The organism is Pseudomonas rhizophila, from assembly GCF_003033885.1.
Taxonomy (GTDB): domain Bacteria; phylum Pseudomonadota; class Gammaproteobacteria; order Pseudomonadales; family Pseudomonadaceae; genus Aquipseudomonas; species Aquipseudomonas rhizophila.
The window spans coordinates 2,510,128-2,620,176 of the sequence record NZ_CP024081.1; the positions used below are offsets into that span (position 1 = coordinate 2,510,128).

Below are 110,049 nucleotides of genomic sequence, written 5' to 3' on the forward strand. Positions count from 1 at the left end.
GCGTATTCGCCGCCGCCGAAATTGAAGCGGTCGGACGTGAACGCGCCGCGGCCGTTCATCGACATGTCTTCCATGCTCGCGTCGTTACGCGGGCTGTTGGCGCGGAACTGGCCGCCGTACAGGCTCAGGCCGTTGATCTCGGTGGAGGTGACCTGACCGCCGCGGAAAGTCTGCGGCAGGGACCGGCCATCGTCAGAGCGCAGGATCGGCAGCACCGGCATCCATTCGCCCACTTTCAGCTCAGTTTTCGACACCTTGGCCTTGAGTGCGACACCCAGGCGACCGAAATCATCGGCCGGGTGGCCACCGTCATGAACCGGCAACAATCCGGTATTGGCGGTGCCGCGACCACCGTCGAGCTTGAGCGAGTACATGCCCAGCACGTCCATACCGAAACCCACTGTGCCCTGAGTGAAGCCGGACTTGGCGTCGAGAATGAAACTCTGGGTCCATTCCTCGGCTTTGCCTTGGGCGTTAGCCGGGTTGGTGAAGTTGCGGTTGATGTAGAAGTTGCGCAGGTTGAGATTGACCTTGGCGTCCTCGACAAAACCCGACTCTGCGGCCAGGACGGGCAGGGTGGCGCCAGACAGGGCGATAGCGATAAGACTGGGGAATAAATGCTGTGTAGGTTTCATGGGCATGTCTCTTGTTTTTGTGGGCAAAGCGGGTCGCTGCCGCAACCTTGGGTTGCAGTCGACACGGTGGAGCTGGACGGTAAGGCGATCGAAGGATCAGCCGGATGAGGCGGGGTCTATGGGCATGGCATCGAACCTGTTGTTATTGGTTTTGTGCCAGGGATGGTGAAGGGCCGGCTGGGATCGGTTCAATTGTCGTTTGCGGGTTTTGGGCGATTATCGAACGGCAAAAATTGATTGGATCTTTGTGGGAGTGAGCCTGATCGCGATGGCGGCCTACAGTCGGCCAGGATGTTTTTGACTGAGTACATATCCATTTCGCGGTAACGGCGACTTAGGGTTCCGCCCTTACGGCGGGTCACTTTCGAAAAGCGCGAAGCCGGCCCAGGCGAAAGTAACCAAAGCGCTCTTGCCCCACCACTCGGCACCTCGCTTAGGCTCGGTGTGCCCTCACTCCGGCATTGCTCCGTGGGCCCGCCGCGAAGGGCCATCCATGGCCCAGCGCGGCTATCCCGGCATCCATGCCGGGATGCCCACTGCGCAACGCCTGCGTTCGGCCAGCGTGGTTAACGGGGCGCCCGAGATCAACGTCCACCGCGAGGCGGCCTAGTAGCCGACCTGGCTCTCCCGGTCGTACGCCGATCCCATTGTGAGAGCGAGCCCGCTCGCGAAGGCGGTCTGACAGCCGACCTGTCTCTCCGGCCATACCCCGATCCAACTGTGGGAGCGAGCTTGCTCGCGATGGCGGAGGGACAGTTTGCGGTGGTGTTGGATGTGCTGGCGTCATCGCGAACAAGCTCGCTCCCACAGGTTTTTGTATCGTGTGCGAATGTTGTGAACACCCGCAAACCTATGTGGGAGCGAGCCTGCTCGCGATAGCGTAGGGTCAGTTTGCGGCGATGTTGGATGTGCTGGCCTCTTCGCGAGCAAGCTCGCTCCCACAGGAGGAACGCGATCACCAAAAATCAGGTCGGCTATCAGGCCGCCTCGCGGTGGACGTTGATCTCGGGCGCCCCGTTAACCACGCTGGCCGAACGCAGGCATTGCGCAGTGGGCACCTCGGCATGGATGCCGAGGTAGCCGCGCTGGGCCATGGATGGCCCTTCGCGGCGGGCCCACGGAGCAATGCCGGAGTGCGGGCATGCCGAGCCTAGGCGAGGCACCGAGTGGTGGGGCAGAAGCGTTTTGCTTACTTTCGCCTGGGCCGGCTTCCGGATTTTCGAAAGTGACCCGCCGTAAGGGCGGAACCCTAAGTGGCCGTTACCGCAGAAACGGATATGTACGCAATCAACAAAACCCTGGCCGACTGTCAGGCCGCCATCGCGGGCAAGCCTTGCTCCCACACAGCGTGCACAAACAAAAAGCCCACCTTCCGGTGGGCTTCGTGTTTCAGCGTTCAGGCATCAAGTCAGAACAGTTTCAACGGCGGCGCTTTCTCCGCCACCGGTTCGTTCTTGCCGGGTTCGGCATTCCAACCACCGCCCAACGCCTTGTACAGATTGACCTCGCTGGTCAGTTGCGCCAGGCGGTCGGTGATCAGCGATTGTTGGGCGCTGAACAACTGACGTTGGGCGTCGAGGAAGGTCAGGTTGCTGTCGACACCGATGCGATAGCGACGCTCGGCCAGGCTGTAGTAGTCCTGGTTGGCGGCGACGAAGGCGGTCTGGGCCTGCAACTGTTCATTGTAGGTCCGGCGTGCGGCCAGGCCGTCGGAGACTTCCTGAAACGCGGTCTGAATCGACTTCTCGTAATTGGCGACGTTGATGTCTTTCTGGATTTTGGCGTAATCCAGGCTTGCCCGCAGGCTGCCGGCGTTGAAGATCGGCAGGTTGATTTGCGGGGCGAAGGTCCAGGTGCCCGAACCGCCCTTGAACAGGCCGGACAGGTCCGGGCTCAGGGTGCCGGCGTTGGCCGTCAGACTGATGCTGGGGAAGAACGCGGCCCGTGCGGCGCCGATGTTGGCGTTGGCGGCCAGCAGGTTGCGTTCGGCCTGGAGGATGTCCGGGCGACGTTGCAACAGGTCTGACGGCAACCCCGCCGGCACTTCGCTGAGCAGGTCATCGCTCAGCGGTTGGGTGCTCAGGTTGGACGGCAGACCGGTGCCCAGCAGCAGGGTCAGGCTGTTTTCATCCTGAGCCACCTGGCGGGTATAGCGCGCCAGTTGTACGCGGGCGTTTTCCACCGCCGTGCGTGCCTGACTCAGGTCCAGGGCCGAGGCCACGCCGACTTCGGCGCTGCGGGAGGTCAGCTTGAGGCTTTGCTCGTAGGTGCCCAGGGTTTCCTGGGTCAGCTTGAGCAGTTCCTTGTCGGCCTGCCAGGTCAGGTAGGCGTTGGCAACGCTGGCCACCAGGCTGATCTGGGTACTGCGACGGGCCTCTTCGGTGGCGAAGTAGCTTTGCAACGCTTGCTCGCTCAGGCTGCGCACCCGGCCGAACAGGTCCAGTTCATAAGCACTGATGCCCAGGGTCGCGGAGTAGGAGCTGCTGATGGCTGCCTCACCGGTTTGCGACGCCCGTGCCGGCACTCGCTGACGGCTGCCGGAACCGGTGGCCGAGACCGCCGGGAACAGGTCCGCCCGCTGGATGCGGTATTGCGCGGCGTAAGCATCGATATTCAGCGCCGCGACGCGCAGGTCGCGGTTGTTTTCCAGGGCAACCTGGATCAGCTGTTGCAAGGCCGGGTCATGGAAAAACTGTTTCCAGCCCTGTTCGGCGGCGGCCTGGCTGGCCGCCTTGGCCGGCTCGTAGGCCGGACCTTGCGGGTACTGCGTGGCGACCGGTGCTTCGGGCCGCTGATAATCGGGGATCAGCGAGCAGCCGCTGAGCACGACGGCGGCGATGGTCAGAGAGAGGAGCGACTTGCTCATTGGCCAGCCTCTTTAGAAGTTTCAGGAGTGTCGTCCTGGTCGATATTTTTGCGACGGCCTATCGACGACACAGTCACGAAGAACAATGGCACCCAGAAAATCGCCAGGATGGTGGCGGTCAACATACCGCCGATCACACCGGTGCCGATGGCGTGCTGGCTGCCTGAACCTGCGCCGGTGGAAATCGCCAACGGCACCACGCCGAGAACGAACGCCAGGGACGTCATGATGATCGGCCTTAGACGCATCCTACAGGCTTCAATGGCGGCTTCCACCAGCGTGCGGCCCTGTTCGTGAAGTTCCTTGGCGAATTCCACGATCAGAATAGCGTTTTTCGCCGCCAGACCGATGGTCGTCAACAAGCCCACCTGGAAGTACACGTCGTTGGACAGGCCGCGCAGGCTGGTCGCCATCAAGGCACCGATGATCCCCAGTGGTACCACGAGCATGACCGCGATCGGAATCGACCAGCTTTCATACAGCGCAGCCAGGCAGAGGAATACCATCAGCAGCGACAAGGCGTACAACGCAGGCGCCTGGGAGCCGGAAAGACGTTCCTCGTAGGACAGACCCGTCCAGGAAATACCGACGCCGGCCGGCAGTTTCTGGGCGATGGCCTCGACTTCGGCCATGGCTTCACCGGTGGAGTAACCCGGGGCCGGGGACCCCAGAATTTCCATCGCTTCCACGCCGTTGTAACGGGCCAGTTTCGGCGAGCCGTAGACCCACTCGCCCTTGGCGAATGCGCTGAACGGCACCATAGTCCCGGCGCTGTTGCGCACATACCACTTCTGCAGGTCTTCGGGGCTCATGCGTGCATTCGGCTGACCTTGGACGTACACCCGCTTCACCCGACCACGGTCGATGAAGTCGTTCACGTAGCTACTGCCCAGGGCAACCGACAGGGTGTTGTTGATGTCCGAGAGGGTGATGCCCAGGGCGCTGGCCTTCTCGTCATCGATTTCCAACTGGTACTGCGGCTCGTCATTCAGGCCGTTCGGACGCACCTGGGAGAGAATCTTGCTCTGGGAAGCCATGCCCAGGAACTGGTTACGGGCTTCCATCAGCTTCTCATGGCCGATGCCGGCGCGGTCCTGCAGGAACACGTCGAAACCGGTGGCGTTACCCAGTTCCATCACCGCCGGCGGAGCGAAGGCAAACACCATTGCGTCGCGGAAGGTGAAGAAGTGTTGCTGGGCGCGGCCAGCGATTTTGAACACGGTGTTCTCAGCGTCACGCTCTTCCCACGGTTTGAGCATGATGAACGCCAGGCCGGAGCTCTGGCCACGACCGGCGAAGTTGAAACCGGTCACGGTGAACACCGAGGCCACGCCATCGCCTTCACCGCCATCCTTGCTTGGACGCAGCAGGAACTCGCGCATGTTGTCCACCACCACCTGGGTCCGTTCGGCGCTGGAACCAGCCGGGGTCTGCACCTGGGCAAACAGCACGCCCTGGTCTTCTTCCGGCAGGAACGCCGTCGGGATGCGGGTGAACAGCCAGACCATGCCAACCACGATGATCACATAGGCTAGCAGGTACGGCGCCTTGTGCTTGAGCATGTTGCCCACGCCGCGCTCGTAGCTTCTGACGCCGCGGTCGAAGGTGCGGTTGAACCAGCCGAAGAAGCCGCGTTTCGGCGTGCCGTGCTCACCCTTGGGAATGGGCTTGAGCATGGTGGCGCACAGGGCCGGAGTGAAAATCAGGGCCACCAGTACCGACAGGGCCATGGCCGAGACGATGGTGATGGAGAACTGCTTGTAGATCACGCCGGTGGAGCCGCCAAAAAACGCCATCGGCAGCAGTACCGCCGAGAGCACCAGAGCGATACCCACCAGGGCGCCCTGGATCTGGCCCATGGATTTTTTGGTGGCTTCCTTGGGTGACAGGCCTTCTTCACTCATGACCCGTTCGACGTTCTCCACCACGACGATGGCATCGTCCACCAGCAAACCGATGGCCAGCACCATGCCGAACATGGTCAGGGTGTTGATGCTGAAGCCGAATGCCGCGAGGATCCCGAAAGTGCCGAGCAATACCACCGGCACCGTCATCGTGGTGATGATGGTGGCGCGGAAGTTCTGCAGGAACAGGAACATCACCAGGAACACCAGGGCAACCGCTTCGATCAGGGTTTCAACCACACCCTTGATCGACTCGCTCACCACCGGTGTGGTGTCGTAGGGGAACACCACTTCCAGGCCTTGCGGGAAGAACGGCTTGAGATCTTCGACGGTCTGGCGCAGGGCCTTGGCCGTGTCGAGGGCGTTGGCACCGGTGGCCAGTCTCACTGCCAGACCGGAGGCCGGGGCACCGTTGAACTGGGCATTGATGCTGTAGCTCTCGCCGCCCAGGGCGACATCTGCCACGTCGCCGACGCGCACTTGCGAGCCATCCGGATTGACCTTGAGCAAGATGGCCTTGAACTGTTCGGCGGTCTGCAGGCGGGTCTTGCCAATAATGGTGGCGTTCAGTTGCTGACCGGGCAGGGCAGGCAAGCCGCCGAGTTGGCCGGACGCGATCTGGACGTTCTGCGCGGAAATGGCGTTGGTCACATCTACCGGGGTCAGGCTGTAGTTATTCAGCTTGGCCGGGTCGAGCCAGATTCGCATTGCGTACTGGGCACCGAAGACCTGGAAGTCACCGACACCGGCTGTGCGCGAGATCGGGTCCTGCATGTTGGACACGATGTAGTTGGACAGGTCTTCCCGGGTCATGCTGCCGTCGCGCGACACCACGCCGATCACCATCAGGAAGTTTCTCACTGACTTGGTCACGCGGATGCCCTGTTGCTGCACTTCTTGCGGCAGCAGCGGGGTGGCCAGGTTCAACTTGTTCTGGACCTGGACCTGGGCGGTATCGGAGTTGGTGCCTTGTTCGAAGGTCGCCGTGATGGTCATGCTGCCGTCGGAGTTACTTTCCGAGGAGACATAACGCAGGTTATCGATGCCGTTGAGCTGTTGCTCGATGACCTGCACCACGGTGTCCTGCACGGTCTGCGCGGATGCGCCCGGGTAGGTGACCTGGATCGCAATGGCCGGCGGCGCGATGCTGGGGTATTGGTTGATCGGCAATTTGAGGATCGACAGGGCCCCGACCAACATGATCACCAGGGCGATAACCCAGGCGAAAATCGGACGGTCGATAAAAAATTTCGACATGGTTTACTCCCCTTTGCCGCCGGCGGCTTTGTCAGCTGCCTGTGCGGGGGCCGGGTTCTTTGCGCTAACGTTGGTGGCCTCAGTGGCTTTGACTTCCACCCCTGGCCGTACGTACTGCAACCCTTCGGTGATCAGGCGATCGCCAGCCTTGAGCCCGTCTTCGATCAGCCACTGGCTACCGACGGTACGGCTGGCCTTGAGCTGGCGCAGCTCGACCTTATTGTCCGGGCCCACCACCAGGGCGGTCGGCATGCCTTTGAGGTCGCGGGTCACGCCTTGCTGCGGCGCAAGAATCGCCGCGCTGTTGACCCCGGCCTGCAATTGCGCGTGGACGAACATGCCCGGCAGCAGGGTGTGGTCAGGGTTAGGGAACACCGCGCGCAGGGTTACCGAACCGGTGGTCTGGTCGACCGACACTTCGGAGAACTCCAGCTTACCCTCATGGGCATATTGGCTGCCGTCTTCCAGGGTCAGTTTGACCATGGCGGCGTTGTCGCCAGCCTTCTGCAGGCGGCCGCTTTCCAGTTCACGGCGCAGTTGCAGCAGTTCCACGGAACTCTGCGTCACGTCGACGTAAATCGGGTCCAGTTGCTGAATGGTTGCCAGGGCATCGGCCTGGCCGTTGCTCACCAACGCACCCTCGGTCACCGAGGAGCGACCGATGCGACCGGAAATCGGTGCGTAGACCTTGGTGTAGCGCACATTGATCTGGGCGGTCTGCAGATTGGCTTCCGACTCCAGGCGGTTGGCCAAGGCGGTGTCGTATTCCTGGCGGCTGACGGCCTGTTCGTCCACCAATTGTTTATAGCGATCGGAAATGGACTTGGTTGAGCGCAGGTTTGCTTCTGCACTTTTGAGGGTCGCTTCGTACATGGCCGGGTCAATCTGATACAGCTGCTGGCCAGCCTTGACGTCGGCACCTTCCTTGAACAGACGCTTGAGGATGATGCCGTTGACTTGCGGACGAACTTCCGCGATGCGGAACGCGCTGGTGCGACCGGGAAGCTCCGACGTCAGGGTGAACGGCTGGGTCTTGAGGGTTACGACGCCGACCTGAGGAGCCGGTGCGGCAGGTGCCGCCTCTTCCTTTTTACATCCGCTGAGCAGCGATGCCAGGGCGATGGCGGTAACCAGAGCGGTAACAGCTGGCTTGAATTGCATGGAAATCCTCGGGTCCAGGCGCGTAAGAGGCGCACAAGAAAGTGGAAGGTGAAAAAGAGCGAGATAAACAATTAGTAGGATGCTAAGAAATATACTTACGTACACGGTTGTTTGTAAACACCCAAATTGCGTACCATCGGTATTTACAAAAGCCTGACAAAAGGCCTGCGCAGGTCGCAGAAGCGTTGTGAAGAACGCCGCCTCACATTTTGTTCAGTTGATCCTTACGCATTGCTTACGCATCCTGATTGAGGTGTTTACTGCCATGGTCCGTCGTACCAAAGAGGAAGCTCTGGAGACTCGCAGCCAGATACTCGAAGCGGCCGAAAAAGCCTTTTTCGAGCGCGGTGTGGCCCGCACGACACTGGCTGACATCGCGACGCTGGCCGGTGTAACGCGCGGTGCCATCTACTGGCATTTCAGCAATAAGGCGGACCTGCTCCAGGCCATGCTCGATACCTTGCACGAGCCGCTCGACGATCTGGCCCGCGCCAGTGAAAGTGAAGAGGAGCTTGACCCCCTGGGTTGTGTTCGCAAGCTGCTGGTGCGGTTGTTCCAACAGGTGGCCCTGGACCCGAAAACCCGACGCATTAATGAGATTTTGTTTCATAAGTGCGAATTCACCGATGAAATGTGCGATTTGCGCCAGCAGCGGCGCCAGGTCAGTCTCGATTGCAACGTGCGTATCGCGTTGTCGTTGCGCAATGCGATGAAGCGTGGCCAGTTGCCGGACGATCTGGATCCCGAAAGGGCAGCGGTCGCCATACATGCATACATCGACGGCATTTTGTACCAGTGGCTACTGGCTCCCGACAGCTTCGCACTGGCGGGTGAGGCCGAGCGCTGGGTGGAGATCGGGCTGGATATGCTGCACCTGAGCCCCAACCTGCGCAAATAAAACAAAATGCTCAATTTCATCGGTTTGTGTCAATAGCTGAACGGCGAGGACCCCGCCGGGCCTTGATCCCGGCAGAGTCATTTATAGACGAACTGCAGACACGTTGATCGCTCGCGATTCGCGATTGTGCAGGAGGATTATGGCGTGTTGATGTACCGGCGCCATTGAGGCGCCTGTACTTGTCGTGCCGGCCTGTTACCGACCCTCTGGTTTATTCAACAATGAGGCGCACGGAATAGTTGAAAGGGGGTTCGAGCATCTTCTGGAAGATTTCCGAGCGGCAGGTGTATTCACCATTGCCGGTATACGCAGTTTTGCTTTTCCTGTTTGGCCTGTAACTGGATTCCAGGACGCCAAAACCGATGGGGGCTTCAAAGCGGGTTTGCATTTGGCAGCCGAAGTTGAAGGTGCTCATTTGATAGGAGAGAACTAATTCAATCGGTTTGATTTTTCTCAGCGTCGGTTGCCAGCCAGCAGCGGGATAAGTGAATTTCCTGTTATGGGCGAAATAGAATTCGCGGGTTGTTTTGGCGGGGACATCATAAGCGCTCAAGGACATGTCCGGGGGCGTGGGTTGCTCACTTAAAATGTTGGTCATTTCCAAGGCGTGAGAAGTTTTGTTTACCAGCTCCACGGTGATGCCGGTGTTGGCCAGGCTGGTGGCGACGGCTGCCGGTCCCAGTAGCAGAGCGAGGATTAAGTTTTTCATCATGTTCATTGTAATGTGTCTCTCATGTATTACGAGGCGCGCTAAAGCCTGCGTAAGATAATGGCGCGTAATTGAAGTTACTCGGTTTAGTGTTATTTTTTACAAGAATTTAAGTTGCTTATTAAGTTTGATAGATGTCGGTTAAATCCATTGGTTGAGTGGGTTGTTGTTCGGGCTTATTATTAACGCTGTCCGGTGTGTTAATCCATAGTGAGTAAGTGTGGTGTTGTTATTTGATGTTTCGATTTCTGCGGAGTTTGATTGCGTCAGCCGTCAACAGATGTAAAAAAGCCCCGGCTCTTGCGAGTCGGGGCTTTTGGTAAGGCCGGTTTTTTATTTACATCACGGGGTAATCGATGTAACCCACCGGGCCTTTCCCATAGAACGTTTCCGGATGCGGCTCGTTCAGCGGTGCGTCAGCTTTCAAGCGCGCCGGTAGGTCCGGGTTGGCAATGAACGGCACACCAAAGGCAACGGCATCCGCTTTGCCCTCGGCCAGCCAGGCGTTGGCGCTGTCCTTGGTGAAACGTTCGTTGGCAATGTACGGGCCACCGAAAGCTTGCTTGAGCTGCGGGCCGATGCTGTCTTCGCCTTCCTTTTCACGGGAGCAGATAAAGGCGATGCCACGCTTGCCCAACTCGCGGGCCACATAGCTGAAGGTTTCCAGGCGGTTCTCGTCGCCCATGTCATGGGAGTCGGCGCGTGGTGCCAGGTGCACGCCAACCCGGCCGGCGCCCCAGACTTCAATGGCAGCGTCGGTCACTTCCAGCAGCAGGCGGGCACGGTTTTCCAGGGAGCCGCCATAGTTGTCGGTGCGCTGGTTGGTGCTGCTTTGCAGGAACTGGTCGAGCAGGTAGCCGTTGGCGCCATGGATTTCCACGCCGTCGAAACCGGCGGCCTTGGCGTTCTCGGCGCCTACGCGGTAAGCCTCAATGATATCGGCGATTTCCTCGGTTTCCAGCGCGCGTGGCGTCGGGTAGTCGGCCAGCGGACGCACCAGACTTACATGGCCCTTGGGCTGGATGGCGCTGGGCGCCACCGGCAATTCGCCGTTCAGGTAAGACGGATGGGAGATCCGGCCCACGTGCCACAGTTGCAGGAAAATCTTGCCGCCGGCGCCGTGGATAGCCTTGGTCACGTTGCTCCAGCCGCGCACCTGGTCGTTGGACCAGATGCCGGGGGTATCGGGGTAGCCCACGCCCATGGGCGTGACAGAGGTGGCTTCGCTGAGGATCAGGCCAGCGGAGGCACGCTGCACGTAGTACTCGGCCATCAGCGCGTTGGGCACACGGCCGGCGTCGGCACGGCAGCGGGTGAGCGGCGCCATGATGATGCGGTTCTTCAGCTCGATGTCGCCGAGTTTGATTGGATCGAAAATAGTCGTCATCAATTACAGCCTCGAAAGTTAAGGGTTAAAAGTCAGTGAGTGGCAGGGGCCAGGTCGGCATTGCCGCCCTGGCGGAAAGTGATCAGGGTGACCAGCAGCGCCAGCACGGCCAGCGCACCGGCGGCCAGGGGCACGCTGGTCAGGCCCAGGCCGTGGTCGATGACACTGCCGCCGACCCAGGCGCCCAAGGCGTTGCCGATGTTGAAGGCGCCGATGTTCAGGGTGGAAACCAGGTTTGGCGCGTCTTTGCCGAAGGTCACCACGTTGACTTGCAGGGCCGGCACGGCGGCGAAGCAGGCGGTGGCCCAGAGGAACAGGGTGATTTCAGTGGGGATCAGCGCGACGCTGGTCCAGCTCAATACGGTGGACACCACAGCCATGGTGGTGAAAACCCCCATCAACGTGTTCGCCAGGCTCTTGTCCGCCAGCTTGCCGCCGATGATATTGCCCAGAGTCAGGCCCAGGCCGATCAGCACCAGGGTCCAGGTCACGCCGCGGGGCGATACGCCAGTGACTTCTCCCAGCAGCGGGGCGACGTAAGTGAACAGGGTGAACACCGAGGCGGAGAACAGCGCGGTCATGCTCAGGGACAGCCACAGGCCTGCGCCCTTGAGGGCGACGAGTTCCGAGCGCATGTCGAGTTTTTCTTCATCGCGCTTGGCCGGCAGAAAGCGGATCAGGCCGATCAGTGCAATCACGCCGATGACGGTCACGGCCCAGAAGGTCGAGCGCCAGCCGGCTTCCTGACCCAGCGCGGTGCCCAGCGGTACGCCGAGTACGTTGGCCAGGGTCAGGCCGGTGAACATCAGGGCTACGGCCGAGGCGCGCTTGTTGGGTGCCACCAGGCCGGCGGCCACCACCGAACCGATGCCGAAGAACGCGCCATGGCACAGGGCGGTGACGACCCTGGCGAACATCAGCACGTTGTAATCACTGGCGATGGCGCAGAGCAGGTTGCCGACGATGAAGATCCCCATCAGCGCGACCAGGGCGGCCTTGCGCGGCAACCGTGCGGTGGCCAGGGCCATGAACGGTGCCCCGATGGCCACGCCCAGGGCGTAGCCGGTCACCAGCCAGCCGGCGCCGGGAATCGATACACCCAGGTCGGCCGCCACCTCAGGCAACAGGCCCATGATGACGAACTCGGTGGTGCCGATGGCGAAGGCGCTCAGGGCCAGGATGAGAAGTGAGAGGGGCATGGTGGATCCTTGTCGGGTCAGAGCTCTTGGCTCATTTGCTTGAGGAACTGCTGGATCACGTCCTCGTTGCGTTTGAAGAAATGCCATTGACCGACCTTCTGGCTGGTGATCAGCCCCGCCCGTTGCAACACCGCCAGATGGGCGGACACCGTGGACTGCGACAGGCCGCAACGCTGGTCGATCTGCCCGGCGCAAATGCCGAATTCGTGGTTGTGCAACTGTTCGGGGAACTGGACCTTGGGGTCTTTGAGCCAGTTGAGGATGTCTCGCCGTACTGGGTGTGCCAGGGCTTTTATTATTTCGTCGAGGTCGAGGGGCATGGTTGGCTGCTCGGAATGAGTAAAACGCTATATCGCGATGGGGCGAACTTTAAATCGTTATTTCGCGATACACCAATATGGATTTGATCTGAAAACCGAATAAATCGTTATATCGGGTTATAACGATATTGGCGCGGCGGTGCTAAGCTTCGCGCCTTGAACTATCTCGCACACCTGCACCTCGGCGGCCCCGGCCGGGAACGACTGCTCGGCAGCCTCTACGGCGACTTCGTCAAAGGGCCGTTGCAAGGGCTGTACGATCCGCAGATCGAAGCGGCGATTGCCCTGCATCGACGCATCGACATGTACACCGACCGCCACCCCGTGGTGGATATCGCTTTGTCGCGCTTTTCCACCGTACGGCGGCGCTATGCCGGAATTGTGCTCGACGTGTTTTTTGATCATTGCCTGGCCCGGGACTGGGCGCTGTATGGCGAAGGGCCGTTGATGGACTTCACCTCCCAGGTCTACCGAGTGCTCGCCGCCGAGCCGCAGTTGCCTGGGCGTCTGGCGCAAATCGCGCCTTACATGGCGGCGGATGACTGGCTGGGGTCTTATCGAGAATTCGATGTGCTTGGGCAAGTATTGCGGGGGATTTCCCGACGCCTGTCCCGGCCGGAGGAACTGGCCGGGGCCATGGAAGAATTGATCAGGCTCTATGAACCGTTGAGCGAAGACTTTCAGCTGTTCTACCCGCAGTTGCAGGATTTTGCGTTGAGCCAGACAACACGGCAGGGGTGATGTTGGAGCCGGTTCTTGCCGTCACTGAAGTTCAAATGTGTGAGCGAGCCTGCTCGCGATGAAGGCCTGGCAGTCAAGAACCAACTGACTGACCGCTATCGCGAGCAGGCTCGCTCCCACAAGGGCTCTGCATAGGGCCGCCGGATCAGGCCGCGATCGCAGGCCGCATCGGCACTTGCTGCTTTTGTGGGATTTCGCCAAACAATTCCTTGTGCACCGCCTGTTGCGCCTGAAAGGCCAGGGCAGCCCGCTCCTGGCCGTGGCAGGCAATCGGTTCCAGCAGATGGATGTGCACCTCGCCCCGGTCATTGGCGAACAGGCGCATCAGGTGCGACAGCAAATCATCATCGCCAACGAACGGCGCCAGCGAGTCCGGTTCACCGTTGCGCAGGTAGCGGATCGCCACCGGTTGCAGCGCCACGTCCGCATCGATGGCCGCCGACAATAAACGACCGTGGAAAGTGCGCAGGGAGCGGCCATCGGTGGTGGTGCCTTCGGGAAACATCAGCAGCGGATGGGCCTGTTCCAGGTGTCGGCTCATTTGCTTGCGGATCAACTGGCTGTCGCCCGAGCCGCGCCGGATAAACAGGCTGCCAGCCTTGGCCGCCAACCATCCGGCCACTGGCCAGGTGCGTACTTCGGCCTTGGACAGGAAGGACATTGGCGTGAGCATGCCCAGCAGCGGGATATCGGTCCAGGACACATGGTTGCTGACCCACAGCATGGGCTGTTGCGGCATTTGCCCGTGCACCGTCACGCAGAAGGGCAGGGCATTGCTCAGGCGCGCCATGAAAAAACGCGACCAGCGCTGGCGGCGCACCATGGAGTTGGCCACACCCAACCGTTCGAACAGCCCGAATACGCTGGCCATGCTCAGCCCCAGCGTCACCACCAGCAACACTCGCGCGATTCGCGCGTACACCCGCAACCGACTCATCACACCGCTGCCTTGAAGTGGCGGGCGTAGCGTGGGCAGAGTTCGTCACGCTTGAGCAGGATAAACACGTCGGCCACCTGGAAATCCTCATCCCAGCACGGCTCACCGCAAATCTTCGCGCCCAGGCGCATGTAAGCCTTGAGCAGAGGTGGCATTTCGGCGATGACGTTGGACGGTACGTCCAGGGCCGGCAACGGTTTTTTCGGCACCGCCCGCAGGTGTTCGGTGCACAGATAACGTTCGCGCAGACGCTGCATGATCGCTTGGGCCTGGACGCCGCCGTCCTGCATTGGAATGCTCGCGCATCCCATCAGGTAGCTGTAGCCGCCTTCGTTCAGCACCTCGGCCAGTTCGCCCCACAGTACCGCGATGGTGCCGCCGTTGCGGTAGGCCGGATCGACGCAGGTGCGGCCGATTTCCAGGATCGGGCCCTTGAGATGGACCAGGCCGTGAAGGTTGAATTCTTCTTCGCTGTAGAATCGGCCCAGGCTGCTGGCAGCGTGGTGATCGAGCAGGCGTGTCGTCGCCACGAGTCGGCCGGTATTCAGGTCGCGTACGCCGATGTGGGCGCAGTGAACATCATAGTCATCCATGTCCAGACCCATTTCCGCGCCTTTGAGCTTGGCGTTGAATTCGCCGCTGAAGACGTTGAAGCGCAGGGCCTGGGCTTCTTGCAAAGCCTTGGCGCCAATCAGGCGTTCGGCTTGCAGGCGGCGTTCATTGCCAGTGTCGCTGATGCGGGCGATCTGAGTCATAGCGAATCTCCGTGCGGGCTGTTCAGTTGCAGCCGATCGACTTTCTTTATGCAGCCATGTTGTGCAAAGTCAGGCTATGTAGCCCCGGTGTCATCGCCATGAAGCTTTGGTGATGCTTATATGACAGCCCATTGAGGAGCCTCCCATGCCCTGGCAAAACCTGATCGAACGCGGCGAACGGTTGCCCGCCCATCCGGACCTGGCTGAGGGTTATGCGGCCTTGCTGCAACGCCTGGGGCCGGTTACGCCGTTCGAACTGGCCGTCATGGGGGCGCGATTGATGGCAACGCCGGGGTTGGCTTTTCTGGTGGGGTATCAGGCGGCGCTGCGGGTGCTTTGGCCGAGCGCGCCCCAGAGCCTGGGCGCCTTGTGCGCCACGGAGCAGCGCAGCCTGCGCCCGGCGGACATGCAGACTCGCATCACCGACCTGCGATTGAACGGGCGCAAGGATTTCGTTACTGCGGGCGATGCGGCCGAGTGGCTGCTGATTGCCGCCCGCAGCGAAGCAGCCGGCGAGCCGCCGCGGTTGAATCTTGCGGTGGTTTATCCCGGAGAGCCGGGGGTGACCCTGGAAAAACTCCCGGCTATCGCCCTGATGCCAGACATCAGCCATGGCCGGGTGCTGTTGGACGGCGCGCTGTGCGAGTTGTTGGCCGGGGACGGTTGGGACGCCTACGTCAAACCGTTCCGCACCTTGGAAGACCTTTATGTGCTCAGTGCCATGGCCGCCTGGCTGTATGGCGTGGGACAGGAGTGCGCTTGGCCCCAAGCCCTGCAGCTGCGTCTGCTGGGATTGCTGGCCGGTTGCGCTGAAGTGAGTCGTCACAACCCGTCCAGCGCGGCCGGGCATGTGCTGCTGGGTGGGTTGTTCGCTCAGTTCAGCGGGCTCGATGAAGAACTGAACGACGCCCTGGCCGCCGGCCCGGCGTTGTGGCGCGAGATGTGGACGCGAGATAAAGCCGTGATGGACATGGCGGCGGGTGCGCGGGCCAAGCGGTTGGCCAAGGCGTTGGGATAACCCTTTGTGGGAGCGAGCCTGCTCGCGATAGCGGAGTGTCAGTTGACATCAATGCTGCTGAGCCAGCGCTATCGCGAGCAGGCTCGCTCCCACAGGGAAATGCCACTCATACCCAAATTGTCATCAAGTCTGAATAGGCTCCGAAGGTTCAATCCTGCGAGCCCCGAGCATGTCCAAAGGCTGGTTCCTGATCCCGTTGCTATTGCTCAACCTGTACGCCCAGGCTGAAGACTGGCCCGGTGAGCAATGGCCAAGTGGCCCGACCCCCACCGGGCTGGCCATCGAAGCCCTGGAGCAATACGCCTTCCCACCCCGCGACGATGCCTCTCGCCAGGGCATCCGTACCGATGCGCTGCTGGTGATCCTGGACGGGCGGCTGGTCTACGAGCGTTATGCCGGGCCCACCCGTGCCGACACTGCGCACCTGACCTGGTCGATCAGCAAAAGCCTGATGGCGACGGTGTTTGGCGTGGCCTATGGGCAAAAGCTGTTCAGTCTGCAGGATCCTGCCGCCAGGTATTACCCGGCGTTGAGCAAGCATCCGGACATGACCTTGGCCGATCTGTTCCATTGGGCCTCGGGGCTGGATTGGCAGGAAGATTACGAATACGCACCGCTCAAGTCCTCGGTGGTGGCGATGCTTTATACCCGTGGGCGTCATGACATGGCGGCGTTCACTGCGCAGCATGAACGCGACAGTCCGCCGGGGCAGGTGTTTCGTTACTCCAGTGGTGACAGCAACCTGCTGGCCGCGGCATTGAAAAATATCGTTGGCCCGGCGCGGTATGCCGATTATCCCTGGACGGCCCTGTTCGAGCCGCTGGGTATCCGCCACGCCACCTGGGAAACCGACGCCGCCGGCACGTTTGTCGGGTCCTCCTACGCCTACCTTACGGCGCGGGACCTGGCGCGTGTGGGGCTGTTGATGCAACGCGAGGGACGCTGGGGCGAGCGGCAACTGATCCCGCAAGCCTGGGTGGCGTTCAATCGCGAACCCTTCGCCCGCTTCCGGGCCGGCCAGGATGAAGCGGTGCCCGGTGGGCATTGGTGGCTCAACCGCGCGGCCGACCCGGCCATCCACCCGTGGCCCGATGCACCGCCGGATACGTTTGCCGCGCTGGGCCATTGGGGGCAGGCGCTGTACGTGATCCCCAGCGCCCGGTTGGTGATCGTGCGCTACGCTGATGACCGCGACGGCAGCTACCGCCACAATGAGTTGCTCAAGCGAGCCATGGCGGCGTTCGCCGGGACGGTGCAGCCATGAGACGCAGACCGCTGCTCACGCTGATGTCGTTACTTGTTGTGGCCCTGCTCGGCTGGATCTGGCTCGAGCGGGTGGCGCTGCGGGCCTTCCCCGACATCATCAGCGCCTACACCGCCAAGGAATATTGCTCGTGTCGCTACGTGATGGAGCAACCGGCTGACTATTGCCGTGGCTATGTAAAGCAGTCGGTGCCCATCAGCGATTTTCTCGAAACGCCTGAAGCGAAACGCATCACCGTCGCCGGGCTGGGGCGAAGCAATAGCGCACGATGGCTGGGGGAGCGGCAGGGCTGTCGGTTGGAGCCGTGACCGGACCTGTGTATTCCCATAGAGGATTGAAACAGAAGGTTTGCAAGTGCCCTCGGCCCGGTTAAGGTTCGCCACAGGTTTATCTGCCCTCCGAGTGTGTATGTTCAAGCGGTCTTTTTCTCACGCTGTCGCGACCTTGCTGCTGGCCTGCGCCGCGCTGCCGGTCCAAGCCAATTGGTATCTGGACGGCGAATCGTCGCGGCTGTCGTTTATCAGCAGCAAAAATGGCAACGTTTCCGAGGTCCAGCGTTTCCTGGTGCTTCATGGTCAGGTCCAGCCCAAGGGGATGGTCCGGCTGGAAGTGGAGCTGGAGTCGGTCAACAGTGGCATTCCCCTGCGTGACGAGCGCATGCGCGCCGAGTTGTTCGAGATCAAGCAATTTGCCGACGCCGCCATTACCGCGCAGCTCGACCTGTTACCGATCCAGGACCTGGCCAACGGCGCTCAACTGGAACTGCGCTTGCCGCTGACCGTTGACCTGCACGGCAAGCAACATGTGTATCAGGCCGAACTGCTGGCAACGCGCCTGGATGAACGACGGTTCCAGGTCGTGACCCTGGAGCCGGTGGTGCTCAATGCGGCGGATTTCGATCTGGCGCCGGGATTGGAGAAGTTGCGCAAACAGGCCGGGCTGTCGGCCATCAGCCTCGCAGTGCCGGTGAATGCGGTGCTGATTTTCACGGCGCGCTGACATGAGCGGCCCGGTATTTCCGTGGCGCGAGGGCAATCGCTTCGAGCTGTTGATCGATGGCCCGCAGTTTTTCCCGCGCATGCTGGTGGAAATTGCCCGCGCCCAGGAACAGGTCGAGCTGGAGCTGTACCTGGTGGAGGCGGGAACTTGCGCCGAGGCGATGGTCCAGGCACTCGTCCAGGCTGCCGAGCGCGGTGTTCGCGTGCGTTGCCTGTTCGATGACTACGGCAGCCTGGCGTTTACCCAGGACCTGCGCCACCGCCTGATCGAGGCGGGCGTGGAGCTGCGTTTTTACAATCGCCTGAGTTGGCGCCGCTGGGTACGGAATTTATATCGGGACCACCGCAAGCTGCTGTTGGTGGACCAGCGCCTGGCGGTGGTTGGCGGCACCGGGGTCACCGATGAGTTCTGGAGCCCGCTGGATGACCGCTGCGAGTGGCACGAGGTCATGGTGGAAATCGTCGGCCCCTTGGTGCTCGACTGGCAGTTGCTGTTTGACCGCCAATGGCTCGCCAACCGCCATCGCCGTGCCTGGAAACCGGCTTCCAACTTCGGCTTGCCGCGCTTGCCCCGGGTTCCGCCGATGGGTGAGGGCATGGGGCGGGTGGCTTATGCCGATGCCCGCCAGAATCGCGACATCCTGCAATCGTTGTCCCGGGCCCTGAACAGCGGCCAGAAGCGGATCTGGATGGCGACCCCATACTTTTTGCCGACCTGGAACGTGCGTCGCTCCTTGCGCAAGGCTGCCGCCCGGGGCATCGATGTGCGCCTGCTGCTCACCGGCCCGCGCACCGATCACCCGTCCGTGCGCTACGCCGGGCACCGTTATTACCCGCGTCTGCTCAAGGCTGGGGTGAAAATCTTCGAATACCAGCCGTGTTTCCTGCACCTGAAGATGGTGCTGGTGGACGACTGGGTCAGCATCGGCTCCTGTAATTTCGATCACTGGAACCTGCGCTTCAATCTGGAAGCCAACCTCGAAGCCCTCGACTCCGCACTCAGCACGGCAGTGGCGGCGAGTTTCGAGCGTGACTTCGCCCAGAGCCTGGAGGTCAGTCTCGATGCCTGGAAGCGCCGGCCGCTGTGGAAACGGGTCAAGCAACGGGTGTGGGGGTTGGTGGATCGGTTGGTGGTGAATGTGCTGGGGCGGCGGGGTTAAGGTTCAGCAAAAACAATGTGGGAGCGAGCCTGCTCGCGATGGTGGCCTGACAGTCAATGATGCGGTGACTGGTAGGCCTTCATCGCGAGCAGGCGCGCTCCCACGGTTATTTGCGCTGTTGATGAATCAGAGCAACTCGAAACTCTGTTGCTTCACATCCTGGGAATCCAGGCCGATCTGGACGTTGAACTTGCCCGGTTCAGCGGCGTATTTGAGCTGGGCGTTGTAGAACTTCAAGTCGTCTTCAGTGATGGTGAAGTGAATGACTTTCTTCTCGCCGGCCTTGAGCATCACCTTGCGGAAGTTCTTCAGCTCCTTCACCGGGCGGATGATCGAGCCGGTCACATCCTGGATATAGAGCTGCACCACGGTTTCGCCGTCACGCTCGCCGGTGTTTTCCAGGGTCACGCTGGCATCGAGCTTGCCGGTCTTGTTCAGCGTGGTGGACGACAGGGCCATGTCCGTCAGGCTGAATTCGGTGTAGCTCAGGCCGTAGCCGAACGGGTAGAGCGGGCCTGTGGTGTCATCGAAGTATTGCGAGGTGTAGTTGCCCGGCTTGCCCGGCGTAAACGGTCGACCAATGCTCAGATGGTTGTAGTAGGTGGGAATCTGTCCTACCGAGCGCGGGAAGGAGATCGGCAGTTTGCCCGACGGGTTGTAATCGCCGAATAGCACGTCGGCGATGGCGTTGCCGCCTTCGGTGCCGCTGAACCAGGTTTCCAGGATCGCATCGGCCTGTTGCTTTTCATCCACCAGCGCCAGCGGGCGGCCGTTCATCAGCACCAGCACCAGTGGTTTGCCGGTAGCCTTCAGGGCCTTGATCAGCTCGCGCTGGCTGGCGGGGATGCTCAGTTCCGTCCGGCTCGAGGATTCGTGGGACATGCCGCGCGACTCACCCACGGCGGCCACCACCACATCGGCTTGCTTGGCGGCCTTCACGGCTTCGTCGATCAGCACTTGGGCAGGGCGCGGGTCATCCACCACTTCCGGGGCGTCGAAGTTGAGGAAGTTCAGGTAGTCGAGCACCTTCTTGTCGCCGGTGATGTTGGCGCCACGGGCGTAGATCAGTTTCGATTCTGCGTCCAGTGCGCGGGTCATGCCGTCGAACAAGGTCACCGATTGCGCAGGGCGCCCGGCAGCGGCCCAACTGCCCATCATGTCGATCGGCGCCTTGGCGAGCGGTCCGACCAGGGCGATTTTTGCGCTTTTGTTCAGGGGCAGGGTCTGGTTGCGGTTTTCCAGCAGGACCAGGCTGCGGCGGGCCACGTCACGGGCATCGTCGCGGTGCAGGCGGCTTTCAGCGTAGGTGTCGGCCGGGTCGTCCTCGGCCTTGCCGATGCGCAGGTACGGATCCTTGAACAGGCCCATGTCGTATTTGGCGGCGAGGACTTCGCGCACCGCATTGTCGATGTCGCTCTGCTCGATTTCACCGGCCTTGAGCAGTCCAGGCAGCTCCTTGCCGTACAGCGAGTCGTTCATGCTCATGTCGATGCCGGCCTTGATCGCCAGCTTCGCCGCTTCGCGACCGTCCCGGGCCACGCCATGCTTGATCAGTTCGAAGATGGCGCCGTGGTCACTCACCGCCAGGCCCTTGAACCCCCATTCCTTGCGTAACAGATCGTGCATCAGCCAGGTGTTGGCGGTGGCGGGCACGCCGTTGATGGAGTTCAGCGCGACCATCACCCCGCCGGCACCCGCATCGATGGCGGCGCGGTAGGGTGGCAGGTAGTCCTGGTACATTTTCACCGGGCTCATGTCCACGATGTTGTAGTCCCGGCCACCTTCCACCGCGCCGTACAGGGCGAAGTGCTTGACGCTGGCCATGATGCTGTCGGCCGCGTTGGCGCCACTGCCCTGGAACGCTTTGACCATCACCCCGGCGATGCGCGACACCAGGTAGGTGTCCTCACCAAAGCCCTCGGAGGTCCGGCCCCAGCGGGGGTCGCGGGAAATATCCACCATCGGCGCGAAGGTGATGTCCAGGCTGTCGGCCGCCGCTTCCTGGGCAGCGACGCGGCCGGAGCGGTAGATGGCGTCCATGTCCCAGCTGGAGGCCAGGGCCAGGGGGATCGGGAAAATCGTGCGATGGCCGTGGATCACGTCATAGGCGAAGAACATCGGGATCTTCAGCCGGCTGCGCATGGCCGCGTCCTGCATCGGGCGGTTTTCAGCCCGGGTGATGGAGTTGAACGTTCCTCCGATGTTGCCAGCGGCGATTTCCTTGCGAATCATCTCCCGAGGCATCTCGGGGCCGATGCTGATCAGGCGCAACTGGCCGATCTTTTCCTCGAGGGTCATCTGCTTCATCAGGTTGCTGATGAAGGCATTCTTGTTCTCTATCGGGGTTGGCAGGTTGTCGGCTAATACGGATTGACTGGCCAGTGTGACGAACAGGCCCAGCAAACACAGCTTCTTCATGAATGGTTTCTCGCAAGCCTAAGGGCGGTAATCAGGACTCGCCGGTCAGCAAAATGTGAGGAGCGGCTATTGTTGTTCGAGTATTGTCTGAATAAGAGCAGCACTGTTTTCGAACGCACGCGGATGAACTTAGTTTCGCACCGGGCATCTTTTAGCCCATCGACCCGATTCAATCCCGTGGCGGCGGCAGATTATGCCCCAGACGCTGGTGAGATAGGTGGCTGTGTTTTCTTCAATGGACTGTATAGGGGAGTTTCAACCGATGAATCTACGACTCGATCACCTTCGCCACCTGCCAATACTGGCGCTGATGCTGTTCACCACGCTGCTGGCCGGTTGCGGCATCAACAATATTCCAACCCTGGACGAACAGGCCAAGGCCGCCTGGGGACAGGTGCAGAACCAGTACCAGCGCCGAGCCGACCTGATCCCCAACCTGGTGGAAACCGTCAAGGGCTATGCGCAGCACGAACAGGAAACGCTGACGGCGGTGGTCGAGGCGCGGGCCAAGGCCACGTCCATCCAGGTCGATGCCGGTACCCTGGACAACCCGGAAAAACTCAAGCAGTTCCAACAGGCCCAGGACCAGTTGAGTGGTGCGTTGAGCCGGCTGATGGTGGTGGTCGAGCGTTATCCGGACCTCAAGGCCAACCAGAACTTCCTGGCCTTGCAATCACAACTCGAAGGCACCGAGAACCGCATCGCCGTGGCTCGTCGCGACTTCATCCTGGCGGTGCAGAAATACAACACCGAAATCCGCACCTTCCCCGGTCGCTTGTGGCACAGCGTGCTGTACAGCGATCTGCCGATCCGCGAAACCTTCGAAGCCACCAGCCCCAACGCCGAAAAAGCCCCTGAAGTGAAATTCTGAAAAAACTGTGGGCGCGAGCCTGTGGGAGCAAAGCTTGCTCGCGATGAACGATAACGCGGTCATTAGAAAGACCGAGGTGCCTTCATCGCGAGCAAGCTCAGCTCCCACACCAGCTCGCTCCCACACAGGAGTTACAATGCGAGTGTTGAAATTTGGCCTGGTGCTGTTGCTCTGGGTCTTTGCCATCACGGCCCAGGCCGAGTTGAGTTTTCCGGCACTGACCGGGCGGGTGGTGGACACTGCCCAGATGCTGGAACCCTCGGTGCGCACGCAACTGGATGCACAGCTCAAGGCCCATGAACAGGCCACCGGTGAACAGGTGGTCGTGGTCACGCTGGCGGACCTGCAAGGCAGCAGCATCGAAGACTTCGGTTATCAACTGGGGCGTCACTGGGGCATTGGGCAGAAGGATAAAAACAACGGCGCGCTACTGATCGTGGCCCGGGATGATCGTAAACTGCGGATCGAAGTGGGCTATGGCCTGGAAGACCGCCTGACTGACGCCCAGAGTTCGGTGATTATCAACCAGGTGATCACTCCGGCGTTCAAGGCCGGCAATTTCAACAAAGGTATAAGCGACGGCGTAGCGGCGATGCTGATGGTGCTGGGCGGCAATGCGCTGGATGAGCCGGCTGCGGTGTACGGTGCCGACGGCCAGGAGGAGGGCGATTTCGTCGGGCGCCATCCGGGGCTGTTCGTGTTGTTGGTGCTGCTGTTCATCGTAACGGTGTTCGTGTGCCAGATGCTCGGTATCCTGCCGGCCGGACGCGGTGGTTCCGGGGGCGGCTATGGCGGTGGCGGCGGTTTTGGCGGCGGCGGTGGCGGCGGCTTCAGTGGTGGTGGGGGCAGTTTCGGGGGCGGCGGTTCGTCGGGCGGCTGGTGACAATAATAATGAGCAGGCACTTTTAACCATGGCATTACTGACTGAACACGAACAACGCAAGGTCGCCGAGGCCATTGCCCGGGTGGAGCGCGATACCGACGCCGAGCTGGTCACCGTGCTTGCTGCCCGCGCCGACGACTACGCCTACATCCCGCTGCTGTGGGCCAGCCTGCTGGCCTTGGTGGTGCCCGGCATGGTGCATTACCTCACGGGCTGGCTGAACATGCACAGTCTGCTGCTGGTGCAGTGGGTCCTGTTTATCGTGCTGTGCCTGGTGTTTCGCATTCCTGCAATCACCACTCACCTGATCCCCCGTTCCGTGCGCCACTGGCGCGCCTCCAATCTGGCGCGCCGGCAGTTTCTCGAGCAGAACCTGCACCACACCGTCGGCGGCACAGGAATGTTGATTTTCGTTTGCGAGGCCGAGCGGTATGTGGAAATCCTGGTGGACGAAGGCATTTCCAAGCGTCTCGACAACACGCGCTGGGAGGCCATTGTCGCCACCTTCACCCAGCAGGTCCGCCAAGGACAGACGTTGCAGGGCTTCGTCACCTGCATCGAGGCCTGCGGCGAATTGCTCAAGGAGCATGTACCCGTGACTCACGCGCGCAATGAGCTGCCGAATCGGTTGGTGGTGCTGGGCTGAAAAAATTTCTGCCAGCACAAGCCTGTGGGAGCAAAGCCTTGCTTCCACAGAGGCTACTGCTCGCCACACGAACTTTTCCGTGCCCTCACTGCCCATCCCCCCTAAAATAACCGCCATTCCCGATCCGCCCGCCCCGAGGCCGCTTTTTCCATGTCTGTCACCGCTACCCCCGCCCGTCCTGCGCCGGATCACCACGCCCAGTTCATCGAGCTGCTGCAAAGCAGCCTTGAGCAGAACGCCTTCATCAAACTGGTGCTGGCCAAGTACGTCGGTGACGAAGCGGACCTGCAACGGCTGATCATCAAGCAGTTGACGGTCAAGGATCAGCCATGCCTGTCCTTCGTTTACCGCTACAAAACCCGCGACATCACCAAGAATTTCCCGCTGGCCGAAGGCGTGGCGACCATCGCTGTGTTATTGCCGATGTCGTTCAAGAACGCGCATCTGCTGGCTGTCACCGACGAAGCGCAGCTGGAATACAGCAAAAAGGGCAAAAGCTCGCTATTCAAGAGCAAGCCCCAGCAGCTGCGAGAAGTGCCATCGGCCGAGCACAATCGCGAGAAAAACCGCTTCCTCGACCTGAACCGCCCGTTCCTGGCGGATTTGGGCGTGACCAACCATAAGCACGAGCTGATCCCGGCGATGTCGCGCAAGTGGAAGCAGATCAACAAGTTCATCGAAGTCTTCAGCCATGCGCTGACATCTTCGCCGCTGGCCCTGGATCAGCCGGTGCGGGTGTCGGACTTTGGCTCGGGCAAGGGTTATCTGACGTTCGCCATCCATGACTACCTGCGCAACACCTTGCAGGCTGAAGGGATCGTGACCGGCGTCGAACTGCGAGAGGACATGGTCAAGCTGTGCAACGAAGCTGCCGCGCGGCTGGAGCACCCGGGCCTGAGCTTCCAGCACGGCGATGTGCGCAGCGTGGCGCCGGCCGCGGTGGATGTGATGATTGCCTTGCATGCCTGTGATATCGCCACCGATTACGCGATCCACATGGGCATTCGCTCGGGCGCTTCGATCATCATGTGCTCGCCGTGCTGCCACAAGCAGATCCGCTTGCAAATCCAGAGTCCGGCGTTGCTCAAGCCGATGCTGCAATATGGGCTGCACCTGGGCCAGCAGGCAGAAATGGTCACTGACAGTCTGCGGGCGCTGTTTCTGGAGGCGTGCGGTTACGAAACCAAGGTGTTCGAGTTCATTTCCCTGGACCACACCAACAAGAACAAGATGATCCTGGCGGTCAAACGCGCCGAACCGGTGGACCCGGCAGAGCTGCTGGCGAAGATCCAGGAACTCAAGGCGTTCTACCACATCACCGAGCACTGCCTCGAAACCCTGCTGCGGGCTGACGGTTACCTCGCCTGAGTGACTGACATTACCCTGTGGGAGCGAGCCTGCTCGCGATTGAACGATGACGCGGCGCACCTGAAAAACCGCGTCGCCTGAATCGCGAGCAGGCTCGCTCCCACACGTTGCATTCAGCATCCAGCGATGTGCAGCCCGTCAGGTAATCGCCGCTTATCCCTCATCTACCGACGTACCGGTCTACCTTTAATGCGTTCACCCCCTACGCATTTTTCAAGGAGTCCACCCCATGGCCGCAAAGAAAATCCTCATGCTGGTCGGCGATTACGTCGAAGACTATGAAGTCATGGTGCCATTCCAGGCCTTGCAGATGATCGGCCACACCGTTCATGCCGTGTGCCCGGACAAAAGCGCCGGGCAGACCGTGCGCACGGCGATCCACGACTTCGAGGGCGACCAGACCTACAGCGAAAAACCGGGGCATCTGTTCGCGCTGAATCATGATTTCGTCGGTGTCGAGGCCGCTGATTACGATGCGTTGCTGGTGCCGGGCGGACGTGCGCCGGAATATCTGCGCCTGAATGAGAAAGTCCTGCAACTGGTGCGTGAATTTGACCAGGCGGGCAAGCCGATTGCAGCGGTATGCCACGGTGCGCAATTGCTGGCAGCGGCGGGTATCCTGGAAGGGCGCGAATGCAGCGCCTATCCCGCCTGTGCCCCGGAGGTGCGTCTGGCGGGAGGGACCTTTATCGAGTGCGCGGTCACCGAAGGCCACGTTCAAGGCAATCTGGCGACCGCGCCCGCCTGGCCGGCACATCCGAACTGGCTGGCGGGGTTCCTGACGTTGCTGGGCACGGCCATCACCTTGTAAGGCACTGGCAGAACAAGCGCAGCGGGTCTTTACTCTTGGGGATGCCTCAACCGCCCAGGAGAAAGAACATGTCCGGATGGTACGAAGTCAGCAAAAGCAGCAACGGCCAGTTTAAGTTTGTGCTCAAGGCGGCGAACGCCGAAACGATTTTGACCAGCGAGCTGTACACGACCCGCAGCGGTGCCGACGGTGGCATCGCTTCGGTGCAGAAGAACAGCCCACTGGCTGAACGTTATGAACTCAAGAGCACCAAGGACGGCCATCCTTACTTCAACCTCAAGGCTGGCAATCACGAAGTGATCGGCAGCAGCGAAAGCTATTCCTCTGACGCCGCCCGGGACAAGGGCATTGCCAGCGTCATGGCCAACGGACCGACGACGGTGATCAAGGACAAGACGCTGGCGGCGCTTTGACAGGACGCCAAAAGCCGAGGGCCAATGTGGGAGCAAGCTTTGCTCCCACCGATAAATCCCTTCCCCACAAGCTACGGGGCCATGCCTGCCCTGGCTCTAAACCTCCACCGGCACCGACAGTTTCGGGTTGCCCAGCGGATGCGTCTTGGCATCGAAGAACCGCAGTTCAACCGCCAACCCCTGGAACACCTTGGCGTAATGGCGCTTCTGGTGCTGAATGAACGCCTGACTGCGGGGGTAGATCGAGATTGCCACGGTTTTCGGCGCGGCCTGGCGCAGGGCATGGACGATGTGACTGTCCTGTTCGCCCAAGGCATGGCCGAACAGGCACAGGTTGTCGCCGTGGTGCAGCAACTGGTCGTAGCAGAACGATAGGTAATCAGAGCTGCGAATGGTCTTGAGCTTGTCCTGGCTCGGGCCTTCATTGACGAACAGCGGCACGTCGTCAAGGGTCTTGATCGTATTGTTGATGGCGAAACTGCCCAACAGCGTGCCTTCGGTGGCGGTCAGCTTGCGTGCCGTGCCGTCCTGGTTGCGTACCAGGTGCAGGCCACCGTGCAGGTACAGCAGACGTGGTTTGTCCGTGTCTGCCTGGCTCAGATCAAAGCTGTGATCGTTGCCCAGGAACAGGTCGGTGACAGTCTCGGGCGCATGCTGGATCGCCCAGTAGTTGAGCAGATCGTAGTTGGTGGTGAACACCGTGCGATAGCGGCCCAGCTCCTGATTAAGCGTCGCCAGGGTCGAGGGTTCGACCAGTCGCCACGGGATATGCACCGCGTGCACGGTGTTGATCAGTGCTTCCTTTATTGCGTAGTAGCGATTGCGCGGTGCAGCGGAACTGACGGCCAGGGCCTTGTTGACCCGGCTGGTGGTTTTCAGCGCACCGAGTACCTGTTCGAAACTGCGTGTCTGCATCGCGTCGAACACACTCATTTCCGACGGGCTCAAGGGTTTTTCTTCGACTGTGCGAGCGTTTTCGAACAGCGAGTCGTAGCCGAAATCGTCCCAAACGGCGCGGCTGGCGCCGTTACCCAGCAGCAAGCCGCTGAAAGCGGTGCTGGCGCGCAAGGCATCCCAGTCTTCGAGCTGGGCGTCGTATTGCTGGAAGTCGGTCATTGCGAAAGTTATCTCAAAACGTGGTTAAGGCAGGGCGCGACTTTATCACGACCCAGTCTTGAGCCAGATCAAGATGCGCTGTGACCAGTCGGTCATTCTGGTAGCCCTGCCAATCCCGGCCTCTTCCAGGAGCATCTCCCATGAGCAGCACCTTTTTCATTCCCGCCGTGAACGTCATGGGGCTGGGTTGCCTCGACGAGGCCATGACCGCCATCCGTAACTACGGCTTTCGCAAGGCCCTGATCGTCACTGACACAGGGTTGGCCAAGGCCGGCGTCGCCAGCAAGGTGGCCGACCTGCTGGCGCAACAGGACATCGACTCGGTGATTTTCGACGGTGCCAAACCCAATCCCAGCATCGCCAATGTCGAGCGTGGGCTGGGGTTGCTGAAGGAGAGCCAATGCGATTTCGTGGTGTCGCTGGGTGGTGGCTCGCCCCACGATTGCGCCAAGGGCATCGCCTTGTGTGCCACCAACGGCGGGGAAATTCGTGACTACGAGGGCGTTGACCGCTCGAGTAAACCGCAGTTGCCGCTGATCGCCATCAACACCACGGCAGGTACTGCCAGCGAGATGACCCGTTTTTGCATCATCACCGACGAGACGCGCCACGTGAAAATGGCGATTGTCGACCGCAACGTGACGCCGCTCATGTCGGTCAACGATCCGGCGTTGATGGTGGCGATGCCCAAGGGGCTGACGGCTGCCACCGGCATGGATGCGTTGACCCATGCGATCGAAGCTTACGTATCCACTGCCGCCAATCCGATCACCGATGCCTGCGCGCTGAAAGCAGTCACGTTGATCAGCAACAATCTGCGTCAGGCCGTGCGCGACGGCAACGATCTGACGGCGCGGGAGAACATGGCCTACGCGCAGTTTCTCGCGGGGATGGCATTCAATAATGCCTCGCTGGGTTTTGTGCATGCGATGGCCCATCAACTGGGCGGTTTTTATGACTTGCCCCACGGCGTGTGTAATGCCGTGCTGTTGCCCCATGTGCAGAGTTTCAACGCCTCGGTATGTGCCGCTCGGCTGACCGACGTGGCCCATGCCATGGGCGCCGATACGCGCGGACTCAGCCCGGAGGAGGGCGCGCGGGTGGCCATTGAGGCGATCCGCAGCCTGGCCCGGGACGTGGACATTCCGGCCGGCCTGCGTGAGTTGGGCGTACGCCTCAACGACGTGCCGGTACTGGCCACCAACGCATTGAAAGATGCTTGTGGTCTGACCAACCCACGGGCGGGGGATCAACGGCAGATCGAGGAGATTTTCCGCAGCGCCTTTTAAGCGACCCGTGGCGGCATGAACCGCACGCACAGCATCGCTGCCACCGCCAGCAGCGTGCACAATGCCGCCAGCGGCCAGGCCTGTTGACTCAACAACAGGCTGGCCATGGCGCCGATCGCCGATGCCATCAGTTGATGCAGGAAACCGCTCAACGCCATGGCATAAGCACCGGCCACCGGTGAACCCTCATTGGCCAGGGACAGGCTGATGGGGTAATTCAACGATTGGCCGAACACCGCGAAGCAGTACGGCAACCAGAACAGCAGCGCAACACTGCTCAGCGCGACGCTCCCCAGCAGCATGGTTGCGCTGCCACCCAGCACCAGCGCAATGCCCCAGCTCATCAGCCGTCGCTGACCGGTGCGCAGCACAAAGCCGTTTACCGCCAGCGCGCCGAACAGGTACGCCGCACTGATCGGCCAGCCCAGCAGGCCGTACTCAATCGCTGACCAATGAAAGCTTTCCTGCAGGATCAGTGGCGCGGCGGTGTTGAACGCGACGATCACGCCGTAACCCAGGCCACCAGCCAATGCCGGCAGTAAAAAACCTCGGTATCGGAGAATTCTGCCGTAGACGCGCCACGCTGATTGCCCGTGGCTGCTTTCTGTCAGCACTGGGAAACCGACCCGGGACACTGCCACCGCCATCGCCAGGCTGACCGCACCCAAGCCGTAGAAGATCGCTTCCCAGCCGAAGGCAACCTGGATCAAGGAGCCCAGATACTGGCCAATGCCAAGGGCAATCACGAAGGCTATCGAGATCCATGACAGGGCCTTGGCCAGCAGATCGCCGTTGAAACTGTCACGGATCAATACCCTGGCCATCACCGAGATACCGCTGGCGCCGATGCCCTGAATCAACCTGAGCGTCAGGAACGCCTCGACTGTCGTACCCAGCGGTAAGGCCAGGTTGCTCAGGCCGTACAACCCCAATGCCGCCAGCAACACCGGTTTGCGTCCCAGACGCTGGCTCACGCTGCCCCACAGCAACATTGGCAGCGCCATGCCGATCAGGTAAACCGACAAGCCCCAGGAAACCCGGGACGCATCGGCCCCCAGATCCCGGGCAATGTCGGGCAGGGCCGGCAAGTAGATGCTCATGCCCAGTTGTGCCAGGAAGACAGTGGTGCAGGTGATGATCAGGGTCTTACGGTTCTTCATCAAGGCGCTCGTTCAAGGACGGATGTCACGCCCGTGTGCCAGCAGCAGATTGGTGATCCGTTCGCAGAACGAGCGAATCACGTTCGTCTCCATGTCGGCGCGCAGGGTGATGCGGATTGCGGCCTTGTTTTGCGGCACTACGGGGAAAAAGACCGCTGAAGTGAAATACCCCAGGTCGGCCAATTCGACCGCCAGGCTGTTGGCCAGGGCTGCTTCACCGCATGTCACCAGGCGGATCGCCATGGCATTGCCGAGTTGTTCGGTGCGGATGAGGCTGTCGAAGAGGCGGATATTAGCCTGCAAACGCTCCTGCAAGGCGCTGAATTCTCGACTGCGGTGCAGGCGGATCGAGGCAATGCCGGCGCCAATGGCCGCCGCGTTCAGGCTCTGGGACCAATTGCTCGGCCCGCCGTAGCGCTGCACCAGTGTTTTTTGCCGTTCACTGCCAAACATCGCCAGGCCGCCACTGGCCCCGAATGATTTGGCCAGCGAGGCGACAATCAGCGTGCGCTCGTCCACGGCGTGCAAGCGTGACCGGACCAGGCCCGCTCCGCATTGCCCTACGGCGGACAGCGCGTGGGAGTCATCCAGATAGAGAAACAGGCCATAGCGCTGTTTGAGGTACAACAGGCTGTCCATATCCGTCACCCCGCCCATGCTGTAGGCCCCATCGGCCACATACGCCACGTTGCGCTGTCGTTTGCACACGTCCTCGAGAAAGTCCATGTCGTTGTGGGGCCCGGTGATGACTTGGGTTTCATCGGCGCAGGCAGCCTTGACGTGGTTCATCGAGTAATGGGCATGTTTGTCAAACACCATGACCGGCGGCCGATTGTCGGTGAGCACGCCGCTGGCCAGCAACGGCAGGATCCCGGCGCTCGCTGCGCTGCATGACAGGGCGCTGAGACAACTGGCGCCAAACAACTCCGACAATTGGGTTTCGTATCGGTCCAGGATCGCCAGTTTGCAGCGGTTTTTCGAGTTGGCGACGCGCAAGGTCCCGGTTTCCCACAGGGCCGTCATGGCCCCGTCCAGCAACGCCGGATGGTGATCCAGGCCCAGATAGGACGTGGTACAGAAGTGGTGAAAGGTTCGGCCGTACTGGTCGACCAGGACATTGGGTGTCTTGACCTCGACATTCAGCCCTGAGATTTTTCCGACTTCGGCGCTCTGCCAGTCCTGGTCCGCCAGGGAAATGACCTTACGGTAGTTGGTGTAGCGATGGGTTGGCTGTGCAGTCTGGTTCATGGTGCGCTTACATTCCTTGGTTGAGTGGTGCTGTCCGTGGGTGGTTTCGATATCTGTGTGTTTCCAGACTTTACAGATCGTTATGCAGGGCTTTGAATCGGCCGTTTCCGGCGTGTTTGAGTGTTACCGGAGACTTCTGTGTAGGATCTTGCCTAAGGGGCTGGGCGGGGAATCCATTTGCGCTGTCGGAGCTGGGCAAAGCGATGCTTTCACCCTTGAGCCTGCTGCACTTGACCCATCCGTTTCTTTTCCAAAGGTTGCTTGTCGATGCTCTCAGGCTTCAATCATCTGACACTTGCCGTCACCGAGCTGGACCCCAGTGTGGTTTTTTATAGCGAGCTATTGCAGCTTCGTCTTGAGGCCAGGTGGGACAAAGGGGCCTATTTGTCGCTGCCCGGACTATGGCTGTGCCTGTCTGTTGACCCGTTGCGCAAAAAGGGGGCTGCGGCGGACTACACCCATTACGCATTCAGTATCCGTGCCGAGGACTTCCCGGTGCTGGTGGCGCGGCTCAATGCGGCCCAGGTGGTGACGTGGCGCGACAACCGCAGCGAAGGGGACTCGTTTTACTTTCTCGACCCGGACGGGCACAAACTCGAAATCCATGTGGGAGATCTGACGTCCCGCCTGCAGGCCTGTCGACAGGCGCCTTACGCCGCCATGGAGTTTTTTACGGCTCCCTGATTCTTCGCCTCGCCTGTGCAGCCGTGCCGAGCTGCTGCATGGGTCGATATTGCCATTGCTGATAACAATCAGTTTTTTGGGCGGCCCGTTGGCCTACGCTATCCTCATGGGTATTGTTGGCGCGAATCGGTTGTTGGCCAGCAAGGCGCAGGGCTGACGTGCCGGCTGCGCAGGCAAGGCTTTTTTCAACGATGCATTATCGGAAGACCACCAGCCCCATGGACACTCGCAATCGTGCGCCGCTGGCCAGTTACATGGATCTTTTGCTGGACGCCGTGTGTGCCGTCGACGGCCAGGGGCGTTTCGTGTTTGTCAGCGCCGCTTGTGAACGCATTTTCGGTTACACCCCGCAGGAGTTGATCGGCCAGCCGATGATCGACCTGGTGCATCCTGCCGACCGCCAGCGGACTCTTGATGCGGCGCGGGAGATCATGGACGGCGAACCCAAGCTCAATTTCGAGAACCGCTACCTGCACAAGGACGGTCGGGTGGTGCATATCCTGTGGTCGGCGCGCTGGTCGCCGGCGGACCAGTTGCGGATCGCCGTGGCCCGGGATATCACCGAGCGCAAGCAGGCCGAGTCTCGGCAGGCGGCGTTGTATGCGATCTCCGAGGCCGCCCATGCGGCTGCGGACCTGCTGGCGTTGTTCAAGCGCATCCACCTGATCATTGGCGAGTGGCTGCCGGCGCTGAATTTTTCGGTGGCGCTGTATGACGAGCAGTGCGAGCAGTTGAACTTTGCCTATCACGTCGATGACCTGGAACGACAGCCCGATGGGCCGGGCTCAGTCACCAAGCGCCTGTGCGCCGAAGTGATTCGCAGCGGCCAACCGATCTTGCTGACCCCCGGTTGCAGTCAGTTGCCATCGGGGTTCTGCGACCTTGTGGCGCAACCGAACGCTCCCTGCTGGCTGGGTGTACCGCTGATCTCGCAAAACGGCACGATCGGTGCGTTGATCGTCAAGAGCACGCAAGACAATCAGCGCTACACCGAGCAAGACAAGGAGTTGCTGCAATACGTCTGTGCGCAGCTCACCATCGCCATCGAGCGCCAGCAATTGCACGCCCGGTTGCAGCGCATGGCTCAGTACGATCAGTTGACCCAGGTGCCAAACCGCGAATTGCTGCGCGAACGCTTCAAGGCCGCACTGGCCACCGCCCGGACGGCGTCTGGGCGCATGGCGCTGCTGTATATCGACCTGGATCGCTTCAAGCAGATCAACGATACCTACGGCCACGCGGTGGGCGACATGTTGTTGCAGGCGGTGGCCAGCCGGCTTCAGGGCTGTGTGCGCGACACCGATACGGTGGCGCGTATTGGCGGCGATGAGTTCGTTGTCCTGCTCCATAGTGTCCAGGCCTTGGAAGATGCCCACCATGTGCAGGAAAAGATCCGTCATGCACTGACCCAGCCGCTGCGCCTGGACGGGCATTGCCTGAGTATCGAGCCGAGCATCGGAGTGGCCTGTTTCCCCGAGCATGGCCTGGAAGATGTCGCACTGTTCCGCCACGCCGATGAGGCGATGTACGCCGCTAAACGCCAGAATCACAAGGCGTTCGATATTTGACTACGGGCCACCGTTCGTCGTGGCACGCAACGAATTTTCAAACCTTTCAGTTCGCGACCCTTTCGAATATCAGGTGGGGCCCGCTCGCCGGAAACATTGCCCTGGATCGAACGAAGGCGTCTGGATCGGGTCGCACATGTGGGAGAACCACCCACTTCATCGTCGTCGAGAGGCACCCGTTGAAGCCGGTATCGGCCGTATTCGGGACAGACGTTTGTCCACATCGTTACAGGTGGTTCTGATTCAGCGGCGAGAAATCTGCCGCAACTTTTTAGAGGAGGGCGTGACCATGAGCCGGATGGCCACCTTTTTACGTAGCACCAGTCTCGTCGTGCTGATGGGCCTGGGGGTTAACAGTGCCTGGGCACAATCGCCTGCCGAGTTTATCAACGATGCTTCGGCCAAAGGCATGGCCGACATCGAGGCCAGCCGCATGGCCCACGGCAAGGCCGAGTCCAGGGAAGTCAAGGATTACACCATCATGGTGATCAACGACCGCACCACCGCCAACCAGCATCTGGCCAAGATTGCGAAGAAACTCGACCTGCCTGTCGCGCCACGGGAAGAAGTGGCAGACAAGGCCAAGACGCTGATGCCGCAAGTGCCGGAAGGCGAGTCGTTCGAGGCTGCCTATGCCGCCAGCCAGGTCAAGGCTACCGAGGAAGCCATTGCGCAGATCCAGGAACAGGCCAAGACCACGGAAGTGCCGGAAATCAAGGCGTTCGCCGACGAAACCCTGCCTAAGTTGCAGACCCACCTCGAAATGGCCCGGGCGCTCCAGGCCAGTCGCTGATTCGCCGCACGTTTAACATTCAGGGCCAGGGCGCTTGCGTCCCGGCTCACCTTGCCCGCCGAAAAGGAGAAGCTCGATGTCCACACGCCGAGAACCCAACCAATACGCGATGCAGAACCCTTTGACCCAATATCCCCGTCCCCCTTTCCCCGACCAGCCGCAGTCGCCACCGGGTATCGATCAGGACATGGTGCCCAAGCCCGATCACGGTGAAAAAAGTTACCAGGGTTTCGGGCGCCTCGAAGGGCGTAAGGCCTTGGTGACCGGTGGCGACTCGGGCATCGGTCGCGCCGCCGCCATTGCCTACGCCCGGGAAGGCGCTGATGTAGCGATCAACTATCTGCCCAGCGAAGAGCGGGATGCACGGCAAGTCATCGAGCTGATCGAGGCCGAGGGTCGCAAGGCGATTGCAATCCCGGGCGATCTGAAGGATGAGCAATTCTGCGTCCAACTGGTGAAAAGCGCCCATGAGCAACTGGGTGGCCTGGATATCCTGGTGAATGTTGCGGGTAAACAGGAAGCACAGAAAGACATTGCCGATATCACCACCGCGCAATTCGATGACACCATGAAAACCAACATCTATGCGATGTTCTGGATCTGCAAGGCCGCATTACCGCTGATGCCGGCGGGGGCGACGGTTATCAACACCGCGTCGATCCAATCCTACGATCCGTCTGCCACCCTGCTGGACTACGCCACCACCAAAGCGGCCATCGTCGCATTCACTAAGGCGCTGGCGGGGCAGGTGATCAGCAAGGGGATACGGGTCAATGCCGTGGCACCGGGGCCGATCTGGACCGTGCTGCAACCCAGCGGTGGACAACCCCAGGAGAAAATCCCCACCTTTGGTTCTCAAGTTCCGATGAAGCGCCCAGGCCAACCGGCCGAGTGTGCACCGCTCTATGTGCTGCTGGCGTCACAGGAGTCGAGCTACATCACCGGGGAAGTGTTTGGCGTGACGGGTGGTAATCCGCTGCCCTGACTTCACGCTTGGCCGCGCGAGTGGCGAAGGCTGCTCGCGCGCCAGTATCAGCACTGATTCAGATCGATCTTGTTTTTTGGCTCCAGGCCTTGCTCGGCACCGAGGTTCTTGGCCTCCTTCTCACCCATGGCCTGGTAGTGCCTTCTCATCGCCTCCAACTGCTTGAGGTCCAGCGACTCCAGCCCGAGCATTGCATCGTGCGCATTTTTGTTCGCCCTGATCAATTCGTCGACCTTCAGATGCAAGATGTCGGTATCGCGGTTCTGTGTGTTCTGAATCAGGAACACCATGAGGAATGTGATGATCGTGGTCGAGGTGTTGATGATCAGTTGCCAGGTATCGTTGAACTGGAAAAACGGCCCGCTGACTGCCCAGAGCACCAACAACACCAGCGCCCCCAAAAACGTCTTGGGACTGCCTGCCCACAGGGCCAGTTTTTGTGCGATTTTTGCGAAGTTCATTGCTGCGTTTCCTTCTGGGACTTACCTGTCTGGTGTGACAGCAATGAAGCGATGAAAATTCTACTTACATTTGCCGCGCAGCCTGAAGTTCAGCGAGCTGCAAGGTCATCGCAACCATTCACCGTATTCAGAGGTCACTGCTTAAAGCCCTCAATCGGAGTACACCATGAATCTCACGCGCACCTTTTTCCTCACCTGTTGCCTGTTCGCCCTGCAGGGCTGCTTCGACAACTCTGACAACGAGACCAAGGACAACACCGATGGCACCAAGTCGTCGGTGCAGATGCAGGAGTCCGGTTCGGAGAAAAAATAACCGGCTTATTGCAAAAAAAATGTGGGAGCGAGCCTGCTCGCGATGGGCAGATCAGTAGGGTTTGACTGATAGGGCGCCATCGCGAGCAGGCTCGCTCCCACAAGGGTTTAGGGCAGAGGTTTAGGGCAGGTTGGTTTTCAACGTCCTTGCTGCAACACCTTCAGCGCCGCCGAGGCCAGAAACCCGGAACGGCTTTTTTCTTCAGGATGGTGCAGCACGTACTCGTCAATACGGTTCAGCAGATAACCAGGCAAGGTGATGTTGAGCTTCTGCGCCTTGCCCAGATATTTGGTCACATCAATATCCACCAGCGCCCAGGTGCAACCTGCGTATTTCGCATTGGCCGCATGCAAGGTGACTGTATTGGCCGATGGAATCGGCGAGCCGTCCTCAGCCAGAATCTCGAAGTGCCCTTCAATCGCCTCGCGGGCCATCGCCATGGCATCGTCCAGGTCATCGCCAGCAGAAAAACAACCCGGAATATCCGGTACTTCTACACCCCAGGCGTGCTTCTCATCGCCCATGGAAATTGCAATCGGGTAAAGCATGTCAATCGTTCTCCGGGAGGGCAGGGCAACTGGCAAATCGGCTATTCACATCACCTCTGTGTGGTGTGCTTGGTGGTTACTATACCCACTTGATTTTTATGATCAACACTATAACCACCAAAAGTCGGTCGGATTTTCGACTCCGATTGCTTCGCTCTTCTCCAATCAGCCTGTCCAAAAGCACTACGACTGCTGCACAAAGCCCAGTCGCACCGCAAACCCAATCAAAAGACTCCCAAATAGCCACTGCTGCAGGCGCTGGGCCGAAGGAGAACGCTGGAGCCAGCGACCGAGCGCCACGCCCACCAGCGCATAGGCGCTATCAAACAATAAGCCGACGCTGACCAACACCACGCCGAGGGTTGCAAATTGCCCAAGCACTGGCCCGCCCTGTGGGTCGATGAACTGTGGCAAAAGCACCGAGCAAAACAGCAGCGCCTTGGGATTGAGCAGGTTGGTCAACAACCCGCGCCGTATCGCCGGGTGCCACTGCCGTCTTCCTGCCTCAACGCCGGCCCCTTCAAAGCTTGGCAACAGCGAAGTCCGCAGGCACTGAAAACCAATCCATAACAAATAAGCGGCACCGGCCAGACGCACCACGTCAAAGGTCCAGGGCGCGGTCTTGAACAACGCCGAAAGCCCCAACGCTGCCAGCGCGACATGACACCCCCGAGCGATCCCCAGGCCTACCGCAGTCGCCAGCGCCGCGCCCTTACCCTGACGAGCGCCGGTTTGCAGAAGCAGGATCATGTCCGGCCCAGGCAACAGATACACCACCACTAACGCCATCAAAAACAACCAGAGCTCTGCCACACCACACCCCCTGCATCGACGATTTCGGTAGTGCCAGTCTATGGCCGACGGGCAGGGCAGGTGGTTGCGAAGTCAGCTTCTAAAGCTTATGAAATTGGCATAACCTGCCAAGTAATCGTGAAGTTCAATCGGAAACTACCAATCCATGAAACTGGACGCCTTCGATCGCAAAATCCTCGCCGCGCTGCAACGCGACGGCCGCTTGAGCAACGTGCAACTGGCGGAGGAAATCGGCCTGTCCGCGTCGCCATGCCTGCGCCGCGTGCGGATGCTGGAAGAAGCCGGCGTCATTCGCGGTTACCAAGCCATCCTCGACCGTGATGAAGTGGGGCTCGGGTTGATGATCTTTGTCGGCGTCAAGGTTGAACGGCACAACGACGAACAGGCCGAAGCGTTTCGCCAAGCGGTCACGGCGTTGCCGGAGGTGATTTCAGCGTTTCTGGTCTCAGGCGAATCGGACTTTCTGTTGCAAGTGGTGGTGCCGGACTTGCGCGCCTACGACCGTTTTCTCACTGGCCGCCTGCTGAAGTTGCCGGGGGTGAGTGACATCCGGAGTAATTTTGCGATTCATACGGTGAAGACGCCGGGGGCGCTGCCGTTGGGGCATTTGCCGGGGGGCGGTTGATATTTTCGGGTTCGCCCGCCAGCACTGACCGGAACCGTGCAAACAATAGGATCCAGCACCCTGCGCATGTTGGCGATGTGCGGCCGGCCCATTTCGCGTCATGCCGCTTGCGCAGGCGGCTTCTTGCAGGCATCCGCGTATTCCCCCTGAATGCCCCTGAGCGCCCGTTACACCGGTTTTGAATTCAGACTCACACTCCAGACACAGTGTTCTATGCTGCTATCAAGTCCCGCGTAGTGATAGTGACCGTAAACGACCGTTCACTGCGGCTCTGTATCCGGCCTTTACCCTTGCCAACGGACGGCGCCTGATATGAACCAGCTGACAAGTTATACCGACACCAACGACCAGTTGAATCAACGCATCTTGAACAACCTGGAAGCGGGGCGGCCTGGCGGTCTGAAAGTAGATCTTTATCTGGGCGACCAACCTACGCTGGATCTGACCACGAATAACCTGACGCTTTTATCGAGCCAGCAATACCCTTACACAGCCCTTGGAACGATAGGCATACGAAAGTTGCTGGATCCACCCGAGAGTAGCCTGATCAGCCAGATTGTGAACCGTCACACCGTCCTTCCGAGCAATTCCAGCGCCGACCAACTCGTTCTACTCGACATGCAGGGCCAAACTGAAATCTCACAGGCACTGAGGCGGGATGCGCGTCATACCCAAGGTAGCGCCCATAGTCATCCGCTGTTCGACTCAACTAATCAGCATGTGCAGTGGATTCGGACGCATCGTGCGCAGATGTTGCTGGCATTCGAGGATATACGGCAGCAAGGGATCGTGCGTCGGCAGGCAAAAGAAGCGTGGGATCACTACGACGCCGTTTCCAGGCTCGACGCCACGACCAGGGAAGCGGTGAACACCTGGCTTCGGGGGGAGGATCACAGCCTCGGCTGGGACCGGTTCAAAAGAAACGATGTCAAATCTGGAAATCGCTTGAGCACCCACTACACGAACCTTCGTGGAGATCTGAAGACCCCGCAGTCTATAACGTCGGCCCGCGGGGAATATGCAGCAAGCAAACTCCTGATCACCGCGTATGGCACGGACTACCAGATGAAAATGGGGAAGTCCGCAAACGGGATGCGCCCCAATGGAATAGACCAGATTTGGGTCAAACGCGACATGCGCACAGGCAACGTAATTGAGTACCTGATTGTTGAAGCGAAAGGAAGCGTCAACGCGACACTGGGTCATCCCAGCACCGGCCAGCAAATGTCACCCAAATGGTTGTTCTGGTGCCTTATCAATATGGCAAGCAAAAACGCATCGTACATAGGGCCTGAAACGAAGACGGATTTACCTGTAAAAATCCTCAACGCATTAATCAACCCAGGGGGGATTCCCGTTCGAGGCATTGTCTTTCACTCGCTCCACGGATCGGCGAATGAAAGCAAGGTCGTGCAGATGAACGATATCGGACTCTACCAATTCGCGTCTGCATTCGAGAACGCATCGAAGGGGGGCGGACTATTCACCAACGCGCCTACACAACAGTACATCGCGTTTAAGTGACGAGGGGCGGCTCATTTTCGGCTGCCCCTCACCCATTCAACGACATCGGCCTATGGCCCCCGATGGCAGTTGCAAATATTGTTTTCGTGTAGCGGCCGCCGCCTGTTTGGATCTAAACCTGCGAGCGAGCAGAGGCCTGGTCGCGGGTTTTCCAAAGCGATAGCAGCACACCGCCCAGCAGCAAAGCCAGGGTCACGCTCAGGGAAATCACCGGCGCAATCTTGCCGATGATGCCGACCAGGAAGATCTTGCCGCCGATAAACACCAGCACAAGCGCCAGGGCGTACTTGAGATAGGCGAAGCGGTGAATCATCGCCGCCAGAGCGAAATACAACGCACGCAGGCCAAGGATGGCGAAGATGTTAGAGGTGTAGACGATGAAGGGATCCTGGGTGATGGCAAAGATCGCCGGCACGCTGTCCACAGCGAACACCAAGTCGGCACATTCAATCAGCACCAGGGCCAGGAACAACGGCGTCACCCAGAGCACGGACTTCCCACTGGCATCCGCCTGACGGACGAAGAAGCGCCCTTCATGCAAGCGATCGGTCACCCGCATGTGCTTGTGCAGGAACTTCACCAGCAGGTTTTCACTAAGGTCCGGATGGTCATCGATCTTGCTGAACAGCATCTTGGCCCCGGTCAACAGCAGGAAGATGCCGAACACATAGAGAATCCAGCTGAACTCGGCGATCAGCGCCGCACCTAGGCCAATCATGATCGCGCGCAGCACTATCACACCGAGAATGCCCCAGAACAGCACCTCGTGCTGATACTTACGCGGGATTGAGAGAAAGCTGAAGATCATCGCCATAAGAAATACGTTGTCCATCGACAACGATTTCTCGATCAGAAAGCCTGTGTAGAAATCCATCCCGGCATCACCGCCCTTGACCTGCCAGACCCAGACCCCAAACAGCAAGCTGGCCGTGATATAGCCAGCAGACAGCAGCAGGCTTTCACGCACGCCGATTTCTCGATGTTCGCGGTGTAGCACCCCGAGGTCGAAGACCAACAGGCTGATAACGATGCTGATAAAAACGAGCCACAACCAAGTGGCGGTGCCGAGAAACTCGGCAAAAAAGAACGGTTCCAGGGCAGTCATAAGCCCCTCCTCTCAGTGTCGAAGTTGTACAAACTGCAACTCCGACATGGCAGCGATTCGCTGTCAGAGGGGCCCGGCGTTGTGGGAAAAAATTTAGAAAAGCGCGTGGGATTTCTCAATCAGGTAAGGGTTGCAAGGTGTTTCGGTGGGGAGGGTGTTGCTGAGGTCGGAGTGGCGATTGACGGAAATTGAAAAAACTCCAAAGCCAGCTCGGATGATTAAAAATCGCCCCCAAACGCGCATTGCCGCATCTGTCCGGCGTCAGTAGGATTCGGTCATCGCTGACATAAATGGATGTGTATATGGAAAGCATGCCGAGACTGGAAATTGAGCGCGTTGCGTATCAAGAGTTTTTAACTCTTTGGGAACGCGGAACATTCGATAATCAGCGCTTAGGCCAAGCGTTCTATAACCATTTTCGGCTTCATCGTCTGAGCGACCAAACGCGCCTGTTCGGTCTCTATGAAACTGACGGAGATAAGGCCATGACCGCGATCTCCCGCCTGTTCCAAATCAGATAACTCCGACCCCGCGTTTCGCGAGAGCAGGGCCAGCCTTGGGTCAATAGTTGCCTCTCATAAAAGACTGCGTTTGTTCAGAGTGTGTAAACGCTTTTGCGAACCCTTGCTATGATTTCTGAGGATTTCATCGCAGGGGTCGCCCATGAAGCGCTTTATCCAAGGTGAACTCGAGGCCAAGGCACCTTACTTCCGGCTAGCCTCGACGACTACGTCAGCGATACCAATCCGGTGCGCGTAGTCGACGTTTTCGTCGACGAACTAGACTTGGTCAATCTGGGTTTTGAAGGTGGGATCCCAGCCGATACTGGCCGGCCTGCTTACCACCCTGCAATCCTGCTGAAGATCTACATCTACGGCTATCTCAACCGCATCCAGTCGAGCCGACGTTTGGAGCGAGAAGCCCAACGCAACGTCGAACTGATGTGGTTGACCGGGCGCTTGATGCCGGACTTCAAGACCATCGCCAACTTCCGAAAAGACAACAGCAAAGCCATCCGAGGCGTCTGCCGCCAGTTCGTCGTGTTGTGTCAGCAATTGGGACTGTTCGGAGAACATCTGGTCGCCATCGATGGCAGAAAATTTAAAGCCGTCAACAACCGCGACCGCGATTTCACCAGCGCCAAACTGAAGCGGCGAATGGAAGAAATTGAATCGAGCATCAACCGTTACCTGACGGTACTCGATGCTGCTGATCGGCAAGAACCAACAGCTACCGAGCCCAGCGCCGTCCCTAGCTGACCGACATGAGTGACCGTGATCCGTGAAAGCCGTGGTTCATGAACGTCTGCTAATGGCCGATCACTGCCTTTCGCGCCGGACACCCATCATCGGAAAAGCTATATAGCCAGAAGGAAATCGGCCAACCATCCGCCCGCCATGCTGCCGCTCACCAGTCTATCGACGCTTAGCGGTGCCTGCCGTGCGCAACGAGCACGATTCAAAGCCCAACCAGCGAGGCCAAAGGTGATAGCCAGCGTCCAGTCTCCCCGTCCCGAATCTAACGCAGTGCCGCTGACAATTCAGTCCCAAAAAACATCAACGAAACTCTCGATGTTTGTTGCGCATAAACATGTTCCAAGGCGCATGTTTAAAGACATCCCGCGTTACGTCCTAAAGGCTACAACACCTTGCGTCCCTACTTACGCGTGCGTCAGAATCCGCTGGCTTGTGCGCTGTACCCATCGGCCTCTATCGTTTACCTGCCACTGCCCATCAGTGGTCGGGTTTAGTAGCCCGGATGGTGTTAGTAAGGTGCATGAGCACCATTCAGTCAGGTCTTTCTATTCCTGCACTTGATGGTGGTTGTGCGCAGGGCGCCCTTGGGCGCGCCGGCATTGCTAATTCCACCGGTCTACTAACCTGCGCACAGCCGCCACCCTTCTTTTAGTAGAGAACGGTTGCGGCCCCAACTCTGGAATTAGACATATGTTCAAGGTTACCCCCAATCCCCCGGACATCGATCCGGTACCCTACGACGCCTCTCTCGATCCTAAGAAGCTAAAAGAGGCGGCAGACCGCGCACTCAACTTCTACCTCAACCCCGGGGCGCCGAAAACGCAGATACCGCCCCGCAAGTCCGGCAACATCTTCCTCATCGACCCAACGGTGGATGACGAAACGCTGCTTGTCCATGCCTGCGAATCGCTGGCGTCGGCCAGCGATATGGCCAGTGATATCGCCGGCGCAATGGAAGGCTCGCAGCGCAACACGATGATGGTGCTGCAACAGGTGATCATGTTGAGTGAGTTAGCGGTGAATCGCGTACTGGATAACCACCAGTTACCTGGGTAGTCGCCAGGTACGTTGTGAGGGCGCCTGCGCCCTCACAACATTGATTTTGCCTACAGCCAAGCGGGAATCATCCGCTATCCACAACTGCGTAGATCGGAAATAGTGCTCCGCAGACGGACTATAGGTAATGAGCGACTGACGCCCGACAGATTTTGCTGGCTTCGCCGGCAGATAGCGACGCTCAGGGCGGCTGAGACTCTACAAGGATGACCCAATGCTCCAGGACGACCGCGATAATTTAGAGCTCGATAAGCTACTGGTCGAAACCCGAAAATTGTTGGCTGAGACGCGTAAGCTTACGGCCGAAGAAACGAAGCTGAAGCACGAAGCCTTCTGGTACCCGTACGCAGTAGGGGCTGGGGTAGTGACCGCCATTGTCGCCTTTACGGGTGTTTGGATTAAGATCTGAGTACTAGTTCGCGACAATGCGTCAAGATCAAACGGCTCAGGATTGCTAGAAACGTTTCACTGACTCAGCAGGGGCCCCGCGACCTCGGAGGAGAAAAAGACATGACCACACATCGAAGGAGTCAATCAAGCATCGAGCAATTACATCGTGAGGTGGAGGCTTTAGCTGAAGAAATGAGGCGCCCCACCCCGACCAAATTCCGCGTTACGTGGTTGCCGTTCAGTATTGGTGCTGCGTTCGCTCTGACCGTGTTTGTCATCGTCGCTTTTGTTGCTAAGCATGTTTGATGCTCTATCGCTGAGATGCCCTTTTTCGGCGATGCCGTGGCGGTAGCCGGCTCAAGGTGTATTCGGCTTGCAATCGGGTGCTTTCTCGATGACGTCGAGGGTGGGGGAGGGGCATCGTTTTCGTTGTATGGAGTGGAGCGAGGGAAAAAACTTTCAGCTCAGTGGCTTGCATTCGTTCCGTGGACTTGTCGCGTGTACGTTTCGAATTGAACGGTGTGGTCGCAACGTTCCACCGGCCCCATCCGGACAAAGAAGCAAAGCCCTACCAGGTACGTGATGCTCGGGCTTTCCTTGAACAAACAGGAGTTACCCCGTGAACGTGATGAATTATCAAGGCTACGCTGCCCGAATCGACTACAGCGATGAGGACGGCCTCTTTGTAGGCCACATCGCTGGTATTAAGGATGTCGTCGGGTTTCACGGCGAATCTGTCACCGAGCTTCGAGCGGCGTTTGAGGAGGCGGTAACTGATTATCTGGAGACGTGTGCCAAGCTGGGGCGAGCACCGCAGAAGCCCTATTCTGGCAATCTCAGCCTACGCCTCGCCCCGCGCTCCATACCACAGTCGCCGTAAAAGCTCAGCTTGCCCACAAAAGTATCAAACATCAGCCATAAAAAAACCGGCCACCAAGAGCCGGTTTTTTCATATCCCCCGCCAAAACCACGCGGCGTGAGACCAGAATTCGATTGGAGCGGGTGAAGGGAATCGAACCCTCGTTATCAGCTTGGGAAGCTGGAGTAATGCCATTATACGACACCCGCTCAGAGCGGCTGACTTTGTACCAGATGTGGGCGCGGATTTGAAGTTTTTCTTTACGGGCGCAGCGGTGACGCGTCTACGCAAACCTCAAACCAGAGCGGTCGTTCGCGGGCAAGCCCCGTGTCTGTTGGGGCAGGGCGGGGCTTGCTCGCGAGGACTCGGTTTCACATAGCCAGGGCATGGTAGTCCTGCACGTAGTTGTAGCGCGGTCGGCTTTCTTGATGGGGCGACTTGAGGAAACCCAGCAGGGCATCACGGCTGTCGCGGCAGGCGGCTTTGTGTTCCATGTCCAGGAAATGCCCCGTGGCTTGCAGCGTGCTGAAGGTGCTGTGTTGCACGTGGTCGGCGAAAACCTTGGCATCGGTGGCCGAGGTGTATTCGTCCCATTCGCCGTTCAGGAACAGCACCGGCACGTTGATTTTTTTCGCCGCGTTGACGTAGCACAACCGGTCGCTGTGGAGCACGTCGTTGATGTGGAAATGCATCTGCCCATATTCGTGCTCGGCCAGGCTGCTGACGTGGCGATAGTTGAAGCGCTTGAACAGCGGCGGCAAGTGTTTGCCGATGGTGCTGTTGACCAGGTGTCCCACGCGGTCGCCGTCCAGGCTGCCCAGGTAATCCACGCCGCGTTCCAGGTAGTCGCGCATCGGTGCATTGAGCACTGGGGAGAACGAGCTGATCACCGCTTTTTCGATGCGCCGTGGACGCTGGGCCAAGGCGGTGAGGGTGGCGGCGCCGCCCCAGGAAAAAGACAGCACATGCTCTGCGGCAAAGTGATCGATCAACTCCAGGAGGATCTGGCCTTCGATCTCTTTGGTCAGCATTTTTTCATGGCGGTTGTGGGGCTTGGACTTGCCCGCATAGGGTTGGTCGTACAGCACGACGTTGAATTGCGGGTAGAGGTTTTTGGCGGTCTGTGCAAACGACGCGGTGGTGGCCATCGAGCCGTTGACCAGGATGATGGTCTTTTGCGCGGCGTCTGCGCGATAGAACTCCGTGTAAACCCGATACTGACCCTGTATATCCAGCACAGCGATTTCTGGCCTCATGTCATAAGACTCCTGGCAAGCGGGTATGCGCGCAATGAGATTGCACGAGCAATGTGACAGGTAGGCATACGCCTGAAAGATAAGGCCCATGTCGATCCACGAAAGCCGGTCGACGGGTATTGTTATGGCGGGCAGTTTGCCGGAGTTAAGAAGGAACCCGAGGAGGCTCCGGCCGGCAAAAAGTTTCTTGGAAGTATGTGGTGACTCATCGGTCACATTTCGGCCGACGGTTTGATTCAAGCAGTGGACCGGCCGTCGCGCAAGTGTTGTTTGAAAATTGCCCGACACTTCTGCCGAGCGGTCATACGATCAGATCAGCTGGATCTCTTCAGGGCTCAGGGCACGGTATTGGCCTGGCTCAAGCTCGGCGTCCAGCAGCAGCGGTCCCATGCGTTCACGGTGCAGGCGCAACACCTTGTTGTCGAAGTGGCCGAACATGCGTTTGACCTGGTGATAGCGGCCTTCAACGATGCTCAGTCGCGCCGATCTTGGCCCCAGCAGTAGCAGTTCCGCAGGCTGGGTGGTGAGGTTTTCGAAAGCGAAGTACAGCCCGCGCGCGAAGGTAACGGCGTATTCGGCGGTGATGAGTTGCTCGGTCTCGACGTAATAGACCTTGGGCAGTTTGGTCTGCGGTTGGGTCAGGCGTCGTGACCAACTGCCGTCATTGGTGATCAGCATCAGCCCGGTGGTGTTGAAGTCCAGCCGCCCGGCGATGTGCAGGTCGTCCTTGTCTGGCTCATCCAGCAGGTCCAGCACGGTGGGATGCTGCGGGTCGCGGGTGGCGCTGACGCAACCGGGCGGTTTGTGCAGCATGAAATATCGGGGTGGGCGACCGGCTTGCAGCACCTGGTCATCGACTTCGACCCGACTGAATTCGCGCACCTGCGCATGAGGGTCGCTGATGATCTGCCCGTCGATCCGCACTCGGCGTTCCACCAACAACAACCGGACTTGTTGGCGATTGAAACGCGGCAGATTACTGAGGAAGCGGTCAAGGCGCATGGGGCAGGTCAGGCAAGAGAGCGAAGGGCGGGCATCTTACGCGATCGGCTGCGGCTTGGCCCGCAACTGGGTTTCGACCTGGGCGCAACGTGGGCACAGGCAGGACTGATCGCGCAGCTCGGCCGGCAATGCTTCAAGCACGGCCGGGTCGATGCTCACGCCGTAACACCAGCAGGCGCGGTCGGCGGTTCGCGGGTCGGCCAGGGTGCAGTCGTTGCTGGCGCCACAGGCCGGGCACAAGTCGGGTTTATTCATAGCTGGAGTGAGGCATCTGTACACAGGTTCGGTTGTTCCCGGTTTGCCGGGCGCGTTGCAGCGCATGATCGGTCCGCGACAGTAGGCTGTGCAAGGTGTCTTCACCCTGCAAGGTGGTGAGGCCGATGCTGACGGTGACCCGCAGCTCTTTGCCACTGCAGAAATAACGTTGTTGTTCGATCCGTTGGCGAATTTTCTCAGCGATCTTCAGACCGTTCTGCCCGTCGGTGTCCTTGAGCAGCACGATAAACGTCTCGCCACTCCAGCGACACACAATGTCCGAGTGCCGCAGGCTGTCGGTCAAGTCGCGAGCGAAGCCGGTCAACAACTGGTCGCTGGCGATGTGACCATGGGTGGAGTCCAGTCGCTTGAACTCGTCCAGTTCCAGCAGCAGCGCCGCCAGGGGTTGGGGTTCACGTTGGGCTTCGTGCAGGGCTTGTACCGCCAACAGGTCGAAGCCACGGCGGTTGGGAAGTTCAGTCAGGCTGTCGAGGGTGGCCTGGGCGTCGATGCGGCGTTGGTAGCTGCTGATCAATTGATAAAGGATTGCCAACACCGCCAGCGTCACGAGCAGGCCGATCAGCAGGTTCAGGTACAGCATCCTGAGCGTGTGGTCCCGTACCGAAGTGTTGGCAGCGTGGTAGCCCAACAATGAAATGATCAGAAAGCCTGCACCTAGCAGCCCCGCCACGAGCAGGAGCGGCTTGCGCTGGGAATACAACGGCGAACGGAGCGACATGGCGATTTCCTTGGCGCAGACCCAATGAAATCAGTTTAGTGGCCTTGTAGGAAAAGGTGCTCGGATTTGCAGGTTTGTAAAGGGTGGCGAGGGATTTACCGAAATGTCGCACCGCCCCGTTGGGCTGTGCAGCGACCGCAAAAGCGTCTGCTACGCAGCCGAGCGGGAGCAAGCTCCCTCGCCACACAATCACAACTGTTTCAGACTATCTAAATAGGCCCGCCATCCCCCCAAATGGCTGATGTCCTGCGCGCCCGTCAAACCATACGGCTCACAAATGAATCCGCTTTCCCAGCGGCCGTCGGCCAGTTGTACCTTCCCCAGCCCAAGCGGCGCGGGGATGCCGGTCAGGAACGAACCGAGTTCGCTGCTCGGCAATTCCCAAACCTCCACCTCGATGGCCACGCCGTCTTCACTGACCCGCAGCATGCCGGGGCGCAGAGGCGGGCCGCCGGCCAGTGCGTAGAGACGGTAATCGGCTGAGCTGTGGGTGGCCTCGACCAGACGGGCTCCGCGTTGCTGGAGCTGCCAGTTCAGTGCCAAACCGTCCAGATGCGCCCCGCACACCACCAGCCGCGCCCGGTCATGGCGAGCCGGGTTGGCCGGCGCTGGCACGGCCGGCGCTTGCTGGCGCTGCAAGGCGTCGGCGACGCTTAACAGGTATTGATCGGTGAAGGCCCGACCGAACAGCGTCACGCCCCAAGGCAAGCCGTTAGCCATGAATGCGCTGGGAACAGCGACGGCAGCGTAGTCCAGCAGGTTCATGAAGTTGGTGTAGTAACCCAGCTCCGAGTTGCGCAGCACCGGTTCGGCGGCCAGTTCGGCGAGGGTCACCGGGCGACCGATGGTCGGGGTGAGGACGCAATCGAGCGTTTCCATGACGCGATCGCATTGGGCTTTGAGCACTTGCAAACGGTACTGGGCACGGAAGGTTTGTACGCCATCCACGGTAGGCGCTTTCGCCAACACGGCGCGGATAACTGGCAGTACGGCGTCGGGCTCGCGCTCCATCAACTCCCCGGCAACGCTGTAGCGCTCAGCCACCCAAGGCCCTTCATAAAGGAGCCGGGCGGCTTCCAGAAACGGGGACAGGTCCAGTTCCACCGCTTCGCCGCCCAGGCCCTTGAGGCGCTCGATGGCCGCTTGAAACAGTTGTGGACCTTCGTGGCAGCCGAAAAAAGCCAGGTCTTGCCGACGAGGCACACCGAAGCGAAAGCTGCGTGGCGCGCCGAATGCTGAGCCGTCGTTCCACAGCGGGTTGCGGCGGCTGTACTCATCGCGTGGGTCGAGACGGGCTGTCAGCGCCAGTAACTGGCTGGCTTCCCGCGCCGTTGCGGTGAAGGTCGTGACGCAGTCCAGCGTGCGACAGGCCGGCACCACCCCCGCCGTGGAGATCAATCCCTTGGTGGCCTTCAAACCCAGCAGATTGTTCAGCGCCGCCGGCACCCGACCCGAACCAGCGGTATCGGTGCCCAGGGCAAAACTTGCCACACCCAGGGCCACCGCCAGTGATGAGCCGGCGCTTGAACCGCCGGCCGGATAGTCGGGCAGCACGCTATTGCGACAGGCACCGTAAGGCGAGCGGGTGCCGTTGAGCCCGGTGGCGAACTGGTCGAGATTGGTCTTGCCCAGAGGAATCGCGCCCAAGGCCAGTAGCTGCTCGACAAGGGTGGCCGAACGTTGCGGCACGTAGCTGAACGCCGGACAGGCGGCTGTGGTGGGAATGCCTGCCAGGTCGATGTTGTCCTTGATCGCGAACGGCACGCCATACAGCGGCAGGTTTTCCAGAGCCTGGCCCTCCAGCGCGACGAGGTAAGGTTCCAGCTCCTCGGGCGTCAGCAGGTGGATGAACAGGTGGTAGTCCGGGTTCAGCGCCGCGGCTTTTTCCCGCAGGCTCAACAGTAAATTGCGAGGTGTAAGTTCGCCGCTGCGGTAGGCGTCGCGCAAATCGTCCAGGCGTAAAGACGGGGTCATGGCATTAATCCTTTGATTGAGTTCAGTCACGTTCCAGCACCACCACACGTTGTCCGGCGCGCACCGCCGAGCCGGGCTGTACACGAATCTGGCGCACCACTCCGGACACGGGGGCGAGGAGTGGGATCTCCATCTTCATCGACTCCAGAATCACCAGTACGTCACCCGCGCTGACCCGAGCATCCACCTGCACCTGGACCTGCCAGAGATTGCCAGCGATGTGGCTATCGACACTGAGTTGATCTTCGCTCAGCAGCGAATCTTCGCTGGGCGCGGGTGCCGGTTCTTCGCTGTCGAAGTGTGCCTGGCCACTGGCGATCCAGCGCTCGCGCTCGGCATTGAAGGCGCCTTGTTGCTGCGCTCGGAACGCGGCGATGCTGTCCGCCTCCTGCGCCAGGAAGCGCTGGTAATCAGCAAGGTTGAGTTGACCGTGTTCGATGTTCAGGTCGAAGCGGCCCAGCGGGAAGTCCCGGCGGATGCGCAGCAGTTCATCGGCGCTGACCGGGTAGAAGCGGATCTGGTCGAAGAACCGCAGCAGCCAGGGTTTGCCGTCGAATGCGGCGACCTCGCGATAACGATTCCACATCTGCAACGTGCGCCCGACGAATTGATATCCACCTGGGCCTTCCATGCCATACACACACATGTACGCGCCGCCGATGCCCACCGAGTTTTCCGCAGTCCAGGTGCGGGCCGGATTGTATTTAGTGGTCACCAACCGATGCCGAGGGTCCAGTGGCGTGGCGACCGGCGCGCCGAGGTAGACATCCCCAAGGCCCATCACCAGGTAGCTGGCGTCGAACACCGTGCGTTGCACTGCGTCGAGGTTGGGCAGGTCGTTGATACGGCGGATGAACTCCAGATTGCTCGGGCACCAGGGCGCGTCCTTGCGCACCGTGGTCATGTATTTTTCGATGGCCAGCTGGCAGGCCGGATCGTCCCAGGACAGCGGCAGATGCACGATGCGTGATGGCACCTGCAGATCCTGCGCGGCGCACACCGCGTCCCATTCACCGCTGAGGATCTGCAGTAGTTCGGCCAGCGGCAGTTGTTCGGGTTGGTAATGCACTTGCAACGAACGAATGCCCGGCGTGAGGTCGATTACGCCGGGCAACTGTTTGTGCTCCAGCGCCTGCATCAAGGCATGGGCGCGAAAACGCAGCACCAGATCCAGTTCGGGAGCGCCTATCTCCAGCAGCAGGTGCGTGTCGCCGGCCAATCTCGCCACCAGACGGGTATCGTCCTGACCGATATCCAACACCACAGGCGACCCAAACCCCTGTGGGAGCGAGCCTGCTCGCGATGGGGCCAGATCAGACTCCGCAACCACTTCATCGCGAGCAGGCTCGCTCCCGCATTGATTCCATTCCAAGGTCAGAGAGCGGGCGGTCTTCAGGTCCACCGGCACAAACCGCACCCTGTCCCCGGCCTTCAGTTGCCCCAGTTGCCAAAGATCCGCCTCGATCACCGTCACCGGGCAGACGAAACCACCCAGGCTCGGGCCGTCGGGGCCGAGGATGACGGGCATGTCGCCGGTGAAGTCCACGGCGCCGATGGCATACGGGTTGTCATGGATGTTGGAGGGGTGCAGTCCGGCCTCGCCGCCGTCGGCGCGTACCCATTCGGGTTTCGGCCCGATCAGGCGCACGCCGGTTCGGCTGGAGTTGAAATGCACTTCCCAGGCCGTGTCGAAGAAGGTACGGATGTAGCGCTCGGTGAAGTATTCCGGCGCGCCATGGGGGCCGTAAATCACGCGGATCTGCCGCACGTCGGGCAGCTCCAGAGTGGGTTCGCTCGTGTGCGCCACGGTCGCGCGCTCGTCCAGGGGCGCCAGGTGCAACACGTCGCCGGTACACAAGGCCCGACCCCCATGGCCGCCGAACTGGCCGAGGGTGAAGGTGCTTTTACTGCCCAGGTAATCCGGCACTTGCACGCCGCCTTGCAGGCACAAGTAACTGCGCGCCCCGGCGCCGGCGATGGTGCCGATCGCCAGGGTGGAACCGGCAGGAATCGACAGGGCAGTGTTCATCGGCACAGCTTCGTCATCGAGGGTCAGCGCAATGACCGCGCCGGTCACGGCCACCCTGGCAGCGCAGTTGAAACGCAGCAACGGCCCGCTCATGGTGATTTCCAGCGCCGCGGCGCCTTCTTCATTGCCCAGCAGGCGATTGCCCAGGCACAGCGAGCGGCTGTCCATCGGTCCCGATGGCGGAACACCCACCGCCCAATAGCCGAGTCGGCCGGGGTAGTCCTGAATGCTGGTCTGGGTGCCGGGGCTGAGCACTTCAAAAGTGTGGGCGCGATAGACCAGCGCCTCAAGGCAGCGAGTCCAGGGCTGGCCGCTGGCAAAGGGTGCATCGAGGAGAATCTGTTGCAGGTAGTCGCGGTTGGTTTCCACGCCGTACAACAGGCTTTCATTCAGCGCTTGATGCAAGCCCAGGCGTGCCTGCTCACGGGTCGGCGCCCAACGAATGACTTTGGCGATCATCGGGTCGAAGTAGGGTGGAATCTGGCAGCCGGCCTCGACCCAGGTGTCGATGCGCAGTTGTTTGCCGTCGGCTGGCGGCCATTGCACAGCGGTCAGCAGCCCCGGGCTCGGCTGGAAGTCCCGGCCTGGATCCTCGGCATACACGCGCGCCTGAATCGCATGACCCTGGGCTCGCAACCCCTGGCTCAACTCGCTCAGGGGCGGCAGGTCCCCGGCGGCCAGTTGCACCATCCAGCGCACCAGGTCGACGTTCCACACTTGTTCGGTGACGCCGTGCTCCACTTGCAAGCGGGTGTTCACTTCCAGAAAGTAAAAGCGCCCGGCGTCACTGTCGAACACGAACTCCACGGTGCCGGCGCTGCGGTAGTTGACCGCCTGGGCCAGTTGAATCGCTGCTGCGCAGAGCTCCTCGGCCATACCTTCGGGCAAGTTGGGCGCAGGGGTTTCTTCGATGACTTTCTGGTTGCGCCGCTGCACCGAGCAGTCGCGCACGCCCAGTGCGATCACCTGGCCCTGGCCATCGCCGAATACCTGAACCTCAAGATGTCGAGCCCGCTCGATGTACTTCTCGATGAACACGCCGGCATCGCTGAAGTTGTTCTGGCCCAAGCGCTTGACCGCTTCGAATGACTCGCTCAACTCGGCGGCATCGCGACAGACACGCATGCCGATGCCACCGCCCCCGGCGGTGCTTTTGAGCATGACCGGATAGCCGACCTGGTTGGCGGCCAGTAGCGCGGCGTCGAGGCTGTCGAGCAGTTCGCTGCCTTCGAGCAGTGGCACGCCGTGCCGGCGAGCCAGGTCGCGGGCGGTGTGCTTGAGGCCGAACACACGCAGTTGCTCTGGCGTCGGGCCGATGAAAGCGATGCCGGCGGCCTCGCAGGCCTGCGCGAAGGCGGCGTTTTCCGAGAGAAAGCCGTAGCCGGGATGGATCGCCGTCGCGCCGCTGCTTTTGGCGATTGCCAGCAGCTTGTCCACCGCCAGATACGTACCGGCCGCCGCACCTTCGCCCAGGCAGTGGGCTTCGTCGGCCTGCAGGATATGCAAGCTGGCCGCATCGGCCTGGGAATACACCGCGACGCCTTCGACCTTCAGCTCACGCAGGGTCCGCAGGATCCGGCAGGCAATGGCGCCACGGTTGGCGATGAGGATTTTTTTGAACATGGCGTAACCCCCTCAGGCATGACTGTCAGCCTGAACTGGGATGCGGGCCGTCCCGCAGTTTTCGATGGCCGCCGGGGTCGTCCCTGGTGGCGAAACCTCCAAACACCCGACTCCCCTGTGGGAGCGAGCCTGCTCGCGATAGCGGTCTGTCAGTTACATCAGTGTTGGATGTGCTGCTGCCATCGCGAGCAGGCTCGCTCCCACAAGGGTTTGAGGGTGTTCATGAAATCAGTGTTTATTTGATGCACTGCCCCGACCGGCTCTGGCACAACGCAAACAGCCAGCGGCGCAGGCGGGTGAGTTTCAGTTCCATATCAAAAGCTCCGCTGGCGTGGGGTTGTAGGCGTTGCACGGGTTGTTCAGTTGCGGGCAGTTGGAGATCAGGACGATCACGTCCATCTCGGCCCGCAGGTCGACGTATTTGCCGGGCGCCGAAATCCCATCCTCGAACGTCAGGCCGCCGTCGGCGGTGACCGGCACGTTCATGAAGAAGTTGATGTTCGGTCCGATGTCGCCCTTGCCCAGACGACCGTCGTGGGCGCAGGCCCGCAGGTAGTTGTCGCGGCAGCTGTGCATGTAGCGTTTTTCCAGGGCGTAGCGCACGGTGTTGCTTTCCTGGGCGCAGGCGCCACCGAGGGTGTCGTGGCGCCCGCAGGTGTCTTCAACGATGGTCAGCATGGGCCGGCCGAGGTTGGAATACAGCACGCTGCCGGTGCTCAGGTACACGCTGTTCTGCCGGCGCAGGGTGCGCTGCACGTCGTAGCGTTCCTTGGGATTGGCCAGGCTGTAGAACAGCGTATCGACCGCCTGGTTGCCTTCCAGGTCGAGGATGCGCAGGGTCTGGCCGGCCTTGACCTCCACCAGCCAGGGTTCCCCGGCGGGAATGGTGGCGCGGTAGATAGCGGCGTCGGGCTGCTTTTGCAGGGTGGCGATGGCAAGTGACATGGCAGCGATCCTCAGGCGAACAGGCGGTCGGTGTTGATGAAGCCGCGCTGGTTTTCCGGGCGCGAGTTGCGGCAGTGCTCGGCCACGCTGGGCTCGGCGTTCATCCAGCTGAGCTTGAGCGGTTGCGGAGCGTATTGGGGGTTCGGGTCCATCGGGTGTTGCAGCGCAGTCAGTACCACCAGGGTGTCCATCGGTGCGTAGAGCTCGATGTAATCGCCGGCCTTGGAATGGCCTTCAACGAAGTGAAAGTTGCCGGCCTCGTCGACATCGACCCGGCTGAACAGGTTGAGGGTCATCAGCAGGTCGGACAGGCCCAACCCCCATTTGCCCAGCTCCACCAACAGGTTGTCGGTGCCGTTGCGGAAGAACCCGTTACGCAGTTCCTGATAGCGGCCCTGGCCGTATTTTTCAGCCACTTCCTCGGCGCAGAGCACACCGCCTAGGCTATCGCTCCAGCCGCACGTGTCGGCGGTGATCGCCGCCAGCACCCGGCCCATGTCCGAGTACAGGCAATGGCCGGTGGTGAGTTTGGCGGTGTGTTGGCATTTGAGGCTGTCGGGCAGGTTCAGGCGCTCGGTTTTCTCATTGGCATTGAGCAGCGTCAGGCTCACGTTGGCTCCGCCGCGCAGATCGGTCAGGCGCAGCAGTTGACCGCGCTTGAGCACGAAGGAACGGTGGCCGCCACCAGGCAGCAGTTCTTCGGCGAAGGGAGGAAACAATTGGGTTGAATCGGTCATGGGAAACTCCTTTCAAGCGATACGCAATGCGCCGGCCAGTTCGGCGGGCAGGGCGTCGACGGCGGCACGGGCGGTGCGGCGGTCGCTGTTCAGTGGAATGTCGTAGGTGATGCGCGCGCCATAGGCGCCGGGGGCATGGGGATCGACGCGAACCTTGTCGAACACCAGCAGGCGGGTGCCGAGGCTGAATCCTTCGGACAGGTCATGGGTGACCATGAACACCGTCAAGCGGGTTTCGCGCCACAGCTCCAGCAACAGGGCGTGCATGTCTTTGCGAATGCCGGGATCGAGTGCGCCGAAGGGTTCGTCCAGCAGCAAGACACGGGGTTTCATGATCAGCGCCTGGGCGATGGCCAGCCGCTGCTGCATGCCCCCGGACAACTGCGCCGGGTATTTGTCCAGTGCATGGCCGAGGCCGACCTTGTTCAGCAGATGCGCGGCCTCTTCACGGGCCTGGCGTTTGGCGCTGCCGAACAGGCGCCCCAGCAGCGGCGAGCGTGGCAGTTCCAGGCCCAGGGCAACGTTGTTCAGCACCGTCAGGTGCGGGAACACTGAGTAACGCTGGAACACCACACCACGGCTGGCATCCGGCTCACCAGCCAGAGGCTCACCGTCCAGCAGAATCTGCCCGCGACTGGCGCGCTCCTGGCCCAAGAGCAGCCGCAGAAAGGTTGATTTGCCACAACCCGACGCCCCCACCAGCGTGCAGAACTCGCCTTCGGCGACGCTCAGGTTCAAGCGTTCGAGCACCACCTGATCGGCGTACTGCTGCCAGACGTTATTGACCTTGATGAAACTCATGCCTTCGCCCCCTCATACCAGGGGAACGCTCGCCGGGTCAGGTGCTTGAGACCCCAGTCCATCAGCCAGGCGAGCAAGGTGATCCACACCACGTACGGCAAGATCACATCCATCGCCAGGTACCGGCGCACCAGGAAAATCCGATAGCCCAGCCCATCGGTGGAGGCGATGGCTTCGGCGGCGATCAGAAACAGCCAGGCCGAACCGAGCATCAGCCGCAGGGAAATCAACAGGCGTGGCAGCAATTGCGGCAGCACCACCCGCAGCATCAGGGTCCAGGTCGAAGCGCCGAGGGTCTGGGCCTTGATCAGCAGCTCGGGCGGAATTTCCCGGGCGCGCTGTTCCAGGTCCCGGGCCAGACACGGGGTGATGCCAATGACGATCAGCATCACTTTCGACAATTCTCCCAGACCGAAGACGATGAACAGAATGGGCAGGATCGCCAAGGGAGGCACCATCGACAGCACGGTGAGCAACGGCGACAGCGGCGCGCCGAACAGCGGCAGCGTGCCGGCGGCGATGCCCAGGCACAGGCCGGCCAAGGCGCTGATGCCCAGGCCGATTGCCAGTCTGCGCAGGCTCGATGCGGTGTCTTGCCAGAGCAGGTAATCGCCACTGCGCACGTCAGCGGTGAAGGCCAGGCGTTTGACCGCATCGGCCATCTGCACCGCGCTGGGCAGCAGCTTGTCGTTGGGGTTGTCCGTCAACCGTTCGGCCGAGCCCATAAAGTAGGCGAACAGCACCAGCGCGAAGGGCAGGATCACCAACAACAGGCGGCTGGGACGATCCGGATAGCGGTTGATCAGGCGCATGCCAGCTCCTCCGGTTTACAGCTTGGCGTCGGCGGCCAGCTGCACGTAGGTCGGGTCAAAGCGCAGCTTGAGGTTGGCCTTGTCGCCGCTGGTCACGCCATTGGCAAACGTCATGCCGACTGCGTTGGTGTCCTTGGCGCCTTCGCCGAGCAAACCGTGCTGGAACGAAAACTCGGCGACCTTGCGCATGGTGGCGGGCAGTTGCTTGCTGGTGGCGAAGCTCAAGGCCTCCTTGGGCGTGGCGAACAGCTTGGTGGTGTCCAGTTGCGACTGGAATCCGGCCAGATCGGTGCCCGAGGCTTTGGCCATGTGTTCGAGTGCGGTCTTGCTGGCTGCGTTTTTTGCATCCATCAGCGCCACCACTTCAAACCAGGCACCGGTCAATGCTTTGCCCAGGGCCGGGTTGTCCTGCAGGGTCTGGGTGTTGACCACCATCATGTCCATGATCTCCCCCGGGATCTGGCTGGAATTGAACACCTCGCTCACGCCGGGCTGGGCCTTGATGTCCGAGAGCATCGGGTTCCAGGTGGTGACGGCCTTGACCTGGTCGGTATTGAAGGCCGCGGAGATATCGGCATCGGAGGTGTTGACGACTTTCAGGTCTTTCTCGGTCAGACCGACCGAGTCCAGGGCGCGGGCCAGCAGGTAATGGGAGACCGACAGCTCCACCAGGTTGACGTCCATGCCCTTGAGGTCGGTGACTTTCTTGCCGTCACCCTTGAGCACGATGCCGTCATTGCCGTTGGAAAAATCGCTGACGATCAGCGCGGTGCTGTCCACGCCGCCGGCGGCGGGAATGGTCAGGGCGTCCATGTTGGTCATGGTGCAGCCGTCGAACTGACCGGCGGTGTATTGGTTGATGGATTCGACGTAGTCGTTGAGCTGCACGACATCGATGGTGATGCCGTATTTTTTCGCCCATTTATCGACAATGCCTTGGCTGCCGGCGTACTCCCAGGGCATCCATCCGGCGTAAATGGTCCAGCAGACGCTGAAATGGTCTTTTTGCGCGGCAGGGGACGAGGGGCTTACGAGGGCCGAGAACGTAGCGAGGAGCAGGGCGCAAAGACGAAGCTTGAGCATGGTGGTTCTCCAGTTGATCAAGGGCGGACAGGAGCAACGCGGCACCGCGAACGGTGGCTTGTCTCCCGGGCTTTTGTCCCGCCGTGTAACCTCAACTGGAGGTCGCCAACTCTCGGACCAGCCACTCGCCAGAGGCGAGCCGGAACCCTAGTCAGCCATTGCAAATTGTGGTGCCGCGAACCTGTGATGACTCCTGCACGGAGTTTGTTAAAGCGAGAGCCGTGCCAAGTAGCGTAAAGGCCCGGTCCGAAGCGGGTGGGGAGAGATCAGCGCGGCGTCGCCAGTGGGTTTGTGCATGGTTGTGGTGCTTTGCTGCACCGGGATGAGGCGCGGAGCACATGTTTCAACTTATTGCCGGGGCGCACCAGATTCGGATTTCGCTGTCAGATTAATCGTCAGTCACCCAATAGATGACTGCCGCCCGCCAGCGTCGCTGATGTGGCTCATTAGCGGTCCAGGAGGCCGCCATGTATCGACGACTTCTGCTCATTGCGTTTCTGGGTTTGACACTTTCGGCATGTGTTCCTTACGACGGAGGCTCAAGCTACTACCGTTCCGAGGTCTACACCTCACCGGCGCCGGTCTATTACGGTGGCGGGAGCTACTACTCGGCACCACGCGGCTATTACGCACCGCGGTATTACTCGGCACCGCGTTATTACCAACCGGCACCACGCTATTACTCGGCGCCGCGCTACTACCAACACGGTCCACGCTATTACTCGCCACCGCGCACGGCATACCGGTCTCATCCACACCGGGGCGGCTGGGACGGCCATAACCGGGGCGGCTGGAATGACGACCGTCGTGGTCGAGGCGGACGGGATCATCGGGGACGCGGTGATCATGATGGACGGCGTAACCACCGCTGATTCATCGGCAGCAAAAAGCGGCGCATTGAGCGCCGCTTTTTTGTGCCTGTAACAAACCCGATGGGATAACGCTTGTGGGAGCAAAGCTTGCTCGCGATGACAGGGGATCAGTTAGCTTCCCGGTGACTGGCATATCGCTATCGCGAGCAAGCTTTGCTCTCACAGAATGTCACTCTCACAGAATGTCACTCTCACGGGTGTGCCACCCAGGTTCTTTACTCGTTAGACAAATCCGCCAGCGGATGCCGCCCTTCCCAGGCCTTGTGAAAATGCGCCTCGACCGCTGCTGCGGGGACATGGTTGATGTCCGGCCAGTGCCAGCGGGGCTTGTGGTCTTTGTCGATCAGCCGCGCCCGCACGCCCTCGCTGAATTCAGGGTGTCGGCAGCAGTTGAGGCTCAAGGTGTATTCCATGCGCAACACACTTGCCAATGACAAATGCCGGGCTCGGGCGATCTGTTCCCAGACCAGATGAGCAGTCAGCGGGCAGCCTTCGGTCATGGTCTTGGCCGCCCGGGCGATCAATGGGTCTGAATGGTCCACCAGCAGGCTGAGGGCTTTCCAGGCGCAGCGCACATCGCTGACATCCAGCCATTCGTCGATTTTCTGCCGACGCGGTAGCCATTGCGCCTCGGGCAACTGGGCGACGGCTTCCTGTTGCAAGGCCTTGAGCAAGCTGTTGAGCTGCATGGGCGTCTGTTCCTGCCAATTGAGTTGCAGCAGGCCTTCGATCAGATCGTCCTGTTGTTCATCCAACAGGAAACGGTCGGCCAGACCCAGGTCAATGGCGTCCCGGGCATTCATATGGGCGCCCGTCAGGCCCAGGAACAGGCCAAGCTTGCCGGGCAGCCGCGACAGGAACCAACTGGCGCCGACATCCGGGTACAGGCCGATGCTGATTTCCGGCATCGCCAGGCGCGTGCTCGGTGTGACGATCCGAATATTCGCGCCTTGCAACAGCCCCATGCCGCCGCCAAGCACGTAGCCATGGCCCCAGCACACCAAGGGTTTGGGAAAAGTGTGCAGGTTGAAGTCCAGTCGGTACTCCGCGGCAAAAAATTGCGCCGCCAAGGGCGGTACTTCACCTGGTTGAGCGCGGCAGGCCTCTACCAGGCTGCGCACTTCGCCGCCGGCGCAAAACGCCTTGGCGCCGTTGCCGCGCAACAATACACAGACGATTTGCGGTTCTCTGGCCCAGGCGTCGAGACGATCGCGCAGGGCGTTGATCATCGGCAAGGAGAGGGCATTCAAGGATTTTTCAGCATCCAGGGTGGCGATGCCGATACGGGCGCCATTGATGCCAGTGAGTTCTTCGAAGTGCAGATTCATCGTGACCTCGATCAGAAATTTGAATGATCAGTATGACCGCTGCGTAGGAAAGTGCCGGTTCTGCGTCAGATCAATTGACAAGCCATGTAGGCTTTCCTAGGGTGCGCCCATTGTTTTTACCGGGTGCAACTATGACTGCTGACGACCGTATCAAACTCGAACCGAGCTGGAAGCAAGCCCTGCGTGCCGAGTTCGACCAGCCCTATATGGCAGAGTTGCGTGAATTTCTGCGTCGGGAGTACGCCGCCGGCAAGGAAATTTACCCACCGGCATCGTTGATTTTCAATGCCCTCAACTCCACGCCGCTGGACAAGGTCAAGGTCGTGATCCTCGGCCAGGACCCTTATCACGGCCCAGGCCAGGCTCATGGTTTGTGCTTTTCAGTGCAGCCGGGCGTGCCGGCGCCGCCCTCGCTGGTGAACATCTACAAGGAATTGAAACGCGATCTGAATATCGACATCCCGAATCACGGCTACCTGCAAAGTTGGGCCGACCAGGGGGTGTTGCTGCTCAACACCACCATGACCGTGGAGCGTGCCAATGCCAACTCCCACGCAGGCAAGGGATGGCAGCACTTTACTGATCGGGTCATTGAAGTGGTCAGTGAGCACCAGCCGCATTTGGTCTTTCTACTGTGGGGCGCTCATGCCCAAGGCAAGCAGAAGCTGATCGATGCCACCAAACACTTGGTGCTGACCTCCGTCCACCCGTCGCCGCTGTCGGCTTACCGCGGTTTCCTGGGGTGCGGGCATTTCAGTCGGGCCAACAAGTTTCTTGAGCAACAGGGCGAAGCGCCGATTGATTGGCGGTTGCCGCCGGTTTAATGCGCCCAGCTGACGTGCCCCATCGCGAGCAGGCTCGCTCCCACACTGATTTGTGTACGCCGCAATATTCTGTGGGAGCGAGCCTGCTCGCGATGAAGGCGCCGCGGACGATCAGACCGAACCCGGCTTGCGAATCCAATACCTGAACAACGGCTCCGCCAGAAACAGCACAAACAGCAGCCGCATCACCTGCAACGCCGTCACCAGCGGTACCGACAGTTGCAGCGTCTCCGCCGTCAGGCTCATTTCCGCAATACCGCCGGGCATCATGCCCAAGGTCAGTGACCGCAAGTCCAGGTGGGTCAGCGTGCTCAGGCCCAGGGCCGCGAGGGTTGCGATCAGCATCGTCAACACCGTGCCGATCAGCGTACGTCCCATGAACGACGGCGCGCGGCGGAAGAACTGCCGGTTGAAATGACAACCCAATCCGCTGCCGATCAGCCACTGGCCGATCTGGCTGCCGCCGTCGGGCAGGCCGATGTGCAGATCCCAGCCGATGCTCACCGCCGCACTCACCAGCAACGGTCCGAACAGCCACGGGTTGGGTTGGCGCAAACGCTCCCAGCCCCAGGCGAGCAGGGCGCCTGCCGGGAACAGCAGCGCCAGCCACAGCCAATCCACCGTGGCAGCGTGCTGCACCGGGGCGCCTTCGCCGAGCAAGTATTTGAAAGCGGCCGGTACGCACAGCACCACCACCAGTACCCGCAGGCTCTGGCCGGCAGCGACGCGGCTCAGGTCGGCGCCATTGCGGGCACCGAGGTTGACCATCTCGCCGGAACCGCCCGGCATGCTGGAGAAGAAAGCGGTGGCGCGGTCTTCGCCAGTGCGGCGCATCAGCCACACACTCACCACGCTGGACACGCTGGTGATCAGCGCGCCGAAGAAGATCAGGACAAAATGGCTCAGCACCTGCTCCATCACCACCGGGGTGAAGTGCAGGCCGATACCGATGCCGACCACCCACTGGCCGCATTTACGGCCGCCAGGGATTTCCATCAGTTGCCACGGTGTGAGGCAGCGCACCAGGATGATCGCCAGTAACGAGCCAACCATCCAGGGCAAAGGCCAGCCGATCAGGCTGGCCAGATAACCGCCGGCCAGACCGACCAGCGGTGTTCCCCACCATTGTCTGAGTGTTGCTTTAGACATTGGCCAGGGCGCGACGTTGAGCCGAGCGACGGCGCCAGATCCGCAGCAATGGCATCAGCAGCATGATGACGGTCAATACCCAGCAACCCAGGGTGATCGGGCTCGACCAGAGGATTTCCAGCGCCCCGTTGGAAATCGACAGCGCACGACGCAGGTTCTGTTCCATCAGGCCACCGAGGATGAAGCCCAACAGGACCGGCGACAACGGGAAGTCCAGCTTGCGCAGGATGTAACCGAAGATGCCGATACCGATCATCAGGAACAGGTCGAACGTGGTGGCGTGCACCGCGTAGACGCCGATCCCGGTGATGATCGCGATGACCGGTACCAATGCCCAGTTCGGCACGGCCAGGATACGGGTGAAGACGCGGATCATCGGGATGTTGAGGATCACCAGCATGATGTTGGCGACGAACAACGAAGCGATCAGACCCCAGACGATGTCAGGTTGTTGCTGGAACAGCAGTGGACCTGGAGTGATGTTGTACAGCGACAGCGCGCCGATCATCACCGCCGTGGTGCCGGAACCCGGAACACCCAGGGTCAGCATCGGCACCAACGCACCGCAGGCGGCGCCGCCGATGGCGGTTTCCGGGGCGGCGAGGCCACGCTTGTCACCTTGGCCGAACGTACCGCTTGCACCGGCGATGCGTTTTTCCGTCATGTACGCCACGGCACTGGCCAGCGTCGCACCGGCACCTGGCAACACGCCCATGATGAAGCCAAGCACGCCGCATCGCATGTTCACCCAGAACACCGACGCCGCTTCCTTGACGTTGAACATCATCCGCCCGGTGGCTTTCACCGCTTCCTGGCCGCGATGGGTCTTTTCCAGCAGCAACAGAATTTCACTGATGGAGAACAGGCCCAGCACCAGCACGACGAACTGGATGCCGTCGGTCAAATGGATATTGTCCCCGGTGAAACGGTAGACGCCGCTGTTGGCGTCAATCCCGACGCAGGACAGGAACAGCCCGATCAGCGCCGCGATGAAGGTCTTGAGCGGGCGGTCTCCGGCCATGCCGCCGAGACAGACAATGGCGAACACCATCAGCACGAAATATTCCGCCGGTCCGAAGGCAATCGCCCATTTGGCCAGCAGCGGGGCGAACAGCACCATCCCGCAAGTGGCAATGAATGCACCGAGGAACGAACTCCACGCCGACAGCGAAAGGGCGACGCCGGCCATGCCTTTGCGGGCCATCGGGTAACCGTCCAGGGTGGTCATGACGGTGGAGGCTTCACCCGGGATGTTGAGCAGGATCGAGCTGATTCGTCCGCCGTATTCGCAACCCAGGTATACGGCCGCCAGCAGGATCAGGGCCGACTCCGGTGGCAGACCGAGGGCGAATGCAATCGGGATCAGCAACGCCACGCCATTGATCGGGCCCAGGCCCGGCAGCAGGCCGACCACGGTGCCGATCAGGGTGCCGCTCAGGGCGGTAACGAGGTTGTAGGGGGTCAGTGCAACGCCAAAACCCTGGCCGAGATAATTCAGGGTATCCATATCAATTCTCCAGGACGTCGAGCAGGCCCAGGGGCAGCGGCACGTCCATCAGCTTGTCGAACAACAGATAGAGACCGATGGCCATCAGGCTGATGATCACCACGCTCGGCACCCAACGACCGCCATACAGGCGCGCCATCGGAACCCCGACCAAAATGCTGGCGAGGATGAAACCCAGGGGTTCGAAGGTCCCGGCGAATATCAGCAGCAGCACTACGCAGATGCCGATTTTCTGCAGGGTCTCGCGATCCAGTTGCGGATCTTCGTCGCTGTGCACGATGGGCGTCGGACGAAACACCATATAAAGCAGGGCCAGGCTCAGCAGCCCGATCATCAGCAAGGGGAAGGCGCGCGGCCCGACCGGTTCATAGGAAAAGGCTGCCTGGTAGGGCCAGGCCATCAGCGCGAGGCCGACGCAAACCAGCAGCAGCACTGAAGCGAAAATACGTTGGATGAGCATGACTAACTCCTGGGCGGCGCCGCAGTGATGCAGGCGCCGCCGCGAGAACAGAGGCGATTACTGGACCAGGCCAAACTCTTTGGCCAGCATCTTGTAGTCGGCCACTTGCTTCTTCACGTAGGTGTCCAGTTCCGGACCGGTCATGGCGAACGGAAACAGTTCGCGCTGGTCACGCAGCTTGGCGAAGTCTTCGGAAGCCAGCAGCTTGTCGAATGCATTTTTCCACCAGGCGTAGTCTTCATCACTGACCTTCGGCCCGAGGTAGAAGCCACGAACCACTGGCCAGACGATCTCGTAGCCTTGTTCACGGGCGGTCGGGATGTCTTTCATTTCCGGCTCATCCAGGCGCTTCTCGGCGAACACCGCCAGCAGGCGCATGTCGCCGCTCTGGATGTGTGGCATGGAGTCGGAGATGTCCGTACTGCCTACCTGAATATGGCCGCCCAGCAGTGCCGTTGCGATCTCGCCACCGCCTTCGAGCGCCACGTAGCGCAGTTTGCGCGGGTCGATACCGGCGGCCTTGGCGATCAGCGCGGTTTGCATCCAGTCCTGGCTGCCCACGGTGCCGCCGGAACCGATGACCACGGAGCCTGGATCTTTCTTCAGTGCCTGTACCAGATCATCGAGGTTCTTGTAGGGCGAATCGCTCTTGACCGCGATGGCGCCATAGCTGGTGCCAACGGCTGCCAACCAGCGAACGGCGTTTTCGTCGAAACGCCCGAATTTGCCTTGGGCCAGGTTCAGCAACGAGCCACTGGACCAGGCCACCAGCGTGCCGGCGTCGGCCGGGCGCTGCGCGACCACTGCGTTGTAGGCCACTGCACCGACGCCGCCGGGCATGTAGGTCACGCGCATCGGTTTGGTCAGCAGTTTTTCGTTCACCAGGGCGCTTTGGGCCAATTTGCACGTCAGGTCAAAACCGCCGCCAGGCGCGGCCGGGGCGATGCATTCCGGACGCTTGGGTTCGGCGAGCAACTGCCCGGCGAACATCAGGCAACCAGCGGCCAGGGCTACTTTACGCAGTGATAGGTTCATTTTTGTCTCCACAGGAGTTGTTGTTGTGTGTTGCACATTTGCCGTTGTCGGACCCTTCGGGAATCGACAGCGGGCCATCAGGAGCGATAGGTCACGTGGCATAGACGCACAGGGACGACGGTGCAAGACCGGCGAAAGCGGCGGCGCAAGTGAAGGCGATCTGGTTGAGGCGGGAAGGGCGAGCAGGCGTCGGGGCCTGGGGCTGTATGGACAGCATGGTGAATACTCCGCTCTATTGTTCTTATTTGGCGAAAACGCTTCGGGGCGTTTTTCGTTCGCGAGGTGCCTCGCGACCGGCAGTCGAAACTTGCCGTTGGAGGACTGTAACCGGCCAACCTTTCGCTAACCTTTCAAAAGCTTTCACGATGTTTTTGGCTTCACAGAGGTGGATGCGGCTGTAAACTCCGCGCCACAGAATGGTGCCGACCATCCCTGAATCGAGGTGAAATCCAATGCGTGTCCTGCTCGTCGAAGACCATCTCCAGCTGGCCGAAAGTGTAGCCCAGGCGCTCAAGAGCACCGGTTTGACCGTGGATGTGCTGCACGACGGGGTGGCGGCTGACCTGGCTTTGAGCAGCGAGGAGTACGCGGTCGCGATTCTCGATGTGGGGCTGCCACGCATGGACGGTTTCGAGGTGCTGGCCCGGCTGCGGGCCCGCGGCAAGACCTTACCGGTGTTGATGCTGACTGCCCGTAGCGACGTCAAGGACCGGGTTCATGGCCTGAACCTGGGTGCTGACGATTACCTGGCCAAGCCGTTCGAGCTCACGGAGCTGGAGGCTCGGGTCAAGGCACTGTTGCGCCGTAGCGTATTGGGGGGCGAACGCCAGCAGCGCTGTGGTGGGTTGATTTATGACCTGGACACCCGCCGCTTCACCCTCGACGACGAATTGCTGACCCTGACTTCCCGCGAGCAGGCCGTGCTGGAGGCGTTGATCGCCCGGCCAGGGCGGGTGATGAGCAAGGAGCAGCTTGCGGCCCAGGTGTTCGGCCTGGACGAAGAGGCCAGCCCCGATGCCATCGAAATCTACGTCCACCGCCTGCGCAAGAAACTCGACGGCCATGCCGTGGCGATCGTGACATTCCGTGGCCTCGGCTACCTGCTGGAAACCCGCGATGCATAAGCCCGACAGTTTACGTTGGCGACTGCTCTGGAACCTGGCACTGCTGTTGGTGGTACTGATGCTCGCCAGTGGCCTGAGTGCCTATTGGAACGGTCGCGAAGCCGCGGACACGGCCTACGACCGCACGCTGCTGGCCTCCGCCCGGACCATCGCCGCCGGCCTGTCGCAACGCGACGGCAGCCTCAGCGCGGATGTGCCTTACGTGGCCCTGGATACCTTTGCCTACGACAGCGCCGGGCGTATTTACTACCAGGTCAATGACATCCACCAGAAGCTGATTTCCGGCTACGAAAATCTCCCAGGTCCACCGCCCGGTACGCCGCGTACCGACGATTACCCGGCCCTGGCGCGCTTTTATAACGCCAGCTATCAGGGGCAGGATGTGCGGGTGGTGAGCCTGCTCAAGGCGGTGAGTGAACCGAACATGAATGGCATGGCGGAGATTCGCGTGGCGGAAACCGAAGAGGCGCGGATCAGCATGGCCCGCGGCTTGATGGCCGACACACTGTTGCGCCTGGGTATGCTGGCGGTGGGCGCGCTGCTGATGGTGTGGTTCGCCGTCAGTGCCGCCTTGCGCCCCCTGGAGCGCTTGCGCACGGCGGTGGAGGAGCGTCAGCCGGATGATTTGCGGCCATTGCCCCTGGTGGAGGTCCAGCATGAACTCTGGCCACTGGTGCGGGCCCTCAACCATTTCACCGAGCGTCTTCGCGGGCAATTCGAGCGTCAGGCGCAATTCATCGCCGACGCCGCCCATGAACTGCGCACGCCTTTGGCTGCGCTGAAGGCCCGGCTCGAGCTGGGGCTACGCGCCAGCGAGCCGGCAATCTGGCGTGAAACCCTGGAAACCGCGGCCCAAGGCACGGATCGGTTGACCCATCTGGCGAATCAGTTGCTGTCCCTGGCGCGTGTCGAAAATGGTGCCCGGGCCATCGCCGAGGGCGGCGCGCAGTTGCTTGATCTCAGCCAATTGGCACGGGAGCTGGGTATGGCCATGGCCCCGTTGGCCCATGCCCGTGGCGTGGCGTTGGCTTTGGAAGCCGACGAACCGGTATGGCTGCGAGGTGAGCCGACCTTGTTGAACGAGTTGTTGAGCAACCTGGTGGACAACGCCCTGGCCCATACCCCATCGGGCGGCAATGTGATCCTGCGGGTCACAGCGCCTGCGGTGCTTGAGGTCGAGGACGACGGGCCGGGCATCCCGCCGCATGAGCGAGACCGCGTGTTCGAGCGCTTCTATCGACGCAATCAGCAAGTGGCCGGTTCGGGTCTGGGGTTGGCTATCGTCGGTGAAATCTGCCGTGCGCACCTGGCGCAAATCACGCTGCATGATGGGCAGGAGGGTGGTTTGAAAGTTAGGGTGAGCTTTATCCCCGGTTCAGATTGAACCCGAGCCAAGCCCTATTGTGGCGAGGGGATTTATCCCCGCTGGGCTGCGAAGCAGCCCCAAACTGGCGATTTAGGTGTATCAGACAGAACGCCAGGGGCCGCTTCGCGCCCCAGCGGGGATAAATCCCCTCGGCACAGGTTCAGTGCCTGAGCTCAAGTTCGGGGGCTTGAGCCTGGTTGCTTAATAAAACATCGACCGCGCTTCTTCGATCTCCGCGCACCGGGCTTTGTTTTCCGGGTCGATGCCCAGCTTATTGAAGGCCGGTACCCCGAAGGCATCGATCCTGCCCAGGGGGTGGTCGGAGTCCTTGTAGCAATACAACGCAGCTACCTGCACCAGGTCGACGTAATCGAGTTGCTTCGAATCTCGGGTGAAGTCCAGATACAGCCCCGGCAGCTTCACCAGTCTTTCTGGAAACTCCCAAACACTGAGCAACTTGTCTCCCAGCACCGGGTGAATCGTCTCGATGACGTGATTGAGACTGACCGGGTCAGACAGCAATTCATTGTTGTCTTCGGCGTAGGTGAGAATCGGCAGTACGCCGATCTGATGCACCAGCCCACCCAGCGCGGCCTGATCGGGTTTGAGTTGCGTATAGATCCGGCACAACGCATAGCAGACACCGGCGATTTCCAGGCTTTTACGCCAGACTTCGCGCATCTTCTGTTCCACCACTTCGGAACGGGCATGGAAAATCTGCTCCATGACCAGGCCGATGGCCAGGTTGCTGCTGTAGTTGACTCCCAGCCGGGTGATGGCTGTGTGCAGGTCAGTGACTTCCTGGGTCGCACGCAGCAGTGGGCTGTTGACCACTTTTATCAGGCGCGCCGAAAGCGCCGTGTCACGACCAATCACCTTGCTCAGGTTGCTGACGCTGATTTCCGGGTCTTCGGCGGCCCGGCGAATCTGCAGGGCCACTTCCGGTAATGTTGGCAGAACCAGGTCATCGTTATCGATGGCCTCCACCAAATCCCGTTGGACCTTATCCGCCAAATCGCTCATTTCGTTTCTCTAGGGTATTACGACAAAATGCTGCGATCAGCGCTGGATTTCGCGGTCGCGGTCCAGTTCGTAAGGCAGGTCGAGCAATTGCAGGCCCGGGCCTTCCAGCGCGCCGAGGTGCAAATTGTCATCTTCTGCAGCTTCGGCCTGTACCACCGCCAGCAGTTCAATGTTTCGTTCGGCGTGAGCGGCCATCACCACTTCACCGATAGAACTGCCGTGCGTGGGTGAAAATAAGGGGGTGCCAGGCTCGGGCAGTTCACCGGCATCCATTTGCAGCCGATACAGGCGCCGCTTGAGTTTGCCCAGGTACTGCATGCGGGCGACGATTTCCTGGCCGGTGTAGCAACCTTTCTTGAAGCTCACGCCGCCAACGGCTTGCAGATTGAGCATCTGCGGAATGAACAGTTCGCGGGTAGCCGGCATGACCTGGCCGATCCCGGCGCGGATCTGACCCAGCAGCCACTGGTTCAGCTCGCCCTCGGTCAACTGTTCGCGCAGCCGGGCTGACAGCGGGTCGGCCTGTTCGGCGGGCGCCCAAAGTTCGGCGCGGTTCGGAGAGACGCGAATGGCAATCAGGCCATCATGACGAACGACGCTGTCGGTCTCGGCCGGCAGCTCAAGGCCCAAGGCTGCGAGCGCCGTGTCGGCGTTCTCCAGGCCGAAGCGAGCCCAGGCGGTGCTTTCATCGGTCAGTCTGGATTTGGAGAACACGGCATACTTTTTCAGGTCCGCCAGTTGCGGTTCGAGCAATTCGCTGGCCATTGCCATCAGTACACCATCGCCTTCGAGCAGGATGCGGAAACTCGATTGCATCCGGCCCTTCTGGGTACAGCGGGCACCGAGGCTGGCCCGGCTGTCGCTCAGGTAGTTGAGGTTGCAGGTCAATTGGCCTTGCAGGAATTTGCCAGCGTCCACGCCGCGGACCGCGAGAACGCCTTCGTGGGACAGGGTGCAGAAAAAAGCGGAATCAGCCATGGGTCATCGCAGGGTAAAAAGTCTGGTGGACATCATAAGGGGGCGCCCTTGAAATGGGTAGTTCACAAAGGATCGGTGGTGCCTGACCCGAGCCGTCTGTTCCATCGCGGCGGGGCCTGTATACTTGCGCTCTATTTGAGGAGCGCTCCATGGTCGAAGATGTTGAACTGAATCGCCTTTACTGGCACAGCCGCCGCGGCATGCTTGAGCTTGACGTGTTGCTGGTGCCGTTCGTGAAAGAAGTTTATCCCCACCTTAACGACGTCGACCGTGCGTGCTACGTGCGTCTGCTCGAGTGCGAGGATCAGGACATGTTCGGCTGGTTCATGGAGCGCAGCGAATCCGAAGACCCGGAGCTGCAGCGCATGGTTCGGATGATTCTGGACCGTGTCCAGCCCAAGTAATCGCTTTGAATGCCGCTGGCAGGCTTCCGGGCAACTGCTGGCGGCCTATCTCCTGGCCCAGGCCTTTGCCTTGGGTTCGTTGTTGCTGTTGTCCGTCCCGTTCTGGTTAATCAGCCTCGGCGTGCTGCTGTGCCTGGCCCATGGTGCCTGGACGCTACCGCGGCATCTATTGTTGACCCACCGTCAGGCTTTTTGCCGGTTGCGTCGTGACGCCGATGGCTGGCAGCTGTGGAACAGGGCATCTGGCTGGCAGGCGGTGCAATTGCGCCCTGACAGCCTGGCATTGCCGATGATTATCGTGCTGCGTTTTCGCCTGCGGGGGGAGTGGCGGGTCCGCTCGCTGTGTGTGCCCCGCGATGCGCTGGCGCCGGATCTGCATCGGCGCCTGCGGGTTCGGCTCAAGTTCAGCCGGCGTAGGTGGGCGGCACCAGAATAGTGTCCAACGCTTCGGGCAGCAGGCCCGGGTAGTCGAGCGTGTAGTGCAACCCGCGGCTTTCCTTGCGTTCCATGGCTGAGCGGATCATCAGTTCAGCGACCTGGGCCAGGTTGCGCAACTCGATCAGGTCGCGGCTAACTTTGTAGTTGCTGTAGAACTCATCGATTTCATCCAGCAACAGCCGCACCCGATGCTGCGCCCTCTGCAGGCGTTTGTTGGTGCGCACGATGCCGACGTAGTCCCACATGAAGCGCCGCAGTTCGTCCCAGTTGTGAGCGATGATCACATCTTCGTCTGAGTCGGTGACTTGGCTGGCGTCCCACGAGGGCAGGATGGATGGGGCGGCGATCTGCGGCAATTGCTCAAGAATGTCCGCTGCCGCCGAGCGGGCGTAGACGAAACATTCCAGCAACGAGTTGCTGGCCATGCGGTTGGCGCCGTGCAGGCCGGTGAAGCTGGTTTCGCCAATGGCATACAGGCCCGGTACGTCAGTGCGCCCCTGTTGGTCGACCATCACCCCGCCGCAGGTGTAATGCGCCGCTGGCACCACCGGAATCGGTTGCTTGGTGATGTCGATGGAAAACTCCAGGCAACGCTCGTACACCGTGGGGAAATGGCTCTTGATGAATGCTTCGGGCTTGTGGCTGATGTCCAGGTAGACGCAGTCGATGCCCAGGCGCTTCATTTCGTGGTCGATGGCCCGGGCGACGATATCCCGGGGCGCCAGTTCGGCGCGGGAATCGAAGCGCTGCATGAAACGCTCGCCGTTAGGAAGTTTCAGGTGAGCACCTTCGCCGCGCAGGGCCTCGGTGATCAGGAAACTCTTGGCCAGCGGGTGGTAGAGGCATGTGGGGTGGAACTGATTGAATTCCAGGTTCGCCACCCGGCAGCCTGAACGCCAGGCCATGGCAATGCCGTCCCCGCATGCGCCGTCGGGGTTGCTGGTGTAAAGGTAGACTTTCGCGGCACCGCCGGAGGCCAGGATCACGAAGCGGGCGCCGTAGGTGTCGACCTCCCCGGTGCCACGGTTGAGCACGTAGGCACCCAGGCACCGATCACCGTCTAGGCCCAAGCGTTTTTCGGTAATCAGATCGACCGCGACGCGTTGCTCCAGAAGCTCGATATTGGGCCGCTGGCGGGCTTGGGCCAGCAACGTCTTGAAAATCGCCGCACCGGTGGCGTCGGCAGCGTGAATGATGCGCCGATGGCTGTGACCGCCCTCGCGGGTCAGGTGAAACTCGAAACCACCGTCTTCGGTACCGGATTGCTCGTCACGCGTGAAGGGGACGCCCTGGTCGATCAGCCACTGTATGGCTTCCCTGCTGTGCTCGACGGTGAAACGCACGGCTTCTGGATTGCACAGGCCGCCCCCGGCATTGAGGGTGTCATCGACATGCGATTCAATAGTGTCGGTGTCATCCAGCACGGCCGCGACGCCACCCTGGGCCCAGAATGTCGAACCGTTGGCCAGGTCGCCTTTGCTCAGTACTGCGATGCGCAGATGCTCAGGCAGTGTCAACGCCAGGCTCAATCCGGCGGCGCCGCTGCCGATTACCAGAACATCGTGTTGGAACTGTTGGCTCATTCGAAAGGTTTCCGCTCAAAACGACCCGGGTCGGGGTTGGCGCAAGACATCCGTTTCAATGGGGTCAGGCAGCCATGCAGCCCACTAGTATATAGAGAGGGGGATCGGCACAATAGCGGCGTATTCATGGCAATGTGAAACCAGAATGACACAACCGTGACGCTTCGTCGGATCACGATTTTGGTGGATGGGCGACAAGGCGACCGTTTCGAGGATGAAAGGCTGTTTATCTCGTCAGGGTTGCTCGATGTTCCACACACAAGGCTATAAATAGTTGGAACTTTTGCCGAGCGACTGGGTTCAATAGACGGTTGTCTGCAAAAGGGAACAGCGTCGGGTTGGTGCAAGATTAGGATTTGAATCTTTGCCGACAGGCCCGGCGACAGATTATTCGCGCAGCCGGGGAATCTCGTGCTGCGTTTTTCGTGCGTGCCGGATCAGAGCGCGCCGGAAACTTGCTTGGAGGGGAGAACTTTTGCGAAAAGCCCGAGTCTATGGTTGCAAGCCCGGTCGATTAGTAATGCAAGCCTCCTTCGAGCTTATCGAGGAGTGTTCATGCTAACCCAGGAAGAGGATCAGCAACTGGTCGAGCGCGTTCAACGCGGCGACAAGCGAGCTTTCGATCTGCTAGTGCTGAAATACCAGCACAAAATTCTCGGGTTGATCGTGCGTTTTGTGCACGACACCCATGAAGCCCAGGATGTTGCTCAGGAAGCCTTCATCAAGGCTTACCGTGCGCTTGGTAATTTTCGCGGAGACAGCGCGTTTTACACGTGGCTTTACCGCATCGCCATTAACACGGCGAAAAACTATCTGGTTTCACGCGGCCGCCGGCCGCCGGATAGCGATGTGAGTTCTGAAGATGCAGAGTTCTATGATGGCGATCATGGCCTCAAGGATCTTGAATCACCGGAACGAGCGTTGCTGCGGGATGAGATCGAAGGCACTGTCCATCGGACCATCCAGCAACTGCCCGAAGATTTGCGTACGGCTCTAACTTTACGTGAATTCGACGGTCTGAGTTACGAGGACATTGCCAGCGTCATGCAGTGTCCGGTGGGTACCGTGCGCTCCCGGATTTTCCGCGCTCGGGAGGCCATCGATAAAGCCCTGCAACCTTTGTTGCAGGAAAACTGAGACAGCGGCGACAGCCAAGAGAGGAACGCCATGAGTCGTGAAGCCCTGCAGGAATCGCTGTCCGCAGTGATGGATAACGAAGCGGACGAATTGGAATTGCGTCGGGTACTCAATGCCTTCGACGATGTTGAAACCCGTGAGACCTGGGCTCGTTACCAGATCGCCCGGGCTGTCATGCACAAGGACCTGCTGCTTCCGCGTCTGGACATCGCTGCGGCTGTGTCTGCTGCTCTGGCTGATGAAGCTGTTCCGGCCAAAGCCTCCCGCAGCCCTTGGCGCAGCCTGGGTCGTCTTGCGGTTGCCGCTTCGGTTACGGTGGCCGTGCTGGCCGGGGTTCGCCTCTACAACCAGGATGAGATCGCCGGTGTGCAAATGGCCCAGCAGTCCAATCAGCCTGGCTTGGCCGCTCCACAGGTCAAGGGCCCGGCAGTGTTGGCCGGTTATAGCGAAAGCTCGGAAGTCGCCGGTCCAATGGCCAATGATGTGCTGCAAGGCCAGCCAGGCTGGCATGATCAGCGTCTGCCCAACTACCTGCGTCAGCATGCCCAGGAAGCAGCCCTGAAAGGTACTGAAAGCGCACTGCCTTACGCCCGTGCAGCCAGTCTGGAAAACCGCTAAGGAGGACCATGCGCGCCATACCTCTTTTTTCGCTTCTGCTGGGTGGCTGGTGCGTTATCCCAGCTTATGCCGGTGAGGCTCAGGACTGGCTTAATCGTTTGAGTCAAGCCGAGCAACAGCAAAGCTTCCAGGGCACTTTCGTTTACGAGCGTAATGGTAGTTTTTCTACCCATAGCATCTGGCATCGTGTCCAGGATGGCAAAGTCCGCGAGCGGCTACTCCAGCTCGATGGGTCGGCACAGGAAGTCCTGCGCATTGATGGACGTACTCAATGCGTAAGCGGCTCCTTGATTGCTGGGGTGGGGAATACGCCTGAAGGCACGGCACGTGCGCTCGATCCGCAAAAACTCAAGAATTGGTATGATCTTGCCGTCATTGGCAAGTCGCGCGTGGCCGGGCGCCCTGCGGTGATTGTGGCGCTGACACCCAAGGACCAGCATCGTTATGGTTTCGAACTGCATCTGGACCGAGAGACCGGCCTGCCGCTCAAGTCTCTGTTGCTCAATGACAAGGGCCAGTTGCTGGAGCGTTTTCAGTTCACACGCTTGAATATCACGGCACCGTCCGACGCTGATCTGCAAACCACTGCCGAATGCAAGGTAGTAGCGCAGACCCCAGCTAAAAGTGCCATGGCGAAAACTGCATGGCGTTCGGACTGGCTTCCACCGGGCTTCGAACTTACCAGCAGTGCGCTGAGAAAGGATCCGGAAACCAACGTTCAGGTCAATAGCCTGATGTACGATGATGGCTTGGCTCGTTTCTCGGTGTTTCTGGAACCATTGAACGGCGCGACCGTCACCGACACGCGTACGCAGCTCGGCCCGACAGCAGCTGTTTCGCGTCGACTCACGACGCCCCAGGGCGAAATGATGGTCACGGTGGTCGGCGAAATTCCCATCGGCACAGCGGAACGGATCGCGCTCTCCATGCGTTCCGATGCCACGGCGACTCAATAGCTGCCAGGGTGGTTCGATTGGGCAAGAGGCTTACAGCGCCGGGACTTGATCGAAATGCCGAAACTTTCTGTCAGCATTTTCATTTGCAAAACTTCAATTTTTTTTCTATAGGTCAGAGCCGCTCGGCTCTGGCCTTGCCTGTTTGCGGAACAAAAATACCGGCGTATCTTCCCCTGGTATTTCTTGCTCCATATCGCTTAACCACGCTCGTCGTAACGGGAGCCGTATGTCGATACCACGCTTGAAAACCTATCTTTCCATCTTTGCCACTGTGCTTGTGCTCGGTCAGGCCGTTCCCGCTATGGCGGTCGAATTGCCTGACTTCACTGAGCTGGTCGAGCAAGCCTCGCCTGCGGTGGTGAACATCAGTACCACCCAGAAACTGCCGGAACGCAGGGTGATGGATCAGCAGATGCCGGACCTGGAAGGTTTGCCGCCGATGTTGCGCGAGTTCTTCGAGCGCGGGATGCCGCAACCGCGTTCGCCCGGCGGTGGCCGTCAGCGTGAAGCGCAGTCCCTGGGCTCGGGTTTCATTATTTCGCCCGACGGTTACATCCTGACCAATAACCACGTGATTGCCGATGCCGACGAGATCCTGGTGCGCCTGGCAGACCGCAGTGAGCTCAAGGCCAAGCTGATCGGCACTGACCCGCGTTCTGACGTGGCGTTGCTGAAGATCGAAGGGAAAGATCTGCCCGTGCTCAAGCTGGGCAAATCCCAGAACCTGAAAGCCGGCCAGTGGGTCGTGGCCATCGGTTCGCCGTTTGGCTTCGACCATACCGTAACCCAGGGCATCGTCAGCGCCATCGGTCGTAGCCTGCCAAACGAAAACTACGTGCCGTTCATCCAGACCGACGTGCCGATCAACCCAGGCAACTCCGGTGGGCCGCTGTTCAACCTCGACGGTGAAGTCGTGGGGATCAACTCCCAGATATATACCCGTTCGGGCGGCTTCATGGGCGTGTCCTTCGCGATTCCGATCGACGTTGCCATGGACGTGTCCAATCAGCTGAAAACCGAAGGCAAGGTCAGCCGCGGCTGGTTGGGCGTGGTCATTCAGGAAGTGAACAAGGACCTGGCCGAGTCGTTCGGCCTGGAGAAACCTGCCGGTGCGCTGGTGGCGCAGATCCAGGAGGGTGGTCCGGCTGCCAAGGGTGGCCTGCAAGTGGGCGACGTGATCCTGAGCATGAATGGCCAGCCGATCGTCATGTCCGCTGACTTGCCACATCTGGTGGGCGCCCTCAAGGCCGGTTCCAAGGCTAATCTGGAAGTGATTCGCGAAGGCAAGCGCACAAACGTCGAATTGACCGTCGGCGCCATCCCTGAGGAAGGCAAGGAGCTGGACTCGCTGGCCAAGTCAGGCGTGGAACGTAGCAGCAATCGTCTGGGCGTGGCTGTGGCGGAGCTTACGCCAGAGCAAAAACGGACCCTGGAGCTGCAAGGTGGTGTAGTGATCAAGGAGGTGCAGGAGGGTCCTGCGGCCATGATCGGCCTGCAACCAGGCGACATCATCACTCACCTGAACAACCAGGCAATCGGTTCGGCCAAGGAGTTCACCGACATCGCCAAGGCGTTGCCGAAGAATCGTTCAGTCTCGATGCGGGTTCTGCGTCAGGGCCGTGCGAGTTTCATTACCTTCAAGCTGGCCGAGTGATCGCTTAGCTGTCCCCAAAAAAAACCGCCTCGAAAGAGGCGGTTTTTTTGTGTCCGAAAAGACTCAGCCCATCATGTCCTTGACCATGCGCTCCTGCTCCATGAGCTCGCGCTGCCTGGCGTCGATGCGTGACGACAGCGGGAAATTGCTGCCGGCGCGCCGTTTGGCGAAGTCCAGTTGCTGGATGGCCTGCCGGTAGTCGCCCACCAGGGCGAAGTATTCGGCGCGGGCCTGGTGCAGGCCGATGATGTTGCCCGACAGTCCGCGGGTCTCTGCCACCATGTACCAGACATCCGGATCGTCCGGACGAGTCTTGAGCAGGTTCTCCAGAGCCTTCTCGGCGTCGGCGGGGCGGTTCTGCTTGAGCAGCAAGTCGACGCGCACCTGATTCAGCGGATAGTTGCCCGGGTACTGGGTCAGCATCCGGTCGACGCGAGCCTGAGCGTCTGGCAGCTTGTTGCTGGTGATATCCAGATCGACCTGGGCCAGGTTATAGATGATCTCGTTGGGCGATTTGGCCAGGAGCTGCTTGAGGTTTTCCCGGGCCTCATTCAACTGGCCGCCCTTGATCTGCGCGATCGCCAAGCCATAGCGGGCCACATCGTTCTTCGGATTTTCATCCAGCTGCGCCCGGAAGCGCTTGGCGCCCAGCCCCGGAGTTTCTTCGTAGATCAACTTGACCCGTGCGCGAATCAATTGATAACGCATGCTGTCTTCGATGCCACCTGGCCTTGCCTGTTCGGCACGGTTGCGGGTGTCGGCGATTCGGGACTCGGTCACTGGGTGAGTCAGCAGGAATTCAGGGGGCCTGGCGTCGAAACGGTACTGGCGCATCAGCCGTTCGAACATGGTCGGCATGGACCGCGGATCATAGCCGGCCTTTTCCAGGTTCTGGATGCCGATGCGGTCGGCTTCCTGTTCGTTCTGGCGAGAGAAACGTCGTTGTTCCTGGATGGCTGCTGCCTGGGTGCCGGCAATGGCCGCGATCCCGGCGTCACCCCCACCGGCGGCGGCGATCACAATGCCGGCCAGCAGCGCTGCCATCATCGGCACCTGCATGCGTTGTTGAGCTTCGACGCCCCGGGCAAAGTGGCGTTGTGACAAGTGCGCCAGTTCGTGGGCCATGACCGAGGCGTATTCACCTTCGGTCTGCGCATTGAGGAACAGTCCACCGTTGACCCCGACGATTCCGCCGGGTGCGGCGAAAGCGTTGAGCTGCGGGCTGTTGATCAGGATGAACTCCAGGCGTCGGTCGTTGACCTGGCTGGTCTCCACCAGTTTGTAAACGCTGGACTCGACGTAGTCCTTGAGCTGTGGATCGTTGAGCTGTGAGACCTGACTGCGCAGCAAGGCCAGCCAGGCGCGACCCAACTGGTGCTCCTGTTGCGGCGAGACGATGGCAGAACTGGCGTCGCCAAGTGACGGCAGGTCGTCGGCGAAGCCCGGTGAGGCAAGCAGGCAAGCGAGCGTCAGCAGGGTGGGGCGCAGAAATGTCATGCACGAAGCCTTAGTCGACAAAGACCCTACTGTAGCCGGACACCAGGCCCGGGACCAGATATTCTAAGTCGCTCAACGACCTGTTGCGGAGTGAACCGATGACCGATGCTGTAGCCCCCGATGCCGAACTGGACGCCAGCGGCCTGAATTGTCCGTTACCACTGCTCAAGGCCAAGCTGGAACTCAATCGCCTGGCCAGCGGCGCCGTGCTCAAGGTGACCGCAACGGATGCGGGCTCCCAGCGCGATTTCCGCACCTTTGCCCGACTGGCCGGTCATACGCTGCTGCGTGAAGAAGACGACAACGGCGTCTACCGTTACTGGCTGAAGAAAGCTTGAAAATCAACAGCGGCCCTTAAGGATTTTTAATGTTCAAAGTGTTACGCGACTGGATCCAGCGCTACTTCTCCGACGAAGAGGCGGTGGTGCTGGCAGTGTTGCTGTTCCTGGCCTTCACGGCAGTCCTCACGCTGGGCGGCATGCTCGCGCCGGTGCTGGCAGGGATGGTGCTGGCGTACCTGATGCAGGGGCTGGTCACGACACTGGAACGGATGCGGCTGCCTGGCGCCATGGCGGTAGGGCTGGTGTTCGCCCTGTTCATGGGGGTGTTGGTGGTGTTCGTCGTCGTGATCATGCCGCTGCTCTGGCATCAGTTGGTGACCTTGTTCAACGAATTGCCCGGGATGCTCGTCAAATGGCAGTCGCTGTTGTTGCTGTTGCCGGAGCGCTATCCGCATCTGGTGTCCGATGAACAGGTACTGCAGGCCATAGAGGTGGTGCGCGGCCAGATCGGCAAGTTCGGCCAGTGGGCGCTGACGTTTTCTTTGTCCAGCCTGCCGCTTCTGGTGAACATCATGATCTACCTGGTGCTGGTGCCGATCCTGGTGTTTTTCTTTCTCAAGGATCGGGAAATGATCGGGCGCTGGGTCCGTGGCTATCTGCCTCGCGAGCGGGCGCTGATCACCCGGGTGGCCCAGGAAATGAATCGCCAGATCGCCAACTACATTCGCGGAAAAGTCATCGAGATTTTCATCTGCGGCGGCGTGACCTACATCGGCTTCGTGGCCCTGGGGCTCAATTACGCGGCATTGCTGGCGCTGCTGGTGGGCATTTCGGTGGTGGTGCCGTATGTCGGGACCGTGGTGGTGACCGTGCCCGTGGCGTTGATCGCGCTGTTCCAATGGGGGTGGAGCGATCAGTTCATCTATCTGATGGCCGTCTACGGGATCATCCAGGCGCTTGATGGCAACGTGCTGGTGCCGCTGCTGTTCTCCGAGGCGGTGAACCTGCATCCGGTGGTGATCATCTGCGCGGTATTGCTGTTTGGCGGGCTGTGGGGGTTTTGGGGCGTGTTCTTTGCCATTCCCCTGGCAACACTGTTCAAGGCTGTGCTGGATGCGTGGCCGAGCCGTGAGCCGGTGGTGGCGCCGTTGCTGTAGCTTGATTAATCAGGTGATGCTGATGGCCCCATCGCGAGCAAGCTCGCTCCCACAGGATTGATGAACACCATAAATCCCCTGTGGGAGCGAGCCTGCTCGCGATAGCGCCAGAACAGGCAACAAAAAACTTCAGGCCTTGTTCAGAGCCTGCGCCGCCGCCAACACCGCATCCACATGCCCCGGCACCTTCACGCCGCGCCATTCCTGGCGTAGCACGCCATCTTTGTCGATCAGGAACGTGCTGCGATCAACGCCCAGGTATTCCTTGCCGTAGAGCTTTTTCAGCTTGATCACGTCGAACAGCTGGCAGACGGCTTCGTCCTTGTCGCTGATCAGCTCGAACGGAAACTCCTGCTTGCACTTGAAGTTCTCGTGGGACTTGAGGCTATCGCGCGATACGCCGAACACTTCGGTGTTGGCAGCCTGGAACTGGGCGTACTGGTCACGAAAACCCTGGCCTTCGGTGGTACACCCCGGGGTGCTGTCCTTGGGATAGAAGTAAATCACCACCTGCTTGCCTTTAAGGGCCGCGAGGCTGACGGTGTGCCCGCTGGTGGCGGGCGCCTGGAAATCGGTAACCGGTTGGTCGATGGCAACGGCCATGAACGCTTCCTTACATTGGGTTTTGGGGGCGCCACGGTTCGATCAGGGCATCGAGGTTCATCGCGTCGGCGAAATCCAGGAACTGATCGCGCAGCCAACTGATCTGGGTGCCGGCCGGCAGTGTCACGGTGAACGTGGCATTGAGCATGGTGCCGCCTGTCTGCGGGGCCTGGTAGGTGTCGCAGGTCAGGTTTTCCAGCTCGACATGGTGGTCCATGAAGAACTGGCACAGCTCGTTGATGATGTCCGGGCGATAGGCCGAACTCACATACGCCACGTAGGGCAGGGCCTGGGGGCGGTTCTCCAGGGCGGCGCTGCGCACCACGTTGACGGTGAAGGCGTGTTTCTTGGCCAGCACCGGCAGGCTCGCTTCCAGGCGGGCCAGGGCGTCCCAGCTGCCGGAAATCTCAAGCACGAGCGCACTGCATTCGCCATGACGGGTCAGGCGTGAAGTTACGACGGCGCAGCGATTTTCATGGCTGGCGCGGCACAGGACGTTAGTCAGCTCCATGGGGTTGGCGCCAAGGGCACTGATAACAAGGAATTGTTCGCGGACTGTGGGGGTGGACATGCAGCATTCCTAAAGCGATGAGCGGTCGGCACTTTTGCAGCTCGGCACGGCGACAGACCGGGATAAACGAACGACTCAAGCCCTGTGCCTGGGGTTGCGCTGCATTCCGGGACGGCGGGAATGCGGCAGGACAAACGCAGGAATGGGGCTTGTGGCGACGAATAACGGAGGCTGGGAACCGGCGTATGAGCTTATCGGTACCGATCAAAGCCTGAAGGGTAGCGAAAACCATCGCCAAGGGGAATGGTAGTTCGCTTGTACAAGCATCTTGGCGCCAGTACCATTACCGCTCTCTTTTTCCGGCAGGAGCGGTTTCATGATTGCGGGCAGTATGGTGGCACTGGTCACACCCATGGATGCACAAGGGCGTCTTGACTGGGCCAGCCTCAGCAAACTCGTGGACTTCCACCTTGAAAACGGCACCCATGCCATTGTCGCCGTCGGTACCACTGGCGAATCGGCAACCCTCGATGTCAACGAGCACATCGAAGTCATCCGTGCCGTGGTCAAGCAGGTAGCCGGGAAGATTCCGGTGATCGCCGGTACCGGCGCCAATTCGACCCGCGAAGCCGTCGAGCTGACCCGCAACGCCAAGGAAGCCGGTGCCGACGCGTGCCTGCTGGTCGTGCCGTACTACAACAAGCCAACCCAGGAAGGCTTGTACCAGCACTTCAAGCACATTGCCGAAGCGGTCGACATCCCGCAGATCCTCTACAACGTTCCCGGCCGCACCTCCTGCGACATGCAGGCCGAGACCGTGATTCGCCTCTCCACCGTGCCGAACATCATCGGTATCAAGGAAGCCACCGGCGACCTGGACCGCGCCAAGGCCATCCTCGCTGGCGTGAGTGATGACTTCATCGTGCTGTCCGGCGATGATCCGACCGCGGTCGAGCTGATCCTGCTGGGTGGCAAGGGCAATATCTCCGTCACCGCCAACGTCGCTCCGCGCGAAATGGCCGACCTGTGCGAGGCTGCGCTCAAGGGCGACGCCGAGACCGCGCGGGCAATCAACGAAAAACTGATGCCGTTGCACAAGGATCTGTTCATCGAAGCCAACCCGATTCCGGTGAAGTGGGCTTTGGTTGAAATGGGCCTGATGCATCAAGGCATCCGCCTGCCGCTCACCTGGCTGAGCGAAGCCTGTCACGAACCGCTTCGGCAGGCCATGCGCCAGTCGGGCGTCCTGGTTTAATTGAGGAAGTACAACGCATGAAGCGAATGGCCGGACTTTCCGCACTTGCCTTGATTATCTCCAGCACCAGTGGCTGCGGATGGGTCTGGGGCCCGGAAGGTTACTTCCGCGACCGTGGTAGCGATTACCTGGAAGCGCAACAGACTGCACCGATGCAACTGCCTCCCGATGTCAATGTCGCCAAACGTCTGGATCCGCTGTTGCCGATCCCGCGTAATGTGGCCGACGACAGCGTCAAGGGTGAATACATCGTCCCCCGTCCACAGCCGCTCTCGGCCATGGCCGATGCCAGCGACTACACCCTGCAGAAGAGTGGCGATTCAAGCTGGGTCATGGCCCAGCATCCACCGGCCGAAGTCTGGCCCGTGGCGATCCAGTTCTTCCAGGACAACGGTTTCCGCCTGGACGAGCAGCGCCCGCAAACGGGCGAATTCACCACGACCTGGCAACGTGCCGATGAGCTGTCCGCCGCCATGGCCAAGCGCCTGAGCGCCGCCGGTGTCGGTGCCGACAGCGAAAGCCGCGTGCGGGTTCGCATCGAGCCGGGCGTGCAGCGCAACACCAGTGAAATCTACGTGGTCAGCGCTGAACGCCCTGCCGGTAGCACCGCTGATGTGGCCTTCACCAACCGTTCGGTCAACACCGGCCTGGACGCTGCGCTGGTGGACGACATGCTCGCCAGCATGAGCCGTACCGCAGAACAGGGCGGTTCGGTTTCGATGCTTGCATCCCGGGACTTCGACGTCCCGAGCCGCGTCAGCCTGAGCGAAGACGGCAGCGGCAACCCGGTGCTCAACGTCGGCTCCGACCTGGATCGCGCCTGGTCGAGCGTAGGTCGTGCGTTGGAACAAGGTGAGTGGCGGGTTGAAGACATCAACCGCAGCCTGGGCCTGTACTACATCAACCTCGCCGAAAAGGCCGAGAAGAAAGATGAGAAGCCTGGCTTCTTCAGCGGTCTGTTCGGCAGCGCGCCGGACAAGGAAGAAATTGAAGCCCGTGCCGAGCGTTATCAGGTTCGCCTGAGCAAGGTGGGTGACAACGTTCAGGTGACCGTCGAGAAAAACATCAACACCGTGGCGCCGGCCGATGTGGCCCGCAAGGTATTGAGCGTGATTCAGGACAACCTGGGCTGATCCGATGCGTTTTGCCGTTCTCGGCAGCGGTAGCCAAGGGAACGGCACGCTGATAGCCAGCGCCGGCACGTATGTGCTGGTCGATTGTGGTTTCTCTTTGCGAGAAACCGAGAAACGCCTGTTGCGCCTGGGGGTGCACCCGGCGCAATTGAGCGCGATACTCGTAACCCACGAACATGCCGACCACGTGCATGGCGTGGGTTTGCTGTCTCGGCGCTACAATCTGCCGGTGTACCTGAGCCGTGGAACACTGGAGGGGCTGCGTAAGCCCATCGAACCTGCTGGCTTCGTCGCCGGTGGCGAGCAACTGCGCATTGGTGCTCTAGAAGTCAGTGTGGTCAGCGTGGCGCACGACGCCCGGGAGCCAACGCAGTATGTGTTCAGCGACGGTGAGCGGCGCTTTGGGTTGCTGACCGACCTGGGTTCGTATTGCGACAGGGTGATGGACAGCTACCGGGATCTCGATGCATTGATGATCGAGTCCAACCATTGCCGTGACATGCTGGCGCGCGGGTACTACCCGTACTTTCTCAAGCAGCGGGTAGGCGGGGAACACGGACATTTGAACAACCACCAGGCGGCGTTCCTGGTGGCCGAGTTGGGCTGGCAAGGCCTGCAACACCTGGTCCTGGCCCATCTGAGCAGCAAGAACAACCTGCCGCAGCTGGCCCGGCAATGTTTCGTCGACACCCTAGGGTGCGACCCGGACTGGCTGCAACTGGCCGATCAAGATTCAGGGCTCGACTGGCGACATATCGCCTAGCCCATCTACTTAGCAAGCGGAGCCCATCATGGAAAAACGTGAAGAACTCTACCGCGGCAAAGCCAAATCGGTTTACAAGACCGACGACGCAGACCGCTTGATCCTGCTGTTTCGCAACGACACCTCGGCGTTCGACGGCAAGCGCATCGAACAGCTGGACCGCAAGGGCATGGTGAACAACAAGTTCAACGCCTTCATCATGCAGAAGCTCGAAGCTGCTGGTGTGCCGACTCAGTTCGACAAGTTGCTGGGCGACAACGAATGCCTGGTCAAGAAGCTGGACATGATCCCGGTCGAATGCGTCGTGCGTAACTACGCCGCCGGCAGTCTGGTCAAGCGTCTGGGTGTGGAAGAGGGCATGAAGCTCAACCCATACACCTTCGAGCTGTTCCTGAAGGACGACGCCAAGGGCGACCCGTTCATCAACGAATCCCACGTTGTGGCGTTCGGTTGGGGCACCGCCGAGCAACTGGCGCGCATGAAGGAGTTGTCCCTCAAGGTCAACGAGGTGCTGACCAAGCTGTTCGACGACGCCGGCCTGCTGCTGGTGGACTTCAAGCTTGAATTCGGCGTATTCAGCGATGGCTCCATCGTCCTGGGTGACGAATTCAGCCCGGACGGCTGCCGCCTCTGGGACAAGGACACCAAGAAAAAGATGGACAAGGACCGCTTCCGCCAGGGTCTGGGTGATGTCATCGAAGCCTACGAAGAAGTTGCCCAGCGTCTGGGCGTACCGCTGTAATCGACGCAAGCATCTGATAGCACGGAAAAAATTTCGCCCGGGGGTTCGCTTCCGGCGAATGTGCTGGTATGATGCGCGCCACTGGAGAGATGCCGGAGTGGCCGAACGGGACGGATTCGAAATCCGTTGTACTGGCGACAGTACCTAGGGTTCAAATCCCTATCTCTCCGCCATTATTGAATACGACTAAGCCCCTGAAATGGTTGAACATTTCAGGGGCTTTTTCGTTTCTGGGGGTAGGGCATTTTTAGGGCCAAAAGGCTCGCTATGATGTCGTCCGATGCTAAAGGTCCGAGGGCTGGTCAAATACTCATGGTGAGCCATTTTTGATTAGAGCTATGCGGCGTCACTCATCTAGGTCGGGAAAAATGATTTTTCCTACGATCCAAGGTTCCACAATGTCGCTATGAACCGTACGTAAAAACGATCCCCATTCCTTCCGATTGTGAGCATCTGGTCCAATGATCGTCAGCATTAGGTACGCATCTTTGAAATCATCATAGGCATAGATAAGCCAGAAGTCGTTGTCAGGGTCTTCTGTTAGGGCTGTGCGGTAGTACTGGCGGCCGATTTGAGTCCAACGAGCTTGTGTTTCTGCAGTGCTCGCCAAATGGATGTGACACATATCGCTCAGATCGAGCTGTTCATCTCTGCCAAAGATAGCCGGAAGCTCGCCGCACACCTTGTAGTTATAAAAGTGTGCGGCAATATTTTTCCAGTTCTGTGTTTGTTCAAAAAGTGCGGAAATTTTAACGGCTGGCATCCACGCCTACTTTGTAATAGGAAGCTTGCCAGTGATTACAAAATTATCGAACACTTTCTGACCATCACGTGCAGCTTGTCGAACGTCAAGAAATGTCAGCTCTTCGTGAGTGACTTTTCTGCGCGCTTTCTCGACTTTTTTTGTGGTAGCCATCGGAGCCTCCGAGGTGTGTGTATTCATGCTGATCAGCTTATGTGATTAATCGAGTCCGGGCAAACCGGAGGGTTTCAGTGTCATCGAACCATGCTCGTTTCGACGAAATGGGCCCCGTCAGGGGCCCTTTGAACTAGGCCGGCTCTGCATCCAATCGTCGGGCTATGACATCGAGCACGTCACAGCCATCTCTCAAGGGGATACAGCACAGCTGTGCAAAGTCCTGAAGGATTACCGAGTCGCTGGGAATGTCCCCGCGCATTGCGAGGTTCTCTAAAAGCTGGGTAACTGCGCGAATTCTATAGCCCGCCGTGTCAAGCAGTATGTGCAAAGGCGCGGAGGTATCGACGAAGAGGGGTTGATCGTCGGCATTACTGGTAAGAGCCATGTATCTATTCATTTTTTAAATTCCATTTGATTGAGGACCTTCTTAATCGTCGCCAAACGAATAAGGTGGTAGCTGTACGCGGGTTGGCGAACCGGACAAATAGAAAAACCGGCAGATCCGAAGATCTCCCACGCACAGCTACCGAAAAGCAGCATATTGCGCACGGTAGCGTTCCGCAATCCGCGAGAGGTTCCTGCATATTTGTCATGGGTCGCCAAACCCAAGCCGCTCCTACGAACGACGCTTGGACTATAGGGCCCTTCTGTAGAAATCATCAATCAGACGATGAGTCAGAAAATTCCCTGAATTATGTGGCCGGGAAATGTCAGAAAAGTCCCCGCAGCAATTGCGTCTCCCGACCTTTTTTCGATCCCGGCCAACCCCCTCCACGACCTGCATAACCACAGTGTCTTCCAGGCCGAAAGCTTTGTGTCAATCAGACTAATGGTCTATAGCTCAAGGCATGCCTGCCGATAAGAAGGCTAACCCCCATAGAAGGAGTGCCCCCCATGATGCGGTTCTTTGCCGACCTGGGCTTTCGCTGGAAAATTACCCTGCCGATTGCTTTTCTGGCGCTGTTGTTGGTGTTGATGGGGTGGTCGGGGATGCGAGGCATCGACCAGGTGACGGCGTCCAGCACACAGCTGACCAAGCGTTACTTGCCGGCCATCAGCTTGCTGCTCAATGCCGATCGCGATCTTTACCAGGCTTTTGTTGCCGAGCGTAGTCTGCTCGATGGTCATGCGGACGAGCATCTGACAGCGCTGAGCGCCAGTCATGAGGAGAATGCGAAGCAGGCTTATGATCGCGTGCAGCAATATGCGGCGATGCAGCCCGATGCCGAGGCACAGGCGTTGGTCAGTCAGTTCAATGACGCTTTTGTAAAGTGGAAGCAGGTTTCGAGACGAGTAATTGAGCTGTCCGTGGGGGATAGGGAGGCGGCCAGCAAACTGAGTTTTGGTGACAGCGAACGCCTGTTCGAGGCCATGCGTGATCCCATCGACAAGCTTGGCGAGCTGGAAGACCAGGCGTCCCACCGCGAGGGAGATGCGGCGATAGAAAATGGCGAGAAAGTGGGGGTGTATCAGGGCGCCATTCTGTTGATCGGTCTGCTTGGCTGCATTCTGGTCGTTGTTGCCTTGCCAATGGTCGTGCTGCGTCCTATGCGTCGCTTGCTCAGCCGCGTCGAGCAGATTGCGGAGGGTGGCGGTGATTTGAAGGCGCGTCTTGAGGTTCGTTCGGCTGACGAGTTGGGCCAGCTCGGCAGCGCGTTCAACCGCTTTCTCGACAAACTGCAGCCGCTGATTGCCGAGGTGGGCCGGGTGACCGGGGAGGTCGATGCCGCAGCTCGCGCCATGGCCAGCATGGCCGCGACCAATGACCAACTGATCAGCAGCGAGCATGCGGCACTCGATCAGGTTAGCACCGCCGCGACCCAGATGAGCGCCGCCGTGCATGAAGTCGCCCACAACGCGCTGAATGCCTCGGATGCTGCACAACAGGCTACCAGTCAGTCCCGTGATGGCGCCGACGTTGTCAGCAGCACCATCGAATCGATCCGCCAACTGGCCCAGGAAGTGGAAAGCGCGTCGGGAACCATCGAAGCCTTGGCCCAGGAAACCTCCAGTATCGGCGCGGTCCTCGAGGTGATCCGTGGCATCGCTGAACAGACCAACCTGCTTGCACTGAACGCCGCCATTGAGGCTGCACGGGCCGGTGAGCAAGGCCGCGGTTTTGCCGTCGTGGCTGACGAAGTCAGGGCGCTGGCGGCGCGGACCCAGGATTCGACCAAGGATATCCAGGTCCGTATCGAGCGCTTGCAGTCGGGTGTCGCCAAGGCCGTTCAAGCGATGCACGTCGGTAGCACCAAGGCCCGTGACAGCGTCGAGCGAGCAGCGAGTGTCGATCAGGTGCTCAGCGGCACGGGTGGTTCCATACAGCGGATCAACGATATGGCCGCGCAGATCGCCAACGCTTGCGAAGAGCAGAGCAGTGTCACTGAGGAAATCGCCCGCAACATCTCCGACATTCGCGACCTGTCCAACGAAGCGGCGCAGAACTCTGCCCAGAGCATGCATGCCAGCCAGCAGCTTTCCGGGCTGTCGAGGACATTGGCGGAGTTGACCGGCCGTTTTCGCACCTGAGTCCAGGCGCGATGGTGGCCACCCTCCCAGCCTTGGCGGCGCTCACCGGCGAGCGCTTGCGAGCCCTGCATCAGGACGGTTTCGTCCTGATGCCTGCGGTGTTGAGCAGCGCGCAAATCACCGACCTGCGCCTTGCAATCGATTGCCTCAAGCCTCAGCACTGGGACTACAGCGGCGTGATCGATCACTACAAATGCGTGTTCAATCGCGATCCGTTCTGGTTGCCGTTTCTCGATATGGAAGGGGTGATCGAGCTGGCCGAGGCGGCTCTGGGGGATGATTGCCACATCATTGGGCAGACTGCCTGGCGTTGCCACCCCGGTTTTGTCGGCGCCCCGTTGCACCTGGATTACCTGGCGATGGCATTGCCACCACAGCTTCTGGCCGATCCAGCTTTCGAGTTGCCGATGCAGATTTTCACCGCACAGTTTTACCTTGACGACATCAATGCCGACCTGAGCCCCACCCGCGTCATTCCCGGCAGTCATCGGGCGGGGCGGGCGCCCGTGGCGGGCGAAACGCAATGGCAAGGGCGCGTCGCGCAACCGGTATTGTGCCGGGCGGGCGACGTGCTGGTGCTGCGCAGCGAGTTGTGGCATGCCGGCAGCGAGAACCGCAGCGTCGATCGTTCACGTTATATGCTGCAGGTTCACTATGGCCGGCGGATGATCGCGCAGAAGTTCTCGCCTTATCTGTACTGGCAATTCAACTCTGCTGTGCTGGCCGCCGCGACACCTCGCCAACGGCGCCTGTTGGGCGATCACCAGGAGGCTGAGTACGATTGACCTCCTGGCATCGGTTACGTCACGGGGCGAGGTCAGATCCAGACATCATTCACCGCTGTTCGCTCATTGGTTTCATCGCCCGTGTTAATGACACCGCGAGGTTCGATCAACAGCAATTTCACTTCCAGTGCGGCGCTGGGCTTGTGCTCAACACCTTTTTTCACCACGTACATCTCGCCTGGGCCAATCGTCACCGCGCCGTCGCGAAAATCAATGCGAAGCTCGCCTTCCAGCACGATGAAGGTTTCATCGGTATCGGCGTGGGTATGCCAGACGAAGTCACCTTCGAGCCGGACGATCTTGAACTGGTAGTCGTTCATTTCGGCCACGACTTTCGGGGCCCACTGTTCCTGGAAGAGTGTGTATTTCTGAGCGAAATTGATGGGGGAGTAGTGAGTGCTCATGGGGAATGCTCGTCTTGTGAAGGGGTGAGCGCGACCTTACTGCCTGAGCCTGAGCGGGTATTGGATGATTGTGCAGCTTTTGTCGGGCCCGGCACCCGAAGTCAGCGCAGCATCTTCAGCCAGCGTGCTGGTGAAATGCCGAAAGCCTGGCTATGTAACCGGGTCATGTGGCTCTGATCGAAAAAACCGCACGCCAGGGCCGCTTCACTCAATGGCATGCCGTGGATAACCAGGCGACGGGCTTTATTCAGACGTCGCTGGTTGATATACCGATAGGGGCTGGTGCCGTACAGCGCTCGAAAGTCCCGGGACAGGCTCCATCGATCCCGGCCACTGGCTTGGACCAGATCATCCAGACTGATGGGCTGGTCAAGGGCATCATGAATGAACAGTCGTGCGCGCTCTGCCGCCGAGTAGTCGATCAATCGCCGCCCACGCCGGTTACCCGCTGCGCTGTCCAGTGCCTGGGCCACATCGTAGATGCCGTCCTCCTCTTCCAGCGGATCGAGTGGATGATCCATGCAGCGCAACAATCTGCGCGTAGCCACATTGAGGTGAGGATCGTTCGACAGCCCCCCTTCGATGAAGGGCAAGGGTTTGCCGCCCAGCACTTGCTGGATCACGGAGGGCTCTACATAGAACATCCGGTAGCGAAAGCCGTCGCTCGTGCCTGCTTCGCCATCGTGAACTTCGTCCGGGTGCAGGACGATGGTTCCGCCGGGCTGGCTATGGCGTTTGCTATGGCGGTAGTTGAAGCTCTGAACACCGCAAAGCGTGACGCCGATGGCGTAGGTGTCATGCCGGTGGGTGGTGTAGCCATGGCCACTGAAATAGGCTTCGATGCGTTCCATTTTCCGCGATTCAGGAGCCCGTACCAGCCAGTCGCGATCACGATTTGATTGAGTCATTTAGACCGGCCTCTCGCTTTTATCTGCACACGATACCTGTCTGATATGCCTAGGCGCAGGAAAAAGCGAGATCCGGATTCTTCGGAACGCAGAAAGCTGCTCGTTACGCAGGGCGGCTTACTGGTCGTACAGTGCGTCACTGTTTCAGATTTCTTTCACGGGTGTCTCACCCTGGGCACTCTTGATCAGCCCGATGACGTGAAGGCAGTCAGCCTTGTTCACATAGGATTCGCCGCTGGCGATCGTTTCGTGGTTGCCGGCTCTCAAGCGCCACCGCCATTGGCCTTTTCCAGTGCTCTGGGTGCCTCGGGTCTGCCTGTAGATCTCAAAATACATCGGTTCGCTCCCTGCGATTAATCATTCAAGACATGCTTTGCACATGTCGCTCCAAGCCTAGCCAAGCTGATAGTTTTGGCTATGGGAAATTCGTTTCCATTCGTTATCAAATATTGCCGATGTGGATTCGGATTTGCTCCGGCGACCCTTTTCAGGAAACAGGTCATCTTGGGGGCGCGGGGCTGGATAAAGTTCCGGTTTCGTTCTTGCGTTGCCTTGTGCGGTCCTGCTTAATACATTCCGATTCAGACGTTTGTCATTGACGTCCGGTCCGGGGAACCCGGGGGCTGGGAGCCCGATGGGACTGGAAAAACCTATAAGAAAAAGAGCCATCAAGTGACTGAATATCCAGGAGCGGATCTGCAAGGATGTCTAGCGCTTTCGCTTGTCATTCCAGTTTTCAACGAAGTCCAGTCCATAGATTTGTTTATCGCCAGAGTCGATCGGGTTTTTGCGAACGAGCCGCTGGTGACCCTGGAACTGGTGTTCGTCAATGACGGCAGTGTCGACGAAACATTGATGCTGTTGCTGGAAAAACAGCGAGCCGACCCGCGCATCCGGATCGTCGACCTGAGCCGCAATTTCGGCAAGGAAGCGGCGCTGAGTGCCGGTCTGCAAGCGGCTCGTGGCCAGGCGGTGGTGCCGATCGACGTCGACCTGCAGGACCCGCCCGAGGTGATCCTGCAAATGATCGCCCACTGGCGCAACGGTGCCGAGGTGGTACTGGGCCATCGCATAAACCGTGACTCCGACTCTTGGGCCAAACAGGTTTCCGCCAACGGGTTCTATCGGCTGCACAATAAAATCGCCGACCACAAGCTACCGGAAAATGTCGGTGATTTTCGGCTGATGGATCGTTGTGTGGTCGATGCGCTGCAGAGCCTGCCCGAGTCCCGACGCTTCATGAAGGGCTTGTTTGCCTGGGTAGGATTTCGAACCACCGTCGTGGATTACGTCAGGCCCGAGCGTGCGGCCGGTGAAAGCAAATTCAACGGCTGGCGCCTGTGGAACTTTGCCCTGGAGGGCATCACCAGTTTCAGCACCGAACCGCTGCGTATCTGGACCTACCTGGGGCTTAGCGTCTCGCTGGTGTCCTTTTCGTTTGCCGTGTTCATCGTGCTACGGACGCTGATTTCCGGGGTCGATCTGCCAGGCTATGCCTCCCTGATGGTGGCAGTCACGTTCCTGGGCGGGTTGCAACTGATCGGCATCGGCGTACTGGGTGAATACCTGGGCCGGACCTATATCGAATCCAAACGCCGACCGGTTTTTCTGGTACGGCGCATCTATGACGCCAAGGACTGACAATGGATCTCAAGGAAACCGACATCCTGGGGCCTGATATCGGGCAGCATTGGTACTATCGTTCCAAGGCGCGCGCCATGCTCCACATGCTCAAAGGCACATCGGCCAAAACACTGCTGGATGTGGGGGCCGGATCGGGCTTTTTTTCCCATCACTTGTTGTCCCATACCGAGACGGCCCGGGCCTGGTGCGTGGACATCAGTTACCCGGCCGACTCCGATGCCAGCACCGCCGGCAAACCCGTCCACTACCGGCGCGCCATCGACGCGCTGGACGCGGATCTGGTGTTGTTGATGGATGTGTTGGAACACGTGGGCGATGACATGGGCCTGCTCAAGGCTTATGTCGACAAGGTGCCCTCTGGCACCCGCTTCCTGATCACCGTGCCGGCGTTCCAGTTTCTCTGGAGCGGGCATGATGTGTTTTTGGAACACAAACGCCGTTACACCCTCGGGCAACTGGAGGGGGTCGTGGCCCAGGCGGGTTTGCAGGTGCACAAAAGCGCTTACTATTTCGGCCTGGTGTTTCCGATCGCCGCCGCCGTGCGCCTGTTGCAACGCAACACGTCCGGCGCGCCGGCCAGCTCGCTCACTCGGCATCATCCGCTGGTCAATGGCGTGTTGAAGTCGCTGTGCAGCCTGGAGCTTGCGTTTATGGGCGCCAATCGCGTGGCCGGCCTGACGGTGTTCTGTCTGGCACAAAAACCATGATCTGGACGCGGTCGCCGTTGCTGCGACGTGGGCTGCGGTTCGCCATGACGGGCTTGTTCGTGACCGCTGTGCATGTGTTGGCTGCCGTGTTGTTTGTGCACCTGATCCTGGCCAGCCCGCCGTTGGCCAACGGTTTTGCGTTTGTGGTGGCAACCGTGGTGTCTTACCTGATCAACACGCTCTGGAGTTTCTCCAGCCGATTGCATGGCCGCACGCTCGGCCGTTTCGTGGTGGTGTCGATCGGCGGATTCTGGCTGGCGATGCTGGTGGCCTGGGTGGCGCAGAGCGCGGGCCTGAGTTACCTGGCGGGCATTGCTGCCGTGGCGCTGATCATCCCGGTGTTTACCTTCATCTTGCATAATTTCTGGACGTATCGATGACCGTTCGTGGCGAGCGTTATCTGGTTTCCCTGTTGCCCGTATTGCTGGGCGTGCTGGCGTTTCTGATGGTCATCGGCCCTCGGGTGTTGAACCCGACGAATATCGCCTGGCTGGGGGAGGGCGATGCGGCGACTCATTATCTGGGATGGGCGTTTTTTCGTGATTCGCCCTGGACCTTTCCGTTGGGCATGAACCCTTCCTATGGCTTGGAGTTGGCCAACGGGATCATTTTTTCCGATTCCAACCCGCTGCTGGCGTTCATATTCAAGCCCTTCAATGCTTGGCTTCCCGAGACGTTCCAGTATTTCGGGCTGTGGCTGCTGGCGTGTTTTGTCCTGCAGGCCTGGTTTGCCTGGAAGCTGGTGGGGCTGCTGACGCCTTCGGTCTGGATCAGGTTGTTGGGGGCCGGGTTGTTCGTGTTTTCTCCCCCGATGTTTCTGCGCATGGGAGGGCATCTTTCCTTGTCCGGGCATTTCCTGATCCTGGCGGCGCTGTACCTGGCGTTGCGGCCCGGTCTGCAAAAGCGACGCCTGGCCTGGGGCGTGCTATTGGGCGCGACGGCGCTGGTGCATGCCTATCTGTTGGCGATGGTGGCATTGATCTGGCTGGCTGATCTGGCCAGCAACGCCATCAAGGGTCGGTTACCCCGGCGCAATGCCTTGATTGAGCTGGCCGGTCTGTTTCTGCTGGTCGCATTCTGCTGCTGGCAAGCGGGTTATTTCAGTGTGGGCGGCGGGACCGTGGCGGGTGGTTTTGGCTTGTATCGTCTGAATCTTTTGTCGGTGGTGAACCCCAGTGGCTGGTCATACGTATTGCGCGACATGCCCCAAGGACCCGGGGACTACGAGGGTTTCAATTACCTGGGGTTGGGGGTGCTGATGCTGGCCATCTGCGCCGGCGTGGCACTGCTGCAAGGCAACACCGGCCTGGCGGAGGCCGTGCGTCGCAGACCTCTATTGCTGTTGGCGCTGATCGGGCTGACGCTTTTTTCACTGACCAACAAGCTCGGTATTGGCATGCTGGATGTGCATTACTGGTTGCCGAAAACCATCGAGCAGTTGGCGAACGTCTTTCGCGCAGCCGGTAGGATGTTCTGGCCGGTGTTCTACATTCTCGTGTTTACGCTGATCTTTTTGGTGGTCCGAGGCAATAAGCCACGAGCTGCGGTGTGTCTGCTGGCTGTCGCCCTGGTGGTGCAGGTTCTGGATACCCGCAGCGGGTGGGCAGGCCTGCGCAAGAGCCGGATGATGCCGACCGCCTCGAGCTGGCCGACGCCCCTGGCCGACCCGTTTTGGGCCAGCGCGGCAAATCACTACGCCAAGGTCCGGTCGTTGTTGCCGCAGAATCAGCCGGAAAACTGGCTGTTGATCAGCCAATACGCCCAGAACCATGGTCTGGAAACCGATAGCGTGTACTTGGGGCGGATGGGCACTCGGGAGATCGAACACGCTCAACGGCACGCTGGCCAAATGCTCGCCACCGGTCAGTATGAGGCGGATTCCCTCTACATTCTCGACAGCCGCACCGCGCTCGAAGCGATCAAAACCGTTAATCGTCAGACCGATCTGCTGACCCGTCTTGATGGCCTCGTGGTGCTGGCACCGGGATGGAAGACCTGTACCCAATGCCCACCGATAGCGCAGGAGACGCTGGACGTGCAGGTCAAGCCAGGTGAGCGCCAGGTGTTCAACCGAATAAACGCGATGTTGGTCAGCGGCTGGGGGCGCGTCGAAGATTGGGGCACCTGGTCGGAAGGTGCTCAGGCAGAGCTTGTATTGCGTGTACCCCCTGAGGCCCGCGCCCTCTCGATCGAAGCTGCGGCGTTCGTACAGCCCCTGCATACCAGGCAGAGAATCGAGGTCTCGATCAATGGCGTTGCGGCCCTGTCGACGCAACTGACCCGCATGCAGGAGAACACCCTGGAGCTGTCATTGAGCCCGGCCATCCGCGAAGCGATTGCCGCAGATGGGCAGGTGCGTGTGCAGTTTCATCTACCCGACGCGGTCAGTCCCAAGGCGCTGGGGTTGGGGAGCGACGAGCGAGTCATGGCGTTGGGGCTGAAGTCTCTGACGGTGAATTAAGCCGGACGTCTTTATCGTGTGCTTCAAGGTTTTTTGCGCAGCGCCGAATGCACAATTTGAGGCTGTTTTTCGAAACGCTGATACGGCTGGAAGCGTTCATGCGTGAGCGCGCCGGCGCGCTGCAAATTCCGCTGCGCGAAACAAAACCTGCGTCAGCCAAGTAAAGTCGAGGTATGGTTGCGACGGCTGAAACCACATCGTCATATTTTCGAACAGGAGTCGAACACATGCCTCACCTGCACATGGAGTACACCGCCAACCTGCCCAAGTTTGACGAGGGTGTCGTACTGTTGCGTCTGAATAATACGCTGGTGGCCTCCGGTCAGTTCGCTGCCGAGTCGGACATCAAAAGCCGGGCTGTGAAAATCGAGAATTTCCTGGTGGGCACCCTTTTCGAAAAGCGCGGTTTCGTGCATGTGAAGCTGGCCTTGTTGAGCGGCCGTTCGCCAGAGGTCAAGAAGCAGTTGGCCGAAAAACTGTTGGAGGTAATCCAGGAGGTGGGCGAATGGCCGGCTGACGTTTCCGTGCAACTGTGCGTGGAAATCCTCGACATCGACCGAGGCCCCTATGCCAAGGCTGTCGTCGGCGCCTGAGGGTCAGGTGCTTCGCGTCTTGACGATCCGCTCGCGCAGCCAGGTGCTATCAGCGGCCTGGCTGCACGGCGTTTCAAGGTGAATCCCGACAAGCCTTCAGGCGCTTGATGGTTTGCCGGGCGGGATCAACCGTGGCCGCACCGGCATGGCACAGGTTGATACTCTGCAAGATGGCGCGCACATGCTTGTACATGCCCTCGGCTTTATAAGTGGGGCGCATGCCAGTGCGGGTGTTGATGAACAACTCGTCGTCGAAACAGGTCCGCAGTTTCTTGAGGCAGTAGCTGACCGTTGACTGGCTGACACACAAAGCCTCGGATACACCGGTGACGCTGCTTTGCTCGTACACAGCGTTAAACACCATGAGGTCTTGCATATCGAGTTTTCTGAGGGAGTTACTGTTCAGCATCCGTTCTGTCTCTCTCTGTGCTCCTTGCGCGGATCTTGCGCAAACCAGACCCTTGATCCTAACGGAACGATCGTCCCAGGAGAATGCCAGGCGAGCGGTTTCACGGTCGCGAGTGGGACAGATAATGTAATGAACACGACGGATCTTCAGCATTCGATTCTCTGGCCGATTGTTTAGCTCGTTGCGATCCAAGCTCCATCAAATCAAGGTTTAACCGGCTTTGGTGACGTGGGACTCTGCCAAAGTGTGTTTCCTGTGATGTCTTTTATGGACGGTTGGCCCGCAGCAATCCAATACCCTTCATTCGCCGCAATGGGGCCGGTGGGCAGGTTTATGTCCGGGGTCTCTCCCACGCTGTGTGCGCTGCCCTCTGAACTGGCTTTTTGGGCACTCTGGCATTGTCGCCACGCCCGTCCTCCAGATACTTGTATTTCCTGTTGATCCTAAACAGTGTTCGTTGATCGCGAGCACAGGCTGACGGTGCTTTGTCGCCCGTCCGACATGAAAATACGAGCGTTCTCATGAGTTCTGCCCACCTCTCTTTTGCCCCCCTGCATCAAGCCCAGGCGTTCCTGGAGCAAAATCCGGATATTGAGCTGTTCGAGCTGTTTATTCTCGACAGCAACGGTGTGCCTCGGGGCAAACTGCTGCACCGGGATGAGTTGCTGGCGCTTTACGAAAGTGGGCGGCCCTTGCCCAGTACCATTCTCGGGTTGACCATCAATGGCGACGACGTGGAAAACTCCGGGCTGGTGTGGGATGTTGGCGACATCGATTGCCGGGCTTATCCCATCAGCGGCAGCTTGCAGCGAATGCCCTGGCGGCTGATCCCCACTGCGGCAGTGCAGATCAGCATGCATCCTCAGGAAGGCATGCCCGCGACCATCGCCGATCCGCGTTATTTGCTCAGTCAAGTGATCGACGCTTTGCAGGCCGATGGCTATTACCCGGTGATGGCGGCGGAGCTGGAGTTCTATCTGTTGGACGCGCAGCGCGACAGCCAGGGCCGGCCGCAACCGGCGCGGGACGCTGATGGCGGCCGACCCGGTGCCACGCAGGTCTATGGCTTGCGCGAGCTGGAACAGATCGAACCGTTCCTGGCGGACCTCTATTCCGCCTGCAAGTCGCAGGGGATCCCGGCCCGAACGGCCATTTCCGAATACGCGCCGGGCCAGGTGGAAATCACCCTCCAACACCGCACCGATGCCTTGCAGGCCATGGATGAGGCGGTGCGCTACAAACGTCTGGTCAAAGGCGTGGCGCATAAACACGGCATGCAGGCGTGTTTCATGGCCAAGCCGTTCGCGGAACTGGCGGGTTCGGGCATGCACATGCACGTCAGCCTGGCGGATAGCGAGGGCCATAACCTGTTTGCCAGCGAAGCCGCCGATGGCACGCCGCTGCTGCGTCATGCGGTGGGCGGGATGCTCGACACGTTGCTCGACTCACTGCTGATGTTCTGTCCGAATGCCAATTCCTATCGGCGCTTCCAGAGCAACAGCTACGCGCCGCTGGCAGCAACCTGGGGCGTGGACAATCGCACCGTGAGCCTGAGGATACCGGGCGGGCCGGCATTTTCGCGGCATATCGAACATCGTATTTGTGGTGCCGACGCCAACCCGTACCTGGCCGCCGCAGCGATACTGGCCGGCATCCATCGCGGCATTCGTGAACAGTGCGATCCCGGTGCGCCAGTGGCGGGCAACGGCTATGCCCAGGCGAGCGAATTGCTGCCCACCGACTGGCTCACCACCTTGCGCACGCTTGAAGCCTCGACCTGGGCCAGGCAAGCCTTCGGCGATGAGTTCCTCAGGGTGTACCTGGCGGTCAAACGCGCCGAATACCGTCAGTTCATGGGCGAGGTCGGAGAGCAGGACTGGCGTTGGTACATCCATCAGGCTTGAACCGAGCGACAATCTGCACGTCGGATCGGACGTGCGGCTTGCTACTTGAAAAATTATTTAATGGCAACTTTTTCACGAAAAATTGATAGTGACCTGCCTAAAGTTTGTGTTGCCGTAGCACAGTAGTTTTTCAAACTTTCCTGCGGTATTTGCTTTCCATAGCGCAACTTCCAGGAAACTTTAAAACCTCATGCTGACCATTAAACCCGTGCGCCCCGAGTGGGTGACGCTGGTCGCCAGTGTCTTTTTATTAGTGGGCTTCAACGTTGTGCTCTGGCAGCACCTGCATACCATTACGGCAGGTGACGGCGGGGGCGTGCTGATCGGCGTGGCGTTTGCGGTGCTGGTATTGTTCGCCTTCAACTTGGTGCTGACACTGGTAGCGTTCCGTGGGCTGTTCAAGCCTGTGCTGATGTTGCTTTTTCTGATCAGCGCCGGTGTGGCGTACTTCATGGCTCAGTATGGCGTGCTGATCGATGCCGGGATGTTTCGTAACTTTGCTGAAACCAATGCCACAGAGGTGCGTGATTTATTGTCGTTAAAGTTGTTTGCCTACCTCGGTTTATTAGGCGTGTTGCCGTCCTGGTTGTTATTTAAAACGCCGATCAGCTATCGCCGCTGGCCCAAAGAACTGTTAAGCAAGTTAGTGGTGAGTGGGGTGTCGGCGGCGGTGATCGGCATGGTCGCCCTGGCCAATTACCAAGGGTTGTCTTCATTGTTTCGCAATCATCATGAATTGCATTTGATGGTGGTACCGAGCAACTACATCGGTGCGTCGATCGGGTACTTGCGTGAACAGGTCGCGTCGGCCAAACAGCCCTTCATCACCTTGGGAGAGGATGCGAGTCGTAATCCGGTCTGGCAAACCCATGCCCGCAAGTCCCTGACCGTACTGGTGGTGGGGGAGAGCGCCCGTGCCGAGAACTTCGGCATTCTGGGCTATAACCGCGATACCACGCCGCAACTCAATCAAGAAGCCGGCCTGATCGCCTTCACTGATGTGCACTCCTGCGGTACGGAAACCGCGGTATCGGTGCCGTGTATGTTTTCCAACATGGGCCGCAAGAACTACGACGCCAGCAAGGCCAGGAACGAAGAAGGCCTGCTCGATGTGCTCAAGCGCGCCGGGCTGGAGGTGATCTGGCGTGACAATCAGTCGGGCTGCAAAGGCACTTGCGACCGGGTCACTGTGCAGGATGTCAGCAATCTCAAAGACCCGGCCCTGTGCGCCAACAGTGAGTGTCGCGACGAAATTCTGCTCCAGGGCCTGCAGCATTTCATCGACACCCTCGACAAGGACACCGTGCTGGTGCTCCACCAAATGGGCAGTCACGGGCCGGAGTATTTCAAGCGCTATCCCAAGCAATACGAACATTTCACCCCGGTGTGCCAAAGCAATGCGCTGAACAATTGCAGCCGCCAGAGCATCGTCAACGGCTACGACAACACGCTGGTGTACACCGACCATGTGTTATCGACCCTGATCGACCTGCTGCGGGCCAATCAGGACAAGGTCGACACAGCGATGCTGTACCTGTCCGACCACGGCGAGTCCCTGGGCGAGTACAACCTGTTTCTCCATGGCACGCCCTACATGCTCGCCCCGGAACAACAGAAACACGTGGCGATGCTGGCCTGGTTTTCCGACAGCTATCAGAAGTCCTTCTCCGTCGACACCCATTGCCTGCAACTGAGCCGGGACAAGCCCTTGAGCCAGGACAATCTGTTTCATTCGATGCTCGGGCTGCTGGAAGTCAACAGCAAGGTCTACAACCGGGACCTGGACCTGTTTGCCGGTTGCCGTGGCGCGGTCATTGACGGGGTATTGGCCCGGCAGTGAGCGCCTCGACTTTTTTTTCACGTACGGGTGGTTAGCCTGTTCCTATTCATCTTTCCCAAGAGCGGTTGGTATGTCTGGGCAACCCCCATCCCCCGTAGAGATCGAGTTCGCCAGGCATCATGACCGGGAACACGCGCGCATTTGCCGTCAAGCGGCGCCCAGGCGACTGCGCCTGGCGTTCTGGCGTGACGAGCAATTGGTCCGCAATGCCTTGAAAGCCGCCGGTGAACCGGGGCTGGTGCTGGATGTGACCTGTGGCGCGGGCCGGTTCTGGCCGGTGCTGGCCGAACATGCCAACCGGGTGATCCTGGCGGCGGACCCCTCGCCAGACATGCTCGATCACGCCCGCACCCACCATGGCGGCGCGTTGCTGGAGCGGGTCACGACCTTTCCCAGTTCGGCATTCACCCTCGGCCTGTCGGCTAACGCGGTGGACTGTATTTTGTGTCTGCAACTGTTTCGGCACGTCAAGGCCAGTGAGCATCGGCTGGCGCTGTTGCGCGAATTTCATCGGGTCAGCCGTGACACGGTGATTGTGTCGGTGCAAATTGAAGGTCGCCTCAACATCGGACCTGCACCGCACCGCGGCCTGGCGGACAAGGCTGAAGTTGAAGCCGAGTTCCGCCAGGCCGGTTTCACCCTGCTGTGGTATCAGGATTTTCTGCCTGGGTTTGCGCTGACGCGGGTTTATGCGTTGTGCAAGGCCGGTTAATTCCCGATGTAGGACTATTCTTGCCTTCGCGCAGGCGATTTCTCTCAGGCTCCCGCTCTATGGATGCTCGCAATCGCTGACGGCGATATATACTGCGCGCCATTCTTCAAGGGAGAGCCGTGTGGCCATCGATATTCACTGGATTCGCGACAACGATAGCCTCGGTCAGTTTTGCGCCCAATGGCAGCAGTTGCCATTCGTCGCCCTCGACACTGAATTCATGCGGGTCGACACGTTTTATCCCATTGCCGGTTTGTTGCAGATCGGCGACGGCGAGCGTGCCTATCTGATCGACCCCTTGACCATCGACAACTGGAAGCCCCTGGCCGCGTTGCTGGAGAACCCGGCAGTGCTCAAGGTGCTGCACGCCTGCAGCGAAGACCTTGAAGTGCTGCTGCGCTTGACCGGCAGCCTGCCTGCGCCGCTGTTCGACACTCAATTGGCCGCCGCCTACCTGAACCTGGGTTTTTCCATGGGTTATTCCCGGCTGGTACAGGACGTGTTGGGCATCGACTTGCCCAAGGGCGAAACCCGCTCTGATTGGTTGCAAAGACCCCTGTCGGAAACGCAGATCAGCTACGCCGCTGAAGATGCAGTGCATCTGGCGGAAGTTTTCGTACAGCTACGCCCGAAGCTTTCTGACGAAAAATACGCCTGGGTCCTGGAGGATGGCGCCGAGCTGGTGGCCAACCTGCGTCGCGAAGTCGACCCCTATGAGGTTTATCGCGAGGCCAAGCTGGCCTGGAAACTTTCCCGTGCCCAACTGGCCGTGCTGCGCGAGCTATGCGCCTGGCGCGAGCGGGAAGCGCGGGCTCGTGACCTGCCGCGTAACCGGGTCATTCGCGAGCATTCGCTGTGGCCCCTGGCCCGCACTCAGCCGGATAACCTCGGTGCGTTGGCGAAAATCGAAGACATGCACCCGCGTACCGTGCGCCAGGACGGCGAGTTCCTGCTGGAGCTGATCAAACGCGCCGCCAGCGTGCCGCCCGAACAATGGCCGCCAGCCGTGGCCGAGCCCTTGCCCATCGAGGCTTCGGCGCTGGTCAAGCGTCTGCGGGCACTGGGGCAGGCTGAGGCCGAGCGCCTGGGAATCGCCCCTGAACTGATGCTGCGCAAGAAAACCCTCGAGGCGCTGATCAAGAGCGGCTTTCCCGAGGGCCCTTACCAATTGCCCGATTCGCTGCGTGGCTGGCGCCGCGAATTGATGGGCCAGGCGCTGCTCGACAGCCTGGCCACCGCCGGAGAACAGCCTTGAAACGTATCTGCTCGATCTACCGAAGCTCGAAGAAAAACGAGATGTACCTGTATGTGCTCAAAAGCGATGCCCTGGAGCGTGTGCCCGAGCCCTTGATGGCTGCCTTTGGCAAGGCGATCCATGCCTTTGACCTGGTGCTGAGCCCCGAGCGCAAGCTGTCGCGGGAAGACATCAACCTGGTGCTGGAAAACCTCGATACCCAGGGTTATCACTTGCAGATGCCACCGGCTGAAGACGAATACATCGAGCATCTGCCGGAAGAGTTGCTGCGACGCAACGACCCGGTCTGACGGTACCCCGAGGCACCTTTCCCGGGCCTCTTGAAACACTGGAATGGTTTATTGGCGATGGCCGCAAGGATGGAGCGACACTCTGTCGGCGGTCGTCTGCATAGTTTTTGAAAGGTTTGATCCATGCGCGTTCTGATTGCCGAACACGATCACGCGGTGTACGCCCAGCTTCTGCGACAGGCTGCACCCGATATCCAAGTCCTGACCAGTGGCGACTCCGCCGAACTGTCGCGACTGGCCGCCGACTGCCCGGTCTGGCTGGGCCAGCCCGATCTGCTGGCCACCCTGTTGCGTCAAGGCCATCAGCCCCAGTGGCTGCAATCGACCTGGGCGGGCATCACGCCGCTGCTGGCCGAGGGCTTGACGCGTGATTATCGCCTGACCCGTGCGGTGGGCATTTTCGGCCAGGTGATGGCCGAGTACGTCCTTACCTATATGCTCGGTCATGAGCGCGAGGTGCTGGCGCGGCTGGTCAGCCAGGTCGAGCGCAAGTGGGACAACCGTCAGGGCCAGAGTCTGGCCGGGCGCAAGGCACTGATCGTTGGGACCGGCGATATCGGCCAGCGGGTAGCGCAGTTCCTGCTGCCGTTTGGTGTGCAGCTGTATGGCATTGCCAGCGAAGCCCGGGAGCTGGCGCCGTTCATTGAGGTCGGGGCGCTGAAGGATCTGCCGCGCATGGTGGGGGAGGTGGATTATGTGATCAACCTGCTGCCCAACACGCCGGACACCCACGATATATACGACGCGACGCTGTTCAGGCAATTCAAACCCACCGGGCTGTTCATCAATGTCGGACGCGGCGTGGCCGTGGTCGATGCCGATCTGGTGCAAGCCTTGAAGGAAGGGCACCTGGCCGGCGCGGTCATTGACGTTTGCCGCCAGGAGCCGTTGCCACAGCGGCATCCTTTCTGGACGGCCTGGGGCCTGCTGCTGACCGGCCATAGCTCGGCACCGACGTCGCCGGCGATGATGGTGCAGTTGTTCCTGGAAAACCTGCGGGCCTACCAGGCCGGCGAAACCTTGCGCGGGGAAGTGGATTTCGATCGGGGATATTAGACCGAGCCAATCAACTTGTGGGAGCGAGCCTGCTCGCGATAGCGGTTTGCCAGTCGGCATCAATGCTGGCTGATCCGGCGCTATCGCGAGCAGGCTCGCTCCCACAGTGATCTTCAGCGGTCACCCCATCGGTGTTCTCGGCCAATCCATTTACGGACTTCGCCAACACAACGCCCTACCGACAGTCGCCCATGCTTGGCCTGAAGAGGCCCCGGCACTAGACTGACGGCCTTTTCACCATCTGATGCTGATTGCTTGAGCCATGGCCGCCAAAGTCGAACCGTTCTGGATACGTAAAACCCTCGATCAGCTTGATGCGCAGGAATGGGAATCGCTGTGTGACGGCTGTGGCCTGTGCTGCCTGCAAAAACTCGAAGACGAAGACGACAACAGCGTCTACTACACGCGCATCGCTTGCAAATTGCTGGACTTGAAAACCTGCCAGTGCACCGACTATTCCCGGCGCCGCGACTTTGTTCCCGATTGCATCCAGCTCACACCGGGCAAGGCCGATGAGTTCAAATGGTTGCCACCGACCTGCGGTTATCGCCTGGTCAGTGAGGGCAAGGATCTGCCGTTATGGCACCACCTGGTCTGTGGCGATCGCGATGCCGTGCACCACGAACGCATTTCCCAATCCGGGCGCATGCTGGCCGAAGGCAGCGTGCCCGAGGACGATTGGGAAGATCATCTGATTTTTCGCGCCGGCTGAATGCCGGGCATCGCACCATCAGGGAGAACCCATGGCAGCAGGATTGAAAAGGATGCTCGCAGCCGGGCTGTGGGCGGTGTGCGGGCCGCTGTGGGCGGCGCAGAAAGTCGATCTGGATTATCACGTGCACCTGTTGCCGCAAAGCGATCAGGCCGAAGTGCGCCTGACCCTGGCGCGGGGTTCGGCAGTGCGCAGCCTGGACTTCGACCTCGGCGATGGCAGCCGCTACAGCCACTTCAAGGCCGACGGTCAATGGCAGCTCATCCCGGGCAATGAGACACGCGGCGTTTGGCGTCCCAGTGCCGACAAGGCGAGCCTGAGCTATCGCGTGCGCATCAGTAATACTCGCAAGAACGGTACGTTTGAAACCCGTATGACCCCGGGATGGGGGCTTCTGCGCGGCGACGATCTTGTGCCGCCGGCCAAGTTGGATCAGCAGGATGGCACTGAGCTGGTGTCACGTTTGCAATTTGAACTGCCCGACGGCTGGAAAAGCATCGAAACGGCCTGGCCGCGCATCGGCAAGCAACGCTTTCGCATCGACAACCCCGCGCGGCTGTTCGATCGTCCCACCGGCTGGATGCTCGCCGGCAAACTCGGAAGCCGTCGCACACGCCTGGGAGAGACCGAGGTGACGGTGGCCTCACCCCAAGGCCAGGGCATGCGCCGGATGGATGTGCTGACGCTGCTGACGTTCGTCTGGCCGCAAGTGCAGGCGCTGGTGCCGCGTCATCCCGGCAAGCTGCTGATCATCGGCGCGTCAGATCCGATGTGGCGTGGCGCCCAGGCCGGGCATGAATCGATTTATCTGCACACTCGTCCGCCGCTGGTCAGCGAACGCGGCAATAGCCCGTTGTTGCGGGAGTTGGTGCAGATGCTGGCGCGCGTCAACGATCGTGAGCGCAGTGACTGGATCAGCGAAGGGTTGGCCGAGTATTACGCCATCGAATTGCTGCGCCGGGCTGGCGGCATGAGTGATGAGCGCTACCAGAGCCTGGACGACCGGTTGGCTCGGGACAGCAAAGGCGTCAGCACCTTGCGTGGCGAGCAGGTCCGCCCGGCGACGGTGGCCAAGGCGGTGTTGCTGTTGCAGGAGCTGGACCGCGAGATTCGTTTGAAAACCCGCAACAAGCGCTCGCTCGATGACGTGCTGCACGCCGCCATGCGTCTGGAGACGGTTGATACCCAGGAGTTTGTCCAGCTCAGCGAGAGCGTTCTGGGGGAGAGTTCTACTGTGCTGGAAACTCGGTTACTTCAGTAATACCGCTATCGCGAGCAGGCTCGCTCCCACATTGACCAGCGTTGCACTCAATATGTGGGAGCAAGGCTTGCCCGCGATGGGGCCATCAGCCAGTAAAATCAAAGCCCAACCTTCGGCGAACTCAACGAATCATTCCCCGTCACTGTAGCCGTGCTGGTCGCGGCCTCGGCGCTGGCTTTCATGCGGCTCAGCTCATCACCGGCCTGCTCGATGCGGGCACGGGCGTGGTGCAGGTTCTGACGATTCTTTTCCAGCAACGTCTTGGCCGAGCAGTGCCCGGTGATGCCGCGCGCCAGGGCCATGCCGCCGATCGCCAGTTGGGCCAAACCGATCACGCCTCCACGGCGCAAGCCCTTGCCCATCATCAGGACTCCGCCGGCCAATGAGCCAATGCGTTCCCAGCCATGCACGTTTTGCGGCGGATGAGATTGGAAAGGGGTGGTCTCAATCGGCTCGAACGGGTTGTTATCGCTCATGATCTGTCTCCGGTGTGGGGTTGGTATAAAACTGACTGCCCGAGCGATTCCCTTGTTCAATCCAATTGCGCACCGATCAGCGGAATTGCGGCCCCGAACGGGTGTTATTGCCTTTGGCCATGCGGTCGTACAACACGACATTGACCGTGGCCGCCAGGTTCATGCAACCGGTGGTGGGGATGTACACCACGTCTTCGCACCAGTCACGGATGTCTTTATCCAGCGAGCCATCTTCCGGGCCGAAGATATACAGCGCCCGGTCCGGGTGAGTGTATTCGGGCAAGGGACGAGCACCGTCGACCAGTTCCACGGCCACTGGCACACAGCCCAGGGGCAGGATTTTTTTCAGGTCATCGATGCCGATCAACGGGATGTCGTAGTGGACTTTCTTGGTGTCAGTGACGAAGTCCGCGGCGCGCTCATAGCGTTTGCCGGTGTAGAACACCGATGCCACGCCGTAGCAGCCGGCGGCGCGCATGACCGAACCGACGTTTTCCGGAGACTTGGGGTTGAACAGACCGATGCAGCTGTAGCGTTTGTTGGCCACGGGCGGGGTGCCTTTGGGGAAAAGGCGCGATTATACGGGGAATGTCCGGGCTGGGCTCGGTTCTGGTGATGTATTGCTCTGAAGATCGCCATCGCGAGCAGGCTCGCTCCCACAGTGGATTCGTGTTGTTCGCAAAATCCTGTGGGAGCAAAGCTTGCTCGCGAAACAGCCGGCTCGGTTTCTGAAAGACCGCATCGGCTTCATTGCGGGCAAGCCTTGCTCCCACATAAATCCTCTCGCCACAATGGCTGGCTACTCGTCCTTTTTCATCAACCCGGCCAGTGCGGCGAACGGGTTGTGGGTCGCCTTGGCGATTTTCGGGGTGCTCAGGGAGCCGTCGCCGAAATATTGCTGGTCGGTGTAACGCGAGTGTTCGTTGTCGTGGCAGTACAGGCACAGCAGTTCCCAGTTGGAACCGTCCTGCGGGTTGTTGTCATGGTTGTGGTCGCGGTGGTGAACGGTCAGTTCACTCAGGCGCTTGCCGGAAAACTCACGGGCGCAGCGGCCACAGACGTGGGGGTACATTTTCAGGGCTTTGTCGCGGTAACCCATTTCCCGGTCACGCTGGGCATCGGCGAGGATGCGATCCAGCTTGGCGGTGTTGGACGGTGGCGTTGACGAACTCATGGGTTCACCTTTGTAAAAAAGACTGATGACGGTTGAACAGAGTTTAGCTCAGCCCTTGAGCTTCTCGGCAATCCAGATGGTGTGGCGGGTGCCTTTGTTGCCGTGGGCGAAGACTTGCACCTCTTCGGCCTTGAAGCCGGCCTTTTTCAGTTTGTCGGAAAACTGCCGGTCGGCGCTGGCCGACCATACTGCCAGCACACCCTTGGACCGCAGGGCCTTGGCGCAGGCGGCCAGGCCGCCAGCTGAATACAGCCAGCTGTTGGCTTTCTGCGTCAGGCCTTCGGGGCCGTTGTCGACGTCCAGCATGATGGCGTCGAAGCCCTGGGGTTCGGCTTGCAGCACCTTGGCCACATCTTCCATGCGGATTACGGTACGCGGGTCCGACAGTGGGCGACCGGCCTTTTCGCCCAAAGGGCCACGGTTCCACTCCACCACGCCGGGCACCAGTTCGGCCACCACCACTTCGGCATTTTTGCCCAGGTGCTTGAGGGCCGAGGCCAGCGTGAAACCCATGCCGAGGCCACCGATCAGTACGCGCGAGCCGGGACGCCCGGCCACCTTGCGGCAAGGGATCTCTGCCAGGGCGTCTTCGGAGCCATGCATGCGCGTATTCATCAACTGCCCACCGTCACCGCCCTGGATCTTGATGACGAAGTCGTCGCCGTACTCGAACAGGCACAGGGCACCGCCGTTGTCAGGGATGGGGGTGGTGTCCAGTAGAACGAAACGTTTCATGGATGTCTCATGCAAAGGAAGGGCGAAGCGGCGCGGTAAGGACTAGCCTGAAGACAGACAATCGCCACGGAGCCATTGATGAAGCGCACCATTCTAACGGCCATTGCCCTGGCAGCGCTCTCGATAAGTTGGGTGCAGGCCCAGCAGCCCACGATTCCGGTGAGCCCACCGAGCATTCCTGGTTCGCCCGGCACCCCCACACCGATGCCATACCCGCCGGTCACGCCCAGCGGCGTACCCACGCCCAGCCCCGGAAGCGGACCGCCGTTGCTGCCGCCAATCGAAATGCCCAAGCCGCCCAAGGACCAGCCGATACCAGGGATGGAGCCAAAACCACCGAAGGCCAAGTCGCCGGGGGGGTAGGCCCAATGCTTGTTAATGAGATCACTGAATGGCAAAAAACTTGTGGGAGCGAGCCTGCTCGCGATAGCGATAAACCAGTCAACATTGATGTTGGCTGATCCGACGCTATCGCGAGCAGGCTCGCTCCCACAGGTTCTGCATTTCAACTGATAGAGCGAGTCAGACCTGCTGCGACAACAACTGCCCATCGGCCATGCGCAGGCGCTTGGACAGGGAAACGGCGAGGGCGCGGATGATCTTGGCGGCGATCTTCGGTGCATCGTTGAGCATTTTTTCCAGGGAATCCTTGCCCAGGTTCAGCAATTGGCAATCACTGGCGGCGATGCAACTGGCCGAGCGCCGTTCTCCGTCCAGCACCGCCATTTCCCCGAATGCCCGGCCGCTGCGCAGCGTGGCGATGGTGACGGGTTGACCGTCGGGGCCGGTTTTCTGCACGGCCACTTGCCCTGAATGGATGATGCACATGAAGCTGCCGGCATCGCCCTCGCGGAAAATCGCTTCCCCTTGGGCAATGGCGCTGATGCTGAAGTAGCCCGACGCCGCGGCGAAGTCGACAGGCTGCAACTGGTCGAACAGGCCGCAGTCCATCAGCCAGTCGCGGATTTCGTTGTTCAGTAAGGTCGGTTCTGACATGTCGTCACGGTCTTTTTCTTGTGTCTGGGGCGGTTGCAAGGGTTTGGATGTAAGGCGATTCCTTTGTGGGAGCAAGGCTTGCTCCCACATTGGGTGGTGGTATCAGAGCCCTGCGCATGCAGCTAAGACCCGGCCATCCGACGGAGTTCCTCAGACCAACCCCAAAACCTTCAAAACAAATGCATATTCGAGGGCTACGTCACGTAACCCCTGGTAGCGCCCGCTCATTCCGCCGTGGCCGGCGCCCAGTTCGGTCTTGAGCAGCAAGGGGTTGTCATCGGTCTTGGTGGCGCGCAATTTCGCCACCCATTTGGCTGCTTCCCAATACTGCACGCGGCTGTCGTTGTAACCGGCGATCACCAGCAGCGCCGGGTACGCCTGGGCGCTGACGTTTTCGTACGGGGCATAGGCCCTGATCCGATCATAGACGGCGGGCTCCTCGGGATTGCCCCACTCGTCGTATTCGGTGACGGTCAGCGGCAAGTCCGGGTCGAGCATGGTGTTAAGCACATCGACGAACGGCACTTCGGCAATCGCGACCTTGAACAGATCCGGGCGTTGATTGAGCACCGCACCGATCAGCAAGCCACCGGCACTGCCGCCGCTGATCGCCAGTTGATCGGCGCGGGTGACGCCATTGGCGATCAAATGCTCGGCGCAGGCGATGAAGTCGCTGAAGGTGTTGTGTTTGTGCTCCTGCTTGCCGGCGCGATACCAGGCTTCCCCCAGCTCACCGCCACCACGCACATGGGCAATGGCAAACGCCACGCCGCGATCGAGCAGGCTCAGCCGCCCATGGGAAAACCACGGATCGAGGCTCTCGCCATAGGCGCCGTAGCCATACAGGTACAGCGGCACCGGCTGGCCGAGGGCCTGGCGCTTGACCACCAGGCTGATGGGCACCTGCGTGCCGTCCGGTGCGGTCGCCCACAGCCGCTGGCTCACGTAGTCATCGGCATCGAATGGACCCAGGACCGGGGTTTGCTTGAGTACGACCTGTTCGCCGCTGGCCAGGTCCAGCTGGCGAATCTGTGCCGGACGGTTCAGCGCCTCGTAGCGCAAGCGAATGCGGGGGCTGACGAACTCCAGGCTGTTCTGCACATGCAGGCTGTAGGCCGCGTCCGGCAGTTGCACCCGATACGCCGGCAAACCCTGTGGGTGAACTTCGATGATGGGCAGGCCGCCTTCACGCAGGCTCAGGGTCATGGCGCTGGCGTTCAGGCTCAGGCCGTCGATCATCACCGTGTCGCTGTGGGGGATCAGGTTCTGCCAATCGGCCTCGGTCGGCGCCAGGCCCGTGTCGGCAGCCTGGTACAGCGCGAAGTTGATCCCGTCGCGGTTACTGCGGATCAACCAGCTCCACTGACCGTCGAGCAAACCATGGTCGACGTCGTATTCATGGTTTTCCACCCGTGGCGCCAGGCAGGTGAAAGGCTGGTCTGGCTGGGTGGCGTCCAGGACCCAGACTTCACTGGTGGTTTTGCTGCCCAGGGACAGGATCAACTGTTTTTCCGAGCTCGAACGGTAGCAATGCAGGAAAAAACGTCCGTCCGGCTCATGGAACACTTCTTCGGCCGCCGTTCCGTCCAGGCGATAGCGCCACAGTTTGTGCGGGCGATGGGTGTCATCCAGCTCACCAAAGAACAGCGTCAGGCTGTCATTGGCCCAGGTCATGCTGCCGTCGCAATCCTCAAAGGACAGTTCACTGACTTTGTCATTGGCCAGCTCTTTGACGAACAGGGTGTAAATCTCGTCGCCAGTGGTGTCCAGGCTGTAAGCCAGACGCTGGTGGTCGGGGCTGATGCTGAAGGCACCCAGGGAAAAGAAACCGCCGCCAGCCAGCACGTTAGGGTCCAGCAACAATTGCTCGCGGCTTTCATCCACCGTCAGGCTGTCGTCCACCGGACGCGGGCAGCGGTAGTGACGTGGGTATTCGTCCCCGGCCGTGGTGCGGGTGTAATACAGGTACGGACCCCAAGGCGAAGGCAGGGACAGATCCGTCTCCAGGATCCGGCCCTTGATTTCCTGGAACAGGGTTTCGCGCAGTTCGGCCTGGTCAGCCAGTTGCGCGTCCTGATAGCTGTTTTCAGCCTTGAGGTAGTCGAGCACGGCGTCGGTGTCGCGCTCCTGCAGCCAGGCGTAGGGATCAACACCGGGGTCCCTGCGGGCAATCGGGGCGTTGCAAACGTGGGCAGATAGGGGCATGAAAGGCT

General features: G+C 60.1%; 108 protein-coding genes, 2 tRNA genes, 7 pseudogenes and 1 riboswitch. Of the genes and pseudogenes, 63 read left to right on the plus strand and 54 right to left on the minus strand.

Annotated elements, in window-relative coordinates:
- From CRX69_RS11785 to CRX69_RS11805, 4 genes are all read right to left on the minus strand, one after another.
- Positions 1-635, minus strand: a 635-nt coding sequence (locus CRX69_RS11785; RefSeq protein WP_157952143.1) for an OprD family outer membrane porin, incomplete at its 3' end; no start/stop codon positions are given.
- 1,408 nt (positions 636-2,043) lie between these two features.
- Positions 2,044-3,501: an AdeC/AdeK/OprM family multidrug efflux complex outer membrane factor gene (adeC, locus tag CRX69_RS11795; RefSeq protein ID WP_047228033.1), complete on the minus strand. Its 1,458-nt coding sequence runs from the start codon at positions 3,499-3,501 to the stop codon at positions 2,044-2,046.
- Positions 3,498-6,662, minus strand: a complete 3,165-nt coding sequence (emhB, locus tag CRX69_RS11800; protein ID WP_047228032.1) for an efflux RND transporter permease subunit EmhB — start codon at positions 6,660-6,662, stop codon at positions 3,498-3,500. The genes adeC and emhB overlap by 4 nt, the downstream gene beginning before the upstream one ends.
- Before the next feature lie 3 nt (positions 6,663-6,665).
- On the minus strand, positions 6,666-7,823 hold the full coding sequence (locus CRX69_RS11805) for an efflux RND transporter periplasmic adaptor subunit (protein WP_157952121.1): 1,158 nt from the start codon (positions 7,821-7,823) through the stop codon (positions 6,666-6,668).
- Positions 7,824-8,088: 265 nt separating this feature from the next.
- Between CRX69_RS11805 and CRX69_RS11810 the strand changes: the two genes are divergently transcribed.
- Complete coding sequence (locus CRX69_RS11810; protein WP_047228030.1) at positions 8,089-8,721, plus strand: TetR family transcriptional regulator; 633 nt, start codon at positions 8,089-8,091, stop codon at positions 8,719-8,721.
- A 211-nt stretch (positions 8,722-8,932) separates the two neighbouring features.
- Here the strand turns inward: CRX69_RS11810 and CRX69_RS11815 are convergent, their stop codons facing one another.
- From CRX69_RS11815 to CRX69_RS11830, 4 genes are all read right to left on the minus strand, one after another.
- Entirely contained in the window at positions 8,933-9,439 is a 507-nt protein-coding gene (locus CRX69_RS11815) for a hypothetical protein (RefSeq protein WP_047228029.1), read from the minus strand.
- A 328-nt stretch (positions 9,440-9,767) separates the two neighbouring features.
- Entirely contained in the window at positions 9,768-10,817 is a 1,050-nt protein-coding gene (locus CRX69_RS11820) for an alkene reductase (protein ID WP_076386007.1), read from the minus strand.
- A gap of 32 nt (positions 10,818-10,849) precedes the next feature.
- The gene (locus tag CRX69_RS11825; RefSeq protein ID WP_047228027.1) at positions 10,850-12,016 is read right to left on the minus strand and encodes an MFS transporter; all 1,167 of its coding nucleotides are present in this window, start codon (positions 12,014-12,016) and stop codon (positions 10,850-10,852) included.
- Positions 12,017-12,033: 17 nt separating this feature from the next.
- On the minus strand, positions 12,034-12,336 hold the full coding sequence (locus CRX69_RS11830) for an ArsR/SmtB family transcription factor (protein WP_047228026.1): 303 nt from the start codon (positions 12,334-12,336) through the stop codon (positions 12,034-12,036).
- A gap of 156 nt (positions 12,337-12,492) precedes the next feature.
- Here CRX69_RS11830 and CRX69_RS11835 point away from each other — a divergent pair, with 156 nt between their 5' ends.
- On the plus strand, positions 12,493-13,077 hold the full coding sequence (locus CRX69_RS11835) for an acyl carrier protein phosphodiesterase (protein WP_047228025.1): 585 nt from the start codon (positions 12,493-12,495) through the stop codon (positions 13,075-13,077).
- Between the two features lie 145 nt (positions 13,078-13,222).
- On the opposite strand, the gene CRX69_RS11840 is transcribed toward CRX69_RS11835, so the two are convergent.
- Entirely contained in the window at positions 13,223-14,014 is a 792-nt protein-coding gene (locus tag CRX69_RS11840; RefSeq protein WP_107322057.1) for a lysophospholipid acyltransferase family protein, read from the minus strand.
- Complete coding sequence (gene olsB, locus CRX69_RS11845; RefSeq protein ID WP_047228023.1) at positions 14,014-14,769, minus strand: L-ornithine N(alpha)-acyltransferase; 756 nt, start codon at positions 14,767-14,769, stop codon at positions 14,014-14,016. The genes CRX69_RS11840 and olsB overlap by 1 nt, the downstream gene beginning before the upstream one ends.
- 145 nt (positions 14,770-14,914) lie before the next feature.
- Between olsB and CRX69_RS11850 the strand changes: the two genes are divergently transcribed.
- From CRX69_RS11850 to CRX69_RS11870, 5 genes are all read left to right on the plus strand, one after another.
- Complete coding sequence (locus tag CRX69_RS11850) at positions 14,915-15,787, plus strand: acyl-CoA dehydrogenase middle domain-containing protein (protein WP_107322058.1); 873 nt, start codon at positions 14,915-14,917, stop codon at positions 15,785-15,787.
- Between the two features lie 169 nt (positions 15,788-15,956).
- Positions 15,957-17,051 (plus strand): serine hydrolase domain-containing protein, encoded by a 1,095-nt coding sequence (locus CRX69_RS11855; protein ID WP_107322059.1) that lies wholly within the window; start codon positions 15,957-15,959, stop codon positions 17,049-17,051.
- Positions 17,048-17,359: an amidase gene (locus tag CRX69_RS11860; protein WP_107322060.1), complete on the plus strand. Its 312-nt coding sequence runs from the start codon at positions 17,048-17,050 to the stop codon at positions 17,357-17,359. The genes CRX69_RS11855 and CRX69_RS11860 overlap by 4 nt, the downstream gene beginning before the upstream one ends.
- Positions 17,360-17,459: 100 nt before the next feature.
- A complete protein-coding gene (locus tag CRX69_RS11865; protein ID WP_047228019.1) occupies positions 17,460-18,050 on the plus strand; it encodes a YceI family protein in 591 nt (196 codons plus the stop codon).
- A 1-nt stretch (position 18,051) separates the two neighbouring features.
- Positions 18,052-19,209, plus strand: a complete 1,158-nt coding sequence (locus tag CRX69_RS11870; RefSeq protein ID WP_107322061.1) for a phospholipase D-like domain-containing protein — start codon at positions 18,052-18,054, stop codon at positions 19,207-19,209.
- 126 nt (positions 19,210-19,335) lie between these two features.
- Here CRX69_RS11870 and bglX read toward each other — a convergent pair whose 3' ends face one another.
- A complete protein-coding gene (gene bglX / locus CRX69_RS11875; protein WP_107322062.1) occupies positions 19,336-21,627 on the minus strand; it encodes a beta-glucosidase BglX in 2,292 nt (763 codons plus the stop codon).
- Positions 21,628-21,889: 262 nt separating this feature from the next.
- Here bglX and CRX69_RS11880 point away from each other — a divergent pair, with 262 nt between their 5' ends.
- The 6 genes from CRX69_RS11880 (at position 21,890) to CRX69_RS11905 (ending at position 26,619) form a co-directional block, all read left to right on the plus strand.
- Positions 21,890-22,498, plus strand: a complete 609-nt coding sequence (locus CRX69_RS11880) for a LemA family protein (protein WP_047228016.1) — start codon at positions 21,890-21,892, stop codon at positions 22,496-22,498.
- A 136-nt stretch (positions 22,499-22,634) separates the two neighbouring features.
- A complete protein-coding gene (locus CRX69_RS11885) occupies positions 22,635-23,381 on the plus strand; it encodes a TPM domain-containing protein (protein ID WP_107322063.1) in 747 nt (248 codons plus the stop codon).
- A 28-nt stretch (positions 23,382-23,409) separates the two neighbouring features.
- Positions 23,410-24,027, plus strand: a complete 618-nt coding sequence (locus tag CRX69_RS11890; RefSeq protein ID WP_047228014.1) for a TPM domain-containing protein — start codon at positions 23,410-23,412, stop codon at positions 24,025-24,027.
- Positions 24,028-24,177: 150 nt separating this feature from the next.
- Positions 24,178-25,395, plus strand: coding sequence for a class I SAM-dependent methyltransferase (locus CRX69_RS11895; RefSeq protein ID WP_047228013.1), 1,218 nt, complete (start codon positions 24,178-24,180; stop codon positions 25,393-25,395).
- A 229-nt stretch (positions 25,396-25,624) separates the two neighbouring features.
- Positions 25,625-26,206, plus strand: coding sequence for a DJ-1/PfpI family protein (locus CRX69_RS11900; RefSeq protein WP_047228012.1), 582 nt, complete (start codon positions 25,625-25,627; stop codon positions 26,204-26,206).
- Positions 26,207-26,274: 68 nt separating this feature from the next.
- Positions 26,275-26,619, plus strand: coding sequence for a YegP family protein (locus CRX69_RS11905; protein ID WP_047228011.1), 345 nt, complete (start codon positions 26,275-26,277; stop codon positions 26,617-26,619).
- 96 nt (positions 26,620-26,715) lie between these two features.
- On the opposite strand, the gene CRX69_RS11910 is transcribed toward CRX69_RS11905, so the two are convergent.
- Complete coding sequence (locus tag CRX69_RS11910; protein WP_047228010.1) at positions 26,716-27,735, minus strand: DUF4917 family protein; 1,020 nt, start codon at positions 27,733-27,735, stop codon at positions 26,716-26,718.
- Between the two features lie 140 nt (positions 27,736-27,875).
- On the opposite strand from CRX69_RS11910, the gene yiaY reads away from it, so the two are divergent.
- On the plus strand, positions 27,876-29,024 hold the full coding sequence (yiaY, locus tag CRX69_RS11915; protein WP_047228009.1) for an L-threonine dehydrogenase: 1,149 nt from the start codon (positions 27,876-27,878) through the stop codon (positions 29,022-29,024).
- On the opposite strand, the gene CRX69_RS11920 is transcribed toward yiaY, so the two are convergent.
- Together CRX69_RS11920 and CRX69_RS11925 are read right to left on the minus strand one after the other, a co-directional pair.
- Positions 29,021-30,184 carry an MFS transporter gene (locus CRX69_RS11920; RefSeq protein ID WP_107322064.1) on the minus strand — a complete coding sequence of 388 codons (1,164 nt, stop codon included), beginning with the start codon at positions 30,182-30,184 and terminating at the stop codon, positions 29,021-29,023. The genes yiaY and CRX69_RS11920 overlap by 4 nt on opposite strands.
- A 12-nt stretch (positions 30,185-30,196) precedes the next feature.
- Positions 30,197-31,432, minus strand: a complete 1,236-nt coding sequence (locus tag CRX69_RS11925; protein WP_107322065.1) for an aminotransferase class I/II-fold pyridoxal phosphate-dependent enzyme — start codon at positions 31,430-31,432, stop codon at positions 30,197-30,199.
- A gap of 267 nt (positions 31,433-31,699) precedes the next feature.
- Here CRX69_RS11925 and CRX69_RS11930 point away from each other — a divergent pair, with 267 nt between their 5' ends.
- From CRX69_RS11930 to CRX69_RS11950, 5 genes and pseudogenes are all read left to right on the plus strand, one after another.
- The gene (locus CRX69_RS11930) at positions 31,700-32,116 is read left to right on the plus strand and encodes a VOC family protein (protein ID WP_076385997.1); all 417 of its coding nucleotides are present in this window, start codon (positions 31,700-31,702) and stop codon (positions 32,114-32,116) included.
- A gap of 13 nt (positions 32,117-32,129) precedes the next feature.
- Positions 32,130-32,249 (plus strand): annotated as a pseudogene (locus CRX69_RS11935) (LysE family translocator); the annotation flags it as partial.
- A gap of 85 nt (positions 32,250-32,334) precedes the next feature.
- The gene (locus tag CRX69_RS11940; RefSeq protein ID WP_047228038.1) at positions 32,335-33,684 is read left to right on the plus strand and encodes a sensor domain-containing protein; all 1,350 of its coding nucleotides are present in this window, start codon (positions 32,335-32,337) and stop codon (positions 33,682-33,684) included.
- Positions 33,685-33,973: 289 nt separating this feature from the next.
- Positions 33,974-34,477: a DUF4142 domain-containing protein gene (locus CRX69_RS11945; protein ID WP_047228005.1), complete on the plus strand. Its 504-nt coding sequence runs from the start codon at positions 33,974-33,976 to the stop codon at positions 34,475-34,477.
- A 76-nt stretch (positions 34,478-34,553) separates the two neighbouring features.
- Positions 34,554-35,462: an SDR family oxidoreductase gene (locus CRX69_RS11950; RefSeq protein WP_107322066.1), complete on the plus strand. Its 909-nt coding sequence runs from the start codon at positions 34,554-34,556 to the stop codon at positions 35,460-35,462.
- Between the two features lie 47 nt (positions 35,463-35,509).
- Here the strand turns inward: CRX69_RS11950 and CRX69_RS11955 are convergent, their stop codons facing one another.
- Positions 35,510-35,923, minus strand: a complete 414-nt coding sequence (locus CRX69_RS11955) for a low affinity iron permease family protein (RefSeq protein ID WP_047228003.1) — start codon at positions 35,921-35,923, stop codon at positions 35,510-35,512.
- A 166-nt stretch (positions 35,924-36,089) separates the two neighbouring features.
- On the opposite strand from CRX69_RS11955, the gene CRX69_RS27680 reads away from it, so the two are divergent.
- On the plus strand, positions 36,090-36,236 hold the full coding sequence (locus CRX69_RS27680) for a hypothetical protein (protein ID WP_171061408.1): 147 nt from the start codon (positions 36,090-36,092) through the stop codon (positions 36,234-36,236).
- Between the two features lie 137 nt (positions 36,237-36,373).
- On the opposite strand, the gene CRX69_RS11960 is transcribed toward CRX69_RS27680, so the two are convergent.
- The gene (locus CRX69_RS11960; protein ID WP_047228002.1) at positions 36,374-36,784 is read right to left on the minus strand and encodes a type II toxin-antitoxin system HicB family antitoxin; all 411 of its coding nucleotides are present in this window, start codon (positions 36,782-36,784) and stop codon (positions 36,374-36,376) included.
- 183 nt (positions 36,785-36,967) lie between these two features.
- Positions 36,968-37,597, minus strand: coding sequence for a LysE family translocator (locus tag CRX69_RS11965; protein WP_107322067.1), 630 nt, complete (start codon positions 37,595-37,597; stop codon positions 36,968-36,970).
- Between the two features lie 145 nt (positions 37,598-37,742).
- Here CRX69_RS11965 and CRX69_RS11970 point away from each other — a divergent pair, with 145 nt between their 5' ends.
- Positions 37,743-38,222: an Lrp/AsnC family transcriptional regulator gene (locus tag CRX69_RS11970; RefSeq protein ID WP_107322068.1), complete on the plus strand. Its 480-nt coding sequence runs from the start codon at positions 37,743-37,745 to the stop codon at positions 38,220-38,222.
- A gap of 312 nt (positions 38,223-38,534) precedes the next feature.
- A complete protein-coding gene (locus CRX69_RS11975; RefSeq protein WP_107322069.1) occupies positions 38,535-39,746 on the plus strand; it encodes a hypothetical protein in 1,212 nt (403 codons plus the stop codon).
- A gap of 112 nt (positions 39,747-39,858) precedes the next feature.
- Here the strand turns inward: CRX69_RS11975 and CRX69_RS11980 are convergent, their stop codons facing one another.
- Positions 39,859-40,851: a TerC family protein gene (locus CRX69_RS11980; protein ID WP_107322070.1), complete on the minus strand. Its 993-nt coding sequence runs from the start codon at positions 40,849-40,851 to the stop codon at positions 39,859-39,861.
- A gap of 302 nt (positions 40,852-41,153) precedes the next feature.
- Here CRX69_RS11980 and CRX69_RS11985 point away from each other — a divergent pair, with 302 nt between their 5' ends.
- The 7 genes and pseudogenes from CRX69_RS11985 to CRX69_RS12015 all read left to right on the plus strand — a co-directional run bounded on the left by CRX69_RS11985 (position 41,154) and on the right by CRX69_RS12015 (position 44,474).
- On the plus strand, positions 41,154-41,372 hold the full coding sequence (locus CRX69_RS11985) for a hypothetical protein (RefSeq protein ID WP_047227998.1): 219 nt from the start codon (positions 41,154-41,156) through the stop codon (positions 41,370-41,372).
- Positions 41,373-41,514: 142 nt separating this feature from the next.
- A pseudogene (locus CRX69_RS11990) lies at positions 41,515-42,089 on the plus strand (transposase); the annotation flags it as partial.
- A 708-nt stretch (positions 42,090-42,797) separates the two neighbouring features.
- Entirely contained in the window at positions 42,798-43,163 is a 366-nt protein-coding gene (locus tag CRX69_RS11995; RefSeq protein ID WP_047227997.1) for a DUF6124 family protein, read from the plus strand.
- A 214-nt stretch (positions 43,164-43,377) separates the two neighbouring features.
- Positions 43,378-43,572, plus strand: coding sequence for a hypothetical protein (locus tag CRX69_RS12000; protein ID WP_047227996.1), 195 nt, complete (start codon positions 43,378-43,380; stop codon positions 43,570-43,572).
- A 101-nt stretch (positions 43,573-43,673) separates the two neighbouring features.
- The gene (locus tag CRX69_RS12005) at positions 43,674-43,859 is read left to right on the plus strand and encodes a hypothetical protein (protein WP_107322071.1); all 186 of its coding nucleotides are present in this window, start codon (positions 43,674-43,676) and stop codon (positions 43,857-43,859) included.
- A 188-nt stretch (positions 43,860-44,047) separates the two neighbouring features.
- Positions 44,048-44,176, plus strand: a pseudogene (locus CRX69_RS27865) (type II toxin-antitoxin system HicA family toxin); the annotation flags it as partial.
- Positions 44,173-44,474: pseudogene (locus CRX69_RS12015) on the plus strand (type II toxin-antitoxin system HicB family antitoxin). The pseudogenes CRX69_RS27865 and CRX69_RS12015, both read left to right, overlap by 4 nt.
- 73 nt (positions 44,475-44,547) lie before the next feature.
- Here the strand turns inward: CRX69_RS12015 and CRX69_RS12020 are convergent.
- The 12 genes and pseudogenes from CRX69_RS12020 to CRX69_RS12075 all read right to left on the minus strand — a co-directional run bounded on the left by CRX69_RS12020 (position 44,548) and on the right by CRX69_RS12075 (position 57,668).
- A tRNA-Gly gene (locus CRX69_RS12020) sits at positions 44,548-44,621 on the minus strand.
- A 162-nt stretch (positions 44,622-44,783) separates the two neighbouring features.
- Positions 44,784-45,668: an alpha/beta fold hydrolase gene (locus CRX69_RS12025; RefSeq protein WP_107322073.1), complete on the minus strand. Its 885-nt coding sequence runs from the start codon at positions 45,666-45,668 to the stop codon at positions 44,784-44,786.
- Between the two features lie 309 nt (positions 45,669-45,977).
- A complete protein-coding gene (locus tag CRX69_RS12030) occupies positions 45,978-46,670 on the minus strand; it encodes a pseudouridine synthase (RefSeq protein ID WP_107322074.1) in 693 nt (230 codons plus the stop codon).
- Positions 46,671-46,706: 36 nt separating this feature from the next.
- On the minus strand, positions 46,707-46,925 hold the full coding sequence (locus CRX69_RS12035; RefSeq protein ID WP_047227993.1) for a cysteine-rich CWC family protein: 219 nt from the start codon (positions 46,923-46,925) through the stop codon (positions 46,707-46,709).
- A pseudogene (locus CRX69_RS12040) lies at positions 46,918-47,523 on the minus strand (GGDEF domain-containing protein); the annotation flags it as partial. The gene CRX69_RS12035 and the pseudogene CRX69_RS12040, both read right to left, overlap by 8 nt.
- Positions 47,524-47,853: 330 nt before the next feature.
- Positions 47,854-49,638 carry an allophanate hydrolase gene (gene atzF / locus CRX69_RS12045; protein WP_107322076.1) on the minus strand — a complete coding sequence of 595 codons (1,785 nt, stop codon included), beginning with the start codon at positions 49,636-49,638 and terminating at the stop codon, positions 47,854-47,856.
- A 22-nt stretch (positions 49,639-49,660) separates the two neighbouring features.
- Positions 49,661-53,290, minus strand: a complete 3,630-nt coding sequence (gene uca, locus CRX69_RS12050) for an urea carboxylase (RefSeq protein ID WP_107322077.1) — start codon at positions 53,288-53,290, stop codon at positions 49,661-49,663.
- Positions 53,291-53,593: 303 nt separating this feature from the next.
- Entirely contained in the window at positions 53,594-54,235 is a 642-nt protein-coding gene (locus tag CRX69_RS12055; protein ID WP_107322078.1) for an urea amidolyase associated protein UAAP2, read from the minus strand.
- Positions 54,236-54,246: 11 nt separating this feature from the next.
- Positions 54,247-54,972 (minus strand): urea amidolyase associated protein UAAP1, encoded by a 726-nt coding sequence (locus CRX69_RS12060; protein WP_107322079.1) that lies wholly within the window; start codon positions 54,970-54,972, stop codon positions 54,247-54,249.
- A 12-nt stretch (positions 54,973-54,984) separates the two neighbouring features.
- The gene (locus CRX69_RS12065; RefSeq protein WP_047227987.1) at positions 54,985-55,773 is read right to left on the minus strand and encodes an ABC transporter ATP-binding protein; all 789 of its coding nucleotides are present in this window, start codon (positions 55,771-55,773) and stop codon (positions 54,985-54,987) included.
- Positions 55,770-56,585, minus strand: coding sequence for an ABC transporter permease (locus CRX69_RS12070; RefSeq protein ID WP_047227986.1), 816 nt, complete (start codon positions 56,583-56,585; stop codon positions 55,770-55,772). Before CRX69_RS12070 ends, CRX69_RS12065 begins: the two co-directional genes overlap by 4 nt.
- 15 nt (positions 56,586-56,600) lie before the next feature.
- A complete protein-coding gene (locus tag CRX69_RS12075; protein ID WP_107322080.1) occupies positions 56,601-57,668 on the minus strand; it encodes a putative urea ABC transporter substrate-binding protein in 1,068 nt (355 codons plus the stop codon).
- A gap of 60 nt (positions 57,669-57,728) precedes the next feature.
- Positions 57,729-57,830, minus strand: a riboswitch (guanidine-I (ykkC/yxkD leader).
- A 305-nt stretch (positions 57,831-58,135) separates the two neighbouring features.
- Here CRX69_RS12075 and CRX69_RS12085 point away from each other — a divergent pair.
- Positions 58,136-58,540 (plus strand): hypothetical protein, encoded by a 405-nt coding sequence (locus tag CRX69_RS12085; RefSeq protein ID WP_107322081.1) that lies wholly within the window; start codon positions 58,136-58,138, stop codon positions 58,538-58,540.
- Positions 58,541-58,755: 215 nt separating this feature from the next.
- On the opposite strand, the gene CRX69_RS12090 is transcribed toward CRX69_RS12085, so the two are convergent.
- Positions 58,756-59,868 (minus strand): enoyl-CoA hydratase/isomerase family protein, encoded by a 1,113-nt coding sequence (locus tag CRX69_RS12090; protein WP_107322082.1) that lies wholly within the window; start codon positions 59,866-59,868, stop codon positions 58,756-58,758.
- A 131-nt stretch (positions 59,869-59,999) separates the two neighbouring features.
- Here CRX69_RS12090 and ung point away from each other — a divergent pair, with 131 nt between their 5' ends.
- Positions 60,000-60,692, plus strand: coding sequence for a uracil-DNA glycosylase (gene ung, locus CRX69_RS12095; RefSeq protein ID WP_047227983.1), 693 nt, complete (start codon positions 60,000-60,002; stop codon positions 60,690-60,692).
- A gap of 111 nt (positions 60,693-60,803) precedes the next feature.
- Here ung and CRX69_RS12100 read toward each other — a convergent pair whose 3' ends face one another.
- From CRX69_RS12100 to CRX69_RS28070, 5 genes are all read right to left on the minus strand, one after another.
- The gene (locus CRX69_RS12100; protein ID WP_107322083.1) at positions 60,804-61,841 is read right to left on the minus strand and encodes an AbrB family transcriptional regulator; all 1,038 of its coding nucleotides are present in this window, start codon (positions 61,839-61,841) and stop codon (positions 60,804-60,806) included.
- Positions 61,834-63,348 carry a tripartite tricarboxylate transporter permease gene (locus CRX69_RS12105; protein ID WP_047227981.1) on the minus strand — a complete coding sequence of 505 codons (1,515 nt, stop codon included), beginning with the start codon at positions 63,346-63,348 and terminating at the stop codon, positions 61,834-61,836. Before CRX69_RS12105 ends, CRX69_RS12100 begins: the two co-directional genes overlap by 8 nt.
- A 1-nt stretch (position 63,349) precedes the next feature.
- Entirely contained in the window at positions 63,350-63,808 is a 459-nt protein-coding gene (locus tag CRX69_RS12110; RefSeq protein ID WP_047227980.1) for a tripartite tricarboxylate transporter TctB family protein, read from the minus strand.
- Positions 63,809-63,865: 57 nt separating this feature from the next.
- Positions 63,866-64,843, minus strand: a complete 978-nt coding sequence (locus CRX69_RS12115) for a Bug family tripartite tricarboxylate transporter substrate binding protein (protein ID WP_047227979.1) — start codon at positions 64,841-64,843, stop codon at positions 63,866-63,868.
- A gap of 91 nt (positions 64,844-64,934) precedes the next feature.
- Positions 64,935-65,060 (minus strand): hypothetical protein, encoded by a 126-nt coding sequence (locus CRX69_RS28070; protein ID WP_256676726.1) that lies wholly within the window; start codon positions 65,058-65,060, stop codon positions 64,935-64,937.
- 235 nt (positions 65,061-65,295) lie between these two features.
- On the opposite strand from CRX69_RS28070, the gene CRX69_RS12120 reads away from it, so the two are divergent.
- Positions 65,296-65,967 (plus strand): response regulator, encoded by a 672-nt coding sequence (locus CRX69_RS12120; protein WP_047227978.1) that lies wholly within the window; start codon positions 65,296-65,298, stop codon positions 65,965-65,967.
- Complete coding sequence (locus CRX69_RS12125) at positions 65,960-67,351, plus strand: sensor histidine kinase (protein ID WP_047227977.1); 1,392 nt, start codon at positions 65,960-65,962, stop codon at positions 67,349-67,351. Before CRX69_RS12120 ends, CRX69_RS12125 begins: the two co-directional genes overlap by 8 nt.
- Before the next feature lie 183 nt (positions 67,352-67,534).
- Here the strand turns inward: CRX69_RS12125 and CRX69_RS12130 are convergent, their stop codons facing one another.
- Together CRX69_RS12130 and ygfZ are read right to left on the minus strand one after the other, a co-directional pair.
- Positions 67,535-68,356 (minus strand): HDOD domain-containing protein, encoded by an 822-nt coding sequence (locus CRX69_RS12130; protein WP_047227976.1) that lies wholly within the window; start codon positions 68,354-68,356, stop codon positions 67,535-67,537.
- 36 nt (positions 68,357-68,392) lie between these two features.
- Positions 68,393-69,334, minus strand: coding sequence for a CAF17-like 4Fe-4S cluster assembly/insertion protein YgfZ (gene ygfZ, locus CRX69_RS12135; RefSeq protein WP_076385965.1), 942 nt, complete (start codon positions 69,332-69,334; stop codon positions 68,393-68,395).
- Positions 69,335-69,483: 149 nt separating this feature from the next.
- Between ygfZ and CRX69_RS12140 the strand changes: the two genes are divergently transcribed.
- Positions 69,484-69,738 carry an FAD assembly factor SdhE gene (locus CRX69_RS12140; RefSeq protein ID WP_007930227.1) on the plus strand — a complete coding sequence of 85 codons (255 nt, stop codon included), beginning with the start codon at positions 69,484-69,486 and terminating at the stop codon, positions 69,736-69,738.
- Positions 69,722-70,174 carry a protein YgfX gene (locus CRX69_RS12145; RefSeq protein ID WP_107322084.1) on the plus strand — a complete coding sequence of 151 codons (453 nt, stop codon included), beginning with the start codon at positions 69,722-69,724 and terminating at the stop codon, positions 70,172-70,174. The genes CRX69_RS12140 and CRX69_RS12145 overlap by 17 nt, the downstream gene beginning before the upstream one ends.
- Here CRX69_RS12145 and nadB read toward each other — a convergent pair.
- The gene (nadB, locus tag CRX69_RS12150; RefSeq protein WP_107322085.1) at positions 70,143-71,759 is read right to left on the minus strand and encodes an L-aspartate oxidase; all 1,617 of its coding nucleotides are present in this window, start codon (positions 71,757-71,759) and stop codon (positions 70,143-70,145) included. The genes CRX69_RS12145 and nadB overlap by 32 nt on opposite strands.
- 555 nt (positions 71,760-72,314) lie before the next feature.
- Here nadB and rpoE point away from each other — a divergent pair.
- The 4 genes from rpoE (at position 72,315) to CRX69_RS12170 (ending at position 76,124) form a co-directional block, all read left to right on the plus strand.
- Positions 72,315-72,896: an RNA polymerase sigma factor RpoE/AlgU gene (gene rpoE / locus CRX69_RS12155; protein ID WP_003172477.1), complete on the plus strand. Its 582-nt coding sequence runs from the start codon at positions 72,315-72,317 to the stop codon at positions 72,894-72,896.
- 30 nt (positions 72,897-72,926) lie between these two features.
- Entirely contained in the window at positions 72,927-73,514 is a 588-nt protein-coding gene (locus CRX69_RS12160; protein ID WP_107322086.1) for a sigma-E factor negative regulatory protein, read from the plus strand.
- Positions 73,515-73,522: 8 nt separating this feature from the next.
- Positions 73,523-74,470 carry a MucB/RseB C-terminal domain-containing protein gene (locus tag CRX69_RS12165; RefSeq protein WP_107322087.1) on the plus strand — a complete coding sequence of 316 codons (948 nt, stop codon included), beginning with the start codon at positions 73,523-73,525 and terminating at the stop codon, positions 74,468-74,470.
- 226 nt (positions 74,471-74,696) lie between these two features.
- A complete protein-coding gene (locus CRX69_RS12170) occupies positions 74,697-76,124 on the plus strand; it encodes a DegQ family serine endoprotease (RefSeq protein WP_047227970.1) in 1,428 nt (475 codons plus the stop codon).
- 63 nt (positions 76,125-76,187) lie between these two features.
- On the opposite strand, the gene CRX69_RS12175 is transcribed toward CRX69_RS12170, so the two are convergent.
- The gene (locus CRX69_RS12175; protein WP_076385958.1) at positions 76,188-77,621 is read right to left on the minus strand and encodes a M48 family metalloprotease; all 1,434 of its coding nucleotides are present in this window, start codon (positions 77,619-77,621) and stop codon (positions 76,188-76,190) included.
- Positions 77,622-77,719: 98 nt separating this feature from the next.
- On the opposite strand from CRX69_RS12175, the gene CRX69_RS12180 reads away from it, so the two are divergent.
- Positions 77,720-77,959 carry a sulfurtransferase TusA family protein gene (locus tag CRX69_RS12180; protein WP_047227968.1) on the plus strand — a complete coding sequence of 80 codons (240 nt, stop codon included), beginning with the start codon at positions 77,720-77,722 and terminating at the stop codon, positions 77,957-77,959.
- 29 nt (positions 77,960-77,988) lie between these two features.
- The gene (locus CRX69_RS12185; protein ID WP_047227967.1) at positions 77,989-79,059 is read left to right on the plus strand and encodes an AI-2E family transporter; all 1,071 of its coding nucleotides are present in this window, start codon (positions 77,989-77,991) and stop codon (positions 79,057-79,059) included.
- Positions 79,060-79,188: 129 nt separating this feature from the next.
- Here the strand turns inward: CRX69_RS12185 and CRX69_RS12195 are convergent, their stop codons facing one another.
- Together CRX69_RS12195 and CRX69_RS12200 are read right to left on the minus strand one after the other, a co-directional pair.
- Entirely contained in the window at positions 79,189-79,662 is a 474-nt protein-coding gene (locus CRX69_RS12195) for a peroxiredoxin (protein WP_047227966.1), read from the minus strand.
- 10 nt (positions 79,663-79,672) lie between these two features.
- Positions 79,673-80,233, minus strand: coding sequence for a glycine cleavage system transcriptional repressor (locus CRX69_RS12200; RefSeq protein ID WP_047227965.1), 561 nt, complete (start codon positions 80,231-80,233; stop codon positions 79,673-79,675).
- Positions 80,234-80,549: 316 nt separating this feature from the next.
- Between CRX69_RS12200 and dapA the strand changes: the two genes are divergently transcribed.
- The 5 genes from dapA to CRX69_RS12225 all read left to right on the plus strand — a co-directional run bounded on the left by dapA (position 80,550) and on the right by CRX69_RS12225 (position 84,239).
- Positions 80,550-81,428 (plus strand): 4-hydroxy-tetrahydrodipicolinate synthase, encoded by an 879-nt coding sequence (gene dapA, locus CRX69_RS12205; RefSeq protein WP_047227964.1) that lies wholly within the window; start codon positions 80,550-80,552, stop codon positions 81,426-81,428.
- 17 nt (positions 81,429-81,445) lie between these two features.
- Entirely contained in the window at positions 81,446-82,561 is a 1,116-nt protein-coding gene (gene bamC / locus CRX69_RS12210; RefSeq protein ID WP_047227963.1) for an outer membrane protein assembly factor BamC, read from the plus strand.
- Between the two features lie 4 nt (positions 82,562-82,565).
- Positions 82,566-83,324 carry an MBL fold metallo-hydrolase gene (locus CRX69_RS12215; protein WP_047227962.1) on the plus strand — a complete coding sequence of 253 codons (759 nt, stop codon included), beginning with the start codon at positions 82,566-82,568 and terminating at the stop codon, positions 83,322-83,324.
- Between the two features lie 28 nt (positions 83,325-83,352).
- The gene (gene purC / locus CRX69_RS12220; protein ID WP_025212375.1) at positions 83,353-84,066 is read left to right on the plus strand and encodes a phosphoribosylaminoimidazolesuccinocarboxamide synthase; all 714 of its coding nucleotides are present in this window, start codon (positions 83,353-83,355) and stop codon (positions 84,064-84,066) included.
- An 83-nt stretch (positions 84,067-84,149) separates the two neighbouring features.
- Positions 84,150-84,239, plus strand: a tRNA-Ser gene (locus CRX69_RS12225).
- Between the two features lie 173 nt (positions 84,240-84,412).
- On the opposite strand, the gene CRX69_RS12230 is transcribed toward CRX69_RS12225, so the two are convergent.
- Together CRX69_RS12230 and CRX69_RS27870 are read right to left on the minus strand one after the other, a co-directional pair.
- Complete coding sequence (locus CRX69_RS12230; RefSeq protein WP_047227961.1) at positions 84,413-84,829, minus strand: type II toxin-antitoxin system YafO family toxin; 417 nt, start codon at positions 84,827-84,829, stop codon at positions 84,413-84,415.
- 286 nt (positions 84,830-85,115) lie between these two features.
- The gene (locus tag CRX69_RS27870; protein WP_047227960.1) at positions 85,116-85,382 is read right to left on the minus strand and encodes a hypothetical protein; all 267 of its coding nucleotides are present in this window, start codon (positions 85,380-85,382) and stop codon (positions 85,116-85,118) included.
- 500 nt (positions 85,383-85,882) lie between these two features.
- Here CRX69_RS27870 and CRX69_RS28225 point away from each other — a divergent pair.
- The 3 genes and pseudogenes from CRX69_RS28225 to CRX69_RS12245 all read left to right on the plus strand — a co-directional run.
- Positions 85,883-86,656 (plus strand): annotated as a pseudogene (locus CRX69_RS28225) (MCP four helix bundle domain-containing protein); the annotation flags it as partial.
- Positions 86,657-86,734: 78 nt separating this feature from the next.
- Positions 86,735-87,514 (plus strand): methyl-accepting chemotaxis protein, encoded by a 780-nt coding sequence (locus CRX69_RS28230; protein ID WP_372241368.1) that lies wholly within the window; start codon positions 86,735-86,737, stop codon positions 87,512-87,514.
- A 14-nt stretch (positions 87,515-87,528) separates the two neighbouring features.
- On the plus strand, positions 87,529-88,299 hold the full coding sequence (locus CRX69_RS12245) for a phytanoyl-CoA dioxygenase family protein (protein WP_275112862.1): 771 nt from the start codon (positions 87,529-87,531) through the stop codon (positions 88,297-88,299).
- A gap of 32 nt (positions 88,300-88,331) precedes the next feature.
- Here the strand turns inward: CRX69_RS12245 and CRX69_RS12250 are convergent, their stop codons facing one another.
- The 3 genes from CRX69_RS12250 to CRX69_RS12260 form a co-directional block, all read right to left on the minus strand.
- On the minus strand, positions 88,332-88,703 hold the full coding sequence (locus CRX69_RS12250) for a cupin domain-containing protein (protein ID WP_076385948.1): 372 nt from the start codon (positions 88,701-88,703) through the stop codon (positions 88,332-88,334).
- 101 nt (positions 88,704-88,804) lie between these two features.
- The gene (locus tag CRX69_RS12255) at positions 88,805-89,611 is read right to left on the minus strand and encodes an AraC family transcriptional regulator (RefSeq protein ID WP_107322089.1); all 807 of its coding nucleotides are present in this window, start codon (positions 89,609-89,611) and stop codon (positions 88,805-88,807) included.
- A 144-nt stretch (positions 89,612-89,755) separates the two neighbouring features.
- On the minus strand, positions 89,756-89,947 hold the full coding sequence (locus CRX69_RS12260) for a YegP family protein (RefSeq protein WP_047227955.1): 192 nt from the start codon (positions 89,945-89,947) through the stop codon (positions 89,756-89,758).
- 336 nt (positions 89,948-90,283) lie between these two features.
- Here CRX69_RS12260 and CRX69_RS12265 point away from each other — a divergent pair, with 336 nt between their 5' ends.
- From CRX69_RS12265 to CRX69_RS12285, 5 genes are all read left to right on the plus strand, one after another.
- Complete coding sequence (locus tag CRX69_RS12265; RefSeq protein WP_047227954.1) at positions 90,284-91,252, plus strand: glycosyltransferase family 2 protein; 969 nt, start codon at positions 90,284-90,286, stop codon at positions 91,250-91,252.
- 2 nt (positions 91,253-91,254) lie between these two features.
- Positions 91,255-91,962: a class I SAM-dependent methyltransferase gene (locus tag CRX69_RS12270; protein WP_076385944.1), complete on the plus strand. Its 708-nt coding sequence runs from the start codon at positions 91,255-91,257 to the stop codon at positions 91,960-91,962.
- Complete coding sequence (locus CRX69_RS12275) at positions 91,959-92,342, plus strand: GtrA family protein (protein ID WP_047227952.1); 384 nt, start codon at positions 91,959-91,961, stop codon at positions 92,340-92,342. The genes CRX69_RS12270 and CRX69_RS12275 overlap by 4 nt, the downstream gene beginning before the upstream one ends.
- Positions 92,339-94,423 (plus strand): DUF6311 domain-containing protein, encoded by a 2,085-nt coding sequence (locus tag CRX69_RS12280; protein WP_107322090.1) that lies wholly within the window; start codon positions 92,339-92,341, stop codon positions 94,421-94,423. The genes CRX69_RS12275 and CRX69_RS12280 overlap by 4 nt, the downstream gene beginning before the upstream one ends.
- A 227-nt stretch (positions 94,424-94,650) precedes the next feature.
- A complete protein-coding gene (locus CRX69_RS12285; RefSeq protein WP_047227950.1) occupies positions 94,651-95,016 on the plus strand; it encodes a 5-carboxymethyl-2-hydroxymuconate Delta-isomerase in 366 nt (121 codons plus the stop codon).
- A gap of 106 nt (positions 95,017-95,122) precedes the next feature.
- Here CRX69_RS12285 and CRX69_RS12290 read toward each other — a convergent pair.
- Positions 95,123-95,425 (minus strand): annotated as a pseudogene (locus CRX69_RS12290) (LysR family transcriptional regulator); the annotation flags it as partial.
- 521 nt (positions 95,426-95,946) lie between these two features.
- On the opposite strand from CRX69_RS12290, the gene CRX69_RS12295 reads away from it, so the two are divergent.
- The 8 genes from CRX69_RS12295 to CRX69_RS12330 all read left to right on the plus strand — a co-directional run bounded on the left by CRX69_RS12295 (position 95,947) and on the right by CRX69_RS12330 (position 104,455).
- Positions 95,947-97,329 (plus strand): glutamine synthetase family protein, encoded by a 1,383-nt coding sequence (locus tag CRX69_RS12295; RefSeq protein WP_107322091.1) that lies wholly within the window; start codon positions 95,947-95,949, stop codon positions 97,327-97,329.
- A gap of 190 nt (positions 97,330-97,519) precedes the next feature.
- Positions 97,520-99,169, plus strand: coding sequence for a phosphoethanolamine transferase (locus tag CRX69_RS12300; protein WP_107322092.1), 1,650 nt, complete (start codon positions 97,520-97,522; stop codon positions 99,167-99,169).
- Between the two features lie 70 nt (positions 99,170-99,239).
- Positions 99,240-99,881 (plus strand): class I SAM-dependent methyltransferase, encoded by a 642-nt coding sequence (locus tag CRX69_RS12305; protein ID WP_047227946.1) that lies wholly within the window; start codon positions 99,240-99,242, stop codon positions 99,879-99,881.
- 121 nt (positions 99,882-100,002) lie between these two features.
- Positions 100,003-101,136 (plus strand): ribonuclease D, encoded by a 1,134-nt coding sequence (gene rnd / locus CRX69_RS12310; RefSeq protein ID WP_076385932.1) that lies wholly within the window; start codon positions 100,003-100,005, stop codon positions 101,134-101,136.
- Positions 101,133-101,426 carry a YcgL domain-containing protein gene (locus CRX69_RS12315; protein WP_047227944.1) on the plus strand — a complete coding sequence of 98 codons (294 nt, stop codon included), beginning with the start codon at positions 101,133-101,135 and terminating at the stop codon, positions 101,424-101,426. The genes rnd and CRX69_RS12315 overlap by 4 nt, the downstream gene beginning before the upstream one ends.
- A 123-nt stretch (positions 101,427-101,549) precedes the next feature.
- Positions 101,550-102,482 carry a D-2-hydroxyacid dehydrogenase gene (locus CRX69_RS12320; protein WP_047227943.1) on the plus strand — a complete coding sequence of 311 codons (933 nt, stop codon included), beginning with the start codon at positions 101,550-101,552 and terminating at the stop codon, positions 102,480-102,482.
- A 262-nt stretch (positions 102,483-102,744) separates the two neighbouring features.
- A complete protein-coding gene (locus CRX69_RS12325) occupies positions 102,745-103,194 on the plus strand; it encodes a YcgN family cysteine cluster protein (protein WP_047227942.1) in 450 nt (149 codons plus the stop codon).
- 31 nt (positions 103,195-103,225) lie between these two features.
- Complete coding sequence (locus CRX69_RS12330; protein WP_107322093.1) at positions 103,226-104,455, plus strand: hypothetical protein; 1,230 nt, start codon at positions 103,226-103,228, stop codon at positions 104,453-104,455.
- A gap of 98 nt (positions 104,456-104,553) precedes the next feature.
- On the opposite strand, the gene CRX69_RS12335 is transcribed toward CRX69_RS12330, so the two are convergent.
- The 4 genes from CRX69_RS12335 to CRX69_RS12355 all read right to left on the minus strand — a co-directional run bounded on the left by CRX69_RS12335 (position 104,554) and on the right by CRX69_RS12355 (position 106,840).
- Positions 104,554-104,931 carry a YgaP family membrane protein gene (locus tag CRX69_RS12335; RefSeq protein ID WP_047227940.1) on the minus strand — a complete coding sequence of 126 codons (378 nt, stop codon included), beginning with the start codon at positions 104,929-104,931 and terminating at the stop codon, positions 104,554-104,556.
- Positions 104,932-105,007: 76 nt separating this feature from the next.
- The gene (locus tag CRX69_RS12340) at positions 105,008-105,478 is read right to left on the minus strand and encodes an RNA methyltransferase (RefSeq protein WP_003184248.1); all 471 of its coding nucleotides are present in this window, start codon (positions 105,476-105,478) and stop codon (positions 105,008-105,010) included.
- Between the two features lie 252 nt (positions 105,479-105,730).
- Entirely contained in the window at positions 105,731-106,105 is a 375-nt protein-coding gene (locus tag CRX69_RS12350) for a YajD family HNH nuclease (protein ID WP_003184246.1), read from the minus strand.
- A gap of 48 nt (positions 106,106-106,153) precedes the next feature.
- Entirely contained in the window at positions 106,154-106,840 is a 687-nt protein-coding gene (locus tag CRX69_RS12355) for a spermidine synthase (RefSeq protein ID WP_047227938.1), read from the minus strand.
- 78 nt (positions 106,841-106,918) lie between these two features.
- On the opposite strand from CRX69_RS12355, the gene CRX69_RS12360 reads away from it, so the two are divergent.
- The gene (locus CRX69_RS12360) at positions 106,919-107,203 is read left to right on the plus strand and encodes a hypothetical protein (protein ID WP_076385928.1); all 285 of its coding nucleotides are present in this window, start codon (positions 106,919-106,921) and stop codon (positions 107,201-107,203) included.
- A 159-nt stretch (positions 107,204-107,362) separates the two neighbouring features.
- On the opposite strand, the gene CRX69_RS12365 is transcribed toward CRX69_RS12360, so the two are convergent.
- Together CRX69_RS12365 and CRX69_RS12370 are read right to left on the minus strand one after the other, a co-directional pair.
- Entirely contained in the window at positions 107,363-107,836 is a 474-nt protein-coding gene (locus tag CRX69_RS12365) for a cyclic nucleotide-binding domain-containing protein (protein ID WP_047228036.1), read from the minus strand.
- 150 nt (positions 107,837-107,986) lie between these two features.
- Positions 107,987-110,041, minus strand: coding sequence for a S9 family peptidase (locus CRX69_RS12370; protein WP_107322094.1), 2,055 nt, complete (start codon positions 110,039-110,041; stop codon positions 107,987-107,989).
- Positions 110,042-110,049: the final 8 nt, after the last annotated feature.

What these genes read in the sequence shown, in the direction of transcription:
- adeC (WP_047228033.1), bottom strand. Translation starts at nt 3,501, where the DNA reads ATGAGCAAGTCGCTCCTCTCTCTGACCATCGCCGCCGTCGTGCTCAGC.
- emhB (WP_047228032.1), bottom strand. Translation starts at nt 6,662, where the DNA reads ATGTCGAAATTTTTTATCGACCGTCCGATTTTCGCCTGGGTTATCGCC.
- CRX69_RS11805 (WP_157952121.1), bottom strand. Translation starts at nt 7,823, where the DNA reads ATGCAATTCAAGCCAGCTGTTACCGCTCTGGTTACCGCCATCGCCCTG.
- CRX69_RS11810 (WP_047228030.1), top strand. Translation starts at nt 8,089, where the DNA reads ATGGTCCGTCGTACCAAAGAGGAAGCTCTGGAGACTCGCAGCCAGATA.
- CRX69_RS11815 (WP_047228029.1), bottom strand. Translation starts at nt 9,439, where the DNA reads ATGAACATGATGAAAAACTTAATCCTCGCTCTGCTACTGGGACCGGCA.
- CRX69_RS11820 (WP_076386007.1), bottom strand. Translation starts at nt 10,817, where the DNA reads ATGACGACTATTTTCGATCCAATCAAACTCGGCGACATCGAGCTGAAG.
- CRX69_RS11825 (WP_047228027.1), bottom strand. Translation starts at nt 12,016, where the DNA reads ATGCCCCTCTCACTTCTCATCCTGGCCCTGAGCGCCTTCGCCATCGGC.
- CRX69_RS11830 (WP_047228026.1), bottom strand. Translation starts at nt 12,336, where the DNA reads ATGCCCCTCGACCTCGACGAAATAATAAAAGCCCTGGCACACCCAGTA.
- CRX69_RS11840 (WP_107322057.1), bottom strand. Translation starts at nt 14,014, where the DNA reads ATGAGTCGGTTGCGGGTGTACGCGCGAATCGCGCGAGTGTTGCTGGTG.
- olsB (WP_047228023.1), bottom strand. Translation starts at nt 14,769, where the DNA reads ATGACTCAGATCGCCCGCATCAGCGACACTGGCAATGAACGCCGCCTG.
- CRX69_RS11850 (WP_107322058.1), top strand. Translation starts at nt 14,915, where the DNA reads ATGCCCTGGCAAAACCTGATCGAACGCGGCGAACGGTTGCCCGCCCAT.
- CRX69_RS11855 (WP_107322059.1), top strand. Translation starts at nt 15,957, where the DNA reads ATGTCCAAAGGCTGGTTCCTGATCCCGTTGCTATTGCTCAACCTGTAC.
- CRX69_RS11860 (WP_107322060.1), top strand. Translation starts at nt 17,048, where the DNA reads ATGAGACGCAGACCGCTGCTCACGCTGATGTCGTTACTTGTTGTGGCC.
- CRX69_RS11865 (WP_047228019.1), top strand. Translation starts at nt 17,460, where the DNA reads ATGTTCAAGCGGTCTTTTTCTCACGCTGTCGCGACCTTGCTGCTGGCC.
- CRX69_RS11870 (WP_107322061.1), top strand. Translation starts at nt 18,052, where the DNA reads ATGAGCGGCCCGGTATTTCCGTGGCGCGAGGGCAATCGCTTCGAGCTG.
- bglX (WP_107322062.1), bottom strand. Translation starts at nt 21,627, where the DNA reads ATGAAGAAGCTGTGTTTGCTGGGCCTGTTCGTCACACTGGCCAGTCAA.
- CRX69_RS11880 (WP_047228016.1), top strand. Translation starts at nt 21,890, where the DNA reads ATGAATCTACGACTCGATCACCTTCGCCACCTGCCAATACTGGCGCTG.
- CRX69_RS11885 (WP_107322063.1), top strand. Translation starts at nt 22,635, where the DNA reads ATGCGAGTGTTGAAATTTGGCCTGGTGCTGTTGCTCTGGGTCTTTGCC.
- CRX69_RS11890 (WP_047228014.1), top strand. Translation starts at nt 23,410, where the DNA reads ATGGCATTACTGACTGAACACGAACAACGCAAGGTCGCCGAGGCCATT.
- CRX69_RS11895 (WP_047228013.1), top strand. Translation starts at nt 24,178, where the DNA reads ATGTCTGTCACCGCTACCCCCGCCCGTCCTGCGCCGGATCACCACGCC.
- CRX69_RS11900 (WP_047228012.1), top strand. Translation starts at nt 25,625, where the DNA reads ATGGCCGCAAAGAAAATCCTCATGCTGGTCGGCGATTACGTCGAAGAC.
- CRX69_RS11905 (WP_047228011.1), top strand. Translation starts at nt 26,275, where the DNA reads ATGTCCGGATGGTACGAAGTCAGCAAAAGCAGCAACGGCCAGTTTAAG.
- CRX69_RS11910 (WP_047228010.1), bottom strand. Translation starts at nt 27,735, where the DNA reads ATGACCGACTTCCAGCAATACGACGCCCAGCTCGAAGACTGGGATGCC.
- yiaY (WP_047228009.1), top strand. Translation starts at nt 27,876, where the DNA reads ATGAGCAGCACCTTTTTCATTCCCGCCGTGAACGTCATGGGGCTGGGT.
- CRX69_RS11920 (WP_107322064.1), bottom strand. Translation starts at nt 30,184, where the DNA reads ATGAAGAACCGTAAGACCCTGATCATCACCTGCACCACTGTCTTCCTG.
- CRX69_RS11925 (WP_107322065.1), bottom strand. Translation starts at nt 31,432, where the DNA reads ATGAACCAGACTGCACAGCCAACCCATCGCTACACCAACTACCGTAAG.
- CRX69_RS11930 (WP_076385997.1), top strand. Translation starts at nt 31,700, where the DNA reads ATGCTCTCAGGCTTCAATCATCTGACACTTGCCGTCACCGAGCTGGAC.
- CRX69_RS11940 (WP_047228038.1), top strand. Translation starts at nt 32,335, where the DNA reads ATGGACACTCGCAATCGTGCGCCGCTGGCCAGTTACATGGATCTTTTG.
- CRX69_RS11945 (WP_047228005.1), top strand. Translation starts at nt 33,974, where the DNA reads ATGAGCCGGATGGCCACCTTTTTACGTAGCACCAGTCTCGTCGTGCTG.
- CRX69_RS11950 (WP_107322066.1), top strand. Translation starts at nt 34,554, where the DNA reads ATGTCCACACGCCGAGAACCCAACCAATACGCGATGCAGAACCCTTTG.
- CRX69_RS11955 (WP_047228003.1), bottom strand. Translation starts at nt 35,923, where the DNA reads ATGAACTTCGCAAAAATCGCACAAAAACTGGCCCTGTGGGCAGGCAGT.
- CRX69_RS27680 (WP_171061408.1), top strand. Translation starts at nt 36,090, where the DNA reads ATGAATCTCACGCGCACCTTTTTCCTCACCTGTTGCCTGTTCGCCCTG.
- CRX69_RS11960 (WP_047228002.1), bottom strand. Translation starts at nt 36,784, where the DNA reads ATGCTTTACCCGATTGCAATTTCCATGGGCGATGAGAAGCACGCCTGG.
- CRX69_RS11970 (WP_107322068.1), top strand. Translation starts at nt 37,743, where the DNA reads ATGAAACTGGACGCCTTCGATCGCAAAATCCTCGCCGCGCTGCAACGC.
- CRX69_RS11975 (WP_107322069.1), top strand. Translation starts at nt 38,535, where the DNA reads ATGAACCAGCTGACAAGTTATACCGACACCAACGACCAGTTGAATCAA.
- CRX69_RS11980 (WP_107322070.1), bottom strand. Translation starts at nt 40,851, where the DNA reads ATGACTGCCCTGGAACCGTTCTTTTTTGCCGAGTTTCTCGGCACCGCC.
- CRX69_RS11985 (WP_047227998.1), top strand. Translation starts at nt 41,154, where the DNA reads ATGGAAAGCATGCCGAGACTGGAAATTGAGCGCGTTGCGTATCAAGAG.
- CRX69_RS11995 (WP_047227997.1), top strand. Translation starts at nt 42,798, where the DNA reads ATGTTCAAGGTTACCCCCAATCCCCCGGACATCGATCCGGTACCCTAC.
- CRX69_RS12000 (WP_047227996.1), top strand. Translation starts at nt 43,378, where the DNA reads ATGCTCCAGGACGACCGCGATAATTTAGAGCTCGATAAGCTACTGGTC.
- CRX69_RS12005 (WP_107322071.1), top strand. Translation starts at nt 43,674, where the DNA reads ATGACCACACATCGAAGGAGTCAATCAAGCATCGAGCAATTACATCGT.
- CRX69_RS12025 (WP_107322073.1), bottom strand. Translation starts at nt 45,668, where the DNA reads ATGAGGCCAGAAATCGCTGTGCTGGATATACAGGGTCAGTATCGGGTT.
- CRX69_RS12030 (WP_107322074.1), bottom strand. Translation starts at nt 46,670, where the DNA reads ATGCGCCTTGACCGCTTCCTCAGTAATCTGCCGCGTTTCAATCGCCAA.
- CRX69_RS12035 (WP_047227993.1), bottom strand. Translation starts at nt 46,925, where the DNA reads ATGAATAAACCCGACTTGTGCCCGGCCTGTGGCGCCAGCAACGACTGC.
- atzF (WP_107322076.1), bottom strand. Translation starts at nt 49,638, where the DNA reads ATGACCCCGTCTTTACGCCTGGACGATTTGCGCGACGCCTACCGCAGC.
- uca (WP_107322077.1), bottom strand. Translation starts at nt 53,290, where the DNA reads ATGTTCAAAAAAATCCTCATCGCCAACCGTGGCGCCATTGCCTGCCGG.
- CRX69_RS12055 (WP_107322078.1), bottom strand. Translation starts at nt 54,235, where the DNA reads ATGTCACTTGCCATCGCCACCCTGCAAAAGCAGCCCGACGCCGCTATC.
- CRX69_RS12060 (WP_107322079.1), bottom strand. Translation starts at nt 54,972, where the DNA reads ATGACCGATTCAACCCAATTGTTTCCTCCCTTCGCCGAAGAACTGCTG.
- CRX69_RS12065 (WP_047227987.1), bottom strand. Translation starts at nt 55,773, where the DNA reads ATGAGTTTCATCAAGGTCAATAACGTCTGGCAGCAGTACGCCGATCAG.
- CRX69_RS12070 (WP_047227986.1), bottom strand. Translation starts at nt 56,585, where the DNA reads ATGCGCCTGATCAACCGCTATCCGGATCGTCCCAGCCGCCTGTTGTTG.
- CRX69_RS12075 (WP_107322080.1), bottom strand. Translation starts at nt 57,668, where the DNA reads ATGCTCAAGCTTCGTCTTTGCGCCCTGCTCCTCGCTACGTTCTCGGCC.
- CRX69_RS12085 (WP_107322081.1), top strand. Translation starts at nt 58,136, where the DNA reads ATGTATCGACGACTTCTGCTCATTGCGTTTCTGGGTTTGACACTTTCG.
- CRX69_RS12090 (WP_107322082.1), bottom strand. Translation starts at nt 59,868, where the DNA reads ATGAATCTGCACTTCGAAGAACTCACTGGCATCAATGGCGCCCGTATC.
- ung (WP_047227983.1), top strand. Translation starts at nt 60,000, where the DNA reads ATGACTGCTGACGACCGTATCAAACTCGAACCGAGCTGGAAGCAAGCC.
- CRX69_RS12100 (WP_107322083.1), bottom strand. Translation starts at nt 61,841, where the DNA reads ATGTCTAAAGCAACACTCAGACAATGGTGGGGAACACCGCTGGTCGGT.
- CRX69_RS12105 (WP_047227981.1), bottom strand. Translation starts at nt 63,348, where the DNA reads ATGGATACCCTGAATTATCTCGGCCAGGGTTTTGGCGTTGCACTGACC.
- CRX69_RS12110 (WP_047227980.1), bottom strand. Translation starts at nt 63,808, where the DNA reads ATGCTCATCCAACGTATTTTCGCTTCAGTGCTGCTGCTGGTTTGCGTC.
- CRX69_RS12115 (WP_047227979.1), bottom strand. Translation starts at nt 64,843, where the DNA reads ATGAACCTATCACTGCGTAAAGTAGCCCTGGCCGCTGGTTGCCTGATG.
- CRX69_RS28070 (WP_256676726.1), bottom strand. Translation starts at nt 65,060, where the DNA reads ATGCTGTCCATACAGCCCCAGGCCCCGACGCCTGCTCGCCCTTCCCGC.
- CRX69_RS12120 (WP_047227978.1), top strand. Translation starts at nt 65,296, where the DNA reads ATGCGTGTCCTGCTCGTCGAAGACCATCTCCAGCTGGCCGAAAGTGTA.
- CRX69_RS12125 (WP_047227977.1), top strand. Translation starts at nt 65,960, where the DNA reads ATGCATAAGCCCGACAGTTTACGTTGGCGACTGCTCTGGAACCTGGCA.
- CRX69_RS12130 (WP_047227976.1), bottom strand. Translation starts at nt 68,356, where the DNA reads ATGAGCGATTTGGCGGATAAGGTCCAACGGGATTTGGTGGAGGCCATC.
- ygfZ (WP_076385965.1), bottom strand. Translation starts at nt 69,334, where the DNA reads ATGGCTGATTCCGCTTTTTTCTGCACCCTGTCCCACGAAGGCGTTCTC.
- CRX69_RS12140 (WP_007930227.1), top strand. Translation starts at nt 69,484, where the DNA reads ATGGTCGAAGATGTTGAACTGAATCGCCTTTACTGGCACAGCCGCCGC.
- nadB (WP_107322085.1), bottom strand. Translation starts at nt 71,759, where the DNA reads ATGAGCCAACAGTTCCAACACGATGTTCTGGTAATCGGCAGCGGCGCC.
- rpoE (WP_003172477.1), top strand. Translation starts at nt 72,315, where the DNA reads ATGCTAACCCAGGAAGAGGATCAGCAACTGGTCGAGCGCGTTCAACGC.
- CRX69_RS12160 (WP_107322086.1), top strand. Translation starts at nt 72,927, where the DNA reads ATGAGTCGTGAAGCCCTGCAGGAATCGCTGTCCGCAGTGATGGATAAC.
- CRX69_RS12165 (WP_107322087.1), top strand. Translation starts at nt 73,523, where the DNA reads ATGCGCGCCATACCTCTTTTTTCGCTTCTGCTGGGTGGCTGGTGCGTT.
- CRX69_RS12170 (WP_047227970.1), top strand. Translation starts at nt 74,697, where the DNA reads ATGTCGATACCACGCTTGAAAACCTATCTTTCCATCTTTGCCACTGTG.
- CRX69_RS12175 (WP_076385958.1), bottom strand. Translation starts at nt 77,621, where the DNA reads ATGACATTTCTGCGCCCCACCCTGCTGACGCTCGCTTGCCTGCTTGCC.
- CRX69_RS12180 (WP_047227968.1), top strand. Translation starts at nt 77,720, where the DNA reads ATGACCGATGCTGTAGCCCCCGATGCCGAACTGGACGCCAGCGGCCTG.
- CRX69_RS12185 (WP_047227967.1), top strand. Translation starts at nt 77,989, where the DNA reads ATGTTCAAAGTGTTACGCGACTGGATCCAGCGCTACTTCTCCGACGAA.
- CRX69_RS12195 (WP_047227966.1), bottom strand. Translation starts at nt 79,662, where the DNA reads ATGGCCGTTGCCATCGACCAACCGGTTACCGATTTCCAGGCGCCCGCC.
- CRX69_RS12200 (WP_047227965.1), bottom strand. Translation starts at nt 80,233, where the DNA reads ATGTCCACCCCCACAGTCCGCGAACAATTCCTTGTTATCAGTGCCCTT.
- dapA (WP_047227964.1), top strand. Translation starts at nt 80,550, where the DNA reads ATGATTGCGGGCAGTATGGTGGCACTGGTCACACCCATGGATGCACAA.
- bamC (WP_047227963.1), top strand. Translation starts at nt 81,446, where the DNA reads ATGAAGCGAATGGCCGGACTTTCCGCACTTGCCTTGATTATCTCCAGC.
- CRX69_RS12215 (WP_047227962.1), top strand. Translation starts at nt 82,566, where the DNA reads ATGCGTTTTGCCGTTCTCGGCAGCGGTAGCCAAGGGAACGGCACGCTG.
- purC (WP_025212375.1), top strand. Translation starts at nt 83,353, where the DNA reads ATGGAAAAACGTGAAGAACTCTACCGCGGCAAAGCCAAATCGGTTTAC.
- CRX69_RS12230 (WP_047227961.1), bottom strand. Translation starts at nt 84,829, where the DNA reads ATGCCAGCCGTTAAAATTTCCGCACTTTTTGAACAAACACAGAACTGG.
- CRX69_RS27870 (WP_047227960.1), bottom strand. Translation starts at nt 85,382, where the DNA reads ATGAATAGATACATGGCTCTTACCAGTAATGCCGACGATCAACCCCTC.
- CRX69_RS28230 (WP_372241368.1), top strand. Translation starts at nt 86,735, where the DNA reads ATGGCCGCGACCAATGACCAACTGATCAGCAGCGAGCATGCGGCACTC.
- CRX69_RS12250 (WP_076385948.1), bottom strand. Translation starts at nt 88,703, where the DNA reads ATGAGCACTCACTACTCCCCCATCAATTTCGCTCAGAAATACACACTC.
- CRX69_RS12255 (WP_107322089.1), bottom strand. Translation starts at nt 89,611, where the DNA reads ATGACTCAATCAAATCGTGATCGCGACTGGCTGGTACGGGCTCCTGAA.
- CRX69_RS12260 (WP_047227955.1), bottom strand. Translation starts at nt 89,947, where the DNA reads ATGTATTTTGAGATCTACAGGCAGACCCGAGGCACCCAGAGCACTGGA.
- CRX69_RS12270 (WP_076385944.1), top strand. Translation starts at nt 91,255, where the DNA reads ATGGATCTCAAGGAAACCGACATCCTGGGGCCTGATATCGGGCAGCAT.
- CRX69_RS12275 (WP_047227952.1), top strand. Translation starts at nt 91,959, where the DNA reads ATGATCTGGACGCGGTCGCCGTTGCTGCGACGTGGGCTGCGGTTCGCC.
- CRX69_RS12280 (WP_107322090.1), top strand. Translation starts at nt 92,339, where the DNA reads ATGACCGTTCGTGGCGAGCGTTATCTGGTTTCCCTGTTGCCCGTATTG.
- CRX69_RS12285 (WP_047227950.1), top strand. Translation starts at nt 94,651, where the DNA reads ATGCCTCACCTGCACATGGAGTACACCGCCAACCTGCCCAAGTTTGAC.
- CRX69_RS12295 (WP_107322091.1), top strand. Translation starts at nt 95,947, where the DNA reads ATGAGTTCTGCCCACCTCTCTTTTGCCCCCCTGCATCAAGCCCAGGCG.
- CRX69_RS12300 (WP_107322092.1), top strand. Translation starts at nt 97,520, where the DNA reads ATGCTGACCATTAAACCCGTGCGCCCCGAGTGGGTGACGCTGGTCGCC.
- CRX69_RS12305 (WP_047227946.1), top strand. Translation starts at nt 99,240, where the DNA reads ATGTCTGGGCAACCCCCATCCCCCGTAGAGATCGAGTTCGCCAGGCAT.
- CRX69_RS12320 (WP_047227943.1), top strand. Translation starts at nt 101,550, where the DNA reads ATGCGCGTTCTGATTGCCGAACACGATCACGCGGTGTACGCCCAGCTT.
- CRX69_RS12325 (WP_047227942.1), top strand. Translation starts at nt 102,745, where the DNA reads ATGGCCGCCAAAGTCGAACCGTTCTGGATACGTAAAACCCTCGATCAG.
- CRX69_RS12330 (WP_107322093.1), top strand. Translation starts at nt 103,226, where the DNA reads ATGGCAGCAGGATTGAAAAGGATGCTCGCAGCCGGGCTGTGGGCGGTG.
- CRX69_RS12335 (WP_047227940.1), bottom strand. Translation starts at nt 104,931, where the DNA reads ATGAGCGATAACAACCCGTTCGAGCCGATTGAGACCACCCCTTTCCAA.
- CRX69_RS12350 (WP_003184246.1), bottom strand. Translation starts at nt 106,105, where the DNA reads ATGAGTTCGTCAACGCCACCGTCCAACACCGCCAAGCTGGATCGCATC.
- CRX69_RS12355 (WP_047227938.1), bottom strand. Translation starts at nt 106,840, where the DNA reads ATGAAACGTTTCGTTCTACTGGACACCACCCCCATCCCTGACAACGGC.
- CRX69_RS12360 (WP_076385928.1), top strand. Translation starts at nt 106,919, where the DNA reads ATGAAGCGCACCATTCTAACGGCCATTGCCCTGGCAGCGCTCTCGATA.
- CRX69_RS12365 (WP_047228036.1), bottom strand. Translation starts at nt 107,836, where the DNA reads ATGTCAGAACCGACCTTACTGAACAACGAAATCCGCGACTGGCTGATG.
- CRX69_RS12370 (WP_107322094.1), bottom strand. Translation starts at nt 110,041, where the DNA reads ATGCCCCTATCTGCCCACGTTTGCAACGCCCCGATTGCCCGCAGGGAC.